General features: G+C 64.6%; 112 protein-coding genes, 1 tRNA gene, 1 pseudogene and 1 riboswitch (1 of these 115 cut by a window edge). Of the genes and pseudogenes, 54 read left to right on the top strand and 60 right to left on the bottom strand.

The features are described 5' to 3' along the window. Window positions 1–84 precede the first annotated feature (84 nt). The 5 genes from AKN83_RS08760 to AKN83_RS08740 all read right to left on the bottom strand — a co-directional run bounded on the left by AKN83_RS08760 (window position 85) and on the right by AKN83_RS08740 (window position 4,333). Window positions 85–1,725, bottom strand: coding sequence for a lysine--tRNA ligase (locus AKN83_RS08760; RefSeq protein WP_050406288.1), 1,641 nt, complete (start codon window positions 1,723–1,725; stop codon window positions 85–87). Window positions 1,726–1,831: 106 nt separating this feature from the next. Continuing rightward, entirely contained in the window at window positions 1,832–2,761 is a 930-nt protein-coding gene (locus AKN83_RS08755) for an ABC transporter substrate-binding protein (protein ID WP_430641536.1), read from the bottom strand. A gap of 157 nt (window positions 2,762–2,918) precedes the next feature. Further along, entirely contained in the window at window positions 2,919–3,509 is a 591-nt protein-coding gene (locus tag AKN83_RS08750; RefSeq protein ID WP_050406287.1) for an SCO family protein, read from the bottom strand. An 18-nt stretch (window positions 3,510–3,527) separates the two neighbouring features. Next, entirely contained in the window at window positions 3,528–3,758 is a 231-nt protein-coding gene (locus AKN83_RS08745; RefSeq protein WP_244521934.1) for a hypothetical protein, read from the bottom strand. A gap of 98 nt (window positions 3,759–3,856) precedes the next feature. Next, window positions 3,857–4,333 carry a hypothetical protein gene (locus AKN83_RS08740; protein WP_050406286.1) on the bottom strand — a complete coding sequence of 159 codons (477 nt, stop codon included), beginning with the start codon at window positions 4,331–4,333 and terminating at the stop codon, window positions 3,857–3,859. Between the two features lie 277 nt (window positions 4,334–4,610). Between AKN83_RS08740 and AKN83_RS08735 the strand changes: the two genes are divergently transcribed. After that, complete coding sequence (locus tag AKN83_RS08735; RefSeq protein WP_050406351.1) at window positions 4,611–6,269, top strand: FAD-binding dehydrogenase; 1,659 nt, start codon at window positions 4,611–4,613, stop codon at window positions 6,267–6,269. 402 nt (window positions 6,270–6,671) lie between these two features. Here AKN83_RS08735 and AKN83_RS08730 read toward each other — a convergent pair. Together AKN83_RS08730 and AKN83_RS08725 are read right to left on the bottom strand one after the other, a co-directional pair. Then, a pseudogene (locus AKN83_RS08730) lies at window positions 6,672–7,098 on the bottom strand (SRPBCC domain-containing protein). 59 nt (window positions 7,099–7,157) lie between these two features. Next, window positions 7,158–7,526: an ArsR/SmtB family transcription factor gene (locus tag AKN83_RS08725; RefSeq protein WP_050406350.1), complete on the bottom strand. Its 369-nt coding sequence runs from the start codon at window positions 7,524–7,526 to the stop codon at window positions 7,158–7,160. Between the two features lie 145 nt (window positions 7,527–7,671). On the opposite strand from AKN83_RS08725, the gene AKN83_RS08720 reads away from it, so the two are divergent. After that, a complete protein-coding gene (locus tag AKN83_RS08720; RefSeq protein WP_347336818.1) occupies window positions 7,672–8,838 on the top strand; it encodes a CE1 family esterase in 1,167 nt (388 codons plus the stop codon). 80 nt (window positions 8,839–8,918) lie between these two features. Continuing rightward, window positions 8,919–9,269 (top strand): RidA family protein, encoded by a 351-nt coding sequence (locus AKN83_RS08715; RefSeq protein ID WP_028334578.1) that lies wholly within the window; start codon window positions 8,919–8,921, stop codon window positions 9,267–9,269. A 75-nt stretch (window positions 9,270–9,344) separates the two neighbouring features. On the opposite strand, the gene AKN83_RS08710 is transcribed toward AKN83_RS08715, so the two are convergent. Then, complete coding sequence (locus AKN83_RS08710; RefSeq protein WP_050406349.1) at window positions 9,345–10,340, bottom strand: alpha/beta fold hydrolase; 996 nt, start codon at window positions 10,338–10,340, stop codon at window positions 9,345–9,347. A 351-nt stretch (window positions 10,341–10,691) separates the two neighbouring features. Then, window positions 10,692–11,768 (bottom strand): aromatic ring-hydroxylating dioxygenase subunit alpha, encoded by a 1,077-nt coding sequence (locus tag AKN83_RS08705; RefSeq protein WP_244521933.1) that lies wholly within the window; start codon window positions 11,766–11,768, stop codon window positions 10,692–10,694. A gap of 67 nt (window positions 11,769–11,835) precedes the next feature. Here AKN83_RS08705 and AKN83_RS08700 point away from each other — a divergent pair, with 67 nt between their 5' ends. The 9 genes from AKN83_RS08700 (at window position 11,836) to AKN83_RS08660 (ending at window position 21,116) form a co-directional block, all read left to right on the top strand. Continuing rightward, window positions 11,836–12,783: a LysR family transcriptional regulator gene (locus tag AKN83_RS08700; RefSeq protein ID WP_244521932.1), complete on the top strand. Its 948-nt coding sequence runs from the start codon at window positions 11,836–11,838 to the stop codon at window positions 12,781–12,783. A 109-nt stretch (window positions 12,784–12,892) separates the two neighbouring features. Then, on the top strand, window positions 12,893–13,255 hold the full coding sequence (locus tag AKN83_RS08695) for a nuclear transport factor 2 family protein (RefSeq protein ID WP_050406282.1): 363 nt from the start codon (window positions 12,893–12,895) through the stop codon (window positions 13,253–13,255). 217 nt (window positions 13,256–13,472) lie between these two features. Then, a complete protein-coding gene (locus tag AKN83_RS08690) occupies window positions 13,473–14,270 on the top strand; it encodes a helix-turn-helix transcriptional regulator (RefSeq protein WP_050406281.1) in 798 nt (265 codons plus the stop codon). Window positions 14,271–14,366: 96 nt separating this feature from the next. After that, window positions 14,367–15,536, top strand: a complete 1,170-nt coding sequence (locus AKN83_RS08685; protein ID WP_050406280.1) for a cytochrome P450 — start codon at window positions 14,367–14,369, stop codon at window positions 15,534–15,536. Window positions 15,537–15,787: 251 nt separating this feature from the next. Beyond that, window positions 15,788–16,186, top strand: coding sequence for a DUF5132 domain-containing protein (locus AKN83_RS08680; RefSeq protein WP_050406279.1), 399 nt, complete (start codon window positions 15,788–15,790; stop codon window positions 16,184–16,186). A gap of 138 nt (window positions 16,187–16,324) precedes the next feature. Further along, window positions 16,325–16,882 carry an HMA2 domain-containing protein gene (locus tag AKN83_RS08675; RefSeq protein WP_050406278.1) on the top strand — a complete coding sequence of 186 codons (558 nt, stop codon included), beginning with the start codon at window positions 16,325–16,327 and terminating at the stop codon, window positions 16,880–16,882. 26 nt (window positions 16,883–16,908) lie between these two features. After that, entirely contained in the window at window positions 16,909–19,026 is a 2,118-nt protein-coding gene (locus AKN83_RS08670; protein ID WP_063695267.1) for a heavy metal translocating P-type ATPase, read from the top strand. Beyond that, the gene (locus tag AKN83_RS08665) at window positions 19,023–19,862 is read left to right on the top strand and encodes an EcsC family protein (protein WP_050406277.1); all 840 of its coding nucleotides are present in this window, start codon (window positions 19,023–19,025) and stop codon (window positions 19,860–19,862) included. The genes AKN83_RS08670 and AKN83_RS08665 overlap by 4 nt, the downstream gene beginning before the upstream one ends. 45 nt (window positions 19,863–19,907) lie before the next feature. After that, window positions 19,908–21,116 carry a DUF445 domain-containing protein gene (locus AKN83_RS08660; RefSeq protein ID WP_157113278.1) on the top strand — a complete coding sequence of 403 codons (1,209 nt, stop codon included), beginning with the start codon at window positions 19,908–19,910 and terminating at the stop codon, window positions 21,114–21,116. Between the two features lie 15 nt (window positions 21,117–21,131). Here the strand turns inward: AKN83_RS08660 and AKN83_RS08655 are convergent, their stop codons facing one another. From AKN83_RS08655 to AKN83_RS08640, 4 genes are all read right to left on the bottom strand, one after another. After that, window positions 21,132–21,326, bottom strand: coding sequence for a hypothetical protein (locus AKN83_RS08655; RefSeq protein WP_157113277.1), 195 nt, complete (start codon window positions 21,324–21,326; stop codon window positions 21,132–21,134). A 5-nt stretch (window positions 21,327–21,331) separates the two neighbouring features. Then, on the bottom strand, window positions 21,332–22,435 hold the full coding sequence (locus tag AKN83_RS08650; protein WP_050406274.1) for a hypothetical protein: 1,104 nt from the start codon (window positions 22,433–22,435) through the stop codon (window positions 21,332–21,334). Between the two features lie 147 nt (window positions 22,436–22,582). Then, a complete protein-coding gene (locus AKN83_RS08645) occupies window positions 22,583–23,512 on the bottom strand; it encodes a dihydrodipicolinate synthase family protein (protein ID WP_050406273.1) in 930 nt (309 codons plus the stop codon). Between the two features lie 38 nt (window positions 23,513–23,550). Next, on the bottom strand, window positions 23,551–24,717 hold the full coding sequence (locus AKN83_RS08640) for an NADH:flavin oxidoreductase/NADH oxidase (RefSeq protein WP_050406272.1): 1,167 nt from the start codon (window positions 24,715–24,717) through the stop codon (window positions 23,551–23,553). A 242-nt stretch (window positions 24,718–24,959) separates the two neighbouring features. On the opposite strand from AKN83_RS08640, the gene AKN83_RS08635 reads away from it, so the two are divergent. Then, window positions 24,960–25,979 (top strand): LLM class flavin-dependent oxidoreductase, encoded by a 1,020-nt coding sequence (locus tag AKN83_RS08635; RefSeq protein WP_050406271.1) that lies wholly within the window; start codon window positions 24,960–24,962, stop codon window positions 25,977–25,979. 255 nt (window positions 25,980–26,234) lie between these two features. Here the strand turns inward: AKN83_RS08635 and AKN83_RS38180 are convergent, their stop codons facing one another. The 3 genes from AKN83_RS38180 to AKN83_RS08625 form a co-directional block, all read right to left on the bottom strand. Then, window positions 26,235–26,486, bottom strand: coding sequence for a DUF3551 domain-containing protein (locus AKN83_RS38180; protein WP_083991991.1), 252 nt, complete (start codon window positions 26,484–26,486; stop codon window positions 26,235–26,237). Between the two features lie 83 nt (window positions 26,487–26,569). After that, window positions 26,570–26,643 (bottom strand) — tRNA-Gly (locus tag AKN83_RS08630). A gap of 109 nt (window positions 26,644–26,752) precedes the next feature. Beyond that, window positions 26,753–28,303 (bottom strand): glycosyltransferase family protein, encoded by a 1,551-nt coding sequence (locus AKN83_RS08625; RefSeq protein ID WP_050406270.1) that lies wholly within the window; start codon window positions 28,301–28,303, stop codon window positions 26,753–26,755. 171 nt (window positions 28,304–28,474) lie between these two features. On the opposite strand from AKN83_RS08625, the gene AKN83_RS08620 reads away from it, so the two are divergent. From AKN83_RS08620 to AKN83_RS08605, 4 genes are all read left to right on the top strand, one after another. Beyond that, window positions 28,475–29,053, top strand: coding sequence for a methylated-DNA--[protein]-cysteine S-methyltransferase (locus tag AKN83_RS08620; RefSeq protein ID WP_050406269.1), 579 nt, complete (start codon window positions 28,475–28,477; stop codon window positions 29,051–29,053). A 10-nt stretch (window positions 29,054–29,063) separates the two neighbouring features. Further along, complete coding sequence (locus AKN83_RS08615) at window positions 29,064–29,903, top strand: helix-turn-helix transcriptional regulator (RefSeq protein WP_050406268.1); 840 nt, start codon at window positions 29,064–29,066, stop codon at window positions 29,901–29,903. A gap of 56 nt (window positions 29,904–29,959) precedes the next feature. After that, a complete protein-coding gene (locus AKN83_RS08610; protein ID WP_050406267.1) occupies window positions 29,960–30,319 on the top strand; it encodes a VOC family protein in 360 nt (119 codons plus the stop codon). Window positions 30,320–30,452: 133 nt separating this feature from the next. Continuing rightward, complete coding sequence (locus tag AKN83_RS08605) at window positions 30,453–30,869, top strand: SRPBCC family protein (protein WP_050406266.1); 417 nt, start codon at window positions 30,453–30,455, stop codon at window positions 30,867–30,869. Between the two features lie 18 nt (window positions 30,870–30,887). On the opposite strand, the gene AKN83_RS08600 is transcribed toward AKN83_RS08605, so the two are convergent. From AKN83_RS08600 to AKN83_RS08585, 4 genes are all read right to left on the bottom strand, one after another. Then, window positions 30,888–32,330: an MATE family efflux transporter gene (locus tag AKN83_RS08600; RefSeq protein ID WP_050406265.1), complete on the bottom strand. Its 1,443-nt coding sequence runs from the start codon at window positions 32,328–32,330 to the stop codon at window positions 30,888–30,890. Window positions 32,331–32,450: 120 nt separating this feature from the next. Continuing rightward, on the bottom strand, window positions 32,451–33,500 hold the full coding sequence (locus AKN83_RS08595; protein ID WP_050406264.1) for a hypothetical protein: 1,050 nt from the start codon (window positions 33,498–33,500) through the stop codon (window positions 32,451–32,453). A gap of 200 nt (window positions 33,501–33,700) precedes the next feature. Next, window positions 33,701–34,177 carry a hypothetical protein gene (locus tag AKN83_RS08590; RefSeq protein WP_050406263.1) on the bottom strand — a complete coding sequence of 159 codons (477 nt, stop codon included), beginning with the start codon at window positions 34,175–34,177 and terminating at the stop codon, window positions 33,701–33,703. Between the two features lie 50 nt (window positions 34,178–34,227). Further along, window positions 34,228–35,334, bottom strand: coding sequence for a 2'-deoxycytidine 5'-triphosphate deaminase (locus AKN83_RS08585; protein ID WP_050406262.1), 1,107 nt, complete (start codon window positions 35,332–35,334; stop codon window positions 34,228–34,230). A gap of 123 nt (window positions 35,335–35,457) precedes the next feature. Beyond that, window positions 35,458–35,537: riboswitch (SAM riboswitch) on the top strand. Between the two features lie 76 nt (window positions 35,538–35,613). Here AKN83_RS08585 and AKN83_RS08580 point away from each other — a divergent pair. Beyond that, window positions 35,614–36,807, top strand: a complete 1,194-nt coding sequence (locus AKN83_RS08580; RefSeq protein WP_050406261.1) for an O-succinylhomoserine sulfhydrylase — start codon at window positions 35,614–35,616, stop codon at window positions 36,805–36,807. Window positions 36,808–36,927: 120 nt separating this feature from the next. On the opposite strand, the gene AKN83_RS08575 is transcribed toward AKN83_RS08580, so the two are convergent. From AKN83_RS08575 to AKN83_RS08555, 5 genes are all read right to left on the bottom strand, one after another. Beyond that, window positions 36,928–37,701 (bottom strand): SDR family NAD(P)-dependent oxidoreductase, encoded by a 774-nt coding sequence (locus AKN83_RS08575; protein ID WP_050406260.1) that lies wholly within the window; start codon window positions 37,699–37,701, stop codon window positions 36,928–36,930. Between the two features lie 131 nt (window positions 37,702–37,832). Further along, complete coding sequence (pimD, locus tag AKN83_RS08570) at window positions 37,833–38,978, bottom strand: pimeloyl-CoA dehydrogenase small subunit (protein WP_050406259.1); 1,146 nt, start codon at window positions 38,976–38,978, stop codon at window positions 37,833–37,835. Window positions 38,979–39,163: 185 nt separating this feature from the next. Continuing rightward, window positions 39,164–40,354 carry a pimeloyl-CoA dehydrogenase large subunit gene (pimC, locus tag AKN83_RS08565; protein WP_050406258.1) on the bottom strand — a complete coding sequence of 397 codons (1,191 nt, stop codon included), beginning with the start codon at window positions 40,352–40,354 and terminating at the stop codon, window positions 39,164–39,166. Between the two features lie 9 nt (window positions 40,355–40,363). Beyond that, window positions 40,364–42,034, bottom strand: a complete 1,671-nt coding sequence (gene pimA / locus AKN83_RS08560; RefSeq protein WP_050406257.1) for a dicarboxylate--CoA ligase PimA — start codon at window positions 42,032–42,034, stop codon at window positions 40,364–40,366. A 175-nt stretch (window positions 42,035–42,209) separates the two neighbouring features. Beyond that, window positions 42,210–44,306, bottom strand: a complete 2,097-nt coding sequence (locus tag AKN83_RS08555) for a 3-hydroxyacyl-CoA dehydrogenase NAD-binding domain-containing protein (RefSeq protein ID WP_050406256.1) — start codon at window positions 44,304–44,306, stop codon at window positions 42,210–42,212. 179 nt (window positions 44,307–44,485) lie between these two features. Here AKN83_RS08555 and AKN83_RS08550 point away from each other — a divergent pair, with 179 nt between their 5' ends. The 11 genes from AKN83_RS08550 to AKN83_RS08500 all read left to right on the top strand — a co-directional run bounded on the left by AKN83_RS08550 (window position 44,486) and on the right by AKN83_RS08500 (window position 57,109). Then, window positions 44,486–45,352: an IclR family transcriptional regulator gene (locus tag AKN83_RS08550; protein WP_050406255.1), complete on the top strand. Its 867-nt coding sequence runs from the start codon at window positions 44,486–44,488 to the stop codon at window positions 45,350–45,352. A 69-nt stretch (window positions 45,353–45,421) separates the two neighbouring features. Next, window positions 45,422–46,219, top strand: a complete 798-nt coding sequence (locus AKN83_RS08545) for an ABC transporter ATP-binding protein (protein WP_050406254.1) — start codon at window positions 45,422–45,424, stop codon at window positions 46,217–46,219. Continuing rightward, window positions 46,216–46,929, top strand: coding sequence for an ABC transporter ATP-binding protein (locus tag AKN83_RS08540; RefSeq protein ID WP_050406253.1), 714 nt, complete (start codon window positions 46,216–46,218; stop codon window positions 46,927–46,929). The genes AKN83_RS08545 and AKN83_RS08540 overlap by 4 nt, the downstream gene beginning before the upstream one ends. A gap of 13 nt (window positions 46,930–46,942) precedes the next feature. Then, window positions 46,943–47,821 (top strand): branched-chain amino acid ABC transporter permease, encoded by an 879-nt coding sequence (locus AKN83_RS08535; protein ID WP_024581729.1) that lies wholly within the window; start codon window positions 46,943–46,945, stop codon window positions 47,819–47,821. Between the two features lie 2 nt (window positions 47,822–47,823). Continuing rightward, the gene (locus tag AKN83_RS08530; RefSeq protein ID WP_050406252.1) at window positions 47,824–48,840 is read left to right on the top strand and encodes a branched-chain amino acid ABC transporter permease; all 1,017 of its coding nucleotides are present in this window, start codon (window positions 47,824–47,826) and stop codon (window positions 48,838–48,840) included. A gap of 28 nt (window positions 48,841–48,868) precedes the next feature. Next, the gene (locus tag AKN83_RS08525) at window positions 48,869–50,098 is read left to right on the top strand and encodes an ABC transporter substrate-binding protein (protein ID WP_050406251.1); all 1,230 of its coding nucleotides are present in this window, start codon (window positions 48,869–48,871) and stop codon (window positions 50,096–50,098) included. A gap of 118 nt (window positions 50,099–50,216) precedes the next feature. Continuing rightward, entirely contained in the window at window positions 50,217–51,443 is a 1,227-nt protein-coding gene (locus AKN83_RS08520) for an ABC transporter substrate-binding protein (RefSeq protein ID WP_050406250.1), read from the top strand. A gap of 226 nt (window positions 51,444–51,669) precedes the next feature. Continuing rightward, a complete protein-coding gene (locus tag AKN83_RS08515) occupies window positions 51,670–52,899 on the top strand; it encodes an ABC transporter substrate-binding protein (RefSeq protein ID WP_063695265.1) in 1,230 nt (409 codons plus the stop codon). A gap of 159 nt (window positions 52,900–53,058) precedes the next feature. Further along, the gene (locus AKN83_RS08510) at window positions 53,059–54,285 is read left to right on the top strand and encodes an ABC transporter substrate-binding protein (protein WP_063695264.1); all 1,227 of its coding nucleotides are present in this window, start codon (window positions 53,059–53,061) and stop codon (window positions 54,283–54,285) included. A gap of 292 nt (window positions 54,286–54,577) precedes the next feature. Further along, window positions 54,578–55,804 (top strand): ABC transporter substrate-binding protein, encoded by a 1,227-nt coding sequence (locus AKN83_RS08505; RefSeq protein ID WP_430641534.1) that lies wholly within the window; start codon window positions 54,578–54,580, stop codon window positions 55,802–55,804. A 21-nt stretch (window positions 55,805–55,825) separates the two neighbouring features. Next, on the top strand, window positions 55,826–57,109 hold the full coding sequence (locus tag AKN83_RS08500) for a glycerate kinase type-2 family protein (RefSeq protein WP_050406247.1): 1,284 nt from the start codon (window positions 55,826–55,828) through the stop codon (window positions 57,107–57,109). Between the two features lie 123 nt (window positions 57,110–57,232). On the opposite strand, the gene AKN83_RS08495 is transcribed toward AKN83_RS08500, so the two are convergent. After that, entirely contained in the window at window positions 57,233–57,751 is a 519-nt protein-coding gene (locus AKN83_RS08495; protein WP_050406246.1) for a MarR family winged helix-turn-helix transcriptional regulator, read from the bottom strand. Between the two features lie 176 nt (window positions 57,752–57,927). Here AKN83_RS08495 and AKN83_RS08490 point away from each other — a divergent pair, with 176 nt between their 5' ends. Genes AKN83_RS08490 through AKN83_RS08480 form a run of 3 tightly spaced genes read left to right on the top strand, consistent with a single transcriptional unit; the run spans window position 57,928 to window position 61,471 of the window. Beyond that, window positions 57,928–58,968, top strand: coding sequence for a branched-chain amino acid ABC transporter permease (locus AKN83_RS08490; protein ID WP_050406245.1), 1,041 nt, complete (start codon window positions 57,928–57,930; stop codon window positions 58,966–58,968). Window positions 58,969–58,973: 5 nt separating this feature from the next. Beyond that, window positions 58,974–60,743 (top strand): branched-chain amino acid ABC transporter ATP-binding protein/permease, encoded by a 1,770-nt coding sequence (locus AKN83_RS08485; protein ID WP_050406244.1) that lies wholly within the window; start codon window positions 58,974–58,976, stop codon window positions 60,741–60,743. Next, a complete protein-coding gene (locus AKN83_RS08480; protein WP_050406243.1) occupies window positions 60,740–61,471 on the top strand; it encodes an ABC transporter ATP-binding protein in 732 nt (243 codons plus the stop codon). The genes AKN83_RS08485 and AKN83_RS08480 overlap by 4 nt, the downstream gene beginning before the upstream one ends. An 84-nt stretch (window positions 61,472–61,555) precedes the next feature. On the opposite strand, the gene AKN83_RS08475 is transcribed toward AKN83_RS08480, so the two are convergent. From AKN83_RS08475 to AKN83_RS08435, 9 genes are all read right to left on the bottom strand, one after another. Beyond that, entirely contained in the window at window positions 61,556–62,707 is a 1,152-nt protein-coding gene (locus AKN83_RS08475) for an ABC transporter substrate-binding protein (RefSeq protein ID WP_063695263.1), read from the bottom strand. Between the two features lie 188 nt (window positions 62,708–62,895). Then, a complete protein-coding gene (locus tag AKN83_RS08470) occupies window positions 62,896–63,315 on the bottom strand; it encodes an acyl-CoA thioesterase (protein ID WP_050406242.1) in 420 nt (139 codons plus the stop codon). Window positions 63,316–63,378: 63 nt separating this feature from the next. Further along, on the bottom strand, window positions 63,379–64,140 hold the full coding sequence (locus AKN83_RS08465; protein ID WP_050406241.1) for an SDR family NAD(P)-dependent oxidoreductase: 762 nt from the start codon (window positions 64,138–64,140) through the stop codon (window positions 63,379–63,381). Window positions 64,141–64,160: 20 nt separating this feature from the next. Continuing rightward, a complete protein-coding gene (locus tag AKN83_RS08460; protein WP_050406240.1) occupies window positions 64,161–66,044 on the bottom strand; it encodes a feruloyl-CoA synthase in 1,884 nt (627 codons plus the stop codon). Further along, complete coding sequence (locus AKN83_RS08455) at window positions 66,041–66,835, bottom strand: crotonase/enoyl-CoA hydratase family protein (RefSeq protein WP_063695262.1); 795 nt, start codon at window positions 66,833–66,835, stop codon at window positions 66,041–66,043. Before AKN83_RS08455 ends, AKN83_RS08460 begins: the two co-directional genes overlap by 4 nt. Before the next feature lie 255 nt (window positions 66,836–67,090). Next, window positions 67,091–67,552: a DUF3237 domain-containing protein gene (locus AKN83_RS08450; RefSeq protein WP_050403923.1), complete on the bottom strand. Its 462-nt coding sequence runs from the start codon at window positions 67,550–67,552 to the stop codon at window positions 67,091–67,093. Between the two features lie 3 nt (window positions 67,553–67,555). After that, entirely contained in the window at window positions 67,556–68,872 is a 1,317-nt protein-coding gene (locus tag AKN83_RS08445; RefSeq protein WP_050403922.1) for a TRAP transporter large permease, read from the bottom strand. Between the two features lie 6 nt (window positions 68,873–68,878). Further along, window positions 68,879–69,388: a TRAP transporter small permease gene (locus tag AKN83_RS08440; protein ID WP_050403946.1), complete on the bottom strand. Its 510-nt coding sequence runs from the start codon at window positions 69,386–69,388 to the stop codon at window positions 68,879–68,881. Between the two features lie 226 nt (window positions 69,389–69,614). Beyond that, window positions 69,615–70,640: a TRAP transporter substrate-binding protein gene (locus AKN83_RS08435; protein WP_050403921.1), complete on the bottom strand. Its 1,026-nt coding sequence runs from the start codon at window positions 70,638–70,640 to the stop codon at window positions 69,615–69,617. A gap of 271 nt (window positions 70,641–70,911) precedes the next feature. Between AKN83_RS08435 and pobA the strand changes: the two genes are divergently transcribed. Continuing rightward, window positions 70,912–72,081 carry a 4-hydroxybenzoate 3-monooxygenase gene (gene pobA / locus AKN83_RS08430; protein ID WP_050403920.1) on the top strand — a complete coding sequence of 390 codons (1,170 nt, stop codon included), beginning with the start codon at window positions 70,912–70,914 and terminating at the stop codon, window positions 72,079–72,081. A gap of 285 nt (window positions 72,082–72,366) precedes the next feature. Then, window positions 72,367–72,822, top strand: coding sequence for a PaaI family thioesterase (locus AKN83_RS08425; protein ID WP_050403919.1), 456 nt, complete (start codon window positions 72,367–72,369; stop codon window positions 72,820–72,822). 16 nt (window positions 72,823–72,838) lie between these two features. On the opposite strand, the gene AKN83_RS08420 is transcribed toward AKN83_RS08425, so the two are convergent. Then, entirely contained in the window at window positions 72,839–73,732 is an 894-nt protein-coding gene (locus AKN83_RS08420; protein WP_050403918.1) for a LysR family transcriptional regulator, read from the bottom strand. Between the two features lie 117 nt (window positions 73,733–73,849). Between AKN83_RS08420 and AKN83_RS08415 the strand changes: the two genes are divergently transcribed. Next, entirely contained in the window at window positions 73,850–74,485 is a 636-nt protein-coding gene (locus tag AKN83_RS08415; RefSeq protein ID WP_050403917.1) for a pyridoxamine 5'-phosphate oxidase family protein, read from the top strand. Here the strand turns inward: AKN83_RS08415 and AKN83_RS08410 are convergent. Continuing rightward, entirely contained in the window at window positions 74,482–75,210 is a 729-nt protein-coding gene (locus AKN83_RS08410; protein WP_050403916.1) for a glutathione S-transferase family protein, read from the bottom strand. The two genes, AKN83_RS08415 and AKN83_RS08410, sit on opposite strands and share 4 nt — an antisense overlap. 64 nt (window positions 75,211–75,274) lie before the next feature. After that, window positions 75,275–75,508 (bottom strand): hypothetical protein, encoded by a 234-nt coding sequence (locus tag AKN83_RS08405; protein WP_050403915.1) that lies wholly within the window; start codon window positions 75,506–75,508, stop codon window positions 75,275–75,277. Between the two features lie 195 nt (window positions 75,509–75,703). Between AKN83_RS08405 and AKN83_RS08400 the strand changes: the two genes are divergently transcribed. Beyond that, complete coding sequence (locus AKN83_RS08400) at window positions 75,704–76,402, top strand: helix-turn-helix transcriptional regulator (protein ID WP_028336549.1); 699 nt, start codon at window positions 75,704–75,706, stop codon at window positions 76,400–76,402. Further along, window positions 76,402–76,737, top strand: coding sequence for a YkgJ family cysteine cluster protein (locus AKN83_RS08395; protein WP_050403914.1), 336 nt, complete (start codon window positions 76,402–76,404; stop codon window positions 76,735–76,737). Before AKN83_RS08400 ends, AKN83_RS08395 begins: the two co-directional genes overlap by 1 nt. 7 nt (window positions 76,738–76,744) lie before the next feature. Here the strand turns inward: AKN83_RS08395 and AKN83_RS08390 are convergent, their stop codons facing one another. Together AKN83_RS08390 and AKN83_RS08385 are read right to left on the bottom strand one after the other, a co-directional pair. Continuing rightward, window positions 76,745–77,152: a hypothetical protein gene (locus AKN83_RS08390; protein ID WP_050403945.1), complete on the bottom strand. Its 408-nt coding sequence runs from the start codon at window positions 77,150–77,152 to the stop codon at window positions 76,745–76,747. A gap of 170 nt (window positions 77,153–77,322) precedes the next feature. Next, window positions 77,323–77,676, bottom strand: a complete 354-nt coding sequence (locus AKN83_RS08385; RefSeq protein ID WP_083991990.1) for a DUF3307 domain-containing protein — start codon at window positions 77,674–77,676, stop codon at window positions 77,323–77,325. Between the two features lie 408 nt (window positions 77,677–78,084). Between AKN83_RS08385 and AKN83_RS08380 the strand changes: the two genes are divergently transcribed. Next, window positions 78,085–79,497: a TAXI family TRAP transporter solute-binding subunit gene (locus tag AKN83_RS08380; protein WP_050403912.1), complete on the top strand. Its 1,413-nt coding sequence runs from the start codon at window positions 78,085–78,087 to the stop codon at window positions 79,495–79,497. Between the two features lie 151 nt (window positions 79,498–79,648). Here AKN83_RS08380 and AKN83_RS08375 read toward each other — a convergent pair whose 3' ends face one another. The 3 genes from AKN83_RS08375 to AKN83_RS08365 all read right to left on the bottom strand — a co-directional run bounded on the left by AKN83_RS08375 (window position 79,649) and on the right by AKN83_RS08365 (window position 81,261). Then, window positions 79,649–80,410 carry a Crp/Fnr family transcriptional regulator gene (locus AKN83_RS08375; protein ID WP_050403944.1) on the bottom strand — a complete coding sequence of 254 codons (762 nt, stop codon included), beginning with the start codon at window positions 80,408–80,410 and terminating at the stop codon, window positions 79,649–79,651. Window positions 80,411–80,600: 190 nt separating this feature from the next. Then, window positions 80,601–80,963, bottom strand: coding sequence for a PRC-barrel domain-containing protein (locus AKN83_RS08370; RefSeq protein ID WP_050403911.1), 363 nt, complete (start codon window positions 80,961–80,963; stop codon window positions 80,601–80,603). Between the two features lie 91 nt (window positions 80,964–81,054). Then, on the bottom strand, window positions 81,055–81,261 hold the full coding sequence (locus AKN83_RS08365) for a hypothetical protein (RefSeq protein ID WP_050403910.1): 207 nt from the start codon (window positions 81,259–81,261) through the stop codon (window positions 81,055–81,057). A 231-nt stretch (window positions 81,262–81,492) separates the two neighbouring features. On the opposite strand from AKN83_RS08365, the gene AKN83_RS08360 reads away from it, so the two are divergent. The 3 genes from AKN83_RS08360 to AKN83_RS08350 are packed head-to-tail and all read left to right on the top strand — an operon-like array spanning window position 81,493 to window position 82,213. Next, entirely contained in the window at window positions 81,493–81,684 is a 192-nt protein-coding gene (locus AKN83_RS08360; protein WP_050403909.1) for a hypothetical protein, read from the top strand. A gap of 44 nt (window positions 81,685–81,728) precedes the next feature. Next, complete coding sequence (locus AKN83_RS08355; protein ID WP_050403908.1) at window positions 81,729–81,944, top strand: hypothetical protein; 216 nt, start codon at window positions 81,729–81,731, stop codon at window positions 81,942–81,944. Between the two features lie 47 nt (window positions 81,945–81,991). Continuing rightward, on the top strand, window positions 81,992–82,213 hold the full coding sequence (locus AKN83_RS08350; protein ID WP_050403907.1) for a hypothetical protein: 222 nt from the start codon (window positions 81,992–81,994) through the stop codon (window positions 82,211–82,213). 125 nt (window positions 82,214–82,338) lie between these two features. Here AKN83_RS08350 and AKN83_RS08345 read toward each other — a convergent pair whose 3' ends face one another. Together AKN83_RS08345 and AKN83_RS08340 are read right to left on the bottom strand one after the other, a co-directional pair. After that, window positions 82,339–83,253, bottom strand: coding sequence for a DUF6537 domain-containing protein (locus AKN83_RS08345; protein WP_050403906.1), 915 nt, complete (start codon window positions 83,251–83,253; stop codon window positions 82,339–82,341). Further along, window positions 83,250–83,921 carry a Crp/Fnr family transcriptional regulator gene (locus AKN83_RS08340; protein ID WP_050403905.1) on the bottom strand — a complete coding sequence of 224 codons (672 nt, stop codon included), beginning with the start codon at window positions 83,919–83,921 and terminating at the stop codon, window positions 83,250–83,252. Before AKN83_RS08340 ends, AKN83_RS08345 begins: the two co-directional genes overlap by 4 nt. 316 nt (window positions 83,922–84,237) lie before the next feature. Here AKN83_RS08340 and AKN83_RS08335 point away from each other — a divergent pair, with 316 nt between their 5' ends. After that, a complete protein-coding gene (locus AKN83_RS08335) occupies window positions 84,238–85,350 on the top strand; it encodes a cyclic nucleotide-gated ion channel (RefSeq protein ID WP_050403904.1) in 1,113 nt (370 codons plus the stop codon). 11 nt (window positions 85,351–85,361) lie between these two features. Beyond that, the gene (locus tag AKN83_RS08330; protein WP_050403943.1) at window positions 85,362–86,147 is read left to right on the top strand and encodes an enoyl-CoA hydratase/isomerase family protein; all 786 of its coding nucleotides are present in this window, start codon (window positions 85,362–85,364) and stop codon (window positions 86,145–86,147) included. A gap of 214 nt (window positions 86,148–86,361) precedes the next feature. Here AKN83_RS08330 and AKN83_RS08325 read toward each other — a convergent pair whose 3' ends face one another. Next, the gene (locus tag AKN83_RS08325) at window positions 86,362–86,796 is read right to left on the bottom strand and encodes a DUF6157 family protein (protein WP_050403903.1); all 435 of its coding nucleotides are present in this window, start codon (window positions 86,794–86,796) and stop codon (window positions 86,362–86,364) included. Window positions 86,797–86,810: 14 nt separating this feature from the next. Continuing rightward, entirely contained in the window at window positions 86,811–87,464 is a 654-nt protein-coding gene (locus AKN83_RS08320; protein ID WP_050403902.1) for a glutathione S-transferase family protein, read from the bottom strand. A gap of 84 nt (window positions 87,465–87,548) precedes the next feature. Between AKN83_RS08320 and AKN83_RS08315 the strand changes: the two genes are divergently transcribed. Next, window positions 87,549–88,544, top strand: a complete 996-nt coding sequence (locus AKN83_RS08315) for a helix-turn-helix transcriptional regulator (protein ID WP_050403901.1) — start codon at window positions 87,549–87,551, stop codon at window positions 88,542–88,544. On the opposite strand, the gene AKN83_RS08310 is transcribed toward AKN83_RS08315, so the two are convergent. From AKN83_RS08310 to AKN83_RS08270, 9 genes are all read right to left on the bottom strand, one after another. Next, the gene (locus AKN83_RS08310; protein ID WP_050403900.1) at window positions 88,541–88,951 is read right to left on the bottom strand and encodes a hypothetical protein; all 411 of its coding nucleotides are present in this window, start codon (window positions 88,949–88,951) and stop codon (window positions 88,541–88,543) included. The genes AKN83_RS08315 and AKN83_RS08310 overlap by 4 nt on opposite strands. Before the next feature lie 70 nt (window positions 88,952–89,021). Beyond that, a complete protein-coding gene (locus AKN83_RS08305; RefSeq protein ID WP_050403899.1) occupies window positions 89,022–89,732 on the bottom strand; it encodes a nitroreductase in 711 nt (236 codons plus the stop codon). 2 nt (window positions 89,733–89,734) lie between these two features. Beyond that, on the bottom strand, window positions 89,735–90,979 hold the full coding sequence (locus AKN83_RS08300) for an acyl-CoA dehydrogenase (RefSeq protein WP_063695261.1): 1,245 nt from the start codon (window positions 90,977–90,979) through the stop codon (window positions 89,735–89,737). Between the two features lie 28 nt (window positions 90,980–91,007). Further along, on the bottom strand, window positions 91,008–92,255 hold the full coding sequence (locus AKN83_RS08295; RefSeq protein WP_063695260.1) for an acyl-CoA dehydrogenase: 1,248 nt from the start codon (window positions 92,253–92,255) through the stop codon (window positions 91,008–91,010). A gap of 12 nt (window positions 92,256–92,267) precedes the next feature. Further along, window positions 92,268–93,395, bottom strand: coding sequence for an acyl-CoA dehydrogenase family protein (locus AKN83_RS08290; RefSeq protein WP_050403898.1), 1,128 nt, complete (start codon window positions 93,393–93,395; stop codon window positions 92,268–92,270). A 97-nt stretch (window positions 93,396–93,492) separates the two neighbouring features. After that, on the bottom strand, window positions 93,493–95,358 hold the full coding sequence (locus AKN83_RS08285; RefSeq protein WP_050403897.1) for an AMP-binding protein: 1,866 nt from the start codon (window positions 95,356–95,358) through the stop codon (window positions 93,493–93,495). Between the two features lie 41 nt (window positions 95,359–95,399). Beyond that, the gene (locus AKN83_RS08280) at window positions 95,400–96,206 is read right to left on the bottom strand and encodes an enoyl-CoA hydratase/isomerase family protein (protein WP_050403896.1); all 807 of its coding nucleotides are present in this window, start codon (window positions 96,204–96,206) and stop codon (window positions 95,400–95,402) included. 173 nt (window positions 96,207–96,379) lie between these two features. After that, the gene (locus tag AKN83_RS08275; RefSeq protein WP_050403895.1) at window positions 96,380–97,138 is read right to left on the bottom strand and encodes an SDR family NAD(P)-dependent oxidoreductase; all 759 of its coding nucleotides are present in this window, start codon (window positions 97,136–97,138) and stop codon (window positions 96,380–96,382) included. 45 nt (window positions 97,139–97,183) lie between these two features. Beyond that, a complete protein-coding gene (locus AKN83_RS08270) occupies window positions 97,184–97,912 on the bottom strand; it encodes a TetR family transcriptional regulator (RefSeq protein ID WP_050403894.1) in 729 nt (242 codons plus the stop codon). A 111-nt stretch (window positions 97,913–98,023) separates the two neighbouring features. Here AKN83_RS08270 and AKN83_RS08265 point away from each other — a divergent pair, with 111 nt between their 5' ends. Together AKN83_RS08265 and AKN83_RS08260 are read left to right on the top strand one after the other, a co-directional pair. Then, window positions 98,024–99,196, top strand: a complete 1,173-nt coding sequence (locus AKN83_RS08265) for an acetyl-CoA C-acetyltransferase (protein WP_050403893.1) — start codon at window positions 98,024–98,026, stop codon at window positions 99,194–99,196. 196 nt (window positions 99,197–99,392) lie between these two features. Beyond that, window positions 99,393–100,937 carry an acyl-CoA synthetase gene (locus AKN83_RS08260; RefSeq protein WP_050403892.1) on the top strand — a complete coding sequence of 515 codons (1,545 nt, stop codon included), beginning with the start codon at window positions 99,393–99,395 and terminating at the stop codon, window positions 100,935–100,937. A 58-nt stretch (window positions 100,938–100,995) separates the two neighbouring features. On the opposite strand, the gene AKN83_RS08255 is transcribed toward AKN83_RS08260, so the two are convergent. Next, the gene (locus AKN83_RS08255; RefSeq protein WP_050403891.1) at window positions 100,996–101,502 is read right to left on the bottom strand and encodes a hypothetical protein; all 507 of its coding nucleotides are present in this window, start codon (window positions 101,500–101,502) and stop codon (window positions 100,996–100,998) included. Between the two features lie 102 nt (window positions 101,503–101,604). On the opposite strand from AKN83_RS08255, the gene AKN83_RS08250 reads away from it, so the two are divergent. Both AKN83_RS08250 and AKN83_RS08245 read left to right on the top strand, forming a co-directional pair. Further along, complete coding sequence (locus AKN83_RS08250; RefSeq protein ID WP_050403890.1) at window positions 101,605–102,750, top strand: alpha/beta fold hydrolase; 1,146 nt, start codon at window positions 101,605–101,607, stop codon at window positions 102,748–102,750. Window positions 102,751–102,964: 214 nt separating this feature from the next. Next, window positions 102,965–103,333, top strand: coding sequence for a hypothetical protein (locus tag AKN83_RS08245; protein WP_050403889.1), 369 nt, complete (start codon window positions 102,965–102,967; stop codon window positions 103,331–103,333). A 75-nt stretch (window positions 103,334–103,408) separates the two neighbouring features. Here the strand turns inward: AKN83_RS08245 and AKN83_RS08240 are convergent, their stop codons facing one another. Then, window positions 103,409–104,131 carry a hypothetical protein gene (locus AKN83_RS08240; RefSeq protein ID WP_050403888.1) on the bottom strand — a complete coding sequence of 241 codons (723 nt, stop codon included), beginning with the start codon at window positions 104,129–104,131 and terminating at the stop codon, window positions 103,409–103,411. A 166-nt stretch (window positions 104,132–104,297) separates the two neighbouring features. Here AKN83_RS08240 and mbfA point away from each other — a divergent pair, with 166 nt between their 5' ends. The 5 genes from mbfA to AKN83_RS08215 all read left to right on the top strand — a co-directional run bounded on the left by mbfA (window position 104,298) and on the right by AKN83_RS08215 (window position 108,751). Then, on the top strand, window positions 104,298–105,269 hold the full coding sequence (gene mbfA / locus AKN83_RS08235; RefSeq protein WP_050403887.1) for an iron exporter MbfA: 972 nt from the start codon (window positions 104,298–104,300) through the stop codon (window positions 105,267–105,269). 15 nt (window positions 105,270–105,284) lie between these two features. Next, window positions 105,285–106,148 (top strand): hypothetical protein, encoded by an 864-nt coding sequence (locus AKN83_RS08230; RefSeq protein WP_050403886.1) that lies wholly within the window; start codon window positions 105,285–105,287, stop codon window positions 106,146–106,148. A 35-nt stretch (window positions 106,149–106,183) separates the two neighbouring features. Next, window positions 106,184–106,714, top strand: coding sequence for a cytochrome b (locus AKN83_RS08225; protein ID WP_050403885.1), 531 nt, complete (start codon window positions 106,184–106,186; stop codon window positions 106,712–106,714). An 82-nt stretch (window positions 106,715–106,796) separates the two neighbouring features. Continuing rightward, a complete protein-coding gene (locus tag AKN83_RS08220; RefSeq protein WP_050403884.1) occupies window positions 106,797–108,269 on the top strand; it encodes an amidase in 1,473 nt (490 codons plus the stop codon). A 128-nt stretch (window positions 108,270–108,397) separates the two neighbouring features. After that, a complete protein-coding gene (locus AKN83_RS08215) occupies window positions 108,398–108,751 on the top strand; it encodes a nuclear transport factor 2 family protein (protein WP_050403883.1) in 354 nt (117 codons plus the stop codon). A 141-nt stretch (window positions 108,752–108,892) separates the two neighbouring features. Here the strand turns inward: AKN83_RS08215 and AKN83_RS08210 are convergent, their stop codons facing one another. Both AKN83_RS08210 and AKN83_RS08205 read right to left on the bottom strand, forming a co-directional pair. Beyond that, window positions 108,893–109,981, bottom strand: coding sequence for a Zn-dependent alcohol dehydrogenase (locus tag AKN83_RS08210; RefSeq protein WP_050403882.1), 1,089 nt, complete (start codon window positions 109,979–109,981; stop codon window positions 108,893–108,895). 53 nt (window positions 109,982–110,034) lie between these two features. Continuing rightward, window positions 110,035–111,816, bottom strand: coding sequence for an acyl-CoA dehydrogenase family protein (locus AKN83_RS08205; RefSeq protein ID WP_050403881.1), 1,782 nt, complete (start codon window positions 111,814–111,816; stop codon window positions 110,035–110,037). 71 nt (window positions 111,817–111,887) lie between these two features. On the opposite strand from AKN83_RS08205, the gene AKN83_RS08200 reads away from it, so the two are divergent. Then, window positions 111,888–111,895, top strand: partial view of an SDR family NAD(P)-dependent oxidoreductase gene (locus AKN83_RS08200; RefSeq protein WP_050403880.1) — the 5' portion only. Its footprint extends 694 nt past the window's final position; 8 of the gene's 702 nt are visible here — the first part of the coding sequence; its start codon is at window positions 111,888–111,890; its stop codon lies beyond the right edge, outside the window.

Genomic DNA, 111,895 nt, shown 5'->3' with positions numbered 1-111,895 from the left:
GCGCCTCCGCGTTCGGGTAGCTCGTGCATCGGATCAAGGCCAGGCGCGCCGATTGCCGGCCGAGCGCGGATCGGCCTGCAATCCCTACGACGACCGCGCCAGCGCGCCGTCGATCATGTTGACCGCGTTCTGCACGCCGTAGACCGCGACGAAGGAACCGAACCGCGGGCCCTTCTCCTGGCCGAGCAGCACCTGGTAGAGCATGTTGAACCAGTCGAGCGATACGCCGGGACGGCCGTCCTTGCCCTTCTTGACCATGTCGAGGAACGGTTCGCGGCGGCCGATCTCGTAGACCACGTTCTGGATGTCTTCCGCGCTTGCATCCACCGGCATGTTGGCGAGCGCATCGCGCAGGTCCTGCAGCGCGGCGCGCTCACCCTCGGTCGGCTCGCGGAACTGCTTGGTCGGCGCCACGAAGTCGCGATAGTAGTTGATGGCGTAGCCGACCATCGCGTCGAGTTTGGGATGGGTCTGCGGCGTCACGCCCGGCCGATAGCGGCCGATGAAGCCCCACAGCGTCTCGGCGTTCTCCGCATTCGACGACGACACCAGCGTCAGCAGGAGCTGGAAGGTGACGGGCATGTCGGCTTGCGGCGGCTTGCCGGAATGGATGTGCCAGACCGGATTCTGCAGCTGCTGCCGTGGCTCCTGCCGCGTGAAGCCGTCGAGGAACTGCTGGTAGTCGTCGACATTGCGCGGGATGACGTCGAAATACAGCCGCTTTGCCGCCTTGGGCTCGCGATACATGAACAGCGACAGCGATTCCGGCGAGGCGTAGCGCAGCCATTCGTCGATCGTCAGTCCATTGCCCTTCGACTTCGAGATCTTCTGGCCCTTCTCGTCGAGGAACAGCTCGTAGTTGAAGCCCTCGGGCGGCGTGCCGCCGAGCGCCGAACAGATCTTGGCAGACAGCTTCACCGAATCGATCAGATCCTTGCCGGCCATTTCATAGTCGACGCCGAGCGCATACCAGCGCATCGCCCAGTCCGGCTTCCATTGCAGCTTGCAGCGGCCGCCGGTGACGGGAACGGTGACGCTCTCCTTGGTCTCGGGATCTTCATAGGAGATGGTGCCAGCCTTGGCGTCGTGCGCGGTCACCGGGACGTAGAGCACGAGGCCGGTGCGCGGACAGATCGGCAGGAATGGCGAGTAGCTCGCCGCCCGCTCCTCGCGCAGCGACGGCAGCATGATCGCCATCACCTTCTCGATCCGCTCCAGCATGCGCAGCAGCGCCGCATCGAACCGGCCGGAGGTGTAGTACTCGGTCGAGCTCGCGAACTCGTAGTCGAAGCCGAACTGATCGAGGAAGGCGCGCAGCCGCGCATTGTTGTGCTGGCCGAAGCTCGGATGAGTGCCGAACGGATCGGGCACCTTGGTCAGCGGCTTGCCGAGATGCTGGGCCAGCAACTCCTTGTTCGGCACGTTGTCCGGCACCTTGCGCAAGCCATCCATGTCGTCGGAGAAGGCCAGCAGGCGGGTCTTGATCTTGTCCTCGGTGAGCACGCGGAAGGCATGGCGCACCATCGTGGTGCGTGCGACCTCGCCGAAAGTGCCGATATGCGGCAGGCCTGACGGGCCGTAGCCGGTCTCGAACAGCACCTCGTCCTTGGGATTTTTCTTCAGCCGCGCCACAATCGCTTTCGCCTGCTCGAACGGCCAGGCGTTGGATTGTTCGGCGAGCGCGCGCAGGTCGCTCGGGCTGGCAGCAAGATCAATCACGGACATTTCTTCAGGCTTTCTCCAAAACGGCCGCGAAAGCTAACGCTTTCGCGGCAAAATGCAAAACTGCGCTATCTCGCCCCGCAAGCGGGGCGAGGTGAAGACCACAGCGTCAGAACGGGCTGATCGAGAAATAGCGCAGCCACAGATCGGTGTAGCGGCCTTTTTCCCAGATCCGGAACAGCGCCCAGTTCAGCGACTGCCGGAGCAGATCGTTGCCCTTGCGCACGGCGATGCCGACGCCCTCGCCGAAATAGCGACTCTCGACGAACGGACCGCCGGAAAATGCGCAACATTCGGCGGAATCAGTGCCGTTGATCCAGAACGCGAGCGAGATCGCATCGCCAAAGATGAAATCGACCTCGCCGCGGCGCAGTGCCGCGCGCAGCGCGTCGTTATCCGGATAGGAATGGATCTCGGCGTCGGTGAACATCGCCTTGAGGTAGGCCTCGTGCGAGGTGCCGGCGATGACGCCGACCTTCTTGCCCTCGAGATACTCGGGACGGATTTCCGGCATCACGTTGTCGCGGCGCGACACGAAGCGCGCCGGCGCACGGTAATAGGGATCCGTGAAATCGACCTTGGCGCGCAGCTGCGGCGTCACCGCCATCGACGCGATGATGGCATCGCCGCGGTTGGTGGCGAGCGCATCGATCAGGGTCTCGAAGCGACGCATCTGGATGGTGCAGGTGACCTTGATCTCGTCGCACAGCGCACGCGCGAGGTCGACGTTGAAGCCGGCCGGATTGCCGTCAGGCCCGGTGAAGTTGAACGGCGGATAGTCGGTCTCGGTCAGGAAGCGGATCACGGTGAGGCGCGACAGGTCCGGCCGATCCGGCCGCCGCCGCGGGTCCCAGAAGCCCGGCACCGCCTGCGGCGCGGCCTCGGCCGCCTTCGGCGGCTGGTTCGGAGCCGACGGGGCGGCCGCGGCCGCCGGAGGCGGTGCGGGCACAGCCTGTGCGGGAGCGGCCTTGGGCGCTTGCGGTGCCTGAGGCGTCTGCGCAAGCGCCGGCCCCGCGATGGCCAGCACGACGGCCGCCATCAATCCCGCAGCCAGGCGACGCTGGCGCGAGCGGACGGCAAAGGGCTGGGCAGACAAATTGGGCATAACCGGCAATTTCAGGAAATTGAACGGCTTATAGACCATCCGGCGCCCGATGCGAGCGCCGATTGGGTTAATTCCAAGCCGGAATCGGCGATCAGAGATACCGTTTGAGATCGGTCGCCGCCTCTTCCGGCGTCCGTTTCAGGTTGAACGGCGCGACGAAATGGCCATCGCGGTCCATCAGATAGATCAGCGCGGTGTGATCCATCGTGTAGTCGCCATCCTTCAGCGGCACCTTCTTGGCGTAGACCCGGTAGCTCGACAGCACTTTGGCGATCGCGGCGGGATCGCCGGTCAGGCCCTTGAGGTGCGGATCGAAGCTCGAAAGGTAGTCTTTCATCGCAGTCGCGGTGTCGCGTTCCGGGTCGACCGAGACGAAATAGGCGTTCACGCGGTCGGCGTCCTTGCCCATCGCCTTCAGAACCTCCGAGATCTCGAACAGCGAGGTCGGGCAGATGTCCGGGCAGTGGGTGAAGCCGAAGAAGATCAGCGTCGGCTTGCCCTGCAGGTTCTTGTCGGTGACGGTCTGGCCGGCCTGGTCGGTGAGCTGGAACGGGCCGCCGATCGCGGCGGGCGCGGCGACGGTGCGCAAGCCGCCGACCGCCCACAACATGAGGAACAGGCCGACCGCCAGACTGCCCGCGAAGGCAGCGAAGATCACCAATGGGCGCGTGGTCCGGGGCATGATGTGAGGGCGTCCTTGTCAGAAGCAGGCGGCGATGCCGGCCGTGATCATTTCGAAAAACACCGCGATCCCGTAGTGGAACCAGAGCGCGGCAGCGGCGAGCAAGGCCAATCCGCCGATTGCGGCAGCGCCCCACAGGATTGCAGACGCCACCCGGCCCTGCGGAGCCGTCACGAGCTCGGATCGGGTGGAGATCGGCTGAACCATGCGGTTGAAATAAGCCGGGTTCCTCCAGGCAGCAAGCGCCATGGCCGTCGCACGCCGTCAAATGATAGCGAGGCGATGTCCGGCGCTCGACGTCGTCTTGCCCGGCTATGCCGAGAATGGCGTTCGCCGGGATCAGCTGCTCAGCGCGCGGGCTCAGCCGGTTTGGGCGCCGAGGCCTGGGCGTTGAGATAGCACGGCTTGTACAGCGCCTGCAGTTGCTTGCCTTGCAGGAAGATCATGCGCCGGGTCAGGCCACCGCGGCCCGTGATCCATTTGCGCACCGCCGGTGGGTACATCAGGTACAGCATATGGGTGGCTTCGGGATTGGGGACCGGGCGACCGTTGTCACCGTAGTCCCAGGCGGCATGGAAGCCGAGACTGGCGTGTGAGGTCACACAGATACGGTCATGCGGGACCTTGCCGAGCACGATGGTGCAGGCCGAGGCGCACAGCCCGTCGATGATCACCGTCTCACCGGATGTGCGCAGGTCCTGATATTTGTCGACGTAGACGCCGATCTTGCCGCCACGATCGTCGGCGATCCTGACCACTGCTTGAGACGCCCCCATTCCCGCCAGCAGAAGAACCGCAGCGAGCAACCCCGTCATCAACTTCATGTTGGCCAGCCCCAGTCGAAACCGAATCTGTTGGTCTGTGATGCAAGACAAGCGTGAGCGTGTTGCGAGAGTCGATTTTTGTCCAGACGAGCGAAGCCGGTCAAAACAAATTCAAATTGGGTGTTGCGCCCACGCTGCAGTGGCGCGTGGAAAAGGTCCCAAACTGGAACAGCTTGCCGCAACCATTTGGTGCCTCGCCGCCACAGGCAAGGTCCATTTGCCGTTGACCGCGCACAACGACGCGGTCTTCAATTCCGGCGGGACGGGGAACATCAAAATGGCTGACGATGCAGATGTGATCGTGATCGGCGCCGGCCTTGCCGGCCTGGTCGCCGCAACCGAGATCGCCGACGCGGGCAAGCGCGTCATCGTGCTCGACCAGGAAGCGGAACAGAGCATCGGCGGCCAGGCGTTCTGGTCGTTCGGCGGATTGTTCCTGGTCGATTCGCCGGAACAGCGCCGGCTCGGCATCAAGGATTCCGCCGAACTGGCGCTGCAGGACTGGATGGGCACCGCCGGTTTCGATCGGGAGGAGGATCACTGGCCGCGCAAATGGGCCGAAGCCTATGTCGCGTTCGCGGCGGGCGAGAAGCGCGACTGGCTGCGCGCGATGGGCCACCGCATTTTCCCGGTGGTCGGCTGGGCCGAGCGCGGCGGTTACGATGCGATGGGCCACGGCAATTCGGTGCCGCGCTTCCATGTCACCTGGGGCACCGGCCCTGGCATCGTCGAACCGTTCGAGCGCCGCGCGCGCGAGGCCGCCGGGAACGGACAACTGGTGTTCAAGTTCCGCCATCGCGTCGATGCACTCAACATCAGCAACGGCACGGTCGACGGCGTCAGCGGCGCGATCCTGGAACCGTCAAGCGTCGAACGCGGCAAGAGTTCCTCACGCAACGTCGTCGGCGATTTTTCGCTACGCGCGCAGGCGGTGATCGTCGCCTCCGGCGGCATCGGCGGCAATCATGATCTGGTGCGGCAGAACTGGCCGAAGCGACTTGGCGATCCCCCGAAGTTCATGATCTCCGGCGTGCCCGAGCATGTCGACGGCCGCATGATAGGGATCACCGAGCAGGCGGGCGGCCGGCTGATCAACCGCGACCGCATGTGGCATTACGTCGAGGGCATCCAGAACTGGAACCCGATCTGGCCGCGGCACGGCATCCGTATTCTGCCGGGGCCATCGTCAATGTGGTTCGACGCCACCGGCAAGCGGCTGCCGGCGCCGCTGTTCCCGGGCTCCGACACGCTCGGGCAGCTGCACTACATCATGGGCGCCGGCTACGATTATTCGTGGTTCATCCTGACCCAGAGCATCATCAAGAAGGAGTTCGCGCTGTCGGGCTCGGAGCAGAACCCCGACCTCACCGGCAAAAGCTGGCGCATGACGATCAAGCGCGCCACCAACAAGGGCGCGCCGGCGCCGGTCGAAGCCTTCAAGCAGCACGGCGCCGACTTCATCGTGCGCGACAATCTCACCGAGCTTGTCGATGCCATGAACAAGCTCGCCGGCAACGACCTCTTGAGTCTCGACGCCATCAAGACCCAGATCGAGGCGCGCGACCGCGAGATCGCCAACCCCTATGTCAAGGATGCGCAGGTGATGAACCTGCACAATGCGCGGCGCTATATCGGCGACCGGCTGATCCGCACCGCGAAGCCGCACCGCATCCTCGATCCCGAGCACGGCCCGCTGATCGCCGTGAAGCTCAACATCCTGACCCGCAAGACGCTCGGCGGCTTCGAGACCGACCTCGATTCGCGCGTGTTCGGCAATGATCACCAGATCATCCGCGGGCTCTATGCGGCCGGCGAAGCCGCCGGATTCGGCGGCGGCGGCATGCACGGCTATCGCTCGCTCGAGGGCACGTTCCTCGGCGGCTGCCTGTTCTCGGGCCGCAACGCCGGGCGCGCGGCGGCGAAGGCGGTGGGCTAGAACGTGTCGATGCGGCGCGCTGCCAAAATGTCGAAAACAACCCCATGCAAAGTAGCGGCGGCGGCCGGCACTTGATCGGGCAACTTGACACGTCGGGCAACTCAGGAGCATACTTCTAGTATTCCGAATAATATGAGTATCTGCCCCATGCCTGTCGCACAGGCCGCTGCGGAGTTCTGCAACCGCCGCAGCAAGAGGCCACAGAGCGACCGCGGCCATGTTGCGGACCTCAAACGTCGCTTCCGTCTGACTCAACAGCGGGCCATTGAAAATCCGCAATCACGTCTTCAGCGAGTTGGAAGCACTTCTTTGCAAAGGGACGCTCTCGCCAGACGGAACGCAACGCGCATGGCGGGCGGGGCTGAAGTCCCGCCTGCTGCGCATGAGCGTGGCCTGCGCGCGTTACTGCATGCGGCCCGCCTTGATGTACTCCACCATCTGCTTCACGACAGTTCCCCAGCCGGTTTCGAATCCCATTTGTTCATGGCTCTTGCGGGCCTCGTCGTTGCCGTGGATCGCAATTGCCTTGTAGTGCGCGGCGTTGGGTCCTCTCTTCGTGAGCTCCAAAACGGCCGTGAAGAAGGGACGTGGCGAAGGACGATAGCCCGGGAGAAGTGCATCGGTCATGATGAGCCGCTCGTAGGGCGTGACTTCAAGGTATGATTGCGTGTTGGGGAATTCCTGACCGTCCGGCCCGCGCATGGTGAAGTTGATCGCACCCGGGACGCACATCAAGATCGCAAGCCGTGATCGTCCAAGGTTTGGGCGCGAACCAATGACGCAGGTGCTCGGGCGAAGTCCATGCTTTCCAGATCAGTTCAACGGGCACATCGACCTCTCGTTCAAGCACTAAATCGAGCTTCGGATCGATCTTGATTACGGATTCGGTCACTTCGTCGTCTCCTGTTTCATCTTCATGAGGTAATCATCAAGTTGATCAAGGCGGCGCTCCCACAACGTGCGTTGCCGTGCAAGCCAGTTCTCAGCCACCTTCATGCGCTCAGGCACAATCTCGTAAGTTCTGACCCGCCCTTCCTTGTGAGAGCGAACCAGCCCGCACTGTTCCAACACTTTGAGGTGCGCAACGAAGGACGGCAGCGCCATGTCGTAGGATTCTGCGAGATCGCTAACCGACGACGCACGTGCGCTTAACCGTCCCAAAACGTCGCGCCGCGTAGGGTCGGCGAGCGCCCGGAAGACACCATCAATGATCGCCGGCGAAACCGGCTTAGCGCCGCCGCCTGCATGGGGAATCATCAATTGCCTTCTCTCCATCCGCCGCCAGAATTCGGGCGAGAACCCAACGGCGAACAATACTTAGGTCAATACCTAAGTATTGCGCAGACGCGCTCCGCTCAATCCTCCTCCTGTGTCGGTCGATGCCCAAATTGCATCGAAGAGAATGCCGGCGTCGCAAGCTCGCAAACGTCTTCGCGTGCTTCGTAGATGCCATACTCGCGCGCTGGCTGGAACGTCGCATTTGGCGATCCGGTCCCCGATCCCTTGCGCGAGCCGACGCTGTTCGCATGGGCCGGCGGCTATACTGCGCCACCGACTGGATCGTGAAGCCGCGCTCCCGACAGACCGGTTGAACCCGTCTCGCCGGCGTGCTGCAATCGCCGCAACAGAGCGGGTTTCTTCGGTGATGCGGCAATATCCAATCGGCTTGCTGGTACTGGCCGGCGCATTTGCGTTGGGCAGTGTACCGGCGGCTGCGGATTCGCTCGTCGTCAACGGCACGACGCGAACATTCACGCTGCAGGCTCCGGCCGCCAAGCCGGCGCCGCTCGTGATCGTGCTGCACGGCAAGACCCAAAGCAGTGCCGACATGATCACGCGGACGTCGTGGCCTTTGATCGCCAGGCGCGACGGCTTTGCAGCGGTCTATCCCGACGGGTTGAACCACGCGTGGGCCGACTCCCGGCCGGGCAAGCGGCGCGCCGGCAATCCGCCGCCGGAAGGCACCGACGACGTCGCCTTCATCACCCAGTTGATCGCAAAGCTCGTGACCGATGGCATCGCCGACCCGAAGCGCATCTATGTCACCGGCATCTCCAACGGCGGCGCGATGGCCATGACGCTGGCCTGCGAACGCGCCGACCTGTTCGCAGCAGTGGCCAGTGTCGTCATGAACCTGACCGATGAATCCGCGGGGACCTGCCGGCCCGCGCGTCCGGTGCCGATGCTGCTGATGAACGGCACCGTCGACCCGCTGATCCCCTATCAAGGCGGGCGCGGCAGCAGCTATTTTGCCGTCGACGGGTTCTGGTCGACCGAACGCACCCTGGAATTCTGGCGACGCATCGATGGCTGCGAGGCCAAAGATGACGCGACCACCGATCTGCCCGACCGCAACCCGTCCGATCAATCGACCGTCACGCGGATCGACTCGGTCTGCCCGCAGGGACGTGACGTCGTGCTGTACCGCGTCAATGGCGGCGGCCATCGCATGCCCGGCCACTTCCCGGATGCTCATTTTACGAAGTTGGCGGCGACGCTGCTCGGGCCGCAAAACGGCGACATCGACGGCGCCGACACGATCTGGGCGTTCTTTGCTCGCTTTCCGTGAGATGCGCGGTTGCAAAATGCGCAGTGGCGGCGACCGCCGTTGCAGTATAGACAGTGCCCGCCATTCAAGTGGAGACCCAAATGAGCATTCAGCGTTTCGAAACCGGCCCGCGCATGAGCCAGGCCGTCGTGCACGGCAACACCGTCTATCTCGCCGGCGTCGTTGCCGGCAAGGCCGCGGGCGGCAGCGTCACCGACCAGACCAAGGACATCCTGTCGATCATCGACGGCCACCTCGCCAAGGCCGGCACCGACAAGTCGAAGCTGCTCAGCGCGACCATCTACATCACCGACATGAAGACGTTCCCCGAGATGAACGCGGTGTGGGATGGCTGGGTCTCGCAAGGTAACACCCCGGCCCGCGCCACTGTCGAAGCCAAGCTTGCGGCGCCGCAGTACAATGTCGAGATCATGGTCGTCGCGGCGAAGTAACGCGACGCGGATCATCGCAATGGAGTCCGATGCCCCGGATTGCAAACTGCAGTCCGGGGTATTTCATTTGGCACCTCAGGCGCTGATCTGCAATCGCTCGCCCGCGGCCTCGCCGAGGTCGGACTGAAGCCAGCGGGCAATCCGGCGCCACGGACCGGCCAGAGCCCTGCAACCCATGAACAGCCCGAGGTGACTGCACGGCTCGGTGTCGCATTGCAGCCACGCGGGCGGCGTACCCAGGAGCCGCAATGTCGCAAATGCCTGATCGGCCGGAACAACGATGTCGTTCTCCGCAGCGAGCAGGAAGACGGGCAGCTTCACCGTGGCAAGGTCAACCTTGCTGCCAAGCGCGACAAAGTCTCCGGTCGCAATCCGGTTCTGGCGAAAGATCCAGTCGGTCACTTCGAGATAGTAGGAGCCCGGCAAATCAAGCGTCTCGCTGTTCCAGCGCATGAAGCGATCGAGCAGGTCCTGTCCATCCTCCGACTCGCCGTCGAGCCGCCGCTGCAGCGCCGCTTCCACGTCTGCCATGCTGAGTGGGGCGCTCCATACCTGCAGCATCTGCTTGCCACTGACGATTCCGTTCCCTTGACGGACCAGTGCCTCGAACCCTTGCTGCGGAAGCGATGCGACCATTCTGGACAGCTCCGACGGCACAGAGACGTCGACAGGGCTGCCCGCCAGCACCAGCCGCTGCACCTTGTCGGGAAAGCGCGCCGCATAGAGCAGTGACAGCCATCCACCCTGACAGAGACCGGCAAGGTCGACGGGCGGCCCGATCGTGTCGACGGCCACGTTGAGGTCGGACAGATAGGTGTCAATCGAGAAATATCGCATCTCCGGTGCCGCCGAGCGCCAATCCGTGAGATAGAGGCGCGCAATACCCGCCGCCCGCAACGCCTCCATCAGACTGTGGCCGGGTGCAAGGTCCGCTATCTTCGCGCGATGCAGCGCGTAGGGCGCGCAGACCAGCAGTGGCGGCCCTTCGACAGCTCTCGAGAAATCCAGCAGGCGCATCGATGGCAGTTGCAGCGCCACCGAATGGGGCGTCGTCCAAGGCAGTGTTGCCATTTCGCCCGGCGCATCCATGGGGTCGGACGCGCGAGCGGAATACATCCGCGAGTAGGTTTCGAGCGCCAATCGCGTGGCTTCAAACGGCCATAACCAAGGGTACTGCACCCAGCTAGGGGCTTCACTTCGTTCCGATGGATCCCTTTTTTCGTGCAAACTGGTTCACCGATCTGATCGCAACGAAGATAGTCCGGCTGGTGCAGGCAAAAACCTTGACCGGGATCAAGAACCGACGAATTCACGCTGATTACTTTACGCCAACCCCGCTTGGACGGCAGCCACGCCAGGACGTCACGATTTCGCGATCGCGGCGTGGCTTGCGCCCAGGCGGTGACACCGTCGCGCCACCGACTATGCGGCGCGCGCCGCGCCTTTCTCCGCATCGAGCCTGCGTGCGAACAGCCAGCGGAAATAGGTCAGCGGCGCATCGGCGCCGATCGCAAGCAGCTGATAGTTTGGATCGACGTCGAGCACCTTCTGCTGCGCTTCGATGAAATCCTTGTCCTCGTTGAAGGCCTCCTCGAGGGAATGCCGCAGCGACAGCGCGATGTTCGGATTGTCGATGTCGAAATCGTGCAGATAATTCCAGAAGAAGTGCGTCGACGAGCGCGTCTCCGGCGTCATGAACTGCGCATTGCGATATGACCGCGTCCCCGGAACCTGGACGCCCTTCTCCGCGCCCTGCCCCGCCGGCGCGAACGTGGTGTCGAGCGTGAAGATGCCCGGCACCATCATGCGGCCGACATTGCGACGATCGACCTTGTCGTCGCGGTTGGAGATCACCTTCTTGTGGTAGGGCGGCGCATCGGCGTCCATGTGCCAGCGCTCGACGCGGAAGCCGTCGTCCAGCTTCTCGATCGCGACCGGCTTGGTCTTGTAGGCGTACTCCTCGGAACCGCCGAGCGTGTTGGTGTGCACGAAGGCGAGATGCGCGAAGTCGCTGAGGTTGTCGACGATCAAAAGCCAATTGGCCTTGTAGTGCATGTAGCCGGGCAGGCCGCGCCATTTGGGATCCTCGAGCGGCGGATAGTCGAGGATCAGCTTCGGATCGGCCTTCTCGACGTCGCCGGTCCAGATGAAGATCATGTTGTAGCGCTCGACCACCGGATAGCTGCGCACGCCGAGCTTGGCGGGGATCGCGTCCTGGCCCGGGATCTGGATGCACTTGCCATCGGCCGCGAACTTCATGCCGTGATACATGCACCTGATGTCGTCACCCTCGACGCGCCCCATCGAGAGCGGCGCGGCGCGATGGCAGCAACGGTCGTCGAGCGCGACCACCTTTCCGCTGGCGCCGCGATAGATCACGATCGGCCGCTCCAGGATGGTGCGCGCCAGCTTCTTGCCGTCGATCAGCTCGTGATTCAGTGCCGCCACGTACCAGGCGTTGCGCAGGAAAATTCCGTCGTCGGTCAAGCCTACTGCCATGTCAGCCTCCCAATGCAATGTCGCTTGCAACCAGGTTAGGTGATCCCGGCCATCGGGATAATCCGATTTGGCTGGACACACTGTACCGGTGGATGGACAATCGGTCATGGAGTGGCGCGACTGGGAGCTGTTTTGCGAGGTTGTCGAGCATGGCGGCTTCACCGCGGCCGCGCGCGTGCTCGGGCATCCCAAATCGAGCCTCAGTGCTGCGGTGCAGCGTCTCGAGGCCAATCTCGGGCTGCGACTGATCGAGCGGACCACGCGGCACCTGCGGCTGACCGACTCCGGCGAAACCATCTATCGCAAGGTCCGCCCGCTGTTCGCCGCGCTGCACGACACCCACAGCGAAGCGCTGGCGATGAGCAGTGCCGTCGCGGGGACCTTGCGCATCAAGGCGCCGTACGAATTCGGCGCGCATCACGCCGGGCCGGTCGCCTGTGCCGTGATGGGCCGCTATCCGGAGCTCGCGATCCGGATCGATGTCGAGCACGACATCGTCAACCCGATCGCCGAGAATTACGACATCGTGTTCGCGATGCTGGAGGCGCCGCTGCCGGCGGCCGGCATTGTGATCCGCCGCGTCTTCACCCTCGAGCGCGGCCTATTCGCGGCACCGGCGTTGCTGGAGACGTTCGGCGAGCCGCGCACGCTGGATGAATTGAGAAAGCTGCCGCTGTTGACCGGCCCCAGCGATCCGCCTTGGGCGATCACAGCTCCCGGCGGCGCGGTCGAGCATCTCGCGGTTGATCGCGCGCGGCTCACCTCCTCGAATGCCCATGTCCGCCTGCAGGCGGCGCTTGCCGGCCATGGCGTGCTGCGGGTCACAGCGAGCTACACCCGTGCCGCGGTCGCGGCCGGCGAGTTGAAGCGGCTACTGCCGGACCATGGCTGCGAGCCGCTCAACGTGCATGCGCTGCTGCCGGCGCGGCAATTTGTCCCGGCAAAGGTTCGCTGCTTCCTCGATGCGATGGAAGCGCACGCGCGCGGTGATCCGGAGGCCTATATCAGGCCGTGACGAGCGTCGCCATTCCGTGCGCGATGACCTCAGAGGTAATCGATCGACGCCCGCAAACCTTCGATAGTCCGGACAGCCGCACAGTCCGGCCCATCAGAAGGAGAGCACCATGACCGACCATGCCACCATCGCCCGCAACTATATCGAGCTCTGGAACGAGCGGATGCCGAGCCGGCGGCGCGAGATGCTGAGCGAGAACTGGACCGCCGATGCGCGCTACATCGATCCGCTGATGAGCGGCGACGGCCATGACGGCGTCGACGCGCTGATCGCCGGCGTGCAGCAGAAGTTTCCGGATTTCACCTTCAAGCTGATCGGCGAGCCGAACGGCTTCGGCGACCACGTCCGCTTCTCCTGGGGCCTCGGGCCCGACGGGGTCGACAGCCCGATCAAGGGCACCGATTTCGCCACGCTGAAGGAGGGCCGGATCCGGAGCATCACCGGCTTCCTCGACCAGGTGCCCGGCGCCTGAGGCGATTTCCCCGATGGTCGTCATTCCGGGGCTCGCGAAGCGAGAGCCCGGAATCCATCAGGCCGCGGGTTTCGTGGTGAAATGGATTCCGGGCTGGACGCTGCGCGTCGCCCCGGAATGAGGAAGGGATAGGGACGCTCCGCTGGATACCCGAGCCGCCGCCGCTTCCACCCCCGCAATCCCGCTGCTAGTCTTCCCGAAACACAGGGAGGACGCCATGAAGGCAGATTTCGCCTTCAAGACTTCTGTCGTCAGCGACATCACGCCGGCGCTGCTGGCGATCGGCCGCGACAGCTTTCCGCAGGCCCTGATCGCCGCACTGCGCCGCGTCGCCGGTGTCGGTCACTGCATGGTGTTCTCGTTCACGGGCCCACGGTCCGCCGCGTGCCTGCTCGACGTCGGCAACATCCCGACCGGGCGCGAGCTCGGAATCGCCTATTCGGAACATTTCCATCAGGCCGACCCGAACCGCGATGCGGTGTTCGAGGGCAAGGCGCAGGCCGTGCCGATCATGCTACCGACCTTCGCCCGACGGATGTACAGCGACGGCTACCGCAAGATCTTCTTCGACGATTCCGGCATCGTCGACAAGTTCGCCTCGGCGATCTGGACCGGCGACACCTGCTTCTACATCAATTTCTATCAGATCACCGCGCAAGGCCGCTTCAGCCGCGCGCAGATCGCGCGCCTCGCCGCAGTCGCACCCGCGTTGACCGCAGCGGTGGCGCGGCACTTCCAGCGCGAGCCGGCGACGGATGCCGACCCGATCGCGCGGCTGAAGAGCCTGTTTGCGACCACTGAGCCGCTCGCCCGGCTGACCGGCCGTGAGAAGGAGGTCTGCCTCGGCATCCTTTCGGGCCTCAGCTCGGAAGCGATCGCCGCCGAGCTCGGCATCGGGCTGCACTCCGCCCTCACCTATCGCAAGCGCGCCTATGACAAGCTCGGCATCTCCTCGCAGAATGAGCTGTTCGCGATCGCACTGCGCCTGATGGCGTCGGCACGCCAGCTGAATTGAGCCGCGCTGAACGGGCGCTTGCGTCTGTCCCTAACGGTAGGGACAGACCGGCGGAGCCCCCCGACCTATGCTCGGTTGGAAACCTGAGGTTATGCCGTGAGCACCGCTCCCCATTTCGACATCGACGTCGCCGCTTTCTGGCAGGATCCCTATCCGACGCTGGCGCGCATGCGCAAGGAAGCGCCGATCGCCTTCGTTCCGCAGCTCGGCAGCACGCTGCTCTGCAACCGCGACGACATCTTCGTCTCCGAGAAGCAGATCGACGTGTTCTCGTCGCATCAGCCCGAGGGGCTGATGAACAAGCTCATGGGCCACAACATGATGCGCAAGGACGGCGATGCGCACATGAACGAGCGCAAGGCGATCTTCCCGGCGGTCTCGCCGAAGACCGTGCGCTCGCACTGGACCGCGCAATTCGCACGCCACGCAGAGCGCATCCTCGACGAGCTGAAGCCGGACGGCGTGGTCGATTTCGTGCAGGCCTTCGCGTTGCCGTTCTCGGCCGAATGCCTGAAATCGATCACCGGGCTCACCAACATGCGCTTCCAGGACATGAACGCGTGGTCGCAGGGCATGATCGACGGCATCGCCAACTACACCGGCGATCCCGCGATCGAGGCGCGCTGCCATGCCGCGACCTCGGGCATCGACGCCGCCATCGACGACATGGTGCCGGTGTTGCGCAAGACACCCGACCTCAGCCTGCTCGGCGTGCTGCTGCAGACCGACATGCCGATGGAGAGCGTGCGCGCCAACATCAAGCTCGCGATCTCGGGGGGCCAGAACGAGCCGCGCGATGCCATCGCCGGCACGGTGTGGGCGCTGCTGACCCACCCGGAGCAGCTGGCGCTGGCCGTGAGCGGAGCGGTCCCGTGGTTGCAGGTGTTCGAGGAATATGCGCGCTGGATCTCGCCGATCGGCATGTCGCCGCGGCGGATCGCAAAGCCCTGGACGATCAGGGACGTCGCATTCGAGACCAACGAGCGCGTGTTCCTGATGTTCGGCTCGGCGAACCGCGACGAGAAGCATTTCGACAGGCCTGACGCGTTCGATGTGCGCCGCGACGCCAGCAAGAGCATCGCCTTCGGCGCCGGCCCGCATTTCTGCGCCGGCGCCTGGGCCTCGCGCGCCATGGTCGCCGACGTCGCGCTTCCCGCGATCTTCAGTAGGCTGCCGAATCTGCGTCTGATCGCCGACAAGCCGCCGCGGATCGGCGGCTGGGCGTTCCGCGGCCTGCTGGATTTGCCGGTGACGTGGGACCGGTAGTCCACAACGCGCGTCCGCCCTTGCGACGGGTCCATGTAAGCACAGACACATCGAGACACGAAAAGATCGCCTGCCGAGGCTTGCCAGCCCCACGCGAACGCGGCCTTGACGGCCGAATACGCGTCCTGTTGCGTTGCGACACCATGCCGCCGCAACCAGTCGGACGACTGTAATCAAACTGTCACGAATCCATTTCAATCCGCCGTTATTGATGAAACTGCAGTCATTTGAGTGGTCACAAGGGATTTCAGATGAACCCGAATACCAACGGTAGCAGTCACGATACTGCCTTCCACCATGAAGCCTCCGAACAGGATTCCGAGGAAGGCGGCGGCATCAACAAGACGGTCGCGGTCGTCGCGGTGGTGGCTGTTGGTGCTGCCGTGTTCGAGGCTGCCCTGCTCCCGGGACTTGCGCTTGGCGTTGCCGCCGTCGCGGCGCCGAAATACCTGCCGAAGCTCGCCGGCGCCCTCAATCCGCTGTTCAAATCCACCGTTCGCGGCACCTACAAGTTCGCACAGAAGTCGCGCGAGATGTTTGCCGAGGCGCAAGAACAGGTGAACGATATCGTCGCGGAAGTGAAGGCCGAAAACCAGGCGCAGGACGCCAAGGCGACCGACAGCCACAGCCGGACTTCGTCTGCGGCCTGAACCGCGTCCGATGGGCAGATGCAGCGCGGCGAGGCCACGCCGACAAGCGACCTTGCGACACCAGCGCGGCGCGCAATCATGTGTCACGGCATCATTCGCGTCCCCGCGCCGGCGTCGGAACGCTGTTAGAGGAATGCGATGACCAAGATGAAGCTGCAGATTGCGCATCAGGTGCCCGGCCGGATACGCATGAAGGTTCCATCGGCGAAGGAAAACCCCGAGCTTCTCGAACAGATCAAGCAGACCTTCAGCGTCATCCCCGGCATCGAGGAAGTGACGATCAACCCGACGACGGGGAGCGTCGTGTTGCACTACGACACCGACCGGCATGATGAATTTCATGGTCGCCTGGAGCATCACACCGGCGGTCACTACAAGCCGCCGACCAACGAGATCGACGCGCTGGCAAACAAGATAGAACAGGAAGCCCAGTACCTCGCCGAGCACTCGCACACGGCGAAGGTGATCGTGGACTTCTTCCGGGACTTCGACCACGGCATCAAGGTTGCCAGCGGCAATGTGATCGATCTGAAGATCGTGCTGGCGGCTGGCATCGCCGGCTTCACCGTGTTCGAGGTTGGCGCCACTGCGGCGACGCCGGTTTGGGTCACGCTGGCCGTGTTTGCACTCAACCACATGATACAGGCCAACATGGCCTCCGCGGAGCAGGCGGAGCCGGCACGCGCGATGGCCTGACCCGCCAGGGGTGAGAGTGCAACGTCATGGATTTCAGTTTCTGCCATTCCATGCCAGGGCGCATTCGTCTGAGCATCCCCGCGCTCGGGCAGAACCGCAAGCTGGGCGAGCTCTGCCTTGGATGGCTGCGGGCGCAGGACGGCATCAGGACCGCACGGATCAACTACGAATGCGCCAGCCTCGTGCTGGAATACGATCCGGCCCACGAACAACGGCTGCTCGCGCTGCTGAACGGCTTCAAGGCCATGAGCCTCACCGACGTCAAGGCGCTCTGCGTCGGCGCCGCGCAGGACGCGGGCGCGCCGCGCGCCAGCGTGCCGGAAGTCTCCAAGCGCTCGCCGCTGACGTTGCCGACGCTGTCGCTGTTCATGGCCTTCAGCGCCAATCCGGTGATCACGGCGATCAACATGCCGCTGATGCTGTGGAACGCGATCCCGATCGCCAAGCGCGCCTGGAAGGTCTGGGCGAACGAGAGCCGGCTCAACATCGACGTGCTCGACACGCTCGCGATCAGCGCATCGGTGGTCCAGGGCAACCCGCTGGCCGGCTGCATCGTCACCTGGCTGATCAAGCTCGGCGACTGGATCCGCGACCTGACCGCGGCGGGCTCGCGGCGGGCGATCAACGAGCTGCTCGAATTCCAGTCGAAGACCGCCTGGCTGCTGCGCGACGGCGAGGTGGTGTCGATCCCCGCTGCCGAGCTCAAGAACGGCGACATCGTCGTGGTGTATCCCGGCGAGATGATTCCGGTCGACGGCGAGATCATCGACGGCTCCGCCACCATCGACCAGAAGACGATCACCGGCGAGGGCCTGCCGGTGCATCGCGGCAAGGGCGAAGCCGCCTTCGCCGCCACGGTGATCCGCGAGGGCCAGATCACGCTGCGTGCGCTGCGCGTCGGCACCGCGACCACCGCCGGGCAGATCGTGCGGCTGATCGAATCCGCACCGATCGGCGACACCCGGATGCAGAACCATGCCGAGCGCTTCGCCGACCGGCTCGTGACCCCGACCCTGGCGCTCGCCACCGGCACCGCCATGGTCTCGGGCGACTTCAACCGCTTCCTGTCGCTTGTGATCGTCGACTACGGCACCGGCATCCGCGTCGCCGCCCCGACCTCGGTGCTGTCCTCGATGACGCTGGCGGCCCGCACCGGCATGATCATCAAGAGCGGCGGCCACATGGAGAAGCTTGCCGGGATCGACACCATGGTGTTCGACAAGACCGGCACCCTCACCCACGGCACGCCTGCCGTCATCGACGTGATCTCCTACCAGAACTCGATCACGCCGAACCATTTGCTCGGGCTCGCCGCCGCCGCCGAGACCAAGCTGCAGCATCCGGTCGCCGAAGCGCTGCGCACCCGGGCCCGGCAGCTCGCGGTGAACATCCCGCCCTGCAACGAGACCACCTACCGCCTCGGCCTCGGCGTCGAGGGCCAGGTCAACGGCTACTATGTCCATGTCGGCAACCAGCGCTTCATGCGCCAGAGCGAGATCGCGGTCGACGCCTCGGCCTTCGATCGCGCTGCGCTCGACGAGCGCGGCTATTCGAGCCTCTATATCGCCGTGGACGGCAAGCTCGCGGGCCTCGTGCCGTATTCCGACGAGATCCGCGCGGAGAGCCGATCGGTGATCGAGCGGTTGCATGCGCTGGGCGTCAAGAACAGCATCATGCTGACCGGCGACAATGCGGTGGTGGCGCGCGCCGTCTGCAAGAATCTCGGGCTCACCGAGCACTTCGCGGACATGCTGCCGGCCGACAAGGCCGATGTCATCCAGCAGCTGCAACGCCAGGGACGCAGGGTCGCCATGGTCGGCGACGGCATCAACGATTCTCCCGCGCTCAGCTTCGCCGACGTCGGCATCGCGATGAAGCACGGTGCCGAGGTCACGCACGAATCCGCCGACGTCATCCTGATGGAAGATTCGCTCTGGAAGCTGGTCAAGGCGATCGAGATTTCGCAAGGCGCCGTCAGCCTGATCAAGCAGAACTACGCCATCGTCGCCGCGCTCAATACGCTGGCGCTCGGGCTTGCCCTGCCGGGCGGCCTGATCACGCCCGAGGTGACCGCGCTGATCAGCAACGGCTCGGCGATACTCGCGAGCTTCAACGGCATACGGCCAATCCTGCGCTATCAATGAGCCAGGATCTCACCCAGCTCCTTGTCCTTCCTCCCGGCGATCACGCCGCACTGCAAGCCGCCGTCAAGACGCTGGAGAGTTCCAATCTCGCGGCAAGGATCGCCGATTATGCCGGCGTTCCGGTCAACCGCGTCCTCAACCTGCTGCCGAAGGCCGCCAACCGCCAGCTCAGCGGGCTGGTGCGAACGGCTGTCATGAAGGGGCTGGAGGTTGCCGTCGACACGCTCGACGAGAAACCGCCGCCCGCACCGGCGGTGACCTTCTCGTCGTTCCTCGCCGGGGTGACCGGAGGCGTCAGCGGCCTGCTCGGCTTCGGCGCGCTCGCGGTCGAGCTTCCTCTGACCACGACCTTGATGCTGCGCGCGATTGCCGAGATCGCGCGGCACCAGGGTGAGGACCTCTCCAGCATCGAGGCGAGGCTCGCCTGTCTCGAAGTCTTCGCCTATGGCACCAAGCGAACCGACGGGAGTGTCGACGTCGGCTACTACGCCGCCCGCGCGCTGATCAGCAAATACACCAGCGACGCGGCCGCCTATATCCTGGAGCGCGGCGCGGTGGATGCCTCCGCCCCGGTGATCTCCAATCTGGTCAGCGAGATCGTCTCCCGCTTCGGGCTGGTGGTCTCGGACAAGGCCGCGGCCGGCGCGGTGCCGATCATCGGCGCGGCATTCGGCGCGACCGTCAACGTGATCTTCATGGACCATTTCCAGAAGATCGCGAAAGGGCACTTCACGGTGCGCCGGCTGGAACGCCTCCATGGCAGCGCCGGGGTTCGGCAACATTATGCGGCGATCGCAGCGCGGCTTGCACCGCGCCGCGGCGTTGCGACGGCATGAGGCGAATTGGACATCGGCGCCGTGCTTCCGCCTGAGGACACCAGATTGCGCGATCTCCGTCGCATGCGGGCCCTCGCCACGGCCCTGCTCGTGTTCATGCTGCTGGTTTTTGTGGCGACCTCGATGGCGCAACCGCACTGGCCGTGGCTGGCCTATCCGCGCGCATTCGCGGAAGCCGGCATGATCGGCGCCTGCGCCGATTGGTTCGCGGTCGTCGCGCTGTTTCGTCATCCGCTCGGCATCCCTATCCCGCACACCGCGATCGTGCCGCAGAGCAAGCAGCGCATTGCGGTCGCGCTCGGCCGCTTCATCGCCAACAACTTCCTGTCGCCCCGCGTGGTCGGCGATCGCATCCGCGACGTCGACATCGCCGGCTGGACGGCACACTGGATCGAGCGGCCGTCGCACGCCCGCAGCGCGGCACAGCGCACGGTCTCGGCGGTCCACCAGGCCCTGCAGGCGACGCCGAGCGCCGACCTCAACAGCTTTCTGACGCGCCGCACCCGGCAGGGCATCGCGGCGGTTCCGGTGGCGCCGCTCGCCTCGCGGGTGCTGGCGCTGTTGTGGGCGCATGGCGATGCGCAGGCCCTCGTCGAGCGCATGATCACATCGGCGAGCACGGCGCTCGCCAACAACAGGGAAACCATCCGCAGGAAGGTCTCGCAGCGCTCCTACCGGTTCGTGCCGAAATGGGTCGACGGCATAGTGGCCGACCGCGTCATCTCCGGCATCGGTCAGACGCTCGACGAGATGCGCGAGCCGAACCATCCCTGGCGGATCGAGCTCAAGGCCGAGATCGAACGCCTGATCGACCGGCTCGCCACCGATCCCGACTACCTCGCCAAAGGCGAGGAACTGAAGCAGCAGATGCTCGACAACCCGGCCGTGATCCGCCAGATCGACGCGATGTGGCAGGCGATCGAGGCGCGGCTGAGCTCTGCGGCGACCTCGGCCGCGATCGCGGACGCGATCGAAACCGCCCTGATCTCGATTGCCGCGCGGGTCCGCGACGATGCCGAGATGCGCGACCGCATCAACCGCTGGCTTCGCGTCGCAGCGCTGCGGGCCGTTGCATCGCGCCGCCAGGAGATCGCGACCTTCATCCGCAAGGTGGTCGAGAACTGGGACACCGAGACGCTGATCATGCGGATCGAATTGCAGGTCGGGCGCGACCTGCAATTCATCCGGATCAACGGAACCGTCGTCGGAGGGCTGGTCGGCCTGCTGATCTTCTCGGTCTCGCGCTGGCTGTAGCGCGTCCGTTCGCGCTCAGGGAAAACGAATGCGCAGCAGCGGCAATCGCTGGAGCTTGTCGAGCAGGCGCACCATCTGGCCGGCAACCAGGCTGAGGCAGCCGAGGATGAAGTGACGGCGGGTCAAGCCGCGCTCGCGATCCACGAATTCCAGGCGCTGGAGACGCGGTTCGGGAGCAGCGTGCGTACGCAGGGCCGGAAGCGTCGTCATGGGCATCAGCCGATCGGAAGCCGGATTTCCGGCGCGGTGGTCATCTGCTCGATTGTCTTGTCGAACGACAGGCAGTCCGGATTTTCGCCCGGCATCCGGCGCAGCGTCTCGACCAGCTGCTCCTGCTCCAACAGGAACGAGCGACCGTCGCGCAGGCGGGCATAGGCGGCCCAGGGAACGAATTTGGTGAACGGAAACGGAAAACCCTCGCGCGGCGACACATCGATGTTGAGGCCGGACACGAACAGCACGTTCTTGGTCTGAAACGCCGGCTCGCGCAAAATGCTCCGATAGGTGCGATCGAACTCGGCCTGGGTGACGAAGCGGGCGGCATCCAATGCGGGATGCGGCGAGGTCACCAGCGCCGGCATGACAGGCGCGAGCGCCGCCTCGAGCATGTCATGGCCCTCGGGACCTTCGACTTGTGCACGCCGGAAGTGAAACAGATCGGGCGACAGCGCCGTGCCGATCGGCGCAGGTGTCTCACCAAAGCAGGCCTCGCCGAGCCGTTCGCGGATCGCTGGACTGACGCCAAAGACCTTCGACGTGCTCAGCACGGTCAGCGGCTGGCGCGGCGTCTCGACCATGCGGTCGAGCCGCAGAAAGACGCCTTCGCTGCGGCTGTCGTCGAGATACTGATTGTCGATCCGGAACACCGGCTCGCCATCGAGCCGGCCGCATTGCACCTGCTTGCAGGCATGCGCGTATTCGTCCTCGTACCAGCGCAGCACGCCGCAGAGCTTGCCGCAGCAGTCGCCGAACCTGCAGCCGTCGGTGCGGTGGCGCTGATAGACCCCAAAGCGGCCATCATCGGGATCGTAACCGACATGACTGGCCTGAATCAGCAACAAATCCTCGCCGTGATGGGCAAAAGGTCCGTGGCGGTTGATCGCGACCTTGCCGCCGACCCGCCCGTGATCGAACGGAAAGGTTCCGAAATGCTGGGCCAGCAGCATGACCGGATAGCCTTGACTCTCGTCCGAGCAGAAGGCGCGTGACGGCAGCATGTGCTGCCGCTCAAAGCCGAGCGACCGGCAATAATTGTAAAGCCGCGGCACGAAATGGCCGTAGCGCATCGCAAAACCGCCGACCCGGAAGGTTTCAATCATGCTCTGCCTGAGCGGCCAGATCTATGCAGATTGCACATGCGGGGACAAATGCCCCACTTCCCGTACCGGAACGGTAGATACCGTTGTTGACGGTTATGTGAATGCAGACGGCAGCGATGATCCGGACGAGACAGCCGGGTGGCGCGCTCAGCGCCCCCAGCGCAGCACGACCGGGTCGAGCGTGCGCGCGATCTCGATCAGGCCGGCGCGCGTCGCCGGATGCAGCGGCTGCAGCGGATGCCGCACCGCGTCCGACTTGATGACGCCGCCCTCGCGCATCAGCACCTTGCAGGCCTGCAGCCCGCATTGCCGGTTCTCGTAGTTGATCAGCGGCAGCCAGCGCGCATAGGCCTGCACGGCCTCGTCGCGGCGGCCGGCGAAGAACGGATCCATGATCTGGCGGATGCCGTCGGGATAACCGCCGCCGGTCATCGCACCGGTGGCGCCGGCATCGAGATCGGTCATCAGCGTGATCGCCTCCTCGCCATCCCACGGTCCCTCGATCACGCTGCCGCCCTTCTCGATCAGGCCGCGCAGCTTGTTTGCGGCCATCGGCACCTCGATCTTGAAGTACCTGACATTGGCGAGCTCCTTTGCCATCCGCGCCAGGAAGTCCACCGAGAGCGGCGTGCCCGCGACCGGCGCGTCCTGGATCATGATCGGGATGTTGATGGCGTCAGACACCACCCGATAGAACTCGTAGATGGCCGGCTCGCCGACGCGGAAGGTCGCGCCGTGATAAGGCGGCATGATCATCACCATCGCGGCGCCCGCGGCCTCCGCGTCGCGGCTGCGCGCGGCGCACACCGCCGAGGAGAAATGCGTCGTGGTGACGATCACCGGAATGCGGCCCGCGACGTGCTCGAGCACCGCATGCATCACGGTCTCGCGCTCGGCATCGGCCAGCACGAACTGTTCCGAGAAATTGGCGAGGATGCAGATGCCGTGCGAGCCGGCATCGATCATGAAATCGATGCAGCGCCGCTGGCCGTCGAGGTCGAGGTTGCCGCCAGCGTCGAAGATGGTCGGCGCCACCGGGAACACGCCGCGATAGGGACGCTGTGCCGAAATCGTCATGTCAAATCCTCCCTGATGATCTGTCGCAGCTTGATCCGTCACACCTTGCGGAACGGCAGCGGCGGACCGTCGAGCCTGCGCAGGCCCGGCTCGCGCCGCTCCAGCCACCACCCATACTGCTTCGGCCAGGACGCGAACACCTCGCCGCCTCCGCCGCCAAGCGCAAGCTCGGCATGCAGCGGCCAGTTCGGATCGAACAGCGCTTCGCGGCCGATCGCAACCAGATCGGCCTGACCGTTGGCGAGCACGTCTTCCGCCTGCTGCGGATGCAGGATGAGGCCGACCGCGATAGTGGCGACCTCGGCGGCGCGGCGGATTTCGTCCGCATACGGCACCTGGAAGCCATAGCCGCGCGGAATCCGCGCCGCGGTCGCCGAGCCGAGCAGGCCGCCCGACGAGCAATCGATCAGATCGGCGCCGCGCGCCTTGGCTTCGCGCGCGAATGCGACCTGATCCTCGATGGTCAGGCCGCCATCGACACCGTCGACCGAGGAGATGCGCACCGCCAGCGGCCGCTCGGCGGGCCAGGCGGCGCGCACGGTCTCGATGATCTCGAGCGGATAGCGCATCCGCCCGGCGCGGTCGCCGCCATAGGCGTCGCTGCGGCTGTTCGACAAGGGCGAGAGGAATTCGTGCAGCAGATAGCCGTGCGCGCAATGTACTTCGACGAATTCGAAACCGGCCTCCACCGCGCGCAAGGTGGCGCGGCGCCATTGCTCGCGCAGCGCTGTGAGCTCGGCGACATCGAGCGCATGCGGCATCAGCCAGCCTTCCTCCATCGGGATCGCGCTCGGCGCCACGGGGCGCCACGGCAGATCGCCGCGGGCGCGGTCGGCCGCGTCGAGCGCGGCATTGCCGTACCAGGGACGCTGCATGCTGGCCTTGCGGCCGGCATGCGCGAGCTGGATCGATGGCACCGCGCCGTTGTCCTTCAGGAAGGCGGCGATGCGTTCGAGCGGCGCGATCTGCTCGTCGTTCCAGATTCCCACGTCGCCATGGGTGATGCGGCCCTCGGCGGTGACCGCCGCGGCCTCGACCATCACGAGCCCGGCGCCGCCTTGGGCGAATTTACCAAGATGAACAAGATGCCAGTCATTGGCGAGGCCGTCGGTTGCCGAATACTGGCACATCGGTGAAATCAGGATGCGGTTTCGAGAGGTCACGCCGCGAAGCGTGATCGGCTGAAACAGAAGCGGCTGCGACATCGGGTCCTGCGGGAAACTGGTGGCGGGAGAAATGGTGGCCGGAAGCTAGGCGGCGCGCGGGCTGATCGCAAGCCGCGCCGCAGCGCAGGCGGCAAGCCCAGCGCGCATGCAGCGCGTCCACAGCGGCGCGATCGGCAAAACCCGCAACATCTGCTGAATCAATTTTTCCCCGTTGGTAAACATTTTCCGTCGTCGCCATGCCACCGTTCGCAATTCGCGCCTGATATGCCTACATTGCCGACATGAAAAAAATCGGATTCCTCTCGTTCGGGCACTGGACGCCCTCCCCGCAATCCCAGGCCCGCTCGGCCGCGGATGTGCTGCTGCAATCCATCGACCTTGCGGTCGCCGCCGAAGAGCTCGGCGCTGACGGCGCGTATTTTCGCGTGCATCACTTCGCGCGCCAGCTGGCCTCGCCGTTCCCGCTGCTGGCGGCGGTCGGCGCCAAGACCAGCCGGATCGAAATCGGCACCGCCGTGATCGACATGCGCTACGAAAATCCGCTCTACATGATCGAGGACGCCGGCGCGGCCGACCTGATCGCGAGGGGACGCCTGCAACTCGGCATCAGCCGCGGCTCGCCCGAGCAGGTGATCGATGGCTGGCGCTATTTCGGCTATCAGCCTGGTGAAGGCGAGACCGACGCCGACATGGGCCGGCGTCATGCTGAGATCTTCCTCGATATGCTGCGCGGACAAGGTTTCGCGCAGCCGAATCCGCGGCCGATGTTTCCCAACCCGCCCGGCATGCTGCGGCTCGAGCCGCACTCGGAAGGCCTGCGCGAGCGGATCTGGTGGGGCGCCGGTTCGAACGCCACCGCGGTCTGGGCGGCGAAGCTCGGGATGAACCTGCAAAGTTCGACGCTGAAGAGCGACGAGACCGGAGAGGCCTTCCATATCCAGCAGGCCGCGCAGATCCGGGCCTACCGCGCCGCCTGGAAGGAGGCCGGCCACACCCGCGCGCCGCGGGTCTCGGTCAGCCGCAGCATCTTCGCACTGGTCGACGATCGCGACCGCGCCTATTTCGGCAACGCCCAGGAGGAAGACCAGATCGGCTTCATCGACGAGCGGACCCGCGCGATCTTCGGCCGCGGCTACGCGGCCGAGCCGGACAAGCTGATCGAGCAACTCAAGACGGACGAGGCGCTCGCGGAGGCCGACACCTTGCTGCTGACCGTCCCTAATCAACTCGGCGTCGCCTATAACGCGCATGTGATCGAAAGCATTTTGACTCACGTCGCGCCCGCCATGGGATGGCGCTGATCGCCACCGGAGGATGATGCAACCTCGGCCATTGCCGGTCGCTCGCGGGTTCCAGCGGAACTCCGTTCTCAAACGCGGAGAACTACGGAAACATAACTGCGTGTTGTGAGAAGAACAGGTCGAGTACAGTGCGTCCGGCGCGCACGTTGCGTGAACAGACCGCCGTAATAGCACGGGATCATCGCGCGAGACCCGTTTGTGGGTTGCCCAGGTTGATCTGGAATCAACGCGCTCGCGGATGCGAGCTGAAGAGGGTCATCGCGCGGGCTTGGAAGGACGCACAGGTCTCGGCGCATAAAAAGGGTTAACCAGGCAGGTTGCCGGATTCCCCACGGCGCTGGCCTGGCACTGCCTCATCGACGCGAAGATGCAATCCATTCGTTCGCCGATCAGTTCACCGTACACATGCATGCAGACGGGATAGCGAGGATCATACATTTGTGCCGATGCCGGCTTCGTCATGCAAAGCGCGCCCAGCGCGAACAGCAGCGCTCCAAGCAACCTCACGTCAAGTCTCCCGCTATGGCACCAAAATGTATTGTCTCGCCGACAGGACCGTCGCGCACAAGCCTTGGGACTGACCTTGGGGCTGGAGCGGGCGAAGGGAATCGAACCCTCGTATGCAGCTTGGGAAGCTGCCGTTCTACCATTGAACTACGCCCGCGATCTCAATTGCTTGAGGCCGCGCCTTAACGGTGCGACCGGCGGACCATAGCCCGGGCCGAGGCAGAGGATCAAGCGTGCATTGACACCGGTCGCGGCGCCGCCCCCCGCTACCAGCGCATCCTCACGAGCACGTCATTGATCACAAAGGGCACAGCGGCGGATGCGTCGCAGCTTCCGTCGCGCGCATAAATGCAGGCTTCGCTGAAGCCGACGCGGGCACAGCTTTGCCGCGAAAAATCCGGCGGCAGATCGCCGGCGGCCTCCGGCCGCGCAAGGATGCGATTGAAGGCCGGCCTGGTCGCCCGCAGCAGCAGTGGCGGCAGGATCATCTCGGCGAGCGGATCGGCGGGCTGCAGCGCGTAGAGCGGCGCCTCGCCGACCAGTCGTTCGCGCCCCGGCAACTGCTGGAAACGAACGTCGTAAAGCGCAAGGCCGCACATCTGCGGATCGCTGCGCAGTTCAGCCGCGAGCCGCGCCGCGCCGACGCCGCGCGTCCAGTACTCGCGCATCTCTTCGCTGGTGCCGGCCAGCGCCACGGACAGCAGCACCCAGCCGCCGAGAACGATCGGCAAGGCCCAGCGGCGCAACGTAACCTTCGTGCGCAGCCATCGGACCCAATCGGCCGAGCCCAGCGCCGCGACGATGGTGAACAGCGCCACCGAGAGGAAGATGAAGCGGTATTCCTTGTGCGCGATCAGGCTGTGGAAGACGAGGTTGACCAGCGCCGCGGCCAGCAGCAGCGGTGCGTGCCGCCAGCCGCGCCAGATCGCAGCGAGCGGCAGCAGGATCGCCACCGACCACACGGTCAGGAAATCGAAGAGATAGGCCGACGGCGGCGACACGCCGAATTCGATGGCGCGATCGTGGACGAGGTTTTCCCTGATATTGGCGACCAGCCAGGCGAACGGCAGGGTGCCATGGGCAAGGTCGATCGCGGCGGCGAGCAGCAGCGCAACCAGCCCGCCGGCGACCAGCGGAACCAAGTTTCGCCAGCGCGTCCAGCACGCCCCGACGGCCAGCACGGCGATCGCCGGCGCAAACTGGAAGCGGCAGACAAAGGCGAAGGCGAGCAAGGCGCCGCCGATCGCGAGACGCCGCGGCGACGGACCGTCGGTGATCAGCAGCGCCGCCGGAACGATCAGCGCTGTCGCCAGCGGCTCGCCCAACGTGTGTGGCGCGAGCATAATCAGTTCGAACCAGACCGCCGCGGCGAAGGCCGTGACGACGGCATGGGTCCGCGACACCCGGGCGCCAAACAACCACGCGCTGACCACGATCGACAGCGAGCCGCATGCGGCGATCAGACGCGGCACCAGGAACGCACCTGCGCCGGCAGGCGCAATCGCATCGCCGAGAGCAACCGGCCCCGCCATCAATGTCGGTAGGAACCAGCCGCGAATGCCCTCGCGCCATTCCCACGTCAAAATGCCGTCATGGCCGAGCATCCGCCACGCCGGCTCGAGATACTGATAGGTCTCGTCGGGATAAATCACGTTGGGCCAGACAGCGGCCGCAAGGCGCAGGACCGCCGCCAGCAGCAGCAACGCGAAGAGCGGGTGAACACGCCCGCGCGCAGCCCCGGCCACGCCTGCGCTGCCGGCCGCGGCTTTGGCGCTCGTGACCGTCATCGTTCCGCCGATCGTCTTCTGGAGCAGCATGCCGACGACCAGATAGCGGGCAAAGCCTTTAAGATGCGTGACTGGAGGATACGTGACTGAACGTTGACGGGGTCACACAGCGTCGGCCGCGACATGCTTAACTAAACGTGAAGATTCCGGATGCGGCGGACCGCGGCGATGTTATGATCGCATCTGGGGGTTGGTGGCGTCATGGCGGGGCGTGGGTACACCATTTTCGACACGGCAATCGGCCGATACGGCATCGCTTGGGGCGAAGCCGGCGTCGCCGGTGTCCAGCTTCCCGAGATCCGCGAAATCGAAACCCGCAAGCGGCTGTTCCAGCTCTATCCCGATGCACGCGAGATGCGGGCTCCCGAGGAGATCGAGATCGCGATCGAGGGCATCGCCGCGATCCTGCGCGGCGGCAATGCCGATCTCACCGGCGTTGCGCTCGACATCAGCGGCATCCCAGCCTTCAACCAGCGCGTCTACCAGGCAGTCCGCGGCATTCCCCGCGGCGAAACCCGGACCTATGACGAGGTCGCCCGCGGCTTGCGCGCGTCCGGCGCAGTCTATTCGGTGGCGCAGGCGCTCGGCCGCAATCCCTTCATGATCATCGTGCCCTGCCATCGCGTGCTCGAAGCCGGCCATTATGCCGACCGGATCTCGCCGAACGGCGGCAGCGTTTCCAAGCGGCGGCTGCTTTCGATCGAAGGCGCCCAGCCGACCGCCAGCACGACCCTCTTCGACGTGCTGCTGCCGGTTGCGCGACCACGACCGCAAGCCTAAATCTCGGGGTATGACCCGGACCACGCTGTTGCAGCGCGATCGCATCACGGTGAATGAGTTTCGCTGCACGGCGGAGCCCGGCGACAAGCCGTTCGTGGAGCAGTTCGACTGCCATTCGGTGTCCTATGTGCGCAGCGGCAGCTTCGGCTGCCATTGCCGCGGCCGCTTCCACGAGCTGGTGGCCGGCTCGATCCTGGTCGGCCATCCCGGCGACGAGTACACCTGCACGCACGACCATGTGGTCGGCGACGAGTGCCTGTCGTTCTTCCTCGACCCGGAGCTCGTCGAGACGATCGGCGACCGCACCTCGGTCTGGCAGGTCGGCGCGGTGCCGCCGCTGCCGGAATTGATGGTGATCGGCGAGCTCGCCCAGACGGCGGCAGCTGGCAACAGCGACGTCGGCCTCGACGAGATCGGCCACTTGCTCGCCAGCCGCCTTGTCGAGCTGGTGTCCGATCGCAAGGCAAAGCCGCTCACCGCCGGCTTGCGCGACCGCCGCCGCGCCGTCGAGGCCGCGCTGTGGATCGACGCCAATTCGCACCATCGGATCGATCTCGACGATGCCGCCGGGCAGGCCGGCTTGAGCACTTTCCATTTCCTGCGGCTGTTCTCCGCGGTGCTCGGCGTCACCCCGCATCAATATCTCGTGCGCTCGCGGCTGCGCCATGCGGCGCGGCGGCTGGTGGACGACGACAGCCCCGTCACCGCCATCGCCTATGACGTCGGCTTCGGTGATCTCTCGAATTTCGTACGCAGCTTCCACCGCGCCGCCGGTGTCTCGCCGCTCAAATTCCGCCAAACCTCCCGCGGCGACCGCAAGATTCTCCAAGAACGCCTTGCGCTGCAATAGCTAGGTTCTGCCGGTCCGCGCGTCGCTCGACGCGCTCAGTGACTGGAGACCCCATCATGTACGACCACATCGGATTGCGCGTCGCCGACCTCGACGCCAGCGTGCGCTTCTACACCGCAGTCCTCACGCCGCTCGGCTTCGTGCTGTGCTCGCGCGATGACAGCGGCGCGGGCTTCGGCCCGAAGGGCGAGCCCGCGCTCTGGCTGCATCTGCACAAGGGCCGTGCGCAAGGCGGCGCGCACATCGCGTTCCGCGCCCCGAGCCACGACGCGATCAAGACATTCCACAGCGAGGGCCTGAAGGCCGGCGGCAAGGACAACGGTGCGGCCGGCCATCGCAAGGACTACAGCCCGACCTACTACGCGGCATTCCTGCTCGACCCCGACGGCAACAATGTCGAGGCGGTGCGCACGTAAGCGAACGCAGTTATCTCCGCCGTCATTGCGAGCGGAGCGAAGCAATCCACCTTACCCCTTGCTGCGGCATGGATTGCTTCGTCGCTTCGCTCCTCGCAATGACGACACATCTGAAACTAACAAGGACTTAACGATGGCTTCCATTCACAAGGACATCCCGATCGACGCGCCGGCCGACCAGGTCTGGGACGCACTGCGCGATTTCGGCGCGCTGCATACGCGGCTGGTGCCGGGCTTCGTGACCGACACCAAGCTCGACGGCGACGTGCGCATCGTCAGCTTTGCCAACGGCACCATGGCGCGCGAGACACTGGTCGATTGCGACGACAAGCGTCGGCGGCTGGTCTATGCGATCACCAGCGAGCGGCTGAAGCAGCATTCCGCCTCAGTGCAGGTGCTCGCGGAAGGCGACGCGTGCTGCCGGGTGCTGTGGATCGCCGACGTGCTGCCGCACGAGATCGCGCCCTACATGGACGCGCAGATGGACCTCGGCGCGGCGGCGATGCAGGCGGCGCAGGCCAAATCGGCCAGGGAGAAGAACGCGGCGTGACCTTTCCGGTCGCGTGGCCTACGAAAGCGCCGGCTGCACGTCCGCAACCGGTGCGGACTTGCCCCAGCGCGTCAGGATCACGCTGAGGCACGAGAGCACGCCGAGCACACCCATCGACGCGGCGGCGAGTGCGAAGAAGTTCTGCGCGCTCGCCTCATGGGTCGACAGCCACCAGCCGCCGGCGCCGATGAAGATCAGCCGCGCGGTCTGCGCCAACACCGGACCCAGCACCTTCGCAGCCCCTTGCGAGGAGAAATACATCGACATCGCAAGGCCGATGAAGGCGTACATCGGCGCGGCGGTCGACAGATATTGATGGCTGGTCGCCCGCACATGCGGGTCATTGGTGAACAGATTGACCCAGAGATCCGGGAAGATGGCGATGAAGCTGCCGACCACGCCGACCGCAAGGAACGATACCGTGCCCGCAGTCCAGGCGATGCGCCGCGCCCGCGCGACGCGCTCGGCGCCGACGGCCATGCCGATCATCGGCACCGAGGCGATGCCGACCGCGAACGCGACCGAGGTCAGCATGAATTCGAGCCGCGCGCCGATGCCGTAGCCGGCAAGCACCGCGGTGCCGAACTGCGCCAGCATGTGGGTGAAGATCGAGATCGTCAGAACCGATTGCAGCGGCGAGAAGCAGGACACCGCGCCGACCCTGAGGATGTCGATGAACATCGCCCATTGCACGCGCAACCCCTTGAGCTTCGGTTTCACGCGGGCGCGGCCCGAGAACAGATACCAGCCCATCACGCTGATGCTGATCGAATAGGCGATCAGCGAGCCGGCTGCGACGCCGCGCATGCCGAATTGCGGCACCGGCCCGAGGCCGAGCCCGAGCGTGCCGCCGAGGATGATCTGGCACACCGCCGAGGACAGGATCATGGTCGACGGCAGCTTCATGTTGCCGGTGCCGCGCAGGATGCCGGCCATCGTGTTCATCAGCCAGGGCAGGATCGCGCCACCGAAGAACACTTGCGAATAGGCGATCGCATTCGCCAGCACATTGCCGCGGCCGCCGAGCAATTCAAGCAGGCGCGGACCGAAGATCAGCATGCCCAGCATGAAGGTGGCACCAAACGTCAATCCGATCAGCAGTGCATGCATGGCGAGCGTCGAGGCGCGCTCGATCTCGCCGGCGCCGAGCGCACGCGCGATCGCGGATGCGACGCCGCCGCCCATCGCGCCACCCGACATCGTCATGGTCAGGATCACGCAGGGAAACACCAGCGCCATCGCCGCGAGCGACTCGACGCCGAGCCGGCCGATATAGGAGGTCTCCGCGATGACGACGCAGGTGCCGGCGGACAGCGCGATCACGTTCGGCCAAGCCAGCCACAACAGCGTGCGCAAGATCGGCCCGTCGAGCAGCGCGTTGCGCGCCGGCCTCGTCACCGGCGGCGGCAGCGGCCGCTCGTGTTCGTCGACAGGCATTTCGGCGAGGCCGAGATCGGACATTTCTACTCCCACGCGCGATCTTCGGGAGCCGCGCCATGGTGTTTCCCTACCATGGCGAACGCGGATTCCACGTGCGCGGGACGCAAGGGGGGCCTGCGTGATTGCAGGTGAACCTCTGGCCTAGCCGATCGACCAGACGAACGGCGCGCCGGCGGCGCCATTCGGCTTCAGATGCACCGGAATATGCCGTCCGCAGCCGGCCGCCAGCCCTTCGAACAGGCCTGTCAGGACGCTGGCGCAGGCCGGATGATAATCAACCACGTCGGCCATCAGCTTCCAGCCCTGCTGGCGGATCTCGAACTGGCCCTCGGACTCGCTGGCCTCAGCGATGTCATCCTGCGACTCGAACAGAGTGCGCAGGAATGCGGCAAATTCCGTGGCACGGCCACGGCGGCCGCCGAGCGCCTGCGCGACCTCGTCGAAATACTGCATGCCAATCAGCTTGCCGGTGAGATGCAGCAGATAGCTCGCGTCCTCGGGGCCGAACACCTGCACGATGACGGGCGCGGCGGTCTTCACATATTCCATCGCGTAGTTGCGATAGGCCTTTTCCAGCCGCGGCTTCGGCCAGCTGCCGACCGGCAACGCCGGCGCGGTCTTCGGGTCGAACAGCGGCGCCTCGAGGTGGCGCGCGAACACCAGGCGCTGGTCGAGCTCGAGCGGATGATCGTACTCGCAGTAATAGCCCTCGAGCCCGTCCTGCCCATCGACGCTCTGCTTGGTGCAGACGAAGCCGAGCCTGAGATCACCGAGCGCGACGCCGTTGTTGGCGTGCCAGCCGCGCAGCATCGCGCGCGAGACCTCGCCGGGCACGCCGCAGATCGCGGTGCCCTTCCAGATCCAGCGCGGCGGCGGGTAGCGGATCCAGGCCTTGCGGTCGCTCTCGACCATGTATTCGACATGCACGCCGCCGATCCAGTTGGAGAGATAGTGATACTGCGCGGCCGCGACCGCGGGCGGCAGGCCGTCGAGGCCGAGCTTCTTCAAGCCGGGCAGGAAGCGCTCCTGCTGCTGGCGGCGAAACACGCGGAAGACGAATTCGGCAGCGTCGGCGGTGCCGCGCCGCGTCACCACGGTGAGGATCAGCCCGGTGAAGAAGGCGTGATAGAGGTCGGCGACGCTGCGCCAGTTCCGCCACTGGGTTTCTTGTGCGCTTTCGCCTGCAGTCATCTTGGCTCCCTGGCTCTTGTTGGCGAGGTCGAACTCGCATGCGCAATCGTAGCCCGGATGCAGCGAAGCGCAATCCGGGGCAACTCAATCTGCGTATGCCGTCCCGGATTTCGCGAGGGCTTCATCCGGGCTGCGGAATTACACACGCGAAGATGCTTGGAGAGCGTCAAGCCCAGCGCTCCGACGAACGACGATTACCGCTAGAGATATTCCCCTTGCTCGAAACGCGGTGGCCCGATTTCGTTCTCCGGCACCTCGTCCGACTGAAAGATGAGTTCAGCGCCTTGTTCGGTCTTCAACATGGTATCAAGATCAGGCGCGATGAACGGCGCATCCGCGTCGAGGAACAGCGATCCGCTCTCGACCAGATAGGTCGCGACGCCAGCAGCTCCCTTGCCATGCACCAGCAATTGGCCGCCGCCATTGTCGCCATAGGGCATTGCGCCCGGGATCACGGTCGACACGCCATAGGCTTGGTCCATTGCCATCACCTGTTCGGGGCCCCACAGGCGGAGCTCGCCCTTGCGGTGCCAAAGCAGCACGACGCCGGTCATCTGCCCGACCAGCTCGATGTAGCCTGCCGGAATGTCCGGATATATCTGCCGAAGGCGCGCGATATCAGCGGCCCGCGCGGGCGGGCCATAGGAATGGATCTGGAAGGCCGGACTCAATTCCATCAGCGTTTCCATCGGCGCCGGTGACCAACGACGGTGACGACGGACCTCCGCTACACGCGAAAATGCTTGGAGAGCTTGAGGCCCTGCGCCTGGTAGTTGGAGCCGATGCGCTGGCCGTAGAGCGCGTCGGGGCGCTCGAGCATGCGCTCATAGACGAGGCGGCCGACGATCTGGCCATGCTCGAGGATGAACGGCACCTCGCGCGAGCGCACTTCCAGCACGGCGCGCGCGCCCTTGCCGCCGGCGCCGGCATAGCCGAAGCCGGGATCGAAGAAGCCGGCATAGTGGACGCGGAATTCGCCGACCAAGGGATCGAACGGCACCATCTCCGCCGCGTAGTCCGGCGGCACCTGCACGGCCTCTTTCGACGCCAGGATGTAGAACTCGCCGGGATCGAGGATCAGGCTGCCATCGGGCCGCGCCTTGATCGGCTCCCAGAACTCGTCGACCGCATAGCCGCCGCGGCGATCGACATCGACGACGCCGGTGTGGCGCTTGGCGCGATAGCCGACGAAGCCGCCGGAGTTCTCGCCGGAGAGATCGACCGAGAGCGCGACGCCATGGGTGAGGTCGGCATCGTCGGCATCGACCAGCCGCTCGGCAGCATGCAGCGCGTCGAGCTCGTCGGCGGAAAGGGTCGCCTCGCCGATCCGGAAGCGGACCTGGCTGAGCCGCGAGCCCTCGCGCAGCAGCACCGGAAAGGTCTTCGGCGAGATCTCGGCATAGAGCGGGCCGTGATAGCCGGCGCCGATCATGTCGAAGCGACGGGTGCCGTCGGCGATTACGCGGGTGAAAACGTCGAGCCGTCCGGTCGAGCTCTTCGGGTTGGCCGCGGCCACGATCTCCGGCGGCAGCGCCAGGCTCTCCAGCAGCGGAACGATGTAGACGCAATTGGTCTCCAGCACCGCGCCGTCGGACAGATCGATCTCGTGCAGCTTGAGCTGATCGATCCGCTCCGCGACGGTGGCATCGGGCCCGGGCAGGAAGCTGGCGCGGACCCGGTAGGCGATGTCGCCGAGGCGCAGGTCGAGGCTCGCCGGCTGGATCTGGCTCTCGACGAAGTCGTAGGCGGGCAGGATGAGGCCGGCCTCCGCCATCTCCGCGATCATGCGGTCGGGCAGGATTCCGTTGGATTCATCTTCCAGCGTGAACGACACGATGCGGTCCCTCGAGATGGCCCGAAATCAATACTCTGAACGGCCACCAAGCCCCAATATATGGGCTTTTAGGGGTTATCCGATGACCGTCTTGACGGAAAGGGCGCGAGGGAATATCAGCTGCACTTATCCCGTGGTGATTTGAGCCGGCCGGCTTGCAGCCACGTTAAATAAGTCGCTAAACAGGCCGGGGACAGTGTGATCCCGGCTTGTGGAGGTTGCTCCAGGCCGGTTTTTTTGTGGCCAGTTTCCAAGGGAAATGGCCACTTCGGAGGTCACATGTCTGAATCTGAAGGTACCGCCCGCTTTCGTCCCGAAACCCGCCTGGTCCATGGCGGCACGCTGCGCTCGCAGTTCGGGGAGACGTCGGAAGGGCTGTTTCTCACCCAGGGCTACGTCTACGACAGCGCCGAGCAATGCGAGGCGCGTTTCAAGGGCCAGGACCCCGGCTTCATCTACTCGCGCTATTCCAATCCGACCATTGCGATGTTCGAGCGCCGCATGATCGAGCTCGAGGGCGCCGAAGCCGCCCGCTCGACCGCGACCGGCATGGCTGCGGTGACCACCGCGATCCTGGCGCCGCTGAAGGCCGGCGATCATGTGGTGGCCTCAAAAGCCCTGTTCGGCTCCTGTCTCTACGTGGTGCAGGACCTGTTGCCGCGCTACGGCATCGAGACGACGCTGGTCGACGGCCTCGATCTCGACCAGTGGCAGCGCGCGTTGCGGCCGAACACCAAGACCTTTTTCCTGGAGAGCCCGACCAACCCGACGCTCGACGTGCTCGACATCGGCGCGATCGCCAAGATCGCGCATAGCGGCGGCGCCCGGCTGATCGTCGACAACGTGTTCGCGACCCCGATCTGGCAGAGCCCGCTGTCGCTCGGCGCCGACGTCGTGGTCTATTCCGCGACCAAGCATATCGACGGCCAGGGCCGCTGCCTCGGCGGCATCATCCTGTCGTCGGAAGCCTTCATCGCCGAGCACATCCACAATTTCATGCGCCAGACCGGTCCGTCGCTGTCGCCGTTCAACGCCTGGGTGCTGCTGAAGGGACTGGAGACGCTCGGCGTCCGCGTCCGCGCCCAGACCGAGAACGCGGCCAAGATCGCCGAGGCACTGGCCAGGCATCCGAAGATCACGCGGCTGGTTTATCCCGGCCGCGCCGATCATCCGCAGGCCGCGACCGTGAAGAAGCAGATGGGCGCCGGCTCGACGCTGGTCGGCTTCGAGGTGAAGGACGGCAAGGCCGGCGCGTTCCGCTGTCTCAACGCGCTGAAGATCTCGCGCATCTCCAACAATCTCGGTGACGCCAAGAGCCTGGTCACGCATCCCGCGACCACGACGCATCAGCGCCTGGCGCCGGAGGCCCGCGCCGAACTCGGCATCAGCGAAGGTTTCATTCGCTTCTCGGCCGGGCTAGAGCATCCCGACGACCTGATCGAGGATTTCGAGCGGGCGCTGGAGCAGGTCTGAGGCTGGCGCTAAAGCATGATGAGGATAGGTTGAATTGGAGCGGCGTCGGAGATTCACCTCTCCCTTGGGAGAGGTAAACCGACCCGAGCGCAAGCCGATTCAAGCTAACTTCTTCCCGCTTTACGTCGCCGCTGTCGTCACGCCGCCGTCGACCACGATGGTCTGGCCGGTCATGAAGGTCGAGGCATCGGAAGCGAGATAGGCCACTGCGCCCGCGATCTCGTCGGGCTCGCCGATGCGGCGGAGCGGCGTCGAGGCGGTGCGGCGCTTCAGATTATCCGGATCCTCCCACAGCGCGCGGGCGAAGTCGGTCTTCACGAGGCCCGGCGCCACGCAATTGACGCGCACGCCCTTCGGCCCCCATTCGCCGGCGAGGCTGCGGCACAGCGCGAAGTCCGCCGCCTTGGAGATGCCGTAGGCGCCGATCACCGTCGAACCCCGAAGTCCGCCGATCGAGGAGATGATGACGACCGAGCCTTTGCCGCGCTCGGCCATCTGCGGGATCGCCAATGCTGACAGCCAGATGTTGCTCTTGACGTTCGAGCCCATGATCTTGTCGAAGGCTTCATCCGTGATGTCGAGCAGCGGACCGTAATAGGGATTCACCGCGGCGTTGCAGACCAGGATGTCGATCTTGCCGTAGTGCTTGATCGTGCCCGAGACCAGCCCTTCGACCTCGTTGCGGCGCGCGATGTTGCAGGGGATGACGAGCGCATCGCCGCCGGCCTTCTTGATGCCGTCGGCGACCTCCTGGCAGGCGTCCGCCTTGCGTGAGGAGATCACGACCTTGGCGCCGAGTTTTGCCAACAGCTCCGCCGAGGAGCGGCCGATGCCGCGGCTCGAGCCGGTGACGACCGCGACCTGGCCGGTGAGATCGAACGGGGTGTTTTTCATTGTTGTTTCCTCCCGGATGGGCCGTCATTCCGGGGCGCGACGCAGTCGCGAACCCGGAATCCATCAGGCCGCATCATTGGTGGTGAAATGGATTCCGGGCTCGCCGCTTCGCGGCGCCCCGGAATGACGAGTTACGCCAGCAGCCCGCCGCCCTCGCTGACGCGACGGAGGTGGTAGTCGGTGTCGCCGAGCGTGTTCTCGATCATGGTCAGCCGCTTGAAGTAGTGGCCGATCTTGGCTTCCATGGTCATGCCGATGCCGCCATGAAGCTGGATCGACTGCTGGCCGACGAACTTCAGGGATTTGCCGACCTGCACCTTGGCGGCCGCGACCGCGGACGAACGCTCCTTGGCATCGGTGAAGTCCGACGCCATGGTCGCGAACATCGACATGCTGCGGGCCTGCTCCAGCGCCACGAACATGTCGGCGGCACGGTGCTGCAGGCTCTGGAACGAGCCGATCGCAACGCCGAACTGCTTGCGGGTCTTGATGTACTCGACGGTCTCCTTCAGCGACTCGTCCATCGCGCCGACGGCTTCCGCGCACAGCGCAATGCGGGCTTCGTCCGCCACGCGCTCGATCAGCGGCAGGCCGTTGTCGGGATCGCCGATCGCAGCATCCGCGCCGACCTCGACATTGGTGAAGGTGATGTCGGCCGCGTGCAGGCCGTCCTGGGTCGGATAGCCCTTTTTGGTGACGCCCTTGGCATCAGCCGGAACCAGGAACACGCCGATGCCGGACTTGTCGCGCTGGCCACCCTTGGTACGCGCGGTCACGATCAAGGTGTCGGCGTTCTCGCCGTTCAGCACGACGAACTTCTCGCCGTCGATCACCCAACCGTCGCCCTTCTTCTTCGCCGTGGTCACGACGTCGAACAGGTCGTAGCGCGAGTTCTTCTCGAGCTGGGCGAAGCCGAAGGTCTTGCTGCCGTCGATGATGCCGGGAATGTACCTGGCCTTCTGCTCGGCCGAGCCGCCATGGCGCAGGAAGCCGCCGGCGACCACGACGGTGGCGAGATAGGGCTCGACCACCAGTGACCTGCCGAGCGCTTCCATGACGATCATGGTCTCGACCGCGCCAGCGCCGAAGCCGCCGTCGGTCTCCGCGAAGGGCAGACCAAGCAGGCCCTGCTCGGCGAGCTTGCCCCAGAGCGCTTTGCTCCAGCCGCCCTTCTCCTTCATGTACTTCTTGCGCGCATCGAAGTCGTAGGCATCCGCCAGCAACCCGTCGACGCTTTCCTTGAGAAGCCGCTGCTCCTCGGACAGATCAAAATCCATGTTCGTTTCCTTAAACTGAAAGTCGTTACCGAAACCGGGACCTCTTCACCTCGCCCCGCTTGCGGGGAGAGGTCGGATCGCGAAGCGATCCGGGTGAGGGGGTATAGGTCTCTCGGCAATCATTGCTCGGAGAGATGCCCCTCACCCCAACCCTCTCCCCGCGAAAAGCGGGGAGAGGGGGAGGATCAAAGCCCCAGCACCGCCTTGCTGATGATGTTGCGCTGGATCTCGTTGGAGCCGCCGTAGATCGAAACCTTGCGGTTGTTGAAGTAGCTCGGCGCGATCTGCGCGGTCCAATCCATGCTCTCGTTGGAGCCGGCGTCGCCGTGCTCGTCATAGGGCGCAGCGAACGGACCGATGATCTCCATCAGCAGCTCGGTGGTGGTCTGCTGGATTTCCGAGCCCTTGATCTTGAGCACCGAGGACGCCGGATTGGGCTTGCCCTTGCCGTGCTTGCCCTCGTCGGCGACGACGCGGAGCTGGGTCAGCTCGAGCGCCTTCAGCTCGATCTCGCAGGCCGTCAGCTTCTCGCGGAACGCCGGATCTTCGATGACAGGACGGCCGCCGGACTCGACCTTGGAGGCCAGCGCGCGGATGCGGCGCAGCCGCTCCTTCGACACGCCGACCCGGGCAATGCCGGTGCGCTCATTGCCGAGCAGGAATTTGGCGTAATCCCAGCCCTTGTTCTCCTCGCCGATCAGGTTCTCGTAGGGCACCTCGACGTCGTCGAAGAACACCTCGTTGACCTCATGGCCGCCGTCGATGGTCTGGATCGGACGCACGGTGACGCCCTTCGACTTCATGCTGAACACGATGAAGGAGATGCCCATCTGCTTCTTCGCCGCCGGATCGGTGCGGCAGAGGCAGAAGATCATGTCGGCGTGCTGGGCGAGCGTGGTCCAGGTCTTCTGGCCGTTGATGATCCACTTGTCGCCGCGGCGCTCGGCCTTGGTCTTCAGCGAGGCGAGGTCCGAACCCGAACCCGGCTCGGAGAAGCCCTGGCACCACCAGTCGTCGACATTGGCGATGCGCGGCAGATACTTCTTCTTCTGTTCCTCATTGCCGAACGTGTAGATCACAGGGCCGACCATGCTGACGCCGAAGGCGAGCGGCTGCGGCGCCGGATAGGACTGCAGCTCCTCGTTGAAGATGTAATGCTGCACGGTGCTCCAGCCGGTGCCGCCATATTCCTTCGGCCAATGCGTGACGCCCCAGCCCTTCTTGTTGAGGATGCGCCACCAGGTGACCATCTCGTCCTTCGACAGATGGCGGCCTTCCTGCAGCTTGCGCCTTGTCTCCGGCGGCACGTTGTTCTTGAAGAACTCCCGTACCTCCTCGCGAAAGGCTATCTCTTCCTTGGTGAAAGCGAGATCCATCGGATCCTCCTATTGAGCGACTGATTTGGCTTGAGATGTCTTCGGCTGCTGCTGGCGCAATTCGTGGCGCGACAGCTTGCCGACGGGGGTGCGCGGCAATTCGGCGACGAACTCGACCGCCGCCGGCAGCTCGTGCTTGCCGACCTTGCCGGTGAGGAACGCCCGCAGCTCGTCGATCGAGAACTCTTTCTCGCCGTCACGCAGCTTGATGAAGGCCTTCGCGGCCTCGCCGCGGTAATCGTCGGGGATGCCGATCACGATCACCTCGTGCACGGCGGGATGGGTGTAGATCGCCTGCTCGATCATCTGCGGATAGACGTTGAAGCCGCCGGAGATGATCATGTCCTTCTTGCGGTCCACCAGATAGAAATAACCGTCCGCGTCCATGTAGCCGATATCGCCGGTGAGGAAGCGGTCGCCGACGAAGGCCTCGGCGGTTTCCGCGGGCCTGTTCCAGTAACCCTTGGTGACGTTCGGGCCGCGGATGCGGATTTCACCGACCTCGCCGACCGGCATCACCCTGGTGGAGTCCTCCAGCGACACCACGTCCATCTCGATGCCGGGCAGCATCAGCCCGATCGAGCCCGGCTTCTCCGGGCCTTCCTTCGGGTGGCCGGTGCCGGGCGAACAGGTCTCGGTCATGCCCCAGCCGCTCTTCAGCTTCATGCCGACGCGGCGCTCGAAGATCTTGGCGACCTCGACCGGCAGCGGCGCCCCGCCGGAGCCGGCGACCACCAGCGAGGACAGATCGCGCTTGTCGAGATCGGGCAGCGAGGCGATCGCAATCCACATCGTCGGCACGCCGGGAAACACCGTCGCGCGCTTGACCTCGATGTCGCGCATCACGGCCTCGACGTCGAAGCGCTGATGCAGCGAGATCAGATGGCCGCGCCGGATCGCCGACAGCAGCACCACGGTCAACGCGTAGATGTGAAACAGCGGCAGCACGCAGATCACGCGCTCGACCGCGTTGCGTTCGAGCCGCGCCGGCTTGCCCCAGACGTCGTAGATCGAGACCGCCGCGGTGAGATTGCCGTGGCTGAGCATGGCGCCCTTCGGCAGGCCGGTGGTGCCGCCGGTATATTGCAGCAGCGCGACGTCCTCGACGTCGACCGCGGGCCATTGTGGCGGCTTGACTGCGCCGTCGATGAACTGCCGGTGGGTGATAACAGCGGGATTGTCGGGCAGCGCGGCTTGCTGTGTGCCGACCTTGCCCCAATGGTCATCCTCGCAAACGATCAGGCGGTCGAGCAGCCCCTTGGCGAGGAATTTCAGTGCGGTGGGCAACAGCGCCGACAGGTTGCTGGTGACCAGCACGCGCGCGCCAGAGTCCGAGAGCTTGTGCGACAACGCGATCTCGCCGTCGAGCGGTGACAGATGCACGACGCGGGCGCCGGCCTTCAGCGCGCCGAAGAAGTTGATCGGGTGATCGGGCGAGTTGCCGAGAAACAGCGCGACCGAGGCGCCTTTGCCGCAACCGGCCCGCATGAACGCGGCGGCCGCGGTCTCGACCAGGGCTTCGAGCTCGCTGTAGCTGATCTGCCGGTCGCGAAATTCGAGCACCGGACGCGCGCCGAACTCGGCGGCGGCCGTCGAGAGCAGATCCGGCAGCGTGCCGCGCGTGATCTCGTCGCTCCACCGCACGCCCTTGGGATAATATCGTTCGCCGGGATAGGTCATGGATGCATCAACTGATGTGAGGTGAGCACCGGCTTGTGGGCTCCCCCTCCCCCTTGTGGGGAGGGGTTGGGGAAGAGGGTCACACGGGCAGTCCCGATGCGATCACCCCTCTCCCTAACCCTCTCCCACAAGGGGAGAGGGAACCCAGTCACTGCCGTTGTATCGCCGAACGTGATCACGCCGCCTTCGACGCTGCGGCGAGCGAGGCGAAGGTCTTGCCTTCGTCGGCGAGCTTCTTCAGCAGCGGCGCCGGCTCGAGCGAGGGATCGTTGGTCTCCTTGGCGTAGAAGGCCAGGCGGTCGGCGATGTGCTTGAGGCCGACGGTGTCGGCCCAGAACATCGGGCCGCCGCGATAGATCGGCCAGCCATAGCCATAGAGCCAGACCACGTCGATGTCAGACGGACGCGCCGCGATGCCTTCGGCGAGGATCTTCGCGCCCTCGTTGATCATCGGGTACATCATCCGCTCGAGGATCTCGTCGTCGCTGACGACGCGCTTCTTGCGGCCGAGACGGGCCAGCGTCTCGTCGATCAGCTTCTCGACCTCCGGATCGGGCAGCGCCGCGCGCGAGCCCTGCTCATACTTGTAGTAGCCCTTGCCGGTCTTCTGGCCGAAGCGGCCGGCTTCGCACAGCGCATCCGCGATCTCCGACTTGATGCCGCGGTCCTTGCGCGAGCGCCAGCCGATATCGAGACCGGCGAGATCGCCCATCGCGAACGGGCCCATCGGCATGCCGAACTTGGTGACGACAGCGTCCACCTGCTGCGGCAACGCGCCTTCGAACAGCAGCTTCTCGGCCTGCTTGCCGCGCTGCGCCAGCATGCGGTTGCCGACGAAACCGTCGCAGACGCCGACCACGGCCGGCACCTTTGCGATCTTGCGCGCGATCGAGACGGCGGTGACCAGCGCATCCGGCGCGGTCTTGTCGGCGCGCACGATCTCGCACAGCTTCATGACGTTGGCCGGCGAGAAGAAGTGCATGCCGAGCACGTCCTGCGGACGCTTGGTCGCTTTCGCGATCTCGTCGATGTTGAGGTAGGAGGTGTTGGACGCCAGCACCGCGCCCGGCTTGGCGTACTGATCGAGCTTGCCGAACACTTCCTTCTTGACCGCCATGGTCTCGAACACCGCCTCGATGACGAGATCGGCGTCGCCGACGTTCTCGATCCCGACGACGCCGTTGATCAGCGCCATGCGCTTGGCGGGCGCGTCCGCCGGGATGCCACCGCGCGCGGCGGTCGCCTCGTAGTTCTTCTGCATGATGCCCATGCCGCGCTTGAGCTGCTCCTCGCCGGTCTCGATCAGGGTGACCGGGATGCCGGCATTGGCGAACGACATCGCGATGCCGCCGCCCATGGTGCCGGCGCCGAGGATGGCGACGCGCGCGACGTTGCGGCCCTTGGTGCCTTCGGGGATACCGGAGATCTTGGCGGCTTCACGCTCGGCGAAGAACGCATAACGCTGCGCCTTGGACTGTTCGCCGTTCATCAGCTTGAGGAAGCCCTCGCGCTCCTTCTTCAGGCCTTCGTCGAACGGCAGGTCGATCGCGGCGCCGACGGCATCGGCGGCAGCGAACGGCGCCTCGAGGCCGCGCGACTTCTTGGTCAGCGCAGCGACCGCATTGGTGAAGATCGAACGGTCGGCCTTGGCCGCGGCAAGCTTGCTGTCGTCATCGCGCAGCTTGCGCAGCGGTCGCTTTTCGGCGACCACCTTGCGCGCAAATGCCTCACCGCCCGACGCCGGCCCCTCGACGATCTCGTCGATCAGGCCGGCCTTCAGCGCGGCATCCGCGCTGATCGGATCGCCGCCGACGATCATCTTGACCGCGAGTTCGGGGCCGACCGCACGCGGCAGGCGCTGGGTGCCTCCGGCGCCCGGCAGCAGGCCGAGCTTCACCTCGGGCAGGCCGAGCTTGGCGTCCTTGGTGGCGACGCGATAGTGGCAAGCCAGCGCGACCTCGAGACCGCCACCGAGCGCCGTGCCGTGGATCGCGGCAACGATCGGCTTCGGCGAACTCTCCATCAGGCTCAGTACCTCGGCGAGGCCGGGCGGCTTCGGCGGCTTGCCGAATTCGGTGATATCGGCGCCGGCGATGAAGGTGCGGCCGGCGCAGGTCAGCACGATGCCCTGGACCTGCGCATCGTCGATCGCGCTCTTGATGCATTCGAATATCCCGCCGCGCACCGCCGCGCTCAGCGCATTCACCGGCGGACTATTAACCGTGACGACGGCAATGTTGTCATGACGTTCGAGCTTGACGACTTCACTCACCGGGACTCTCCCTGGATGCTTGTTCTTGAACTTGTGTTGAGTAGCTGCACGACTTGCGTCGAGCCGCTGCGATCAGACCAATTTCGCACTGCGAAATTTAATTCCACATCTTGACACGGAGGGTTATTTTGAAGCACGAGCCTTGTCAACGAGCATGACAGGGGCAGGCAAGGATAGGGATGAAGCGCGCCAGCAAGAAAGCAGCGACCGATCGCAATTTCGTCGTCGCGCTTTCCCGCGGACTGGATGTCCTGCGCGCATTTCAACCCAATGACGGGCTGCTCGGCAATCAGGAGATTGCCGCCCGCACCAAGTTACCGAAGCCAACCATTTCCCGGCTGACCTACACCCTGACCAAGCTGGGATACCTTACGCCGGTACCGAAATTCGAGAAGTATCAGCTCGCGCCGTCGGCAATGGCGCTCGGCTATGCCGCGCTCGCCAATCTCGGCGTTCGGCATTTGTCCGAGCCCTATCGAGAAGAAGTGATGCGCGCGACCGGCGGCGCGGTCGCTGTCGGCGGCCGCGACCGCCACAGCATGATCTATTTCGGGCAGAGCAGGAACGGCCTGGCGCTCGGCGTGCAACTCGACGTCGGCTCGCGGGTGCCGATCGCAACCACCGCGATGGGACGTGCCTATATTTGGGCATTGCCACCTGACGAGCGTGCGGCATTATTGCGCGAGCTGCGGGATCACTATGGCAGTCGCTGGGCCAAGATGCGTGACGGCATCGAGCGCTCGGGTGAGACAGTCGCAAAACACGGCTTCACACTGTCCACCGGCGACTGGCAGAACGACGTCGCCGCAGCCGGCGTTGCGTTGAAATTGAACGACGGAACCGGTCCTTACGCGTTCAATTGCGGCGCGCCGGCATTCCGCTTCACGGAAGACAGATTGCTCAACGACATTGGACCTCGTCTTGTCGCGATGGTAAGGAACATCGAGCAGGCGCTCGGTGGAATGGCGCCGCAATCCAAAAAAGAAGAACGCAAAAAGACCAGAGTAGGAGGGAAAGTTGCACGTTTGGCCGAGGGGATCAGATAGCCTCCATCGCGTCCGGCGAAATCCATCGCAGGGCCGCTCGCACCGCGCAGAGATGGCGGGCGAGACGAGATGACGCAGGCACAGCTCGCGCAGGGGAATGATCCTCTGCTTGCGGTTCGCGACGTCAGCGTCGTGTTCGGCGGCATCATCGCATTGAATGGCGTGTCGTTCGACATGCGCCATGGGCAGATCCTCGGCCTGATCGGACCGAACGGCGCCGGCAAGACGACGCTGTTCAACTGCCTGTCGCGGCTCTATCAGCCGTCATCCGGCGACATCCTGATGGAAGGCAAAAGCATTCTGTCGCGGCCGCCGCACCGGATCGCGGAGATCGGCATCGGCCGCACCTTCCAGAACGTCGCATTGTTTCCCAATCTGTCCGTGATCGACAACGTGCGCGTCGGCGCCCATGCCCGCACCTCGAGCGACATCGTCAGCGACTCGCTGCGTCTCGCCTGGGTTCGCCGCGGCGAGAGCGACATGAACAAGAAGGTGCACGACATCCTCGGCTATCTCGATCTCGAGGACGTCGCCCACACCGTGGTCTCGGGACTTCCCTTCGGCACCCAGAAGCGCGTCGAACTGGCGCGCGCTTTGGCCGCAGATCCGAAGATCCTGCTGCTCGACGAGCCGGCCGGCGGCCTCAATCACGAGGAAGTCTACGTGCTCGGCGATTTGATCCGCAAAATCCGCGATGACCGTAAAATTACGGTGTTGCTGGTCGAACATCACATGGGTCTCGTGATGTCGATCGCCGACCACGTCGTCGCGCTCAATTTCGGCCGCAAGCTGGCCGAAGGCACGCCGGCCCAGGTCCAGGCCGACCCCGACGTCATCAAGGCCTATCTGGGGAGCAAGGACCAATGACAGCGATGCTCAACGTCAAGGACCTGCGCGCCTATTACGGCCAGGTCCAGGCCCTGCACGGCCTCTCCTTCTCGCTCAACGAGGGTTCACTGACCACCCTGCTCGGCGCCAACGGCGCCGGCAAGACCACCACGCTGCGGGCGATCTGCAACATGGTGCGATCGACCGGCGCGATCGAGTTCGAGGGCAAGCCGATCGGCACCCGTTCCACCGAGAACGTGGTCCGCCTCGGCATCGCCCATGTGCCGCAGGGCCGCGGCACCTTCACCAACATGACGGTGGAGGAAAACCTGCAGCTCGGGGCCATCAGCCGTTCCGACACCAAGGCGATCGGCTCCGACATCGAGCGGATGTACGAACATTTCCCGGTGCTGAAGCAGCGCTACACCCAGCAGGCCGGCACGCTGTCGGGCGGCGAGCAGCAGATGCTTGCGGTGGCGCGCGCGCTGATGCTGCGGCCGCGCCTGATGCTGCTCGACGAGCCGTCGTTCGGCCTCGCGCCGCTGATCGTGCGCGACCTGTTCCGCATCCTCGGCAAGATCAATCGCGAGGAAAAGGTGACCATCCTGGTGGTCGAGCAGAACGCGCAACTGGCGCTCGAGCTCGCCGACCAGGCCTATGTGATCGAAACCGGACGGATCGTGATGTCGGGCAATGCCAAGGACATCGCGAACAACGAAGACGTCCGCAAATCCTATCTCGGCTACTGAGGGAGCTGGCACAATGGAGCTTTTTGCCAACCAGGTCCTGGCCGGCATCGCCACGGGCGCGATCTATGCCTGCATGGCGCTCGCGGTCGTGATGATCTACCAGGCCATCGACCATCTGAATTTCGCCCAGGGCGAAATGGCGATGTTCTCGACCTTCGTGTCCTGGCAGCTGATGCAGTGGGGCGTCCCATATTGGGGCGCCTTCGTGCTCACCGTCGCCTTTTCGTTCGCCGCCGGCATCGTCATCGAGCGGCTGCTGTTCAAGCCGCTGGCGAAGGCCCCGATCCTGACCAACGTCGCCGGCTTCATCGCGCTGTATGCGATCATCAACTCGGTCGCCGGCCTGATCTGGGACTTCACCATCAAGCAGTATCCGACGCCGTTCGGCTCCTCGCCGTTCCTCGGCAGCCAGCTGATCTCGACCCACCAGGCCGGCATGATCGGCATCACCCTCTTGATGCTGCTCCTGCTGTTCTTCTTCTTCCGCTTCACCCGGGTCGGCCTTGCGATGCGGGCGGCCGCCTCGCTGCCTGAATCGGCCCGGCTGGTCGGCATCAACACCTCCTGGATGATCGCGCTGGGCTGGGGCATGGCGTCCGCGATCGGCTCGATCGCCGGCATGATGATCGCCCCCGTGGTGTTCCTCGAGCCGAACATGATGCTCGGCGTGCTGATCTACGGGTTTGCCGCAGCCGTGCTCGGCGGTCTGAGCTCGCCGTTCGGCGCTGTCATGGGCGGCTTCCTGGTCGGCATCTTCGAGAACCTGGTCGGCACCTACATCCCCGGTGTCGGCAATGAACTGAAACTTCCGATCGCGCTTGCGCTGATCATCGTCGTCCTGGTCGTTAAACCGGCAGGCCTGTTCGGTCGCGCCATCGTCAAGCGAGTTTGATCATGAGCGCCGCTGAAGAAATCGTCACAGAAGCCGCCGCCGTCGAGGCCGTGCCGAAGCGTGCCATGACGCTGGGCTACGGCACCTCGCTCGTCGTGCTTGCCGCGCTGATCCTGATCCCGCTGTTCGTGAAGAACTTCATCATCTTCCAGATGACGATGCTTCTGATCTACGCGCTTGCGGTGATGGCGCTCAACATCCTGACCGGCGGAAGCGGCCAGTTCTCGCTCGGCCAGAGCGCGTTCTACGCCGTCGGCGCCTATACGTCGGCGATCCTGATGGAGCATGCGGGCATGAACTATGCCCTGACACTGCCGATCGCCGGCATCGTCTGCTTCGGCTTCGGCTTCCTGTTCGGCCAGCCGGCGCTGCGGCTATCGGGCGTTTACCTGGCGCTCGCGACCTTCGCGCTCGCCACCGCAATGCCGCAGCTGCTCAAGCTCGGCTATTTCGAGCACTGGACCGGCGGCGTGCAGGGCCTCGTCGTCACCAAGCCGGATGCGCCGTTCGGGCTGCCGCTGTCGCAGGACATGTGGCTCTACTACTTCACCCTGGCGGTCTCGATCGCGATCTACGTCGCCTCGGTGAACCTGCTGCGCTCGCGCTCCGGCCGAGCCTTCATGGCGATCCGCGACAACGAGATCGCGGCTTCGGCGATGGGCGTCGACGTCGCGCTGTACAAGACCCTGGCGTTCGGCGTCTCGGCCGGCATCACTGGCGTTGCCGGCGGTCTCGGCGCCATCGCGGTGCAGTTCGTAGCGCCCGACGGCTACACCATCCAGCTCGCGATCTCGCTGTTCCTCGGCATGGTGGTCGGCGGCGTCGGCTGGCTGCCCGGCTCGATCGTCGGCTCGGCCTTCATCATCTTCGTGCCGAACATCGCCGAAGGCATCTCGAAGGGCCTGTCCGGCGCGGTGTTCGGCGTGTTGCTGTTCCTCGTCATCTTCCTCGTGCCGCACGGCGCCAGGCAGGTTGCGATCGTTGCCCAGCAACTGGCCGCAAAGCTCAAGAAGAACTAAGAATCTTTAGACCAGACCAGGAGACATTATGCTTTCTACCGTTCGGATCGCCGCGATTTCCGCGGCGATCACAGCCGTTGCTGCGACGTCCACTGCCGCATTCGCCCAAAAGAAATACGACACCGGCGCAAGCGATACCGAGATCAAGATCGGCAACATCATCCCCTATTCGGGACCAGCCTCCGCCTACGGCGTGATTGGCAAGACCGAAGAAGCCTATTTCAAGATGATCAACGACCAGGGCGGCATCAACGGCCGCAAGGTCAACTTCGTCACCTATGACGACGCCTACTCGCCGCCGAAAGCGGTCGAGCAGGTGCGCAAGCTGGTCGAGAGCGACGAAGTGCTGCTGGTCTTCAACCCGCTCGGCACGCCGTCCAACACGGCGATCCAGAAATACCTGAATTCCAAGAAGATCCCGCAGCTGTTCGTCGCCACCGGCGCAACCAAGTGGAACGACCCGAAGAACTTCCCGTGGACCATGGGCTGGCAGCCGAGCTACCAGAGCGAAGCGCAGATCTATGCCAAATGGCTGATGAAGGAGAAGCCCGACGCCAAGGTCGCGATCCTCTATCAGAACGACGATTTCGGCAAAGACTACCTCAAGGGCACCAAGGACGGCTTCGGCGCCAAGGCGGCCTCCAGCATCATCATGGAGGAGAGCTACGAGATTTCCGAGCCGTCGATCGACAGCCATATCGTCAAGATCAAGGCCGCTAATCCGGACGTGCTGCTGATCTACACCACGCCGAAATTCGGCGCCCAGACTATCAAGAAGACCGCCGAGCTCGGCTGGAAGCCGCTGCAGATCATCACCAACGTGTCGGCCTCGGTCGGCAGCGTGATGCAGCCGGCCGGCTTCGACAACGCCCAGGGCGTGCTGTCGGCAGCCTACGCCAAGGACGGCGCCGATCCGCAATGGGCCAGCGATCCCGGCATGAAGAAATGGTCAGCCTTCCTCGACAAGTACATGCCGGGTGCCGATCGGACCGATGGCGGTTACGTCTACGGCTATGGCGCCGCGCAGACGCTTGCCAAGGTGCTGGAAATGTGCGGCGACGACCTCACCCGCGCCAACGTCATGAAGCAGGCGGCAAGCCTGAAGGACTTTACGCCGGACACCTTGCTGCCCGGCGTCAAGATCAACACCTCGGCTACCGACTTCGCCCCGATCGCCCAGTTGCAGATGCAGCGCTTCAAGGGTCAGAAGTGGGAACTGTTCGGTGACATCATTTCCGGCGACGTCCCCTCCGAGTGAGGTTGCACTGCGGGAATAAAACAACGGCCTCCGCGATCGCCGTCGCGGGGGCTTTTTGTTGACGCCCCGCGCCGATGGTATTGAATACTGCAAACCAAGAACTCGAGGTGGGGAAACCATGACTGCCGCACGTCCGTCCCTGACGGCGCTGTTGTCCGCATTCGCTCTGATCCTGACGAGCTGCAATGTCGCGCTGGCGCAGAAGCGCTACGACACCGGGGCCAGCGACACCGAGATCAAGATCGGCAACGTCGTGCCCTACAGCGGCCCCGCATCCGCCTACGGCACGATCGCCAAGACCGAGGCGGCCTACTTCAAGATGATCAACGCGGCCGGCGGCATCCACGGCCGCAAGATCACGTTCATCTCCTATGACGACGGCTACTCACCGGCAAAGACGGTCGAACAGACGCGCAAGCTGGTCGAGGACGACGGGGTGCTGCTGGTGTTCGGCTCGGTCGGCACCGGCAGCAACGCGGCGATCCGGAAATACATGAACGAGAAACAGGTGCCGCAGCTGTTCATCGCCTCCGGCGCCTCCAAGTTCAACGACCCCAGGAACTATCCGTGGACCATGGGCTGGCAGCCGTCCTACCAGGACGAGGCGCGGGTCTACGCAAAATACATCATGAAGCACAAGCCCGACGCCAAGGTCGCGGTGCTCTACCAGAATGACGATTTCGGCAAGGACTACCTCAAGGGCCTGAAGGACGCGTTCGGCGACAAGACCTCGATGATCGTCGCCGAAGAAGCTTACGAGACGTCGGAGCCCACGATCGACAGCCATATCGTCAAGCTGAAGGCGGCCGGCGCCGACACATTCGTCAGCATCACGTCACCGAAATTCGCGGCGCAGGCCATCAAGAAGGCCGCCGAAATCGCCTGGACACCGTTGCAGATCGTCGCCAACGTCTCCGCCTCGGTCGGCGGCGTGATGCAGCCGGCCGGCTTCGAGAATTCGCAGGGCATCCTGTCGGCGTCCTATCTCAAGGACGGCGCCGATCCGCAATGGGACAAGGACCCCGGCATGGAGACATTCCTTGCCTTCCTCAAGAAGGATTACCCCGAGGCCAACAAGCTCGACGGCGCCACCTCGTTCGGCTACGCAGCCGCACAGACCATGGCGCAGGTGCTGGAGATGTGCGGCGACGACCTTACCCGCGCCAACATCATGAAGCAGGCCGCGAGCCTGAAGGATTATGTCCCGGGCACGCTGCTGCCGGGCATCAGCATCAACACCTCGGCCACCGACTTCGCGCCGATCAAGCAGTTGCAGCTGATGCGCTTCAAGGGCGAGAAGTGGGAGCTGTTCGGCGACATCATCTCGAGCGGGCTCAGCAACTAGGGCGACCCACGAACTCCACGCAAACGCTTCGCGTGTGTTGCGAGGCGATTCCGCGGCGCTGATTTTCCTCGCAACGCTTTCGACTAAATGACGCCCTCCGCGGCAGCGCCGCGGGAGGCTTCCTGTTGCTGCCACCAGACGAAAGGTATTCAATGCCGGAAGGAGCCGCAAAGTGCTCCCACTCCAAAAATCGTGACACATTCACCGTGATCCAAGGGAGATCAAAATGCCTGCTATCCATTTGCGGTTGGGGGCCTTTTCGGCTGCCCTCGCATTGCTCGCGGCGGCCACGACCCCCTCCGTCGCGCAGAAGAAATACGACATCGGTGCCTCCGACAGCGAAATCAAGATCGGCAACATCATGCCCTACAGCGGGGCGGCTTCGGCCTATGGCGTGATCGGCAAGACCGAGGCGGCCTATTTCCGCAAGATCAACGCCGAGGGCGGCATCAACGGCCGCAAGATCACCTTCATCAGCTACGACGACGCCTATACGCCGCCGAAGACCGTCGAGCAGGCGCGCAAGCTCGTCGAGAGCGACGAGGTGCTGCTGATCTTCAATTCGCTCGGCACGCCGCCGAACTCGGCGATCCAGAAATACATGAACCAGAAGAAGGTGCCGCAACTGTTCGTCGCCACCGGCGCCACCAAGTGGAACGACCCGCGCGAATTCCCCTGGACGATGGGCTGGCAGCCCAACTACCAGAGCGAGTCGGTCATCTATGCGAAGTACATCCTGAAGAACAAGCCCGACGCCAAGATCGCGGTGCTCTACCAGAACGACGATTACGGCAAGGATTATCTGAAAGGATTCAAGGACGGGCTCGGCAGCAAGGCTGCGTCCATGATCGTCGCCGAAGACAGCTACGAGGTGACGGAGCCGACCATCGACTCTCACATCGTCAGGCTCAAGGCTTCCGGCGCCGACGTGTTCTTCAACATCACGACGCCGAAGTTCGCGGCGCAGGCGATCAAGAAGAACGCCGAGCTCAACTGGCATCCGCTGCATTTCCTCAACAACGTCTCCGGATCGATCGGCAGTGTGATCAAGCCCGCGGGCTTCGAGAACGCCCAGGACATTATCTCGTCGCAGTATTTCAAGGACCCGACCGACCCGCAGTGGAAGACCGACAAGGCAATGATCGCCTGGAACGAGTTCCTCGATAAATACTATCCGGAAGCGAACCGCGCCGATGCCTCCGTGATGTACGCCTACATCGTCTCGCAGGGCCTGGTGCATGTGCTCAAGGCGTGCGGCGACGACCTGACCCGCGAGAACGTCATGAAGCAGGCGGCCAGCATCCGCGATTACGAACCCGGCGGCCTGTTGCCGGGTGTCAAGGTCAATACCTCCGCTACCGATTTCGCGCCGCTCTCGCAACTGCAACTGATCCGCTTCAAGGGCCAGACCTGGGAGCGCTTTGGCGAGATTTTGAGCGGCGACGTCGGCGGCTGACCCGGAATTGTCGACTAAAGACCAGAGCCCCTGCGGCGTTGTCGCAGGGGCTTTTCATTGAGACGACCCGGCCAAGATGGTAATTTCACCTGATAACAACAGAGCCCTCGAAACAGGGGGCCGCGACACATTCGTCTGACAACAGGGAGAGAGACATAGATGTCCGCTACCACAAGACTTGCGGTCCTCGGGGCCGCGCTCGCGCTCGTCGCGACATCCAGCAGCGCTGCGCTTGCCCAGAAGAAATACGACACCGGCGCCAGCGACACCGAGATCAAGATCGGCAACATCATGCCCTACAGCGGCCCCGCCTCCGCCTACGGCATCATCGGCCGCACCGAGGCTGCCTATTTCAAGAAGATCAACGACGCCGGCGGCATCAACGGCCGCAAGATCAATTTCATCTCCTACGATGACGCCTACTCGCCGCCGAAGGCCGTCGAGCAGGCCCGCAAGCTGGTCGAAAGCGACGAGGTGCTGCTGATCTTCAATTCGCTCGGCACGCCATCGAACTCGGCGATCCAGAAATACATGAACTCCAAGAAGGTGCCGCAGCTGTTCGTCGCCACCGGCGCCACCAAGTGGAACGATCCGAAGGACTTTCCCTGGACCATGGGCTGGCAGCCCAACTACCAGAGCGAGACCCAGATCTACGCCAAGTACATCCTGAAGAACATGCCGAACGCCAAGATTGCCGTGCTCTACCAGAACGACGATTACGGCAAGGACTACCTGAAGGGTCTGAAGGACGGCCTCGGCCAGAAGGCCGCCAGCATGATCGTCGCCGAGGAGAGCTTCGAGACCTCTGAGCCGACCATCGACAGCCACATCGTCAAGCTGAAGGCCAGCAACGCCGACGTCTTCGTCGATATCGCGACGCCAAAATTCGCGGCGCAGGCGATCAAGAAGGTTTCTGAGGTCGGCTGGAAGCCCACGCACTTCCTCAACAACGTGTCGGCCTCGGTCGGCAGCGTGATCAGGCCGGCCGGCTACGACAACGCGCAGGGCATCATCTCGGCCGCCTATCTGAAGGACGCCTCCGACAAGCAGTGGGACAATGATCCCGGCATGAAGGAATTCTACGCCTTCATGGCCAAGGACTTCCCCGAAGGCGACAAGCTCGACGGCGGCACGGTGACCGGCTACGGCGTGGCGCAGACCCTGGTTCAGGTGCTCAAGCAGTGCGGCGACAACCTCACCCGCGAGAACATCATGAAGCAGGCCGCGAGCTTGCAGGACTTCCGCACCGAAGTGCTGCTGCCCGGTATCAAGATCAACACCGCCGCGAACGATTTCGCCCCGATCAGCCAGTTGCAGCTGATGAAGTTCAAGGGCGAGAAATGGGAACTGTTCGGCGACGTGATCAGCGCCGACGTCGGCGGCTGATCTCCCGCCAATATCCGACTGGCATTGCCCCTGCGATACCGTCGCAGGGGCTTTCACTCGCCATGGGCCGGCTAGAGCATTTCGGTTCTGATTGAGTCAGAACCGAAGCTCCAGATTCGAGTCTTGACGCGTTTTCTTCGCGCGAACCGGTGTCCACTTCGCTCGAAAACGCTCTGGCCCCGGCGATGCCTGCTTACACTTTGCCCGGCAATGCGCTAGGAGAACCGGCAAGAACCGAAGAGAACCCGGCCCTTCCGCGCCGGCAACAACAAGGAGATTTCGGGAAATGCCGATGCCGATCCGCCACCGTGTCGCAACCGCCCTGCTCGGCTTCGCCGTCGCCGCCATGACCGGCCATGCCGCATGGGCGCAGAAGAAATACGACACCGGTGCGACCGATACCGAGATCAAGATCGGCAACATCGTGCCCTATAGCGGCCCGGCGTCGGCCTATGGCGTGGTCGGCAAGGCGATGGCTGCGGTGTTCAAGAAGGTCAACGACGACGGCGGCATTAACGGCCGCAAGATCAATTTCATCTCCTATGACGATGCTTATTCCCCGCCGAAGGCGGTCGAGCAGGCACGCAAGCTGGTCGAGAGCGACGAGGTGCTGTTCCTGTTCGGCACGCTCGGCACCGCCTCCAACACCGCGATCCAGAAATATCTCAACGCCAAGAAGGTGCCGCAGCTGTTCGTTGCCACCGGCGCGACCAAGTGGAACGATCCGAAGGCGTTCCCATGGACCATGGGCTGGCTGCCGAGCTACCAGAGCGAGTCGCGAATCTACGCGAAATATCTGCTCAAGGAGAAGCCTGCCGCAAAGGTCGCGGTGCTCTATCAGAACGACGACATGGGCAAGGACTATCTGAAGGGCCTGGAAGACGGCTTCGCCAGCGATCCCGCACGGGTCGTCGCCAAGGAGAGCTACGAGGTTGCCGAGCCTACCATCGATTCCCATGTGGTGCGGCTGAAATCATCGAACCCCGACGTCATCATCTTCTTCACCACGCCGAAATTCGGCGCCCAGGCGATCAAGAAGCTCGGCGAGATGAACTGGAAGCCGGTGACCATCGTCTCCAACGTCTCGGCCTCCACCGCGACGGTGATGCGCCCCGCGGGCCTCGACAACGCCCAGGGCGTGATCTCGGCGGCCTACGCCAAGGACGCCAGCGATCCGCAGTGGAAGGACGACGCCGGCATGAAGGCGTTCGACGAACTGCTGGCCAAATACATGCCCGACACCAACCGCGTCGATGCCTCGGCGATGACTGGCTACAACATGGCGACCACCATGGTCGAGGTGCTGCGCCGCTGCGGCGACGACCTCACCCGCGCCAATGTGATGAAGCAGGCGGCGAGCCTGAAGCAGTTTGCGCAGGGCGGCCTGCTGCCCGGCGTAACGCTGACCACGGGGCCGACCGACTTCCAGCCGATCGAGCAATTGCAGCTGATGCAGTTCAAGGGCGAGCGCTGGCAATTGTTCGGCGACGTCATCAGCGGCGAAATCGGCGGAAACTGACCGCGTAACGAAAGCACAGCCATGACCGACCGTCGTCCTCTCCTGCGTTCGATCTTCGATGCCGCGGTGGCGGCTGCGCATCCCGATGTCGTGCTGGCATCGCGGCTGCGGCCGGCGCTGAAGGGACGCGTGATCTGCCTCGCCGCCGGCAAGGGCGCCGGCGCCATGGCCGCGGCGGCGGAACGGCACTATCTCGACACGCTCGGGCTCGAACCGTCGCGGCTGGTCGGCATCGCCACCACCCGCCACGGCCATGGCGTGCCGACCCGCCGCATCAGGGTGGTCGAGGCCGGCCATCCGGTGCCCGATGAAGCCGGCCTGCGCGCGGCCGACGATACGCTGCGGCTCGCGGCAGAAGCCACGCCCGACGATCTCCTGCTGGTGCTGTTGACCGGCGGCGGCTCGGCGAACTGGATCGCGCCCGTCGAGGGCGTCAGCTTTGCCCAGAAGCAGCAGGTCAACCGCGCGCTGCTGCGCTCCGGCGCGCCGATCGGCGAAATGAACATCGTCCGCAAGCATCTGTCGCGCATCAAGGGAGGACGGCTGGCACGCGCCGGCCAGCACGCCGCCGAGGTCGTCACGCTGGCGATATCAGACGTGCCGCATGACGACCCCTCCGCGATCGCATCGGGGCCGACCGTGCCGGATCCGACCACCCTGGCAGATGCCCGTGCGCTGGTCGCCAAATACAATCTCTCCGTCGACGACGCAGTCCGCCGCGCGCTCGACGATCCCAGGAACGAGAGCTGCAAGCCGGGCGATCCCGCCTTTGCGCGCGCGACGTTCGAGCTGCTGGCCAAGCCGAAAGCCTCGATCGACGCTGCGGTGAAGGTCGCGCAGGACGCCGGCTACGAGACCATCGCGCTCGGCGCCGATCTCGAGGGCGAGGCGCGCGACGTCGCAGCCGGGCACGCGCGGCTCGCATTGAAGGCACGCAGCGAGGGCAAGCGCGTCGCGATCATCTCCGGCGGCGAGCTCACGGTGACGGTGCGCGGCAACGGCCGTGGCGGCCCCAACCAGGAATACGCGCTGGCGCTGGCCGACCTGCTCAAGGACACGCCAAATGTCGCAGCGCTGGCCGCCGACACCGATGGCGCCGATGGCGGCGCCGGCAGCGCCACCGACCCCGCCGGGGCCGCGATCGATCATGCGACCTTCGCGAAGATGAAGTCGCTCGGCCTCGACCCCAAGGCCTATCTCGAGAACAACGATGCCACCGGGTTCTTCGCGCAGACCGGGGACTTGCTGCTGACCGGGCCGACGCTGACCAACGTCAACGATGTCAGGGTGATTTTGGTGGATTGAGACTCACCGCTCTCTCCCCGTCATTGCGAGGAGCGATAGCGACGAAGCAATCCATCGTTCCGTGCATGCTGCACGATAGATTGCTTCGCTACGCTCGCAATGACGGCAGAGGCGCCGCCGGCCTCAAAACTCCTGCGCGAGCTTCGCCAGCATCTCAAGCAGCGCGGCGTGGTTGGCCGGGCCGAGCACCTCGATCAACCGCGCCTCGTGCTTGTTGGCGACCAGCTTCTTGGCGCGCGCCAGCACGGCGCGGCCCCTGTCGGTCAGGACCAGGATGTGGGAGCGGCGGTCGTTGGTGGAGCGCATCCGCGCGCAAAGGTCGCGGCTCTCCAGCGCGTCGAGCATGGCGACGAAATTCGGCCTGAGGATGCCGAGCGTGTTGGCGATCTCGGTCTGGTTGCGGCCCGGATTCTTGTCGAGCAGCAGCAGCACCGAGAACTGCGCCGGCGTCAGCTGCAGCGGCGCGACGCAGCGCAGGAAGTCCTCAAACACCTTGAGCTGCGCGCGCTTCAGCGAATAGCCGAGCAGTCCGGACAGTTCGCCCAGTTGCAGCATGCTGTCGTCCCCGGCAGGATCGACCGGTTCCCGGCGCTGGGCACGCGGCGAACGAACGGCATCGGCGGCGGTCTTGGAAACAGTCATCGCTCCAGGCTCGCAATCCCGGTAAAACCCCGCGGGACGCTCGGGGACCTTGAGATTATATCCAATAATCGTTATGAACTATATCAAATACCGGCGGCTATCAACAGCCGATATCGGCCGACCCGACCGGCACAACCGGCCGCGGCGGTCCGACGCTTGAGGGGGAGCGCTCGGCCTTGAACACAACGATCATGCTGTTCCTGCTGCAGGACGGCATCACCAATGGCGCGATCTACGCACTGCTCGGGCTGGCCCTCGTGCTGGTGTTCGCGGTGACGCGGGTGATCCTGATCCCGCAGGGCGAATTCGTCACCTACGGCGCGCTGAGCTACGCCATGCTGGCGACCGGGCAGGTGCCCGGTACGGTGCGCCTTGCGGTCGCGATGGGCATCGTCGCTTTCGCGCTCGACCTGTTCTTCGCGCGCAAGGCGTTGCATGCCCGACTGGTGATGCGCTCGGTCGGGCTCAACATCGTGTTTCCCTTCGCGCTGCTCGGCCTCGTCTATGCACTGGTCGGTCCCCATACGCCGATCGCCGTCAACATCGCGCTGGCACTCTTGATCGTGGCGGCGATCGGGCTGTTCCTCTACCGCATCGCCTTCCAGCCGATCGCGCACACCTCCGTGCTGGTGCTGCTGATCGCCTCGGTCGGCTGCCATCTGGCGCTGCAGGGCCTGGGCCTGGTGTTCTTCGGCGCCGAAGGCCTGCGCGGCCCGGCGCTGTCGAGCGCCGCGGTGACCGCAGGTCCGCTGCGCTTCACCGGCCAGAGCCTTGCCGTGTACGCCCTGACGATCGGCTTCATCGTGGGGCTGTGGCTGTTCTTCGGCTACACCAAGACCGGCAAGGCGCTGCGCGCCACCGCGGTCAATCGCCTCGGCGCCCGCCTGGTCGGCATCCGCACCACGCTGTCGGGCCAGATCGCATTCCTGCTCGCCTCAGTGATCGGCGCGATTTCCGGCATCCTGATCGTGCCGATCACGACGCTCTATTACGACACCGGCTTCCTGATCGGCCTCAAGGGTTTCATCGCCGCCATCATCGGCGGCCTCGTCAGCTATCCCCTGACCGCGGTCGCCGCCATCCTGGTCGGCATCGTCGAGGCCTTCTCCTCGTTCTACGCGAGCAACTTCAAGGAAGTCATCGTGTTCACGCTGATCCTTCCCGTCCTGGTGCTGCGCTCGCTTGCAGCGCCCCAGGTCGAAGAAGAGAAGGATTGAGCGCGATGACGCAGCGACTTCCTCTCGTCATCTTCGCGCTCGTGTTGGCGGTGATCCCGCTTGTCCCGGGCATCCCGCCGTTCTGGATCGTGCTGCTCGACAATATCGGCCTCGCCGCGCTGGTCGCGATGGGGCTGGTGCTGCTCACCGGCGTCGGCGGCCTCACCTCGTTCGGACAGGCCGCGTTCTGCGGCTTCGGCGCCTACACCACCGCGGTGCTGACCACCGCCTATGGCGTCTCGCCGTGGCTGACGCTGCCGGCGTCGTTATTGGTCAGCGGAATCGCGGCCGTGCTGCTCGGCCTCGTCACGGTGCGGTTGTCCGGCCACTACCTGCCGCTCGGCACCATCGCCTGGGGCATCGGGCTGTTCTATCTGTTCAGCAAGCTGGAATTCCTCGGCCGCAACGACGGCATTTCGGGCATCCCGCCGCTCTCGATCGGCTCGTTCAAGATGCTGAACCCGGATACGATCTATTACGCGATCTGGGTCGCGGTGCTGGTCGCCGCGCTCTTGACCATGAACTTGCTGGATTCCCGCACCGGACGCGCGATCCGCGCGTTGCGGCGCGGCCATGTCGCGGCCGAAGCGTTCGGCGTGCAGACGCCGCGCGCCAAGCTGCTGGTGTTCATCTATGCCGCTGTTCTGGCCGGCCTCTCCGGCTGGCTCTATGCGCATTTCCAGCGCGCCGCCAACCCGACACCGTTCGGCGCACAGGCCGGCATCGAGTATCTGTTCATCGCCGTGGTCGGCGGCGCCGGTTACGTCTGGGGCGGCGTGCTCGGCGCCGCGATCGTCGTGATCCTGAAGGAAGTGCTGCAGAGCTACCTGCCCTACATCTTCGGTGGCCAGAGCCAGCTCGAGACCATCGTGTTCGGCATCATGCTGGTGATGCTGTTGCAACTCGCGCCGCAGGGCGTCTGGCCCTGGCTGATGTCGAAGCTGCCGTTCAAGCCCACCCGCAAGACACCGGACACGTCGGTGAAGCTGGAGCACCGCGAGCGGGCACCGGGAACGTCCCCGGTGCTGCTGCATATCGAGAAAGCACGAAAACAGTTCGGCGGCGTGCTCGCCGTGAACGATGTCTCGTTCGACGTCAACGCCCGCGAGATCGTCGCGCTGATCGGACCCAACGGCGCCGGCAAGAGCACGACCTTCAACCTGATCACCGGCGTGCTGTCGGCAACCGGCGGCAAGATCTTCGTGCAAGGCAAGGAGGTCGAGAACGCACCGCCGCAAGAGGTGGTCAAGCTCGGGGTCGCACGCACATTCCAGCACGTCAAGCTGGTGCCCGACATGACCGTGCTCGAGAACGTCGCGATCGGCGCGCATCTGCGCGGCAATTCCGGGGCGATCTCCAGCATGCTGCGGCTCGACCGCACCGACGAGGCGAAGCTGCTGGCGGAAGCCGCGCGGCAGATCGAACGCGTCGGCCTGTCCGACCAGATCGACCAGCTCGCGGGTTCTCTCTCACTCGGCCAGCAGCGCATTGTCGAGATCGCGCGCGCCCTGTGCGTCGACCCGATGCTGCTGTTGCTGGACGAACCGGCCGCCGGCCTGCGCCACATGGAGAAGCAACGGCTCGCCACGCTACTGCGGCAATTGCGCGACGGCGGCATGTCGGTGCTGCTGGTCGAGCACGACATGGGGTTCGTGATGGATCTCGCCGACCGCATCGTGGTGCTGGATTTCGGCACCAAGATCGCCGAAGGCACGCCGGCCGCGATCAAGCGCAACCCTGATGTCATCAAGGCCTATCTCGGAGCCGCCGCATGAGCGCACTGCTGACGGTGACCGACGTCCACATTGCCTACGGCAAGGTCGAGGCCGTGCGCGGCGTCTCGCTCGACGTTGGAGAGAACGAGATCGTCACCATCATCGGCGCCAACGGCGCCGGCAAGACCACGCTGCTCAACGCCATCATGGGCGTGCTGCCGCTGCGCGGCCGCACCACCTTCGCCGGTATCGACATGGCGCCGCTCGACATCGAGGACCGCGTCGCGACCGGCCTCAGCCTGGTGCCCGAACATCGCGAATTGTTCGGCACCATGAATGTCGAGGACAATCTCGAGCTCGGCGCCTTCCGGATCGCAAAGGCGGTCGCGGCGACCTCGCTGGAGCGGGTCTACACGCTGTTTCCGCGGCTCAAGGAGCGCCGCAAGCAGCTCGCCGGCACGCTGTCCGGCGGCGAGCAGCAGATGCTGGCGATGGGCCGCGCGCTGATGGGCGCTCCGAAGCTGCTGATGCTGGACGAGCCGAGCCTCGGCCTCGCCCCGATCATCGTCGCCGACATCTTCCGCATCGTCGGCGAGCTCCGCGCAGCCGGCGTCTCGGTGCTGCTGGTCGAGCAGAACGCCCAGGCGGCGCTGCAGATCGCCGACCGCGCCTATGTGATGGAGCTCGGCGAGTTCGTGCTGTCTGGCCCGGCCCATGAGATAGCCGCCAACAAGGGCGTCGCCGCGAGCTATCTCGGCTTCCAGCACGAGGGCGAAAGCGCGATTTAGTCTAATATCGCTGACGCGTGTGGCTAGCGAAAAAGCCGGCCCCTCAGCGGGACCGGCTTCCTCGTTTTGCGGATCGCGGCCGGCTTACATCGCCGGGACGTACTTCCCGTCCTTGACCGTCAGCAGGATGCGCGAGCGGTCGTCGAGGCCGTAGCGGTCCTTTTCGGTCCAGTTGTAGACGCCCTGGCTCGCCACGATCTCCTTCTCGGAGATCAACGCCTGGCGGATCGCTTCGCGGAATTCCACGGTGCCGGGCTTGGCAGTCTTCAGCGCCGTTGGGATGATACGCTTCAGCACCTCGAAGGCATCGTAGGAGTGGCCGGCGAACTGGCTGCGGCTGTTGGCGCCGTACTTGGCTTCATAGGCGGCGTTCAGCGTCAGGCCCGGCTTCTTGGTCAGCGCGCTGTCGGGCTGGGTCTCCGGCGACATGATCGGGCCGGCCGACATGATAACGCCTTCCGCCGACGCGCCCGCGATGCGGATGAAGTCCATCGTGGCGGCACCGTGGGTCTGGTAGATCAGGCCCTTGTAGCCGCGCTCGCGCAGCGCGGTCTGCGGCAGCGCCGCCGCAGTACCGGAAGCGCCGATCAGGATGGCGTCGGGATTGGCGGCGACGAGCTTCAGCACCTGGCCCGCGACCGATGTATCCGGACGCGCGAAGCGCTCCTCGTCGGTCATGGTCAGGCCCATCGGCACCGCCTGCGCCTTGAAGTCGTTGACCCAGAGATCGCCGTAGGAATCCGAATAGCCGATATAGCCGACGGTCTTGATGTTGTGCGCCTTCATGTGCTCGTAGAGCACCTTGCCCATGATCGGAATCGACTGCGGCAGGTCGACCGACCATTTCGCGCGGGCGTCGTTGATCGGGAACGGCGCGAGGCCGAAATGCGGGATGCCGGCCTCGTTGGCGACCGTCGACACCGCGATCGTGGTCGGCGTGATGCAGGAGCCCATGATGATGTCGGCCTTGGACTCGGTGACGAAGCGCCGCGTGTTGGTGGTCGCAGCCGTCGGATCGCCGGCGTCGTCGAGCACGATCAACTTCAGCGGCACGCCGCCGATCTCCTTCGGCACGAAATCGAGCGCGTTGCGCTCGGGAATGCCGAGCGCCGCCGCGGGGCCGGTGGTCGAGATCGAGATGCCGATGGTGATTTCATTGGTCTGCGCCAGAGCGGGTGCGCCCGGCAGCGCGATAGCAGCTGCGAGCAACGCTGCGGCGAGAGTGGCCTTCCTCATTCATTCCTCCCTGCGGATATGTTCTTTGGGTTTAAACCAGTTTTGCGGGCCAATTCAGCCCCTTCTTTAGAGCATGATCCGGAAAAGTGGAAACCGGTTTTCCCTCGCGACAAACGCGAGACGCGTTTGCGCCGGGATCATGCTCCGGAAGCCGGGTCATGAGGAGGTCCAAGTCAGCCCTGAATCAGTCAGCCCTTCATCAAGCAGTCGATGACCTCCTGCGGAAATGGCGCCGATTTCAGCCTGGCGGGATCGTCCGGGTGCCGGCCGACCAGCACCCTGGTCTCGAATGCCTCGATCGCCAGCGCCTCGCCCTTGAACACGCGGTGCACCACCTCGAAGCTCGAGCGCTTGATGCTATCGATCCGGCTCTCGATGGTAATCCAGTCGCCATGGGTCGACGGAATGTGGAATTTCGCCCTTGTGTCGACCATGGGAATGCCGACCAGGCCGTATTTGTGGACGAGGTCCTGTTTCGAGCAACCGGCAGCTTCGAACATGATCGAGGTCGAGTCGTCGAACATCGCGAAGTAGCGCGGGTAGTAGACGATGTTGGCGGGGTCGCAATCGCCCCACTGGATCTGCACGTCGCGCCGGTTGACGAACATGGTCTGTCCTCGATTGAACGTGATCGATCCGGAAGAGCTTTTTGCGCTCTTCCGGATCATGCTTCAGCGCGGCGCCATCCGGAGCGCGGCATCGAGCCGCACCACTTCGCCGTTCAGATAGGGATTGTCGATCATGTGCAGCGCCAGCGAGGCGAATTCGTCGGCCTGGCCCAGCCGGCGCGGGAACGGGATCGCGGCCGCGAGCGAATCCTGCGCCTCCTGCGGCAGGCCGGCCAGCAGAGGCGTCATGAACAGGCCGGGCGCGATGGTCAGCACGCGGATGCCGAATTGCGCGAGCTCGCGCGCGATCGGCAGTGTCATCGCGACGATACCGCCCTTGGAGGCCGAATAGGCCGCCTGCCCGATCTGACCGTCATAGGCCGCGACCGAGGCCGTCGAGATCACGACGCCGCGCTCGCCGGTCGCGAGCGGCTCGAGCTTCGCCATGTCGGATGTTGCCAGCCGCAGCATGTTGAAGGAGCCGATCAGATTGACCTTGATCACCTTGTCGAAGTCGGCGAGCGCCATCGGCCCCTCGCGGCCGATCACGCGTTTTGCGACACCGATGCCGGCGCAATTGACCAGCACCCGCGCCGGGCCGTGCGCCTTGGCGGCCGTTGCCACCGCGGCCTCCGCCGCCGCTGCGTCGGCGACGTCGCAGACGAGCGGAATGCCGCCGATCTCGGCGGCGACACTCTCGGCGAGCTTGGCGTTGAGGTCGCAGACCGCGACCTTGGCGCCCTGTGCGGCCAGCCGGCGCGCGGTCGCCGCGCCCAATCCCGATGCGCCGCCGGTGACGATGGCGGCCTGGTCCTTCAACTGCATGGCGTTCTCTCCTTGAATGGTCAGACGAGTTTGATCACCGATGCCGGCGGCACCGGCGCATAGAGTGCTTCGATAATCTCGTTGCGATGCTCCAGCACCGCGCGCTGGTTGATCGAGCCTTTGTCGGTGACCTCGCCGCGATCGATCGACAGCGGTGTGTCGAGCAGGATCGCTCGCGCGATCCGGTTCGACGAACCGGTGGCACTCGCAAACACACGCGCGAAACGTTCGCCGAAGGCGGCACGCACCAATGGATCGTTGGCCGCGGCCGCGATGTCGCCAGCGGCAAGCTGCGGATTGATCAGCCGGCAGCCATCGAGATCGAGGACCACGATCGCCGCGAGCTCGTCGCGGTTCAGCCCCGCGATCACGACGTCGCGCACCAGCGGCGCGCAGGTGCCGACGAAGCGCGCCCGCAACGGCCCGACGCTGACCCAGGTGCCGCTGGCCAGCTTGAAATCTTCGGCGATGCGGCCGTCGAAATCGAACCCGGCCTCGAGATCGCCGGCGTTGGCGGGCTTCAGCGCGTCGCCGAACTTGTAAAAACCTTCCTCGTCGAACGCCTTGGCGGTCAGCTCGGGCTGCCGCCAGTAGCCCGGCGTCACGTTCGGCCCCTTGGCGCGCACCTCGAGCTTGCCGTTGTTGGGCACCAGCTTCGCATCATTGCCCGAGACCGGAAGCCCGACATGGCCGGAGCGGCTGGTATCGGGCCGCACCGACATGAAGAACGGTGAGGTCTCGGTAGCTCCGAGCCCGGTCAGCATGGGCACGCGATAGCCCTTCTCCTGCACCGCGAGCGCATCGAGGCTGTTCCAGATGAACGGCGACAGCGCGGCACCCGAGAAGAACATCGCGTGCAGCCGGTGGAAGAATTTCGCCCGCAAGTCTCCATCGTCGCGCAGGTAAGGCAGCAGCGATTCATATCCTTTGGGCACATTGAAATAGACTGTCGGCGAGATCTCGCGCAGGTTTCGCACGGTCTCCTCGATGCCGCCGGGCATCGGCTTGCCCTCGTCGAGATACATCGAGCCGCCGTTATAGAGCGTCAGCCCGACATTGTGATTGCCGCCAAAAGTGTGGTTCCACGGCAGCCAGTCGACGATGACAGGCGGCTCGTCCTTCAGGAACGCCAGCGTTTCGCGCAGCATCACCTGGTTGGCGCAGATCATGCGCTGGGTGTTGATGACGGCCTTGGGATTGCCGGTCGAACCCGACGTCAGCAGGAATTTTGCGATGGTATCTGGACCGATCGCGGCGTGGGCCGCGTCGAGGCGCGGATCCTCCGGCGTCGCCATCAGATCGGCGAGCCGCGTCACGTCGCGGCCGGGCACGGCGCCGCGGCTCGCCGCGATCTCGACATCGGAGCCGACATTGGCGCGCAGCGCGTCGGCGAACTTGTCGGCGTCGTCGACGAAGACGAGGCCCGGCGTCAACAGCTTGATGACGAAGCCGAGCTTGCCGTAGTCGCGCGACACCAGCGAATAGGCCGGCGAGACCGGACAGAACGGAATTCCGGCATAGAGCGCGCCGAGCGCGACCAGCGCGTGATCGATCGAGTTGCCGGACAGGATCACGATCGGCCGCTCAGCCGACAACCCGCGCGCGATCAGCGCGGAGGCGATGCGCCGGGTCGTTTCCAGCAATTGCGCATAGGTGATCCGGCGCCAGCCGCCGCCGGCTGCACGTTCGGCCATGAACACGCGGTTCGGCTCGGCGTTCGCCCAGTGATGCAGGCGATCGGTCAGGCGAACGGGATAATCGGCGAGATTGAGCTTGGGGCGAAGATAGATCGTGCCGTCGTGACGGCGCTCGACGGTGACGTCGGGATTGCCGAACGAGATCGGGCGCAGCGGATACGCATTCGCAGCGGACGCAGACGCAGATATGTCAGCCTTGGCGCTCATGTCGGCTTCACCTTGGCGGTCTTGCGATCCAGAAAGGCGCGGATCCGCTTCTTGGCTTCCTTGTCGCTCTGCGCGACCGTCGCCATCAGCGATTCCATCAAGAGGCCGGTCTGCGGATTGGCCTCGGCGATCATCGGCCGCGCTTGCAGCACCGCGAAATTGGTCAGCGGCGCGTTGGCGGCGACGCGCTCGGCAAGCTCCAGCGCTTTCGGCAGCGCGCCGTCGGTCTCGGTGAGATATTGCGAGAAGCCGTAGGCTGCGCCTTCGGTTGCCGAATAGACCCGGCCGGTCAGCATCATGTCCGCCATCCTGGGCACGCCGATCAGGCGCGGCAGCCGCACCGATCCGCCGCCGCCGACGAAGATGCCGCGCTGGCCCTCGGGTAGCGCGAAATAGGCCGACGGCTCGGCAACCCGGATATGTGCGGCGCAGGCCAGCTCCAGCCCGCCGCCGATCACCGCGCCCTTCAGCGCGGCGATCACGGGCACACGGCAATACTGGATACGGTCGAACACGCGGTGCCACATCTGGGAATGCACCAGCCCCTCGGTGGCGTCGCGCTCGGTCAGCTCGGAGAGATCGAGGCCGGACGAGAAATGATCGCCGACGCCATGGATGACGACGGCGCCGACCGCGTCGGGAATCGCGGAGAAGCAATCCCGCAGCGCCAGGATGATGCCGTCGTTCAGCGCGTTGCGCTTGGCGGGCCGGTTGAGCCCAACCGTCAGCACGGCCCCTCGCGTCTCGACCCTGAGCAGCGAGGCGTCACCCGCGTCGGCAGCGTTTCCCATGGCGTTATTGTTTCCTGGTTAGAATAGTTATGTTCTATAACGATTAGCGCCGGAGTCAATACTGGGCACGTCGTGCGACGCAGCCTGCCACCCTACCTTGGGGGGTCGGCTCACATGAAGCGAAGCGGAACGGGAGCCGGGGGTGGGGTGACGATCTCTCCACCCCGACAGTGCCCGTGTGGAGAGATCACCCCACCTCGCCGCGTATTACATGCGCGTCAGTCCTCTCCTCCAGGGGAGGATGAAGGCGGAGCCTCACAGCACCTGATGCACGTCGATCACGACGCGGTCGGCGTGGCGGGCGGCGGAGGCGATGAAGATGTGCTGCATCAGCCAGCGATATTTTTCGGCGCCGGTTTCGAATCTCGGCACGGTGCGGAAATAGATCAACTTCGGATCGACCGGCTCGCCGCGCTTGAGCTTCTCGAGCAATTCGACCGGCCCGAAGCGGATGCCCTTGTTCTCGACATAGACGACGGCGCCGTCGTCGGTCTCGAAGGCGTATTTTGCCTCCAGCTCGATCAGCTCGCTCGGCCGGATGATCTGGAAGTCGGCGCCGAAGGGAAGCACCTTGCCGTTGACCGTCTCGCCCCTCACCTCGCCGCCGACGATCGGAACGATACGGCGGACGCCCGCGCCGATGTCGCCAGCGGACGTCACCTCCGCGATCCGGGCGGTGATGGTGAAGACGTATCGGGTCTGAAGTTCCGTTGCCATGGGTTAGCCTATCATGCGCTGCGGCAGCCAGGTCGCGAGCAGCGGGAACAGGATCAGGATCACCAGCCGGATCAGATCGGTGATCACGAACGGCAGCACACCGACGAAGATCGTCGACATGTTGACGTCCTTGATCACGCTCTTGATCACGAACACGTTCATGCCGACCGGCGGATGGATCAGGCCGAGCTCCACCGTCATGACGATGATGATACCGAACCAGATCGGGTCGAAGCCGAGCGCGGTCACCACCGGAAACACGATCGGCACGGTGAGGATCACCATCGCCATCGCGTCCATCAGGCAGCCGAGCACAAGATACATCATCAGGATCAGCGCCAGCACGCCATAGGGACCGATGCCGAGGCCGGTGAGAAATTCAGTGACGTGCTGCGGCGTCTGGGTGATGGTGAGGAAATAGCCGAAACAGAGCGCGCCGATCAGCACGGTGAACACGGCCGCCGCGGTGCGCGTCGCCTGCAGCAGCGATTGCAGGATGCCGTCTTTGGTCAGCTTGCCGCGCAGAAGTCCGATGATGAAGGCGCCGACCGCACCGACCGCACCTGCCTCGGTCGGGACGAAGAAACCGCCATAGAGGCCGCCGATCACGAACAGGAACAGCAGCAGCGGCGACCAGACGTCGCGCAGCGCCATGAAGCGCTCATGCCACGACGCCTTCTTGCCCGCCGGCAGGAAGCCCGGCCGGGTCACGCCGATGATGCCGATCGTGATCATGTGCATCAGGATCGCGAGCAGGCCCGGCACCACGCCGGCGATGAACAGCTTGCCGATGTCCTGCTGGGTGATGATGCCGTAGACCGCGAGCACGGTGGACGGCGGCAGCATCGCCCCGAGCGTGCCGCCGACCGCGATCACACCGGTCGCGAACGATTGCGGATAGCCGAAGCGGCGCATCTCGGGATAGGCCACCGCGGAGAAGGTCGCGGCGGTCGCCACCGAGGAGCCCGAGATCGCGGCGAAGCCGCCGCAAGCCGCGATCGTCGCAATGCCGAGCCCGCCCTTCCAGTGGCCGACGAAGGTGTTGGCGGCGCGGAACAGCTCGCGGCTGATGCCCGAGACGGACACGAAGGCGCCCATCAACAAGAACATCGGGATCACGCCGAAGGAATAATCCGTCACCGTGCGCATCGTGGTCTGGCCGACCAGCTTCAGCGCCGGGGCAAAGCCGGTGAGATAGCCAAAGCCAGTAATGCCGACGAGGCCCATCGCCATGCCGACGGGAACACGCAACAGCATCAGCACGAACAGGCTGACGAAGCCGATGACGGCGACGGCCTCGGGACTGAGGTCGAGACTCATGGCCGTCTACTCCGCGGTCTTGATCTTGGCATCGTGGATATCTTCCGGATGGAAGATCAGGCGCCAGGTGCGGATCGCGATCAGCAGCACGGCGGAGACGTCGCCAAGCCACGACACCAGGAAGAACGGCCAGACCGGAACGCCGAGATCCATGGTGACGATGTGGCTGTTTTTGGTGTCGATCACCTTGTCGACCAGCGTGTAGGTCTGCACGCTCACCACGAACAGCAGCACCAGCGTCGCGAAAATATCGATCCAGCGCTGATGGCGCGGCGAGGCATTGGCCCAGACCAGATCGACCGTGATGTGCGTGCCACGATAGCTCGTCGCCGCGATGCCCCAGAAGATCAGGATGCCGAGCAGGAACTGACCGAAATTGTAGTAGTCGGGGATCGTCACCGAAAAGAACTTGCGCATGAACACCGCGGTGAAGGTGTTGAGCGCGACGACGCCGACGAAGAAGGCCGCCACCCATTCGATCGAATCGATGAAGCGGTCCATGAAGTTCTTGCGCACCGGCTCGGGTGGACCGGTGATCGCGCCGTCCTGGGTGACTTCGGCAGATTGCGTCATGCGCTGCTTCGATCGGCTCCCTCGCCGCGCTCTTGCGGGGAGAGGGTTGGGGTGAAGGGCTGCTTCCACGAGTCGTGAACGCGGCGAGACCTGTACCCCCTCACCCGGATCGCATCTGACGATGCGATCCGACCTCTCCCCGCAAGCGGAGAGGTGAAGGGGAGCGAAATCAGATCCCCGCCTCGTACTTCTTCAGCGTGGCCTGCAGGTCGGCCTCGATCTTCTCCGCATCGCCGCCGGCTTTCTTCACGGCCTCGGCCCAGCTGTCACGCAGCGGCTTAGCCGCCTTCTTCCATTCGGCTAGCTGCTCAGCGGTCAGCGGATAGACCTCGTGGCCTTGCAGCGCCTTCATCTTGGTGCGGCCATTGGCTTCGAACTCGGTCCAGGGGTCCGTGACCTTGGAGGCCCATTCCGGCGTGCAGTGATCGTCGATCACCTTCTTCTGGGCATCCGACATCGCGTTATATTTGGCGACGTTCATGTTGTAGGTGAACACCGTCGTGTAGAGCGGCACGTCCATGTGGTACTTCACCACCTTGTCGATGCCGAACAGGAAGATCGAGCCCCAAGGGAAGGTGATCTCGTCGGCGACGCCGCGCTCGATCGCGTCGCGCGATTCCGGCGCGGAGGCCTGCACATTGGTGCCGCCGAACATCTTCACCATCTCGCCGATGGTGCTCTGGGCGGGGCGCACCTTGACGCCGGAGAGGTCGCTCGGCAGCAGGATCTTCTTCTTGCCGTGCAGCGCACCCGGATCGTGGATGAAGGCGAAGCAGAGCTTGGTGTCCTTCATCTCGGTCGGCGCGTATTTGTGGTACCACTCGTTCAGCGCCAGCGTGCCCTTTTTGCCGTCCGAGAACACGAACGGGAGCTGACCGGCGGCCGCGATCGGGAAACGGCCGGGCTGATAACCGGGATTGACATAAGTGACGTCGGCGATGCCGTCGCGCGCCATGTCGTAATGGTCGAACGCCTTGCCGAGTTGCTCGGACGGAAACACGGTGACCTTGATGGAGCCGCCCGAGGCCTTCTCGATGTCGGCAGCCCAGGCCTGCGTCGCCGGCACCAGCGGATGCGCCGGCGGCACCCAGAGCGACACTTTGAGATTGACCGTCTTGTCCTGCGCCTGCGAAGGACCTGCGGCCGGCACGACGGCTGCGACTGCCATCAGCAGCGCCAGCAAACTCTTCCTCATCACGTCTCCTCCTCTCCAGGACGGGCTTCCTGCCCGGTCTCATTACTTAACATGTTATCTAGTTCGCGCGCATATTCAAGACGAAATCCACGAGCCGGGACGCCTCGTCGCACCCGGTCCCTCGCCCATCTTGCGCTGCGGCGAACGCGGGCCCCTGCGCAAATCCGCCTTGCCAAAACTGTTATATGATATAGTTGCCTTGGCAAATTGACGGCGACCGCCCCGGCGCGAGCGCCCGGCTGAAAGCCTATCCGATCGGGAGGAGCACGTATTGCGGACAAAAGTAGCAATCATAGGCGCAGGCCCGGCCGGACTGTTGCTTGGGCAACTACTTCATACTTTCGGTGTAGACAACGTCATTCTCGAGCGGCAGACGCCGGATTACGTGCTGGGGCGGATCCGCGCCGGCCTGCTCGAGGAAGGCACGGTGTCGCTGCTCGACAGCGTCGGCGCGGGCGCCCGGCTGCACCAGGAGGGCCTGGTCCATCACGGCGTCGAGCTGGCGTTCGGCGGTGCGCGGCACCGTATCGACATGCATGCGGCGACCGGCAAGACCGTGACCATCTACGGCCAGACCGAGGTCACGCTTGATCTGATGAACGCGCGCAAGGCGGCCGGCCTCACCTCGGTCTACTCCGCGGCCGACGTCACGCCGCACGATTTCGATACCGACCATCCGCGCGTCGCTTACGTCAAGGACGGCGTCACCCACGAAATCGCCTGCGATTTCATCGCCGGCTGCGACGGCTTTCACGGCGTCAGCCGCGCCAGCGTGCCGGCATCGGCGATCACCAGCTATGAGCGGGTGTATCCGTTCGGCTGGCTCGGCATCCTCTCGGAGACGCCGCCGGTCTCGCCGGAGCTGATCTACAACAATCACGAGCGCGGCTTTGCGCTTTGCACGATGCGCTCGACCCATCGCAGCCGCTATTACGTGCAGTGCCCGCTCGATGATCATGTCGATCAATGGTCGGACGCGCGGTTCTGGGACGAGTTGAAGCGACGGCTCGACCAGAAGGCCGCCGACGAGATCATCACCGGCCCGTCGATAGAAAAGAGCATCGCGCCGCTGCGCAGCTTCGTTGCCGAACCGATGCGGTTCGGCCGGATGTTCCTGGCCGGCGACGCCTCGCACATCGTGCCGCCGACCGGCGCCAAGGGGCTGAACCTTGCCGCCAGCGACGTGCATTATCTGTCGCAGGCGTTGCGCGAATATTACGACGAGAAATCCGCTGCCGGCCTCGACGGCTATTCGGCCAGGGCGCTGGCGCGGGTCTGGAAGGCGGTGCGCTTCTCCTGGTGGATGACCTCGATGCTGCACAAATTCCCCGACGAAGGCGAATTCGCCGCACGCATCCAGATCGCCGAGCTCGACTATCTCGTCAGCTCGAAGGCGGCATCGACCTCGCTGTCGGAGAACTATGTGGGGCTGCCGTTATAGATAGGTCGCGGCTTCTTTCGTCGGGCAACCTCGCCGTTACGCCCTCGGCCGTCATACCCCGCGCATGCGGGGTATCCAGTACGCCGCGGCGTCTCGATTCATGCCGTGCGGTCTCTGGAATACTGGATCGCCCGCTTTCGCGGGCGATGACAGCTGAAGACGTGGCGACAGGCCAGGGCCGCATTCAAACACCCGCGCAAATCCCGTTTAAAACTTTGTAGGCGGTGAAACCGTCATCGACATCGCGTTCAATGGCGTCAACCCGACGACATATGCGAGCTTCAGATGAGCACCGATGCACAAGCCGCCCCCGATATTCCTTTCCACCTCCCCGAGGGCTTCGAGCCGCTGTTCCGCAAGAGCCCGCTCACCGAGCCGTGGGAGCCGCTCTACCAGAAGAAGACCGAGCGGGCCGTCATCATCGGCCTGCGGCTGGCGAGGCCGCATACCAACGGCCGCGGCCTGATCCATGGCGGGCTGATTGCAGCGCTCGCCGACAATGCGATGGGCTATAGCTGCGGCCAGGCGACCGGCTGGACCACCTCGTATGTGACGATCTCGCTCACGGTCGATTTCGTCGGCTCCGCCAATGTCGGGCAGTGGCTCGCGATCGAGAGCGACGTGATCAAAACCGGCAGCACGATCTGCTTTGCGCAGAGCCTGATCAAGGCCGACGGCGTGACGATCGCGCGCGCCAGCGGCACGTTCCGCGTGGTGCCGAAGAAGCCGCCGGTGAGCTGAGCGCTTTCGCGAGAAGCTAACTGAAGTGCCAGTCGGTGATCTCGGTGACGAGATCGATGAAGGTCCGCACCTTGGCCGACAACAGCCGGGATGTCGGGTAGACGACGTGGATCGGCACCGGCGGCTGCTCGAATGCGGCGAGCACGATGCGGACCCGCTTGGCTTTCAGCGATTCGGCGGCCTGGTAGGCCATCACCCGGGTCAATCCGCCGTCCTGCTCGGCGAACTGGATGGCGGCATCCGAGCTGTTGCTGGTGAAGCGCGGGGTAGGCGTAATGCGGATCTCCTGGCCGTCCTCCATGAAGCGCCAATCCGGTGCCGCGGTGATGGCGCCGAACTGGATGGTGTCGTGAGCGGCGAGGTCGGCCGGCCGCTTCGGCTCGCCGCGAAGCTTGAGATAGCCGGCGGAAGCCACCACGATGCGGCGCATCTGGCCGACATGCCGCGCCACCAGGGTCGAATCCGGCAGGTGCCCGAGCCTGACCGCAAGGTCGACGCCGTCCTCGACGAGGTTGATGCGGCGGTCCGACAGTCGCAGGTCGACGCCGACGTCGGGATAGCGCTTCAAATAGGCTGATACGACCGGGCTGACATGCAGCCGCCCGAAGCCGAACGGCGCCGAGATCACGAGGCGGCCTTCGGGGCGGGTGCGCTCGCTCTCGACCGCATCCTCGGCCTCCTCCACGTCGGCGAGGATCCGCCGCGCCCGCTCCAAATAGCGCGAGCCGGCGTCGGTCAGCGTCACCTGCCGCGTGGTCCGCTGCAAGAGCCGCGCGCCGAGCCGCTCCTCCAGCGCCGCGATCAGCCGCGTGATGGCGGATGGCGACAGGCCGAGCTTGCGGGCGGCGGGGGCAAACCCTTCGAGGTCCGCCACCGCGACAAAAGCCTGCATGGCGTCGATTCGGTCCATGAACTATTGCATAATCGGCAACAGTGAAGTGTCAATTCACAAGATTGCTTACGATCCGGAAATACCCATCTTGCGACTCGAGGACGACCGCTTTGTCGCCCATGGCGGGAGACTGAGATGTCAGACGCTGGCAGCTATTCGAGCGATGTCGGGTTCACCCCGGCGGTGAAGCAAATCCAGGCCCGCAAGGGGTCGCGCGCAACCTATGCCGAGGTCGAGGCCCATGGCGGCTGGCAGACCGAGGTCGACGAGAACCTGGCCGCGTTCCTCGCCAACACCAACAGCTGCTATCTCGCCACCGCCTCGGCTGCCGGCCAGCCCTACATCCAGCATCGCGGCGGGCCGAAGGGCTTCATCAAGGTGCTCGACAAGCACACCATCGCGTTCGCCGACTACAGCGGCAACCGGCAGTTCATCACCCAGGGCAATCTCTCGGAGAACCCGAAGGCCTATATCTTCGTGATGAATTATGCGTACCGGCAGCGGGTGAAGATCTGGGGCGAGGCGCGCGTCGTGGAAGACGATCCGGCGCTGACGCGCTCGCTGATGCCGCAGGGCTATCGCGCGCGCCCCGAGCAGGTGATCCTGTTCAAGGTCACGGCGTGGGACACCAATTGCCCGCAGCACATCCCGCAGAAATTCGACGCGGCCGACGTCGCCACAGCGCTCGCCTCACGCGATCAGCGCATCGCCGAGCTCGAGGCGGAGCTCGCCGCGCTGAGGGGCGAGCCCGCTCCTGCCCCTGCCGGTTAGGCCGCCTGCTGCAGCGGCGCCCAGGCGAACTCCGGATAGTACTGCTGCATCATCCGGCCGACATAGGCGGTGAGATTGTCGAACTTTTCAGTGCGCTCGCGCAGCGGCGAATCGAAGAACGGCGTCAGGATCCCCGCCAGTGCTCCGAACGCGATGGCGTCGGTACCGCAAGGCGCGTTGCCCATCAGATAGGGCTTGTCGCCGAGTTGCACCGACAGCGCGAACAGCGAGCGGATCGCGAGATCGACGTCCTCATCGGGTCCGTGACGGCCGAGCCCGCTCAGCAGATAATTCTCGGCGACGCGAAACTGGGCGTCCTCGCGCATCTTGTCGCGCAGATGATCGGGCGCGCCGTCGAAGAAATGCGCAGGCCCCTTGGCGAAATTGGTGTCATCGACCCAGCGCGCGCCGACCAGCGCCCAGTAGACGTGATGCTCGATCATGCGCTCGAAGGCCCAGGCCTGCGCACGCGCCTGCAGGCTCAGCGGCGCATCGAAATCGAAGCCGTATTTGCCCTCGATATGGGCGCGAATGAAGGTCGAATCGGCGATCGTCTCGCCGTCATCGGAAATGAACGGCAGCTGGCCCTTGGGAGATGCCGGCGGCATCGCCTTTTCCTTAACGTAGGCGAGCCCGGCCATCTTGAGCTGGACCTCGGTCTTGGTCACGAAGGGGCTGATTTCAGGCAAGCCGAAGCCCGTGCCAAAGCCAAAAAGCGTAATCATATGAAGCTCCCGATCGCCAATGGTCGTGAAGTGAAGCTAGCCGGCCCCTGCTGCCAGCATGGTGTCAGCAGTAGTGGCATTCACTGCCGTACGGGCCGACCGGCGCGAGGCGGCGAACCGCCTCGCGAACGCGCTTGACCAGCCGTGCCCGCCCGTAGGACCAGGCTGCGCTGATGGATTGAGCGACCAGCGCGACCAGGGCCCAGCGCAGGTCGCCGGAGGTGGAGTAGACCGTGACCAGTTGTTCCAGCGCAAAGCTCTGCGCTTGCCGGAAATCGAGTTCGTCAAGATTCGTCATGGACAAATTCCCTTCACTTGAGGTGTTGTCCTGATATAGCCCCCACCTGCTGCCAACATGCTGTCAGCAGCAGTGACAGGGGGCGCGAAAAGGCGACGCGTCGAGACACCGCAAGATCCGTCAAGACACTCGTCAAGACAGCTGCCAAAACGACGACAACAGACGCCTGCCAAGAGAGCGATCAAGAGAATTGCCATGAGACGCGCCGACCGGCTGTTTCAGATCATCCAGGTGCTCCGCCGCACCCGTAAGCCTTTGACCGCGGATGCGATCGCAGCCGAACTCGAGACATCGAAGCGGACCATCTATCGCGACATCGCCAGCCTGATCGAGCAGCGGGTGCCGATCCGCGGCGAGGCCGGCATGGGCTACATCCTGGAGAAGGGTTTTGACCTGCCGCCCCTGATGCTGACACCCGACGAGATCGAGGCCTGCGTGCTCGGCGCGCAATGGGTGGTCGGTCACGCCGATCCGGCGCTGGCGCGCGCGGCCGAGGACCTGATGGCCAAGATCGCCGAGACCGTGCCCGACCGCCTGCGGCCGTTCGTGCTGGAGCCGGCGAGCCGCGCCCGCTCCGCCTGGAACAGGGAGCCCGACCGCATCGACATGGTGAGGACCCGCAGCCAGATCCACGAGGGCAAGAAAATCACGCTCAACTATCGCGACGAGCACGGCCGCGACTCTGAGCGCACGATCTGGCCGATCGCGGTCGGCTATCACGAGGCGGTGCGGCTGCTCGCCGCCTGGTGCGAGCTGCGCAAGGATTTCCGCAGCTTCCGCACCGACCGCGTGGTCACGGCTGTTTATCACGACGAGAAGTATCCGGAACGGCGCGACCTGCTCAGGGCGCGCTGGCGGCGCAGCCTGGTGTGGGAAGCACCAAGGGACACGTGATGGCTGGCAACGCGATCGAGACAGAGGACGCGAGCCCCTGCCAGTCCTGCGGCGCCTGCTGCAGCTATTCGGAGAATTGGCCGCGCTTCACTATCGAGGACGACGCCGAGCTCGACCTGATCCCGGCGCAATTCGTCAATGCGCGACAATCGGGCATGCGCTGCGAGGGCGACCGCTGCTCGGCGCTGTCAGGCAAGATCGGAGAAGCGACCCGCTGCGAGGTCTATGCGGTGAGGCCGGAGGTGTGCCGAACCTGCTTGCCGGGCGACGCGGAATGCGCCATGGCGCGGCGCCGGCATGGGCTGCCGCTCATCCCGAGCGCGCAGCCGGGTTGAGCACGGCTTAGGCCGTCACGGTCGCCGTCTCGCTGACGTCCTCTTCGTCGAGTTCGTCGTCGACAACGGGCGCGAAGCTCGACAGCGGCTTGGTCGACAGCGTGATCGGCTTGCGGCCGCCGTGCGACACGGTCGCGGCACGGGCCGGCTCACGCGACAGCGCATAGAGCGTCGACCCGACACGGCCGCCGCAATTGGCCAGCTCCCACTCGCTGCAGCTCGACGCAATCGCGAGTGCGAGTGCATGCAGATGGCTGCGCCGATAGCAGAACAGCGCGAGCATCGCCCTGACGTCGGGCGCGACATTGGCGACCAGCAGCGAAAGCCCGTTCGGATTGGCGCGGTACATCTGGCCGAGCAGGTCGTCCGCAACTGGGCAGGCATCGTTCTCGAACGCGTCGCGGCTTGAAAACATTTGCAAATCCCCCTCGATCGAGAAGATGCCGCGCAATCCTCTAACGAAAGGTTAACCACGGCCGCCGGTCGCCTCCGGCGGCCCTTGCTCGTTGCACGCGAATCACATCCGCCCGCCGCTGGCGGGAGGGATCGTGGTCCGGGATTTGGGAAGAGGCGTCCGCCGCCTGCTCAGTTGGCGGCCATGTAGATCGACAGCGCGAATCCGGTGAGATGGTGCAGTGCCTGATCGACCCCGATCAGGGTCCAGAACCAGGGATGGCCGGACTCCAGCGTCACGCCGAAATGCGAGGCGCAGATGCCCTTGCAGCGATCGACGATGATGTGGATCACGAAATCGACGAAGGCGACGTACCAGAAGCGCGGCGCCACCACCAGGATCAGCGCCAGCGCGACCGCAAGGTGGACCAGGCAATGCGCGAGCAGCGGCATGGCCCAGCCGGTCTTCTGATCCTTGCCGATCGCCATCCAGGCGTTCTGCAGCATGAAGTCGGCGATGATGTGCTTTGCGGTGAGAAGCAACATCCATCCCACCAGGGCACCAACCGACACCGACGATGACATGGAAGGAAACAACAAGCTGACGCCCTTCTACTTCGATGAATATGATTGCAAGAAAATCCGGGTCAGGCCGTCAGCACAATTCCGCAAGGCGAAGCTTGTCTCATTTATGACATCTCCGGCGATGGAATGCACCTGCGGCCCCCCGAAAATCACATCTGGGTTCGGACGTCGATAGTGGCGATGGTCATGTGGCATCGCGGCGCAGGCCAGTCGGGATAAAGGTGACGGCGGGCGGCCGGTTTGCATTCCAGCCGGGGAGGTATATCGTCGGCAGCGCAGGAAATTTTCTTTCTTTTGGAGCCATTTACAGATTCACCGGGCAGTGCCGCGCTGTTGCGGCAGCGGGTCGTCCCGGACGGGTGATCAGCCATGAGTGCCGAAGCCCCCGCGCCTTCGCCAACGCCGCCGCGACCACACCCTCCGGTCGCCAAACCGGTCGTCAAGAGCAATCGCGCGCAGATCGTCATCTTCACCCTGCTGACGCTGTTCTTGAGCGCGATCACCGTGATCGGCGGCCGGGTCTGGCTGCACAATTCGGAGACGCTGGTGTTTGCGGTCGGCGATGCCAACGGAGCGGAGGCCAAGTTCGCCGCCCGCCTCGCCACCGTGCTGAAGAACAATTCGTCGCGGGTGCGGCTGAAGATCGCGCCGAACCCCGACAACGCCAAGGCGCTGGCGCAGTTCGATCGCCGCGCCGCCACGCTTGCGATCCTCCGCACCGATGCGAGGGTGCCGCCGCGCGCCCGCGCCATCGCGATCCTCGAGCATGACGTGGTGCTGGTGCTGAGCCCCGGTGGCAAGAAGATCAAGTCGCGGACCGAACTGAAGAGGAAGAAGATCGCGGTCGTCGGCGACGGCGAGAACAGCGTCAATTTCGTCCGCAGCGCGCTGGAGATTTCCGACAGCCCGGATGCGGCGCAGCGGGTACAGCAGGCGTCGCCCAACACACCGCTCGACAGGCTGTTCGCCTCAGGCTTCGGCGCCGTGGTCGCGATCGAGCATGCCTCGAAGATCATCAAGGACCAGACCTACGAGGAATATGCCAAGCGCTCCGGCGGCTTCACCTTGAACGCGATCGACGAGGCCAAGGCGCTGGCGCGCAAATATCCGGCGATCTCGGTGGAGACGGTCTCGACCGGCATGCTGTCGTCCTCGCCGGCGATCCCCGACGACGACGTCGACACCATCGGGCTGGAATGGCTGCTGGTCGCGCAATCCTCGATGTCGACGACGACGGCGGCCGAGCTCGCGCGCCTCGTCTACGAGAACAAGTCCGAGCTCGCACTCGACGATGGATTCGCCTCCAGGATCGAGCCGGCGGCGACCGACAAGGACGCCTTCATCGTCGCCCATCAGGGCGCGGCCGAATACATCAATGACGACACCAAGTCGTTCATGGATCGCTACAGCGACGTGATGTATCTCGGCGCCGCCGCGCTCAGCATCATCGGCTCGATCTTCGCTGCGATTTACACCAAGATCAGCCGCGTCGCGCCGGAGAAGGCCAGCGAACTGGCGAGCCGGATCCTCGACATCGGCGAGCGTGTCGAGCACACCACCTGCGCCGAACATCTCGACGAATTGCAGGACGAGCTCGAGGCGATCCTGCGCGGCGCGGTAATCGGTCTGCGCGACGGCACCGTTTCCAGCGACGGCCTCGACACCTTCAAGCTCGGCTACGAACTAGTCCGCGACGAGATCGCCCTGCGCCGCGACCATCTCAAGCGCCACCCGCCGGCAGTCGATGACAACCTTGTGGTAGTGAAGACCGCGAACGGGTAGAGGCGGTTGCTTCGCATCCACGACTGTCGTCCTGGCGAAAGCGTCACCTACACCACTGTCGTCCTGGCTTTCCGCCAGGACGACATCGTGTTTTTGAACGACCGGTCAGACATCGAGCCGCATTCCCGCGACATGCCACGCGTGCGTCCCGTCAACCCGCCGCAGCGTCCGGTGGCGTCGTAACGGCATCCAGCTGCCGTCCCTCGTGATCCATATGCAAATAGTTCGGATTGAACAGCCCTGCCCGCTTCAGGCGGTCGAGATTGGGGACCGCCAGGGTCTTGCCCTTGAGCACGATCAGGCCGTCGGCGCGCAGCTCCTGCAGGGTCCGGTTGACGTGGACCTTGGAAAGCCCGGTGGCGTCGGCGAGATCGCCCTGGGTCAGCGGGAAATCGCAGCTGTCGCCCTGGATCAGGCCGGCGAGACGCAGCCGGAGCCAGATCTCGCAGAGCAGATGGGCCATCCGCTCCAGCGCCGTGCGCTGGCCGAGGCTCATGGTCCATTCGCGCTGGATCGCCGCATTGACCAGGGTTTCCCACCAGAACGCGGTGACGATGCGCGGATGTTCGGCTGCGACCCTGTCGAAGAATTCGCGCGAGAGGTCGGCGACCGACACCGCGGTGATGGTGCCGATGGAGTGATCCATCTCGCGCAGGATGAAGACGTTCACGTCGCAGATATCGCCGGGCAGAAAGAACGACACCACTTGGCGCCGGCCGTCCTCGAGCTGCTTGTAGCGGTAGGCCCAGCCAGACAGGATCAGGTGGACGTCCCTCGGCTTCTCGCCTTCCCGGACGATGTCGACGCGCGGACCAAAATGCCGGATGCGCTCGGTCGACGCGCGATTGAGAATGGCGTGATCAACCGGCGAAAGCCGTACGAACTGCTCCAATTTCCGGACTAGCGACGCCAACGACATAGGTCTCCCCGCATACTTAATCGGGTCCCCGCCGGGCTGATTTCAATAACGTATGTTACATTGCACAGCTATTGCCATATGTTCACTAGTGTACAGACGCCAGAAGACGTAACGGCTACGACCTCAGGCGCCATGCAACTCAGCTACGAAGACAACCGCGATACCCTCCGGGATTCACCGCCGCTCAGACGAACGGCACCCCGTAGTAATCATTCACGGCGCGGGTGGTGCCGATATCGGCCCAATCCCAGTCACGCTCGCTGCCGTATTTCGGTGCGCTGCGCAGTTGGCTCTCGGTCACGCCCGTGACGTAACCGCCGAGCCTCGTGTCATATTTGAGCGATTCCCAGGGCAGCGGATAATGGTCATTGCCAAGACCGAGGATGCCGCCGAATCCGAGCACGGCATAGGATACCCGTCCGCTCTTCTTGTCGATCATCACGCGCTCGATCGAGCCGATCTTGCGCTCGTCCGATCCATAAACCGCGGTGCCCTCGACCTTGTCACTGCCGATCAGGTTTCCGAGTTCATTTTCGTCCGTCGCCATGTCAATTCTCCATTGATCTCCCAGGGCCAACGAAGGAGCGGGATCGTCGTTCCTGCCGCATTGCGCGCGGTGGTGCACAGCGAAACGTTGGTCAACCTGTCGGGGGATCGCCGCGATCGCCCGATGTCATGCCTGAGCCTGGCGTCCTGTCGGGGTCGGTCAGCTTCGGATCACGCGTCGCTTCGCGCGCCGGTGGCTTTCGGGTGTCCGTCTTGTGGGCGGTCCGCGCGCGCTCCTTGTCGGCCGGCTGTTCCTGACCCTTGTCGTCCTTCACGATGCCTTGGTTGGAATGTGCCATTGTCCATCTCCTCAAAAGACATGCGGGCCCCGGCGATGAAATTCACCGAGGCCCGTCACCGTGGTGGTCCACCGCCTTTCGGGGAGCAAGGCAGCAAACACGTGAGTGTTACGCATGACGCCGACGATCGTTCCTGCGCTACTGACGACGATTTCGTTCGACTGATGTCATGGGTTAACGACGGCATTCGGGGAACATGCCTAGAATTGCCGGTTCCAGCGCGGAGGCGGCATGATCAAGAAGAAACGTAACAGGTCGCGGCCTTCCGGATCGTTCGAGGACCGCCTGCAAAAATTCGCCGAGGATTCGCGCATTGCAGCACGCAAGCTGCCGCCGGGACGGGAACGCGAAACGCTGATGAAGAAAGCCAGACAGACCGAGACCGTGATGGAAGTCAGCGAGTGGCTGATGTCCAACAAATAGCCGAGAGCCCCCAAAAAGGTGGGCCGCGACGGGAGAGAGCTGCGATGATCGCGGAACGCTTTGATTCACATACGCTCGCGGCCATGAACTTTGCGCTCGACCATGTCTGTGCCGGCGCCCTTCATGGCGAGGAACATGACACCCGCAGGCGAGTTGCCCGATACATCATCAAATGCGCCAAGAGCGGCAGGACGACGCTCGCCGAGCTCACCGAAGCCGGACAGCAAGCGTTGGCCAAGGTCAGCGCCGCGGCGGGATAATCCGCGCAACCTGCCTTGCTCTCGGCCTTCAGCAAAGGCAGATACCTATGCGCATTGCAATCAGCATCGGCCTGCTCGCACTTCTGGTCGCCGTCGGCGCCTACGCCTATGAGGGCTTGGTCATGCCGGACGCCCCGGTCCCGGCCTACGGCATTGTCACGTTCACGATCGGAATTGTGCTCTTGGCTACGGTCTGCGCCGGCCTGATGGGCCTGCTGTTCTATTCCAGCCGCCGCGGCTACGACGAGCCGCCGCACATCAAACGGTAGGCTTCGCGGAAAGCCACCGTCGCAGGCGTGCCCCGTCACCCTGAGGAGCGCGTCTCCGCGCGTCTCGAAGGGTCGACGGCCACCAATCGGCCGCGCATCTTTCGAGGCTCGCAAGTGCTCGCAGCTCAGGATGACGGTGACGGATTTGCCGGCACGCGCGCGCGGATTTCTGCGATCTTGCGTTTCAGCGATGCCTGGCGCGGATCAGGCATGATGGCGGCGCGGGCCTCGGTGATGGCGGCGGCAAGATCGGGAAGCGCGAGCATGCCGTCGAAGGTCGGCTTGACCAGTCCATCGATGATCACGTGCCAGTCCGCGATGCCCTGGCGATAGGGATCGCCGTAGCCCTGGATCATGGTCGCGGTCTGCACCACCGCCGGGGCCGCGCTCGGCTGCTTGGTCAGGCTGCGGTCGATCATGTGCAGCCAACGCTCGACCCAGACACGCTCCTTGGCGTAACGCCCCGAAAACAGCCGCCAGCGCTTCAGGCCGGCCTCGATCCTGAGCCGACGAACGCTGAAGCGGGTGTTGGCGCTGAAGCGGATCGACACCCGGCGGCGGCGCCAGCCGAACTGGTCGAGCACGGCAAGCACCGGATCGGCGACCATCTCCGGCAGGGCGTCGATCAACTCGTCGAGGCGGAGCTTCTTGACTTCGTCGGCCGAGCGCGCCGCAAGGCCGCCCGCCGCATCGACTTCGCCGAGCCTGAGCTGGGCGATGCGGATCGCGTCCTCATAGGCCATGCGCTGCGCCATCAGCCGCGCGATCTCGGCAAGCAGGGCGTCGTCGACGCCGCGGCGGCCGACGAAGCGCTTGAGCCGGTCGATATAGAGCTGCGCGTAGCTCGTGCTCTGATAGGCGATCAAGAGATGGATGGCGTCGGTGACCGCCGGCCTGAGATGGTCCGGGCAAGCTTCCGGCAGCACCGGCGGGCCCTCGTCCTCGTCGCCGATGATATCGGCAAACAGGTAACGAAGCGAAGCCAGCAGACTGTCGTCATCCGGCACTGCGGCGCCTCCAGAACTCGTCGCGGGGCTCATGCAGGTTTGGGCTCCGCGACCTGTGGTGGGGTGGCGTGCTGCGCGAGCCGCTGCTCGAGCGTCGCGATATTCTCGAACAGGCGGGCGCTGAACAGACGCAGGAGGTAGAAGCCGAACGCCGGGTTCTGAACGTAGAGCTGCTCGACCTTGTCATAGGTCACCGACAGCACCATGCCGGTTTCGACGCACTCCAGCGTCTGGGTGCGCGTGTTCGACGGCGACAGCATGCCGAACTCGCCGACCAGGGCGCCGACCGGCAGCTCGATGCCGGATTCGACCAGGCGGAAGCGGCCGCTGACGATGTAGAACATGCTGTCGGCCTTCTCGTCCTTGTAGAACAGGACTTCGCCCGCGGCGCATTTGCGCTCGGTCGTGAACGGCCTCAGCCAATCCATCGACAGATCGCTGTTCACCGATTTCTTCACGCTGCGGACCAGTTGCAGCATCTGGTGCAGCCGATAGGTGTTCACCGGCAGCAGCACAGCATGCAGGATCAGCGTCGCGTAATTATGGGTCGGGACGGCGGTCGCGATCAGGATGATGTTGGTCAGGATGGCGAAGACGCGCAACGGGATCATGGTCCGCATCGACAGCGTGGCGACCACGAAGATCGATGCGAAGAAACTGCCGGCGGCGCCGGCGTGCTCCGCGAGATGTGAGGTATCCATCGGAAACCAACCAATTTCTCAAGAAGTGAACAAGATCGCCTTATTAGTCGCTTCATTCCGGCCGAGGTCGCATCGGTGACCAGCATCCCTGATATACGGTGAAAAAGCGACGATTTGTCTGATTTCTCACATTCGCGGACGCAAAAACGGGCCAACATGGTTAGGCCATTCGTCCAGCATGTCGGACTTCCGAGCGACCATCCCGCCGCAGCCCGCGCGTTGACGGCCTCAACCGGGGAAGGCACGTTGTGGCACAGGCTCTGCCGTTCGCAGGGCCTCGATTCCAGCAGTTCAGCGACAGGCAAGCACCGTTCCGATGTCCAAGCCGCTCGTCCTTCCGGCCTTGACGCGCTTCGTTTCCGCCACCGCTGGCCGCAACATGACCACGGCGGCCTATGTCGCGGTCACGGTCGGTGTCGCCATGATGACGCTGCTGACGGTCGCGCCGGCCTATGACGCGGTCCCGCACTGGGTCGATGCGCTGCTATGGGCCTGCCTTGGCTATTTCGTGTTCGAATGGCTGGTGCGGCTGCGCCACATGCGGCGGCAGGGCAAGTTCTGGTTCTACGCGCTGTCCAGCGCCGGCATCGTCGATGCGATCGGCGCGCTGGCGGTGCCGCTGGCGCTGCTCGCCGGCATCGAGCCGAAGACCGCATGGCTGCTCGGCGTGCTCTGGGTGCTCAAGGTGGTGCCGGGCATTCCCGGCCTGCGCCAGCTCCGGCGCGTGCTCGTCGTCGAATCCGGCCCGCTGCTCAGCGTGCTGGTGATCTTCCTGATGGTGGTGTTCCTGGCCTCGGTCGCCGAATACTTCCTGGAGCGGGACGTCCAGCCGCAGACCTTCGGCAGCGTGCCGGCGGCGCTGTGGTGGGCGGTCGTGACGCTGACCACGACAGGCTATGGCGACGTGGTGCCGATCACCCCGCTCGGCCGCATCGTCGCCGCCATGGTGATGATCTCGGGCCTTGGCGTGTTCGGGCTGTGGACCGGTATTCTGGCGACCGGCTTTGCCGCGGAAACCCGCCGCGACAATTTCCTGAGAACCTGGGAGACCGTCAGCAAGGTGCCGTTCTTCGCGCATCTCGGCCCGGCCGCGATCGCCGACGTCACCCAGGTGCTGCGGACCATGGACCTGCCGCCGCGCACCACGATCATCCGCAAGGACACCAATGGCGACTGCATGTATTTCGTCGCCGCCGGCGAGGTCGAGGTCGAGCTGCCCGGACGCAAGGTAAAGCTCGGCGAAGGCGCGTTCTTCGGCGAGATGGCGCTGCTCGGCAACGCCAAGCGGGGCGCCAGCGTCTCGACCAGCAAGGTGACCCGGCTGTTGGTGCTTGACCTCGTCGATTTCCGCCTGTTGATGGCAAGGCATCCCGACCTCGCCGAGACCATCGACGCCGAGGCGAAGCGGCGCGAACGTGAGAACCAATGATGGAGACCAAGATGGCTGACGCGGCCGACACCGCCAGCGGACCCGTGCTCGAAATCGCCGGCGCCCGCGCAACGATCCGCCTCAACCGGCCGAAGCATCTCAACCGCCTGCAGGCCGAGGATCTCGGCGAGCTCGTCAGGCTGTTCGACCGGATCGAGGCCGATCCTGCGATCCGCGTGCTGGTGCTGACCGGAACCGGACGCGCGTTCTCCGCCGGCTACGACCTCAACTCGGTGGCCGAGCGCGCGGTGAGTGCCGATGAACAGCAGAGCGCGGGCTCGGCATTCGAGGTCGTGGTCAACCGGCTCGAGGATCTCTGCGTGCCGACGATCTGCCGGCTCAATGGTGGCGTCTATGGCGGCTCGACCGACCTGGCGCTCGCTTGCGACTTCCGCATCGGCGTCGATACCGCGGAGATGTTCATGCCGGCGGCGCGGCTCGGGCTGCATTATTACAGAAGCGGCATCCAGCGCTACGTCACGCGGCTCGGCGTCGACAACGCCAAGATGCTGTTCCTGACCGCGCAGAAGATCACGGCGCCGGAGATGCTGCGGATCGGTTACCTCACCGCGATGGTGTCGCTCGACCTGCTCGACGAGGAGGTCGACAAGCTTGCCTCGATCCTGGCCGGCAACGCGCCGAAGGCGATGGCCGGCATGAAGCGCGCCATCAACGAATTCGCCCGCGGCGCGCTCGATGAGGCCGCCGCCGACCAGCGCCACCGCGACAGCATGCGCGGCGACGAGATCAGGGAAGGCATCAAGGCCTTCGCCGAGAAGCGCGCGCCGCGGTTTTAACGATCACGGCATGCGCCTTCACCCTCCCTGGAGGAGCACCCCCGGGGAGGCGCGTTGCCAAAATATCGAAAACAACCCCATGCAAAGTAGCCGGCGGCGGCCAGCGTTCGACCAGGCCACTTGACACGTCGGGCAACTCACGGATATTTTCCAATATTCCGAAATCTTGCCGCCGCACGCTCGCCCCCGGGGCATAAGCGACGTTTCCACGCCGTCACGCCCGCTTGCTCCGCATCGCGCGCGTCTGCGCGATCTCCGGGTCGCGGGCGAGCGCCTGGTAGCGCTTGCTGTCGACGGCGTAGAGCGCGATGCGGCCTTCGGCGTCGGCGTGGACGCCCCAGCCAAAGCGTTTTCCGAGCGGCGAGGCGCGCATGCAGGCCTGTCCGCGCGAGAAGAACGTCTCGCGGGCAAGGCTGCGTTCCTTCTTCCCGGCCTTGGCATCGAGCGCGCGGCCGGCCGACGACGTCGCAAACACCACGTCGTCGGAGGTGTATTTGTAGGGCGCGCCCGCAAGCATCCGGAATTGCAGCACGGCGACCGTCGGCCGGCCGCCGCGCGGCTGCGGCTCCTCGCCGCTCCGCGCAGGGCAGTCCTCCGCGACGCGGATCAGGGTGTTGAAGCAGTTGGTGCTGTGCAGCGCTTTCGCCATCGGCACGATCCCTATCACACTCCGGCGGCTGCCGCATGCTGCGCCGCCATCTCGTCGTCGGCCTTCGAGATCCGGACGAAAGCCGGGCGTGCGGCGATGCGCTCGGCATAGCGGACGAACACGTCCCTCTTGGGCACGATGCCGAACATCATGGTCCAGGAGAGCGCGATGCCCCAGAGGATGTCCGCCGCCGTGATCTGTTCACCGAAGAGATAGGGCCCCGTCGCGAGCTGCGCCTCGAGCGCACCCAGCATGGTGTCGTAATCGGCATAGGGCGACTGAGTGACCGGCGCCGGTTCGCGCTTCATGAAATGGTCGATCACGGCCGGCTCGAACGAGGAGCCGTAATAGGCGATCCAGCGCAGATACGGGCCGCGGCGCGGGTCGTCCAGCGCGGGGGTGAGGCCGGCCTGCGGGAACAGATCGGCGAGATAGATGAAGATCGCGACCTGTTCGGTCACCAGCCCGCCGCGATGGCGGATCGCCGGCACCTTGCCGAGCGGATTGATGGCGAGATAGGCGTCCTTGCGCTGCTCGGCCGCCTTCAAATTGAGGACGTGCAGATCGTAGGGTGCGCCGAGTTCCTCCAGCAGCACGCGGGTGCCGGTGGCGCGGCTCTGCGGCGAGTAATACAGCGTGAGGCGGTCGGTGGTGGCAGCGGTGGTCATGAGCAGGTCTCCTTGCGCCGTCAGGGCGCATGGCCTTCTTATGTTCGCCTATACCTGACATCCTGTGTCAGGTATGATTACGCGATGCGCGCGAGCCGGCTGTTTTCCATCCTCACCACCCTGCAGGCGCGAGGGCAAGTCACCGCGCCCGAGCTGGCCAAGGCCTGCGAGGTCTCGGTGCGTACGATCTATCGCGACATCGATACGCTGGCTGCTGCCGGCGTTCCCGTCTACGCCGACCGCGGCGCCGAGGGCGGCTACCGCCTGCTCGACGGCTACCGGGTGCGGCTGAACGGGCTGTCGCAGGGCGAGGCCGAGGCGCTGTTCATGGCCGGCCTGCCCGGCCCTGCCGCCGCGCTCGGCCTCGATGCCGCGATGGCGGCGGCGCAGACCAAGCTGATGGCGGCGCTGCCGGAGAATCTGCGCCCCAACGCGCGGGGCATGCAGCAGCGCTTCCATCTCGACGCGCCGGGTTGGTTCGGCGAGACCGAGGAGCCGAAGCACCTGCGCGCGATTGCAGCCTCGGTGCTGCGCGAGACCCTGATCGATATCCGCTACCAGAGCTGGAAGGCCGAGAAGCGGCGGCGCGTGGCGCCGCTCGGCCTCGTGCTGAAGGGCGGCAGCTGGTATCTCGCCGGCCTCGTCGACGGCAATGTGCGCACCTACCGCGTCGCGCGGGTGCTGGATTGCACCGCGCTGGAGACGCCGTTCACGCGGCCGGCGGAGTTCGAGCTCGCCACTTATTGGCGCGCCTCGATCGAGCGGCTCGAGGCCGAGCTGCATCCGAACGAGGCCACGGTGCGGCTGTCGCCGCTCGGGCTGCAGCTGTTCGATGCGCTGGCGCATCCTTACGTGAAGGCGCGGATGCGGCTTGCTGACAGCGTCGAGCCCGATGGCTGGCGCGTCGCCACCATGCCGGTCGGCAAAACAGTGTGGCATGCGGCGAGCGAGCTATTGCGGCTCGGCGCCGAGGCCGAAGTGATCGCGCCGCAAGAGCTGCGCGCGAAGATGGCCGAGCTGGCGGGCGCGATGGCCGCGCGCTATGCGGACACCGCGGCGCGCCGCGCGGCCCGCCGCTAATAGCGGCTGTCGGAGCTGATCACGAAGCGGTCGAGGAAATTGATCGGCAGGATTTCGAACTTGTTCAGCGTCAGGGTAATCCCGGTCACGAAGTCGATGCCCTTGATCGTGCCTTCGAGATCGATCCGCCGGCCGCGGCGCAGGCCGCGTGTTTCCGGATGTTGCTCGATGTCGATATAGGCATAGATCGGGTTGTCGAGCCGCGAATGGCGGTGCCAACCGCGTTGCAGAAAGCTGAATTGCAGCACGGAGCCCGCGCCCCAGTCGATCGCGTCGAAGAATCGGGTCTTCCAGGCAACAGGCTGTCCGAGGTAATGCGCAGCGATGAACGCGTCGCGCTCAAGCGCAGGCAGACGGTGCAGTTGCCAGCTGATCTCCGCCGGCGTCAGGGAGGCGTTATTCGCCATTGTTGTTCTTGTGGTTCTTTATCGCGTCTTCTTGTCCTCGGCGAGAACGTGACGTCCCGCCTTGAGGAAACTATACATCTACAAATGTGACAGTATCCGCCACAGTTGCGCGCGACGTGCGGTAGCTGTTCACCTTGTGCGCATGATCCGCGTAGCCGAACGAGATACCGCAGACAACCCGGCGATCGTCGGCCAGGTTGAAATGACGGCGGATCAGGCCGGAATGGCGGGCGATCGCCGCCTGCGGAATGGTGCCGAGCCCGAGCGCCTGCGCGGCCAGCATGAAGTTCGAGACATAGCCGCCGCAATCGATCGCGCCATAGATGCCGAGCGGCTCGTTGGTGTGGATCACGGCAATGTGCGGCGCGCCGAAGAAATTGTAATTCTCCAGCGCCTGTTTTGCGTAGGCCGCCCTGTCGCCGCGCGCGATGCCGAGCGTGTTGTAGAGCTGGAAGCCGCTTTCGCGACGGCGCTCCAGATAGACCCCGACATATTCGCGCGGCGGCGTGAAGTCGTAGTCCTCGCCGAGGCCGCGCGACGCCTCGGCATAGATCGCCTTGCGAAACCGCTCCTTGGCCTCACCGGACACGATCAGGACCTGCCAGGGCTGACTGTTGCACCAGGACGCGGTGCGCTGCGCGGTGGTGAGAATGTGCTCGATGACGTCGCGCGGCACCTCGCGCGGCTGGAACGCGCGTACCGAGTAGCGCTCGTTGAGCAGCTCCTCGAGCGCGCCGATGCGATCTTCGGACGCATAGCGCGGCTTGGTGGTGGCATCCATGCTCAGCGGCCCTTGGTCGGGATCTTGTTGTAGGGCACGTCCTTGTCGACGCGGATATCGCCCGGCAGGCCAAGCACGCGCTCGGCAATGATGTTGCGCAGGATCTCGTCGGTGCCGCCGGCGATGCGCATCGAGGGTGACGACAGGAGCATCTGCTGGAACTGGCCGTTGGCCTGCGCCTCGTCGGTGCCGGTGAGGCTGCCGGCTGCGCCTTCGAGATCCATCGCATAGGTCGCGATGTCCTGCAGCATCAGGCCGGAGACGAGCTTGCCGATGGAATTTTCCGGACCGGGCCGCTCGCCCTTCGACAGCGCCGAGATGGCGCGGTAGCTGGTGTATTTCAGCCCGCTCGCCTTCACCGCCCAGCTCGCAAGCTTCGAGCGCACCGCCGGATCGTCGATCGCAAGACCATCTTCCAGCATCAGGTTGGAGCAGAACTCGAACATCTCGGGCACGCCGGTGGCAAGCCGCGCGCCGATCGACATGCGCTCGTTCATCAGCGTGGTCAGCGACACGCTCCAGCCCTCGCCGACCGCACCCAGCCGCTGGCTGTCCGGAATCACGACGTCGGTGAAATAGACCTCGTTGAACTCCTGCATGCCGTTGGCCTGCTTGATCGGCCTGACCTCGACGCCGGGGCTCTTCATGTCGAGGAAGAACATCGTGAGGCCCTTATGCTTGGGCACATTCGGATCGGTGCGCGCGATCAACAGGCCGTAGTCGGAATAATGCGCGCCTGAGGTCCAGATCTTCTGGCCGTTGATGACCCAGTTGTCGCCCTTCTTCTCGGCGCGGGTGCGAAGCCCTGCGACGTCCGAGCCTGCCGACGGCTCGGAGAACAGCTGGCACCAGATCTCCTCGCCGGAGGCGAGCTTCGGCAGATAGCGGCGCTTGGCCTCCTCAGAGCCCCAGGCCATCACGGTCGGTCCGCACATGCCCTCGCCGATCTGGAACGGCTGGGTCAGCTTGCCGTAGACGCCCTCCTCCTGCTGCCAGATCACGCGCTCGATCGGGGTGGCGCCGCGGCCGCCATATTCCTTCGGCCAGTGCAGGCAGGCCCAGCCGCCCTCCGCCTTCTTCTTCTGCCACGCCTTGCCGACCTCGACCATGTCGTGCTTGGCAAGCCGGATGCGGCCGAGCGAGGATTTTGACAACTCCTCCTCGAATTCCTTCGGCGCGTTGGCGGCAATCCAGTCGCGCGCGATCTTGCGGAATTCGGCTTCCTGCGGCGTGTCATCGAAATTCATGGCGAACCTCTTTTGATTTTTCGCGCACTCAGGCGCGGCCCTTGGTCGGGATCTTGTTGAAGGGAACGTCCTTGTCGACCCGGATGTCGCCGGGCAGGCCCAGCACGCGCTCGGCGATGATGTTGCGCATGATCTCGTCGGTGCCGCCTTCGACGCGGGTGCCCGGCGCGCGCAGCAGCATCGCCTGGAATTTGCCGGCGGCTTCGGCATCCTCGGGTCCGCTCAAGGTGCCCGCGGCGCCCTGCAGATCGAGCGCGTAGGTCGCGACGTCCTGGATCATCGAACCGGCGACCAGCTTGCCGATCGAGTTCTCCGGACCCGGGCGTTCGCCCTTCGACAGCGCGGAGATCGCGCGCATGCTGGTGTATTTCAGCCCGCTCGCCTTCACCGCCCAGCTCGCGAGCTTCGAGCGCACCGCGCGGTTCTCGATCGCGGGGCCATCCTCCAGCATCAGGCTGTTGCAGAAATCGAACAGTTCGGGGAAACCGGTTGCGACGCCGGCGCCGATCGACATCCGCTCGTTCATCAGCGTGGTGAGCGACACGTTCCAGCCGTCATTGACGTTGCCGAGCCGCTGCGCGTCCGGGATGCGCACGTCGGTGAAATAGACCTCGTTGAAGTCGGAGGCCCCGCTGGCCTGCTTGATCGGCCTGACCTCGACGCCCGGGCTCTTCATGTCCAGGAAGAACATGGTGAGGCCCTTGTGCTTGGCGACCGTCGGATCCGTGCGGGTGAGCAGAATGCCGTAATCGGAATAATGCGCACCCGAGGTCCAGATCTTCTGGCCGTTGATCACCCATTCGTCGCCTTGCTTCTCGGCGCGGGTGCGCAGGCCGGCAACGTCGGAGCCGCCGGCCGGCTCGGAGAACAGCTGGCACCAGATCTTCTCGCCGGAGGCGAGCGGCGGCAGGTATTTGCGCTTCTGCTCCTCGCCGGCGAACGCCATCATGGTCGGGCCGCACATGCCGTGGCCGATGATGAACATCGAGCTGAGGCGGCCGAACGGGCCCTCCTCCTGCTGCCAGATCACGCGCTCGATCGGCGAGGCGCCGCGGCCGCCATACTCCTTCGGCCAGTGCAGGCAGGCCCAGCCGGCATCGGCCTTCTTCTTCTGCCAGGCTTTTGCCACTTCGAGGATATTGGCGCCCTTGAGCGCAACACGGCCGAGCGAAGCCTTGCGCAGCTCGTCTTCATATTGCTTCGGCGCATTGGCCGCGATCCAGGCTTTCGCCTCGGCGCGGAATGCGGCCTCCTGCGGGGTGTCGTCGAAATTCATGACGGTCCCCGCTTACGCCGCGTTCTTCTTGCGCATGCGATCGATCAGGGCATCTTCCCAATAGGACAGGCTGCCGAGGCCGAGCGCGACCGCATTGGCGCGGCGGTAGTACATGTGGCAGTCGAACTCCCAGGTGAAGCCCATGCCGCCATGGACCTGGATGTTGTTCTTGGCGCAGTGCTGGAACGCCTGCGTCGCGCTGATGCGCGCGGCAGCTGCCGCTTCCGGCAACTCGCCGGCATTGGTCGAGAGCGCCCAGGCGCCATAGTAGCAATTCGAGCGAGCCAGCGTCGCCGAGACATACATGTCGGCCAGCATGTGCTTGACCGCCTGGAACGAGCCGATCGGACGGCCAAAGGCAATACGATCAAGCGCATAGTCGCGGCCCATCTCCAGCGCGCGGTCGGCGCCGCCGACCTGCTCGAATGCCATCAGCACGGCGGCGCGATCCAGCACCTGGGTGATCACGCTCCAGCCCTCGCCGGCGGCGCCGAGCGGCTCGGCCTTCGTATCCTTGAAGGTGATCTCGGCCTGGCCGCGCGTGAGGTCGATATTGGTCAGCGACTTGACCTCGACGCCCGAGGCCTTGAGATCGACGATGAACAGGGAGATATCGGACTCGCGTCCGCTCGAGCCGGTGCGCGCCACGACCACGGCGAAGTCAGCGATCGCGCCATCCGCGACCGGCTTCTTGACGCCGTTGAGCACGCCGCCATTGGCGGTGAGCTTGACCGCTTTCGGCGACGGATTGCCCTTCCCCTCGAACAGCGCCAGCGTGCCGATGGCATCGCCGGAGGCGATCTTCGGCAGCCACTTCTGCTTCTGCGCATCGCTGCCCGCGATCAGCAGCGCTTCGGCGGCGAGATAAACGGTCGAGGAGAACGGCACCGGCGCCAGCGCGCGGCCCATTTCCTCGGCGATCACGCAGAGCTCGAGATGGCCGGCACCGGCGCCGCCGAACTGTTCCGGGATCGCGATGCCGAGGAAGCCCATCTCGGCAAGGCCCTTCCACAGCGCCTTGTCGTAGGGCGCCTTGCCGTCGAGCACCTCGCGCACGGCCTTCGGCGGGCACTGTTCGCTGAGGAATTTCCGCGCCTCGTCGCGCATCTGCTTCTGTTCGTCCGAGAAATCGAAATTCATGGCGCTTACCTTCTGGGTTCTTGTCGTTTCAATTGGCCGTCATTTCCGGGGCGCGCGAAGCGCGAGCCCGGAATGACGAGTGGAAACAGTCCGGCCATCACAGCACGATCACCTCGTCGCAGGGCTTGTCGGCGTACAATTTCTCGACCAGGGCGGCGCGGCGTTCGAGGCCGGCGCGCTGGTTGATGTAGCCCTTGTCGGTGAGCTCGTTGCCGTCGATCGATGGCGGCTCGACCATCAGCATCGCGCGTGCGATCCGCATGCTGCTGCCGGTGGTGGACGCGTTGTGGGCCTGCAAGCCTTTTTCGACGCAGGCGATCACGGCCGGGTGCCGGATCACCTCCTCGTAGCTCGCATCGGCATTGCCGACGAGCTGGCGGCAGGCATGCAGGTTCGGCCAGCACAACAGGCCGATGAACTCGCGATCCTGCCCCGCAACCAGCGCGTCATGCACGACCGGCGTCGCGGCTGATATCGCATCGGTGCGCAGCGAGCCGACGTGAACGAACGTGCCCGTGGTCAACTTGAAGTCCTCGACCACGCGGCCGGCGAAGATGATGCCCTGCAGCGGATCTTCGGGATCGACGAATACACCGGCATCGCCGATGCAGTAGAAGCCTTCCTCGTCGAACATCTTGGCCGTGAGGTCCGGCTGGCCGAAATAGCCCGGCGTGACGTTGACGCCGCGCAGCCGCAATTCGTATTTCGAACCGCACGGCACCATCTTCAGCTCGACACCGGGGAACGGCAGGCCGATCAGGCCGACGCGCTCGGTGTCCCAATAGGTTCCGGTTGAGGTCGGTGCGGTCTCGGTCGAGCCCCAGCCGGTGTAGAACACGATGCGCTCGCCCGTGGTCTTCACCGCCAGCGCCTGCATTCGGTCATAGAGATCGTCGGGCAGCCGGGCGCCGCCATAGGCCATGATCGAGAGGTTCTTGAAGAAGCTCGCGCACAGCGCCTCGTCCTTCTCCATCGCGGATGCGAGCGCCGCATAGCCGGCCGGCACGTTGGCGTAATAGGTCGGCGACACCTCGCGCAGGTTCCTGATGGTCTCCTCGAACTGGCCTGGCATCGGCCGGCCGTCGTCGATATAGAGCGTGCCGCCATCGACCAGCACCGGGTTGAACGCGGCGTTGCCACCCATGGTGTGATTCCAGGGCATCCAGTCGAGCACGGTCGGGATCGGGCCGGAGGTTTCGCGCGGCCGCACCTGCATCATCATCGCCGCATTGGCGCACATCATCTTCTGGGTGTTGATGACCGCCTTGGGCATGCCGGTCGAGCCCGAGGTAAACAGCAGCTTTCCGACAGTGTCGGGCGCAATCTTCGCGATCGACGCGTCGACATCGGCCGTCACCTTCGTTGCCGCGAGCTCGGCAAAGGCCGTGCTCTTAATACCCTCGCACGGACGCAGCACGTGCACGACTGTCATTCCGGTGAGATCGATCGCCTTCAGCGCCTTCTCGAAGGTCGGACCGTCCTGCACCATCACGACGGCCGGCTTGATCAGGTTGAAGAGGTATTTGAGCTTGAGGTGATCCTGGCTCATCAGCGAATAGGCCGGCGATACCGGCGCCGCCGGCAGCCGCGCCTGCATCGCAGCCTGCGTCATCAGCGCATGCTCGATCGAATTGCCCGACAGGATCGCGACGGGACGGGCATCGGAAATACCGAGATCGAGCAAGCCTTGCGTCAGCGCATCGACGGTGCGCTTGGCTTCACCATAGGAGACCTTGCGCCACTGCCGGTCGGGGCCGCCACGCTGCGCCAACCAGATCCGCTCCGGCGCCTGCGCCGCCCATTTGGCGAGATAGGCCGGGATATGGGTCTCGTAGGCCTGCAGCGGAATCCGCGACTTCAGGACGACGGTGCCGTCGGCGCGCCGCTCGACCGCGATGTCACGCGCGAGCCAATCGACCTTGCGAAAGGCAGGCTTCGTCAGCATCGCCGCGTCTCCATCCATTTTGCGTCTCCCGGAATTCTTGTCCTTTTGAGGATCTGTTCTCAGCGCCTGATATAGACAGGCTTTCGTTTCTCGAGGAAGGCCCTGATGCCTTCCTGAAAATCTTCCGAGCGGCTGCACAGCACCTGATTGCGATCCTCCATCGCGATCACGGCCTCGATCGAGCCGGCGTCGACGCTCATGTTGATGCATTCCTTCGAGAGGCGGAGGCCGACCGGCGAGGCCGTCATCATCGCGTCGACGTAGGGATTGGCAGCGGTATCGAGATCGGCGGCCTCGACCACTTCGGACACAAGGCCGACGGCAAGCGCGCGATCGGCGTTGATGAAGCGCCCGGTGAGGATCAATTCTGAGGCGACCGACACGCCGACGAGGCGCGGCAGGAAGTAACTGGTGCCGATGTCGCAGCCGCCGAGACCGAGCTTGATGAAGGCGCAGTTCATCCGCGCGTTTGTCGCCGCGATGCGGATGTCGGCCGCGAGCGCCAGCGCGAAGCCGCCGCCGGCGGCCGCACCCTGCACCAGCGCGATGATCGGCTGCGGAGCGCGCCGCATCAGCATCACGATGTCGGCAATGCGGCGCTGCGAGTCCAGCGACTCGGTGACGCCGGGCGGTTCAGCCTGGCCGCCGCGGCGCGCCATCGCATGCTTGAGGTCGAGCCCGGCGCAGAAATTAGCGCCGGCGCCCTTCAGCACCACGACGCGGGTATCGCGATTGCGCTGCAGGCCCTGAAAATAGACATTGAGCGCATCGATCAGCGAGGGATCGAGCGCGTTGAGGCTTTCGGGACGATTGAGCGTGATCCAATCGACCCCGTCATGATGTTCGATCAGCAGCGGTTGAGACACGCGTTACACTCCTGCATCTGCAAATGCGGCGGCAATTGATGCGCCCTCTCCCCTTGTGGGAGAGGGCATGCGCGTGGGTGCCGCGTGTTCGCGTGGGTGAGGGGTCTGTCTCCGCGGAGAGAAACCCCTCATCCGGCGCTGCGCGCCACCTTCTCCCACAAGGGGAGAAGGTACTAGCGCGGGGCCATGCGGATGGCGCCGTCGAGGCGGATGGTTTCGCCGTTGAGCATCGGATTCTCGACGATATGGACCGCGAGGTTGCCGTATTCCGAAGCGTCGCCGAGGCGGGCCGGATGCGGGACCTGAGCGCCGAGGCTCTTGCGGGCTTCCTCGCTGAGACCCATCAGCAGCGGCGTCAGGAACAGGCCGGGGGCGATGGTGTTGACACGGATCTTCAGGCTGGCGAGATCGCGCGCGGCCGGCAGCGTGAGGCCGACGACGCCGCCCTTCGAAGCCGAGTAGGCGATCTGGCCAATCTGGCCTTCATAGGCCGCGACAGACGCGGTGTTGATCACGACGCCGCGCTCCTCGCCGATCGTCTCGGCGGTGGCGAGGCGCTCGGCGAACAGGCGCAGCACGTTGAAGGTGCCGATCAGATTGACGTTGATGATGCGGGCGAACTTCGCCAGCGGATAGACGCCGTCCTTGCCGACGATGCGCTGCGAACCGCCGATGCCGGCGCAGTTCATCAGCACGCGCGCGATGCCGTGCGCGGCCTCGGCCTTGGCGATCGCGGCCTTGATCGCTTCCTCGTCGGTGACGTCGGCATGCAGGGCAACGCCCTTCACTTCGGCGGCGACCTTCTCGGCGTTTTCCTTGTTCTGGTCGATCACGCCGATCTTGGCGCCCTTGGCGGCCATGGCGCGCGCGGTTGCGGCACCGAGGCCGGAGCCACCGCCGGTGATGAGAACGGCAACGTCTTTCAACTGCATGGGAACAACCTTTCCTTGGGCGTTTCTTCTCTAGACTTGAACTTGTTATCCGGCAGCGGCCGCTGCCGTTTCCTTATCGGGATTGAGCACGCCGCCGAAGATCAAGGCTTCCATGTGCTTGATGTATTCGCGGCAGACCTCGTCGGTGACCGGACCGACACCGACCGCGCGCGACATCGCGTGGCGGCCGAAGAACAGGTGATCGCAGGCGCCGATCAGGCTGGTGTAGAACAGCACCGGATCGATCTTGCGGAATTCCCCGGCCTTGATGCCCTCGGCCAGCAGGCGGCGGTGGAAATCCAGCAGCGGCGCGACGAAGAATTTCGACACCTCGTTCGCGGCGGCAGTCGAGCTCTCGTGCAGGAGATAATGAATCAGCCGGTTCATGTAGGGGAATTGGTGATAGGCGCGAATGATGCCGCCGATATGCAGGCGCAGTTTCGCCGACGGCGTGATCGGCTGGCTGATGAGATATTCGAGCTGCGAGATCTCGGTGGCGGCGTCGCGCGCGAGCAGCGCCAGCAACAGCCCGTCCTTGTTGCCGAAATGATATTTCACCAGCGCGGCGTTGACGCCCGACTTCTGCGCGATGTCGGACAGCGAGACCTCGATCGAGGCGCGCTCGATCATCAGCTCGCTGGCTGCGACCAATAGCTTGTCGGCGGTGGCATTTTTGCCGGCCGGAAGTTTCGTCGGTACGCTGGTATTCAACTGCGCTCTGGTCCCGCTTGGGTTCTGGGCTCGACGGTAAATCGAGGCCGCACATAAGCCCATGGCGGGGCTGCACTCAAGAGTTAATTGATTGATTGACTAAATGCTGAGCCGCCCCTTAAATCCGGCCCAACTTTCAAGCCGCCCAATCCAGAAACATCAGGGAGATCAGAGATGGCCGAGGCCTATATCGTCGCCGCCGCCCGCACCGCCGGCGGCCGCAAGGGAGGGCGTCTTGCCGGCTGGCATCCGGCCGATCTGGCCGCCACCGTGCTCGATGCGCTGGTCGAACGATCGGGCGCCGACCCCGCACAGGTCGAGGACGTCATCATGGGCTGCGTGATGCAGACCGGCGAGCAATCCACCAACATCGCGCGCAATGCGGTGATGGCCTCAAAGCTGCCGGAGAGCGTGCCCGCGACCTCGATCGACCGCCAGTGCGGCTCCTCGCAGCAGGCGCTGCATTTCGCGGCGCAGGCCGTGATGAGCGGCACCATGGACTGCGTGATCGCCGCCGGCGTGGAATCGATGACCCGCGTGCCGATGGGCCTCGCCTCCTCGCTGCCGGCCAAGAACGGCTTCGGCCACTACAAGAGCCCGGGCATCGAGGCGAAATATCCCAACATCGTGTTCAGCCAGTTCACCGGCGCGGAAATGATGGCCGAGAAGTACGGCCTGTCGAAGGATGAACTCGACGAATACTCCTACAACAGCCATCAGCGCGCGATCGCGGCGACGCAAGCCGGCCACTTCAAGGACGAGATCGTGCCGGTGACGATCACCCGTGCCGACGGCTCGACCGACACCCACCACATCGACGAAGGCATCCGCTTCGACGTCAGCCTCGACGGCATCAAGGGCGTCAAGCTGATCGCCGAGAACGGCAAGCTGACCGCGGCCAGCGCCAGCCAGATCTGCGACGGCGCCTCCGGCGTGATGGTCGTCAACGAGAAGGGCCTGAAGGCGCTCGGCGCGAAGCCGATGGCGCGCATCCATCACCTCACCATGATGGGCGGCGATCCCGTGATCATGCTGGAAGCGCCGCTGCCGGCAACCCAGCGTGCGCTGCAGAAGGCCGGCATGACAATCGACGACATCGACCTGTTCGAGGTCAACGAGGCCTTCGCCTCGGTGCCGACCGCGTGGCTGAAGACCACCGGTGCCGATCCGGCCCGGCTCAACGTCAATGGCGGCGCGATCGCGCTCGGCCATCCGCTCGGCGGCAGCGGCACCAAGCTGATGACGACGCTGCTGCATGCGCTGAAGCAGCGCAACAAGCGCTACGGCCTGCAGACCATGTGCGAAGGCGGCGGCATGGCCAACGTGACGATCGTCGAACGGCTGTAAGAGCGCCGACCTCTAGAAGCGTTGAGAGGCCGCAAGAGTCTCCATACAAAAGGTGTCGTCCCGGCCTTGAGCCGGGACCCATAACCACAGGTCGATGTGGTTATGGCGAGCCGAAGCACAGCTCATTTCAACAAAAAAGATCGGTGGTTGGGTCCGGGCTTTCGCCGGGACCACCACCTTGTTTGAGGAAACGTCTTTGACCCATCCGTCGATCCACGCACGCAATACGCCCGACAAGATCGCCTACCAGATGGCGGGGTCCGGCAAGGCGATCACCTATCGCGAGCTCGACGAGCTCTCGAACCAGGGCGCGCATCTGTTCCGCTCGCTCGGGCTGAAGCCCGGCGACCACATCGCGCTGCTGATGGAAAACCGGCTCGCCTTCATGGAGATCTGTTGGGCCGCGCAGCGCTCGGGGCTGTATTACACGGCGATCAGCCGCTACCTGACCGAGGAGGAGATCGCCTACATCATCAGGGATTGCGGCGCGAAGGTGTTCATCACCACGCCGCAGTGCGCCGACAAGGTGAAGGGCCTGATCAAGGGCGAACCCGGCGAACCGCTGTTCTACATGATGGACGAGCCGGCCCCGGGCTTCCGCTCCTACGACAAGGAGGCCGGCGCGCAGCCGACCACGCCGATCGCCGACGAGGTCGCCGGCTACGACATGCTGTATTCCTCCGGCACCACCGGCCGACCAAAGGGCATCAAGAAGGAGTTCGAGGGCAACCGGATCGACGTGCCGAACCCGTTCCTGCGGATTCTCACCGCAGACATGTGCGGCATGAATGCCGACTCGATCTATCTGTCGCCGGCGCCGCTCTACCACGCGGCTCCCTTGCGCTTCAACATGATGGCGACCGTGCTGGGGGGCACCTCCGTCATCATGGAGCATTTCGACGCCGAGGAATTCCTGAAGCAAGTCGAGAAGCACAAGGTGACGCAGTCGCAGCTGGTGCCGACGATGTTCGTGCGCATGCTGAAGCTGCCCGACGAGGTCCGCGCCCGCTACAAGGTGTCATCGCTGAAAGGTGCGATCCACGCCGCGGCACCCTGCCCGGTCGACGTCAAGGCGAAGATGATCGAATGGTGGGGGCCGATCCTGATCGAGTATTACGCCGGCTCGGAAGGCAACGGCGTCACGGTCTCGACCTCGCAGCAATGGCTGACCCATCGCGGCACGGTCGGGCGCGCCGTGGTCGGCAAGGTCAAGATCCTCGACGAGAACGACGAGGAGGCGCCGACGGGGCAAATCGGCCAGGTCTATTTCGCCGACGCGCCCGTTTTCTCCTATCACAACGATCCCGAGAAGACGAAGAAGGCCTACAACGCCAAGGGCTGGTCGACGCTCGGCGACGTCGGCTACCTCGACGAGGAGGGCTTCCTGTATCTCACCGACCGCAAGAGCTACATGATCATCTCGGGCGGCGTAAACATCTATCCGCAGGAGACCGAGGACGTGCTGATCACGCATCCCGCGGTCTCCGACGTCGCGGTGTTCGGCGTACCCAACGAGGAGATGGGCGAAGAGGTCAAGGCCGTGGTGCAGCCGCACGACATCGCCAAGGCCGGCAAGGAGCTCGAGGCCGAGCTGATCGCCTTCTGCCGCCAGCATCTGTCGCCGATCAAATGCCCGAAGAGCATCGACTTCGAGACGGAGCTGCCGCGCACGCCGACCGGCAAACTGGTGAAGCGCCATCTGCGCGACCGGTATTGGCCGAAGGCAACCGGGAAAGTGTGATTCGTCCTGTCTTCCACTGGAGGGGGAGGATGGACAACGCTTGCGGCGTTATGCAGCGCTACAAATCCTGCGCCGGTTCGCACGCCACCTTTGCCGAGGCACGCAGATGCAGTTGGCCATGCTTGCCTGATGCGGTGGAGGTCCACTGCGCGTCGATCTGCTGAAAATCCTCCGACAGCTTGCCGCGATGGCTGCCGTCGGTTTCGAACGCTGCGTCGCCGTCGGGCGAGCGTTCGAAGATCTCGACTTCGAGATCGGACAGCCGGATGAACATCTGCACGTCGATCTTGGTCATGTGGCGGCCGGCCTCGTACGAACCGCAGCCGCGGGCTTCCGCGTTCTGCTCGTTCAGCGCCTTGACCTTGTCGAAGGTGATGACGACGTTCTGCACCGTGCTGTCGCCATCCCACAGGAATTCACCGATATAGGCGCGCGGCAATTTCTCGGTGAGCTGCTTGATGTCGGCCGCACGGGCCGCGCACGTCAGCACCAGGCCAGCGGCCACGATCATCACGCCGAAACGCGACTTCCAGCCGGGCAGCCCTGCAATCCTCGTGTGGCGCATGCGGTATGCATCCCGTCGGCAAAGTTGCTATCGTGAATCAATGGCCGCCAGCATACAGCAAAATGCGCTGCTTCTGCGGCGATGCCCAACAGGTGATCCCAGATGGAAACGCTCCCCGACGTCCCGCTCCCCTCCACCATCCGCTCGCGTTATGTCGACGGGATCAACGGCCTCACCATGCATGTGCTCGAGGCGGGCTTCGAAACGTCAGGCCGCCCCTGCCTGTTGCTACTGCACGGCTTTCCGGAGCTGGCGTTTTCCTGGCGCAAGGTGATGCCGAAGCTCGCCGCGGCCGGCTATCACGTGATCGCGCCGGACCAGCGCGGCTACGGCCGCACGTCAGGCTGGAGCGCGGAATATGACGGCGAGCTCGCGTCGTTCCGCCTGCCCAATCTGGTGCGCGATGCGCTCGGGCTGGTCGCGGCGTTCGGCTACCGGCATGTCGATGCCGTGATCGGGCACGATTTCGGCTCGTCGGTCGCGGCGTGGTGCGCGCTGATCCGCCCCGATGTGTTCCGCGCGGTCGTGATGATGAGCGCACCATTCGCCGGACCGCCGTCGCTGCCGTTCAACACCGCCAATGAACCGGGCAAGCCCGCGGGCGAAGACCCGGTGCATCGCGAGCTGGCGGCACTGCCGCGCCCGCGCAAGCATTATCAATGGTACTATTCGACGTATCAGGCCAACGACGACATGCATCGCGCACCGCAAGGCGTGCACGATTTCCTGCGCGCCTACTACCATCACAAGAGCGCCGACTGGAAGGACAACAAGCCGTATCAGCTGCAATCCTGGTCGGCGGGCGAACTCGCAAAGCTGCCGACCTATTATGTGATGGATCTCGCCAAGGATATGGCCGCGACGGTCGCCGAGGAGATGCCGTCGCGCGAAGTGATCGCCGCCAACAGCTGGCTGCCGGACCGCGACCTCGCCTATTACAGCGCCGAGTATCAACGCACGGGATTCCAGGGCGGGCTGCAATGGTACCGCTGCGGCACATCGGGCGCGTTCACCGCGGAACTGCAGACCTGGAGCGGCCGCACGATCGACCAGCCGTCCGCGTTCATCTCGGGCAAGCAGGATTGGGGCACCTATCAGCGGCCCGGCGTGTTCGAGACGATGCAGACCAAGGCCTGTACCAAAATGATCGGCTGCCATCTGGTCGACGGCGCCGGTCACTGGGTGCAGCAGGAGCAGCCGGACGAAGTGAGCCGGCTGCTGCTTCAGTTCCTCGCGCGTGCAAGGTAGAGCCGCTTCGGTTCTGATCGAATCAGTCGCTCCAGATCCTTGTTTCGGCAGGCTTTCCTCGCGCGAACCGGCATCCGTCCCACGTCAGATGCGGATGTCTGCCGCCGCGATCCCCTCACAGGGCGTTAATGCGCGGTTCACGAAACATTAGGCAATGATTGGCGTTGCTAGAAACCGGCGGTCGGTCCGGCGACTTTTTGAGGAGAGAGCAAAGATGGATAGGAAAATCGCTGGACTTCTGGGAGCGGTGGCCGCGTTCGGCGCGGTTGGTGCCGCCGAAGCTGCGCCTGGGCCTAACCCGGCCGACGTCCTGCAGGCGAACTCATATGCGGACCTGCTGGAGCCGATCTCGGACGCCTCCGCAAAGCTGCAGGCGCTCGACGAGGCTGCGCCCGCCCCGGTCCGGGAGAACGTGCAGCTCGCACAGTACTACTACCATCATCACCACCACCACCACCATCATCACGGCTACTATCGCCGCGGCTACTACGATCGCCCGGTCATCGTGGTGCCGCGCTATCGGCGCTACCATCATCATCATCACCACCATCATCATCACAGCTTCTACCGTCGCGATTACTGAGCGATGGCACTTTGGTGATGCGACAACGGGGCCCACGGGCCCCGTTGTATTTTTCGACCATGATGCGGCGCCGTTTTAGTCCTGACGCGCCTTCTCCTTCGCGGCGCGGTGCAGATGGCGATACGTGCCGTCGAACACCGTGTCCGATGACGACGTCCATTCCGTTCCGGCGGCCAGTTTGGGTCGATTGTTGTAGATGCGGCGCGCCTGCAATTCGCGTTCGGCGGCCTCCTCCTCGCCCATCTGCTCGAGCTGAAAGTTCGCTTCCTCGGGAATCACGATGATCTGGGCGAATGGTTCGTTCGGCCGGAAAATGTGGGTCCGCCCTTCCGCCGGCGCCTTGAACACTGTGAAGAACATCATCGGCCACCAATTGCGCACGAGCGCCGGAACGGCGATCGGAACGGTGTCGGTGCGATCGGTGTAGAAGCGCGGATGCGGTTCGGTACGGATCGCCATGCCCTTCTCGACCTTGAGATCGAGCAATATCTGGTAGGTGTAGAACACGTCGCCGAAATTCCGGAACGGCGGCCACTGCACGCCGCTGTCCGGCGGCTCACCCCAATTGGCGTCGAGTTGTAACCTTCCGTCCTTCGTGGTGACGTGCAGCTCGAAATCATAGGGATAGAACAGCTCGATCCCATATTGCGCGCCTTCCGAGAACGGCACGCAATGCCAGACCTGCTCGCGCGAGCCGTCGGTGCGCGGCTCACGGTTGCCGGCCCAGCCCGGAATCTCGAGTTTCGTCCGCCGCGGCGCCAGTCGCGCGTCGTTCAGGCGGTATTTGACGGTGTCCATGGCATCCTCTCGTGAACAGCAGGAACTCGAACGGACGTAGCACAGCCTGGTTCCGCTGATCGTGATCACGAACTGGCAGAGGAGCTGCCGGCCAGGATTGACCTCGGGCTGACGGAATAATATTAGAATTATTCTAATTCTAAATTCGGGTGAAGAAAGCGTCGCCGTGAAGAATTTCGCCGATTTGACCGAGCGCGAGGTGCTGGCAGTCGCGATTGCCTCCGAGGAGGAGGACAGCCGCATTTACATGTCCTTCGCGGAGGATCTCGCCGGCCGCTATCCCGATACCGCAAAGATCTTCGAGGAGATGGCGGAGGAAGAGCGCGGCCATCGCCACCGGCTGCTCGAAATCTATGAGCAGCGCTTCGGCCCGCATCTGCCGCCGATCCGGCGCGAGGACGTCAAAGGCTTTCTGCGCCGCCGCCCGATCTGGCTGACCAAGAACCTGCCGCTCGACACCATTCGCAAGGAAGTCGAGACCATGGAGCTGGAGGCTGAGCGCTTCTATGCCAAGGCCGCCGAGAAGGCCGAGGATACCGGCGTGCGCCGGCTGCTCGGCGATCTCGCCGAGGAGGAGAAGGGCCACGAAAAACTCGCGGTCAAGCTCACCGGTGATATCCTCAAGCCCGATGTGCGCGCGGAGGAAGACCGCACGCGGCGGCGGATGTTCGTGCTGCAATATGTGCAGCCGGGCCTCGCCGGACTGATGGACGGCTCGGTCTCGACCCTGGCGCCGCTGTTCGCCGCCGCCTTCGCCACCCATCACAACTGGCAGACGTTTCTGGTCGGCCTCGCCGCCTCGATCGGCGCCGGCATCAGCATGGGCTTTGCGGAAGCGCTGTCCGACGACGGCTCGCTGACCGGCCGCGGCTCGCCCTGGCTGCGCGGCACGACCTGCGGACTGATGACGACGCTCGGCGGCCTCGGCCATACCATTCCCTATCTGGTGCCCGACGCCTGGCCGAACGCATTCTGGATCGCGACGGGGATCGCCGGAATCGTGGTGTTCTTCGAGTTGTGGGCGATCGCCTTCATCCGCGCGCGCTACATGGACACGCCGTTCCTGCAGGCCGTGTTCCAGATCGTGCTCGGCGGCGCGATCGTGCTCGCGGTCGGCATATTGATCGGCGCGGCTTAACGGATCGAGGCAAAGATGCGACAGCCGCGCCAGCTTGCCAACATAGCACTTCTTGCAGCGCTGCCGGTGCTCGGGTGGGCCGGACGTGCGCAGGCGACCGACGAGATCCAGGTCTACAATGCCGGCATCGCGGAGGTGGGTCAGCTCACCATCCAGCAACACCTCAACTACGTCGGCATCGGTCAGAAGGAGCCGCCCTTCCCCGGTGGCTTCCCTTCCAATCACAGCCTCAACGGCACGCCGGAATTCGCTTATGGCATGACGGACTGGTGGGAACTCGGGCTGTATCTGCCGTTTGCAGTGCAGGACCGGCAATTTCTGTCCGACGGCTTCAAGCTGCGCACGCTGTTCGTGTCGCCGAACGCCGACAAACGCAATCTGTTCTATGGCATCAATTTCGAGTTCAGTTACGAAACGCCGAAATTCGCGCAGACCCGATTCGGCATGGAGATCCGCCCGATCATCGGCGTGCGTAACGCGGACTATGAGTTCATCGTCAATCCGATCGTCGATATAGGCTTCGGCAGATATGGCGAAGCGGATTTCGCGCCCGCGGCGCGCGTGGCGCGCAGACTGAAGGACGATCTGTATGTCGGCCTGGAATACTACGCCGATTTCGGCAAGATCGGCGCCTTCAGCCCGCTCGCCGAGCAGCAGCATACGCTGTTCGCGGTGACCGACTTCAAGCTCGGCGAGTTCGATGTCAATTTCGGTGTCGGCTATGGCCTCACGCCGGGGTCCGACCGGCTGGTCGTCAAGACCATCATCGGATATGCCTTCCCGGTATCGGGCGCCAAGGGAACCGCATCGGAGCGGGCAAGCGCGAACGGCGGTATCAATCCGTTGGCGCATTTGTCCGCGCGTGGCACACCCTTCTAGCTAGAACCGATGGCCTCAATCCGGGTTGAAAGTCCATGACCGACCGTCTGCGCTATGGCAGCACCGCCAAGGGGCTGCATTGGGCAATCGTCGCCCTGCTGGCCGTGCAATACCCGGTCGGGTGGCTGATGCCGGACATTCACCGCGGCCAGGCGCCGGGTGCCGCCATGACGTTTCACATTTCGTTCGGCATCGTCATCCTAGCTTTGATTGTGGTGAGATTCGTCTGGCGATTGACGCACCCGGTTGCGCCGGAGAGCTCGCTCCCGGCGTGGCAACGGCTGAGTTCGGAAGCCGTGCACTGGATGCTCTATGTGCTCGTGCTGGCGACGACGGTCAGCGGCTGGCTGTTTGCATCGTTTCGCGGCTGGGCCGTGTCCTTCTTCTACATGGTGCCGCTGCCCATGCTGGCTTCCGACAATGCCGCGGCAGGCAAGGCGATCGATGGCCTGCATCAGGCCGCGGAATGGTCGTTGCTGGTGCTGATCGGAATCCATGTGGCGACCGCGCTGGTGCACCTGCTGATCTACCGCGACCGTATCATGCAGCGCATGCTTCCGAGCTGATCCTCAGCGCAATTGCGATCAAGCCACTCTTGCCCGCCCGCTCCATTCTGCGCATGATCGCCGCCAAAACAAGGAGCACGCCGTGGCCAAATCGCAATACAGTTTCAAGACCGCCGTCGAACTGTCGGATGCGCTACGCAAGAAGCAGGTCTCCGCCGTCGAACTTGCGGAAGACGCGATCGGCCGCATCGAGCGTCACGACGGCAAGATCAACGCGGTCTGCGTGCGCGACTTCGAGCGCGGCCTCGCTGCGGCCCGTGCTGCAGATGCCGCGATCGCACGCGGCGAGCACAAGCCGTTGCTCGGCATTCCCATGACGGTGAAGGAATCCTTCAACGTCGCGGGATTGCCGACCACCTGGGGCTTCCCGCCGCACAAGGATTTTGTGCCGACTGAGGACGCGCTCTCGATCCAACGGGTGAAGGACGCCGGCGGCGTCATCCTCGGCAAGACCAACGTGCCGGTCGGTCTCGCCGACTGGCAGAGCTATAACGAGATCTACGGCACCACCAACAACCCCTACGACCTCGGCCGCACGCCGGGCGGCTCGTCCGGCGGATCGTCGGCGGCGCTCGCCGCGGGCTACGGCGCATTGTCGCTCGGCTCCGACATCGGCGGCTCGCTGCGCGTGCCGGGATTCCACTGCGGCATCTATGCGCACAAGCCGACCTTCGCGCTGCTGCCGTCGCGCGGCCACACCCCGCCGCCGCTGCCGCCGCTGCCGTTCGATCGCGATCTGTCTGTGATCGGTCCGATGGCGCGCGGTGCCTCCGACCTGTCGCTGCTGCTCGACGTGATGGCCGGCCCCGATCCGCTCGAAGCCGGCAAGGCCTACCGGCTGGACCTGCCGGCGGCGCGCCACACCGCCTTGAAGGATTTCCGCATCCTCGTGATCGACAGTGATCCGGTGATGCCGACCGACAAGGTGATCCGCGGAAGCATCGACAAGCTCGCCAGCAATCTCGACAAATCAGGCGCGAAGGTGTCGCGCTCGAGCCCGTTGTTGCCGGACTTCGCCGCGTCCTCGCGGCTTTACATGCGGATCCTGCTGTCGTTCCTCGCGGCGACCTTCCCGCCGGAGGTCTATGCCGGCGCCTGCGCGGCAGCCGCCGCGCTGCCGGCCGGCGACACCAGCCTGCAAGCCGAACGGCTCCGCGGGATCGCGCTCAGCCATCGCGACTGGGTGATCGCCGATGGCGGCCGCGCACGGCTGCGCGCGCAATGGCGCGAGCTGTTCAAATCGTTCGACGCGGTGATCTGCCCGATCATGCCGACGCCGGCCTATCCGCACGATCATTCGCCGGACCAGGAGCAGCGCAAAATCCTGATCGACGGTGAGCCGCACGTCTACACCGACCAGCTCGCCTGGCCCGGCATCGCAACGCTGCCCGGCCTGCCCTCGACCGCGATCCCGACCGGCTTTGCGCCCGACGGATTGCCGATCGGCGTGCAGATCGTCGGTCCCATGCTGGAAGACCGCACGCCGCTGAAACTCGCCGAGTTGATCGAGCACGAATTCGGCGGCTTCGTGCCGCCGAAGATGTTCGACGATTGAGTGCGACAACTGTAGAAGCCGTCATTGCGAGCGAAGCGAAGCAATCCATATGGCAACGTGCGCGGAACGATGGATTGCTTCGTCGCTTCGCTCCTCGCAATGACGGGGTGAGAGAGCGGAGGAAACCAATGAGCAACGACCTCGACGAGCTGACAAAGCTCAACAAGGACTACGTCGACTCGGTCCAGAACTGCGACGTCAAGCGCTTCGACGAAATCCTGGCTGAGGATTTCTACTGCACCAATCCCGACAAGAGCCTGGTCGACCGCGCCGCCTTCCTGAAGCAGACGGCAATTCCCGTGAAGATCAAGGGATTGAAGGCCGAGGACGTCAAGATCCGCATCCTCGGCGACTTCGCCATCATCCATGCGAAGACCAGCTACACCAACGCCGACGGCCAGCCCGCGCACGGCCGCTACACCGATTGCTGGGCAAGGCAGAACGGAACATGGCTCGCAGTGTCGGCGCACGTCGCGCGGTAAGGGCAACGTTCGCAGCGTCACGCTCCGCTGTCATGCCCCGCTTCAAGCGGGGTATCCAGGACGCCGCGGTTGCTCGGCTCAAGCCCAACCGCCTCTGCAATACTTGGGTCGCCCGGTCAAGCCGGGCGACGACCACCAGGGTTAGCTGTCGAACATGATCACGCTGCGCAGGGTCTTGCCGGCCTTCATGTTGGCAAAACCCTCGTTGATCTCGGAGAGCTTCAGCTTGGCCGAGATCCAGTCCTCGAGATGCAGCTTGCCGCGCATGTAGAAATCGACGAGGCGCGGCATGTCGACACGGAAATGGTTCGACCCCATCGACGAACCCTGAATGCGGCGCTCGCGCAGGAAGTCGAAGCCGTGCAGCTCGATCTTCTGGCCGAACGGAATCATCCCGACGATGGTCGCGGTGCCGCCCGCCGCCAGCATGGCGAAGGCCTGCTCGGCGGTCTCCTTGCGGCCGAGCACCTCGAAAGAGTGCTGCACACCGCCGCCGGTGAGCTCGCGCACCTGCTGCACGACGTCGCCGCGCGCGGGATCGACGATGTCGGTGGCCCCGAGCTTGGTCGCAAGCTGCAGCTTCGCCGGATTGATGTCGATCGCGATGATGCGGCCGGCTCCGGCGATCTGCGCGCCGTTAATCGCGGCCATGCCGACGCCACCGCAGCCGATCACGGCCACGGTCTCGCCGGCGGTCACCTTCGCGGTGTTCACCACGGCGCCGTAGCCGGTGATGACGCCGCAGCCGATCAGCGCGGCGAGATCGAGCGGCATTTCCTTCTTGATCTTCACGATCGCGTTCTCGTGCACCAGCATCTGCTCGGCAAAGGAAGACAGATTGAGGAACTGGTTGAGCTTCTCCTTCCGACCCCAGGACAGGCGGTTGGACGCGCCGGGCAGCATCTTCACCGTGGTGTCGGTGCACAGCACGGTGCGGCCGGTGGTGCAATTGTCGCAGGTGCCGCAGAACACCGACAGGCAGGTGACGACGTGATCGCCCGGCTTCACGTAGTTGACGTCGGAGCCAACCTTCTCGACCACGCCGGCCGATTCATGGCCGAGCACCGCCGGCAGCGGATGCGGATAGAGGCCTTCCATGAAATGCAGGTCGGAGTGACAGAGCCCCGCGACCGCGGTGCGGATCAGGACCTCGCGCGGCCCCGGATTGGGCACGCTGACGTCTTCGATCACCAGCGGCTGATTGACTTCGTGCAGGACGGCGGCCTTCATCGGGATCTCCCTCTGTGTTCTTGTTTGTTTGAAAAGTGCGCTCGCGCGGCAGACTACGCTGCGACGAGCAGTTCGCCAACCTCGGCCATGCCGACCGCGCGATCGCCGAGCAGGTGCTCGGTCATCCTGCGCTGAACGGTATTTTCCGCAAGCCGGAACGGATCGCCGGGCGTCACGCGATGATCGATCACCATCCGCGACAGCAGCAGCCGGCGCGCATCGCCGCGCATATCGTGGATGCGTCCGCCCTCCCACGCCAGCGCCACCGCGCTTGCGACATGATAGAGCAGGCTGGTGGCACGCCGCGCATCGCCCTCGTTGTCGATGCGGCCGGCGACTTCGCGCGCAAACGCGATCGCGCGGTCACTGAGGTCGCGAAGCCGGTTGCGCCAGGCCTCGGGCACGTTCGGGCTGTCATCGAGCCGCGCATGCAGATCGGCGGCGAGCGCATTGTCGGCGCCATGGCGCCCGACCGCACGCTTCAGCGCATCGATTGCGACGATATTGCCGGTGCCTTCCCAGATCGAGCCGAGATGCGCATCGCGCAGCAGCCGCGGCGTGACGAATTCCTCGATGTAGCCGATGCCGCCGCGCATCTCCATCGCGTCGCCGCAAACCTTGCGGGCGTCGCGGGTGGCGCGGAATTTCAGGGTCGGCGTCAGGATGCGCAGCAGCGCCGCGGCATCCTGGCTGCCGGCCTCGGCCCGATCGAGCGCGTCGGCAGTCAAAAAACTCATCGACAGCGCCTGCTCGGTCGGCAGCATGATCTTCATCAGCTGACGCCGCGCCAGCGGCAGGTCGATGATCCGCTGGCCGAACACCACGCGGCCCCGCGCCACGGTAATGGCATCGTGCCAGGCGCGGCGCATCAGCGCGGTCGACTTCACGCCGTTGGACAGACGCGACGAGTTCACCATCTCGGCCATCTGCACGAAGCCGCGGTCGAGCTTGCCGACGGCATAGGCGATCGCACCGTCGAACTTGATCTCGCCCGAGGCCATCGAGCGGGTGCCGAGCTTGTCCTTCAGACGCACGATCCGGTAGTGGTTCTGCGAGCCGTCGTCGAGGAAGCGCGGCATCAGGAACAGGCCGACGCCTTTGGTGCCGGGCCCCGCGCCTTCAGGCCGCGCCAACAGCATCACCACCTTGGCATCGGCGTTGGAGCAGAACCATTTCTCGCCGTAGAGCCGCCAGTGGTCGCCTTCCTGCACCGCGCGCGTGGTCAGCGTGCCGACGTCGGAGCCGCCCTCCTTCTCGGTCATGAACTGGCCGCCCTGGGTCAGCTTGCTCATGTCGGTCTGAGTCAGGCCGTCGAGATATTTCGCCTTCAGAGTCTCACTGCCGAAATTCGCCAGCAGCTTTGCGCAGCCGTCGGTGACGTTGATCGGGCAGCCCATGCCGAATTCGGTCTGGTTGAACAGGAAGGTGAAGGCGTGCTTGGCCACCACAGGATATTTGTCTGGCCAGCCCATGATGCCCTTGCGAAGCGAGAGCGCATGGATGCCGAACTCGCCGAACGCGGCCTTCTCGATCTCGCGATAGGCCGGATGATATTCGATTGTCTGCACGTCGCGGCCGAACTTGTCGCGCTGGTGCAGCACCGGCGTATGCCGGTCGGCGAGCCGCGCGCATTCGTCGAGATAGCCGCCGGCCAGGCCGCCGAGCCGGTCGAGATGCGGCTCGATGTGGCGGAACAACGCCTCGGGCAGATGCAGTTTGAGAAGATCGGTCAGCGCCGGATCGGCCCGGTAGAAATTCATTCCCGTCGTATCGGGCGCCAACAGGCCCGGCTGGCTGGCGGACGACGTTTTCGGATCCTGCTTTTGCGGCTGCATTGAATTCTCGGCTACGGTGCTCATTTGTTTGGGCACGACTATCCTCCTCCGGCCGAGCAAAGGAAAGCCCAATGGATAT

The organism is Bradyrhizobium embrapense (assembly GCF_001189235.2).
Taxonomy (GTDB): domain Bacteria; phylum Pseudomonadota; class Alphaproteobacteria; order Rhizobiales; family Xanthobacteraceae; genus Bradyrhizobium; species Bradyrhizobium embrapense.
The sequence above is the reverse complement of the archived record's forward strand: the minus strand, read 5'-3'. Positions and strand labels throughout refer to the sequence as shown.

Bases quoted from the DNA above. Each gene is read 5' to 3' on its own strand.
- AKN83_RS08635 (WP_050406271.1), top strand. From the start codon at position 24,960: ATGAAAAAAATCGGATTCCTCTCGTTCGGGCACTGGACGCCCTCCCCG.
- AKN83_RS08680 (WP_050406279.1), top strand. From the start codon at position 15,788: ATGAACCCGAATACCAACGGTAGCAGTCACGATACTGCCTTCCACCAT.
- AKN83_RS08650 (WP_050406274.1), bottom strand. From the start codon at position 22,435: ATGATTGAAACCTTCCGGGTCGGCGGTTTTGCGATGCGCTACGGCCAT.
- AKN83_RS08455 (WP_063695262.1), bottom strand. From the start codon at position 66,835: ATGGGAAACGCTGCCGACGCGGGTGACGCCTCGCTGCTCAGGGTCGAG.
- AKN83_RS08640 (WP_050406272.1), bottom strand. From the start codon at position 24,717: ATGTCGCAGCCGCTTCTGTTTCAGCCGATCACGCTTCGCGGCGTGACC.
- AKN83_RS08230 (WP_050403886.1), top strand. From the start codon at position 105,285: ATGCGACAGCCGCGCCAGCTTGCCAACATAGCACTTCTTGCAGCGCTG.
- AKN83_RS08270 (WP_050403894.1), bottom strand. From the start codon at position 97,912: ATGGGCTTATGTGCGGCCTCGATTTACCGTCGAGCCCAGAACCCAAGC.
- AKN83_RS08540 (WP_050406253.1), top strand. From the start codon at position 46,216: ATGACAGCGATGCTCAACGTCAAGGACCTGCGCGCCTATTACGGCCAG.
- AKN83_RS08240 (WP_050403888.1), bottom strand. From the start codon at position 104,131: ATGGACACCGTCAAATACCGCCTGAACGACGCGCGACTGGCGCCGCGG.
- AKN83_RS08345 (WP_050403906.1), bottom strand. From the start codon at position 83,253: ATGAGCCCCGCGACGAGTTCTGGAGGCGCCGCAGTGCCGGATGACGAC.
- AKN83_RS08580 (WP_050406261.1), top strand. From the start codon at position 35,614: ATGTCTGAATCTGAAGGTACCGCCCGCTTTCGTCCCGAAACCCGCCTG.
- AKN83_RS08385 (WP_083991990.1), bottom strand. From the start codon at position 77,676: ATGTTGCTTCTCACCGCAAAGCACATCATCGCCGACTTCATGCTGCAG.
- pimC (WP_050406258.1), bottom strand. From the start codon at position 40,354: ATGGATCTCGCTTTCACCAAGGAAGAGATAGCCTTTCGCGAGGAGGTA.
- AKN83_RS08620 (WP_050406269.1), top strand. From the start codon at position 28,475: ATGGCGGGGCGTGGGTACACCATTTTCGACACGGCAATCGGCCGATAC.
- AKN83_RS08210 (WP_050403882.1), bottom strand. From the start codon at position 109,981: ATGAAGGCCGCCGTCCTGCACGAAGTCAATCAGCCGCTGGTGATCGAA.
- AKN83_RS08705 (WP_244521933.1), bottom strand. From the start codon at position 11,768: ATGGCAGTAGGCTTGACCGACGACGGAATTTTCCTGCGCAACGCCTGG.
- AKN83_RS08470 (WP_050406242.1), bottom strand. From the start codon at position 63,315: ATGTTCGTCAACCGGCGCGACGTGCAGATCCAGTGGGGCGATTGCGAC.
- AKN83_RS08295 (WP_063695260.1), bottom strand. From the start codon at position 92,255: ATGAATTTCGACGACACCCCGCAGGAGGCCGCATTCCGCGCCGAGGCG.
- AKN83_RS08600 (WP_050406265.1), bottom strand. From the start codon at position 32,330: ATGTCCGATCTCGGCCTCGCCGAAATGCCTGTCGACGAACACGAGCGG.
- AKN83_RS08575 (WP_050406260.1), bottom strand. From the start codon at position 37,701: ATGAAAAACACCCCGTTCGATCTCACCGGCCAGGTCGCGGTCGTCACC.
- AKN83_RS08275 (WP_050403895.1), bottom strand. From the start codon at position 97,138: ATGCAGTTGAAAGACGTTGCCGTTCTCATCACCGGCGGTGGCTCCGGC.
- AKN83_RS08205 (WP_050403881.1), bottom strand. From the start codon at position 111,816: ATGCAGCCGCAAAAGCAGGATCCGAAAACGTCGTCCGCCAGCCAGCCG.
- AKN83_RS08325 (WP_050403903.1), bottom strand. From the start codon at position 86,796: ATGGCGAAAGCGCTGCACAGCACCAACTGCTTCAACACCCTGATCCGC.
- AKN83_RS08755 (WP_430641536.1), bottom strand. From the start codon at position 2,761: ATGGCGGCCGTCGTGCTGGCCATCGCGGGGCCGGCGCTTGCGCAGACG.
- AKN83_RS08330 (WP_050403943.1), top strand. From the start codon at position 85,362: ATGGCTGACGCGGCCGACACCGCCAGCGGACCCGTGCTCGAAATCGCC.
- AKN83_RS08520 (WP_050406250.1), top strand. From the start codon at position 50,217: ATGACTGCCGCACGTCCGTCCCTGACGGCGCTGTTGTCCGCATTCGCT.
- AKN83_RS08525 (WP_050406251.1), top strand. From the start codon at position 48,869: ATGCTTTCTACCGTTCGGATCGCCGCGATTTCCGCGGCGATCACAGCC.
- AKN83_RS08500 (WP_050406247.1), top strand. From the start codon at position 55,826: ATGACCGACCGTCGTCCTCTCCTGCGTTCGATCTTCGATGCCGCGGTG.
- AKN83_RS08335 (WP_050403904.1), top strand. From the start codon at position 84,238: ATGTCCAAGCCGCTCGTCCTTCCGGCCTTGACGCGCTTCGTTTCCGCC.
- AKN83_RS08515 (WP_063695265.1), top strand. From the start codon at position 51,670: ATGCCTGCTATCCATTTGCGGTTGGGGGCCTTTTCGGCTGCCCTCGCA.
- AKN83_RS08255 (WP_050403891.1), bottom strand. From the start codon at position 101,502: ATGCGCCACACGAGGATTGCAGGGCTGCCCGGCTGGAAGTCGCGTTTC.
- AKN83_RS08715 (WP_028334578.1), top strand. From the start codon at position 8,919: ATGAGCATTCAGCGTTTCGAAACCGGCCCGCGCATGAGCCAGGCCGTC.
- AKN83_RS08465 (WP_050406241.1), bottom strand. From the start codon at position 64,140: ATGCAGTTGAAGGACCAGGCCGCCATCGTCACCGGCGGCGCATCGGGA.
- AKN83_RS08510 (WP_063695264.1), top strand. From the start codon at position 53,059: ATGTCCGCTACCACAAGACTTGCGGTCCTCGGGGCCGCGCTCGCGCTC.
- AKN83_RS08550 (WP_050406255.1), top strand. From the start codon at position 44,486: ATGAAGCGCGCCAGCAAGAAAGCAGCGACCGATCGCAATTTCGTCGTC.
- AKN83_RS08365 (WP_050403910.1), bottom strand. From the start codon at position 81,261: ATGGCACATTCCAACCAAGGCATCGTGAAGGACGACAAGGGTCAGGAA.
- AKN83_RS08300 (WP_063695261.1), bottom strand. From the start codon at position 90,979: ATGAATTTCGATGACACGCCGCAGGAAGCCGAATTCCGCAAGATCGCG.
- AKN83_RS08400 (WP_028336549.1), top strand. From the start codon at position 75,704: ATGAGACGCGCCGACCGGCTGTTTCAGATCATCCAGGTGCTCCGCCGC.
- AKN83_RS08625 (WP_050406270.1), bottom strand. From the start codon at position 28,303: ATGCTGCTCCAGAAGACGATCGGCGGAACGATGACGGTCACGAGCGCC.
- AKN83_RS08415 (WP_050403917.1), top strand. From the start codon at position 73,850: ATGTCAGACGCTGGCAGCTATTCGAGCGATGTCGGGTTCACCCCGGCG.
- AKN83_RS08370 (WP_050403911.1), bottom strand. From the start codon at position 80,963: ATGGCGACGGACGAAAATGAACTCGGAAACCTGATCGGCAGTGACAAG.
- AKN83_RS08480 (WP_050406243.1), top strand. From the start codon at position 60,740: ATGAGCGCACTGCTGACGGTGACCGACGTCCACATTGCCTACGGCAAG.
- AKN83_RS08760 (WP_050406288.1), bottom strand. From the start codon at position 1,725: ATGTCCGTGATTGATCTTGCTGCCAGCCCGAGCGACCTGCGCGCGCTC.
- AKN83_RS08495 (WP_050406246.1), bottom strand. From the start codon at position 57,751: ATGACTGTTTCCAAGACCGCCGCCGATGCCGTTCGTTCGCCGCGTGCC.
- AKN83_RS08315 (WP_050403901.1), top strand. From the start codon at position 87,549: ATGCGCGCGAGCCGGCTGTTTTCCATCCTCACCACCCTGCAGGCGCGA.
- AKN83_RS08310 (WP_050403900.1), bottom strand. From the start codon at position 88,951: ATGGCGAATAACGCCTCCCTGACGCCGGCGGAGATCAGCTGGCAACTG.
- AKN83_RS08340 (WP_050403905.1), bottom strand. From the start codon at position 83,921: ATGGATACCTCACATCTCGCGGAGCACGCCGGCGCCGCCGGCAGTTTC.
- AKN83_RS08285 (WP_050403897.1), bottom strand. From the start codon at position 95,358: ATGGATGGAGACGCGGCGATGCTGACGAAGCCTGCCTTTCGCAAGGTC.
- AKN83_RS08535 (WP_024581729.1), top strand. From the start codon at position 46,943: ATGGAGCTTTTTGCCAACCAGGTCCTGGCCGGCATCGCCACGGGCGCG.
- AKN83_RS08290 (WP_050403898.1), bottom strand. From the start codon at position 93,395: ATGAATTTCGATTTCTCGGACGAACAGAAGCAGATGCGCGACGAGGCG.
- AKN83_RS08675 (WP_050406278.1), top strand. From the start codon at position 16,325: ATGACCAAGATGAAGCTGCAGATTGCGCATCAGGTGCCCGGCCGGATA.
- AKN83_RS08355 (WP_050403908.1), top strand. From the start codon at position 81,729: ATGATCGCGGAACGCTTTGATTCACATACGCTCGCGGCCATGAACTTT.
- AKN83_RS08615 (WP_050406268.1), top strand. From the start codon at position 29,064: ATGACCCGGACCACGCTGTTGCAGCGCGATCGCATCACGGTGAATGAG.
- AKN83_RS08320 (WP_050403902.1), bottom strand. From the start codon at position 87,464: ATGACCACCGCTGCCACCACCGACCGCCTCACGCTGTATTACTCGCCG.
- AKN83_RS08390 (WP_050403945.1), bottom strand. From the start codon at position 77,152: ATGTTTTCAAGCCGCGACGCGTTCGAGAACGATGCCTGCCCAGTTGCG.
- AKN83_RS08690 (WP_050406281.1), top strand. From the start codon at position 13,473: ATGAAGGCAGATTTCGCCTTCAAGACTTCTGTCGTCAGCGACATCACG.
- AKN83_RS08740 (WP_050406286.1), bottom strand. From the start codon at position 4,333: ATGAAGTTGATGACGGGGTTGCTCGCTGCGGTTCTTCTGCTGGCGGGA.
- AKN83_RS08610 (WP_050406267.1), top strand. From the start codon at position 29,960: ATGTACGACCACATCGGATTGCGCGTCGCCGACCTCGACGCCAGCGTG.
- AKN83_RS08245 (WP_050403889.1), top strand. From the start codon at position 102,965: ATGGATAGGAAAATCGCTGGACTTCTGGGAGCGGTGGCCGCGTTCGGC.
- AKN83_RS08410 (WP_050403916.1), bottom strand. From the start codon at position 75,210: ATGATTACGCTTTTTGGCTTTGGCACGGGCTTCGGCTTGCCTGAAATC.
- AKN83_RS08350 (WP_050403907.1), top strand. From the start codon at position 81,992: ATGCGCATTGCAATCAGCATCGGCCTGCTCGCACTTCTGGTCGCCGTC.
- AKN83_RS08725 (WP_050406350.1), bottom strand. From the start codon at position 7,526: ATGATTCCCCATGCAGGCGGCGGCGCTAAGCCGGTTTCGCCGGCGATC.
- AKN83_RS08720 (WP_347336818.1), top strand. From the start codon at position 7,672: ATGCCGGCGTCGCAAGCTCGCAAACGTCTTCGCGTGCTTCGTAGATGC.
- AKN83_RS08745 (WP_244521934.1), bottom strand. From the start codon at position 3,758: ATGGCGCTTGCTGCCTGGAGGAACCCGGCTTATTTCAACCGCATGGTT.
- AKN83_RS08250 (WP_050403890.1), top strand. From the start codon at position 101,605: ATGGAAACGCTCCCCGACGTCCCGCTCCCCTCCACCATCCGCTCGCGT.
- AKN83_RS08460 (WP_050406240.1), bottom strand. From the start codon at position 66,044: ATGAGCGCCAAGGCTGACATATCTGCGTCTGCGTCCGCTGCGAATGCG.
- AKN83_RS08590 (WP_050406263.1), bottom strand. From the start codon at position 34,177: ATGGAATTGAGTCCGGCCTTCCAGATCCATTCCTATGGCCCGCCCGCG.
- AKN83_RS08710 (WP_050406349.1), bottom strand. From the start codon at position 10,340: ATGGCAACACTGCCTTGGACGACGCCCCATTCGGTGGCGCTGCAACTG.
- AKN83_RS08695 (WP_050406282.1), top strand. From the start codon at position 12,893: ATGACCGACCATGCCACCATCGCCCGCAACTATATCGAGCTCTGGAAC.
- AKN83_RS08405 (WP_050403915.1), bottom strand. From the start codon at position 75,508: ATGACGAATCTTGACGAACTCGATTTCCGGCAAGCGCAGAGCTTTGCG.
- AKN83_RS08380 (WP_050403912.1), top strand. From the start codon at position 78,085: ATGAGTGCCGAAGCCCCCGCGCCTTCGCCAACGCCGCCGCGACCACAC.
- AKN83_RS08735 (WP_050406351.1), top strand. From the start codon at position 4,611: ATGGCTGACGATGCAGATGTGATCGTGATCGGCGCCGGCCTTGCCGGC.
- AKN83_RS08435 (WP_050403921.1), bottom strand. From the start codon at position 70,640: ATGAGGAAGAGTTTGCTGGCGCTGCTGATGGCAGTCGCAGCCGTCGTG.
- AKN83_RS08545 (WP_050406254.1), top strand. From the start codon at position 45,422: ATGACGCAGGCACAGCTCGCGCAGGGGAATGATCCTCTGCTTGCGGTT.
- AKN83_RS08655 (WP_157113277.1), bottom strand. From the start codon at position 21,326: ATGACGACGCTTCCGGCCCTGCGTACGCACGCTGCTCCCGAACCGCGT.
- AKN83_RS08595 (WP_050406264.1), bottom strand. From the start codon at position 33,500: ATGACTGCAGGCGAAAGCGCACAAGAAACCCAGTGGCGGAACTGGCGC.
- AKN83_RS08670 (WP_063695267.1), top strand. From the start codon at position 16,909: ATGGATTTCAGTTTCTGCCATTCCATGCCAGGGCGCATTCGTCTGAGC.
- AKN83_RS08605 (WP_050406266.1), top strand. From the start codon at position 30,453: ATGGCTTCCATTCACAAGGACATCCCGATCGACGCGCCGGCCGACCAG.
- pimA (WP_050406257.1), bottom strand. From the start codon at position 42,034: ATGACCTATCCCGGCGAACGATATTATCCCAAGGGCGTGCGGTGGAGC.
- AKN83_RS08645 (WP_050406273.1), bottom strand. From the start codon at position 23,512: ATGACGATTTCGGCACAGCGTCCCTATCGCGGCGTGTTCCCGGTGGCG.
- AKN83_RS08450 (WP_050403923.1), bottom strand. From the start codon at position 67,552: ATGGCAACGGAACTTCAGACCCGATACGTCTTCACCATCACCGCCCGG.
- AKN83_RS08665 (WP_050406277.1), top strand. From the start codon at position 19,023: ATGAGCCAGGATCTCACCCAGCTCCTTGTCCTTCCTCCCGGCGATCAC.
- AKN83_RS08265 (WP_050403893.1), top strand. From the start codon at position 98,024: ATGGCCGAGGCCTATATCGTCGCCGCCGCCCGCACCGCCGGCGGCCGC.
- AKN83_RS08485 (WP_050406244.1), top strand. From the start codon at position 58,974: ATGACGCAGCGACTTCCTCTCGTCATCTTCGCGCTCGTGTTGGCGGTG.
- AKN83_RS08425 (WP_050403919.1), top strand. From the start codon at position 72,367: ATGAGCACCGATGCACAAGCCGCCCCCGATATTCCTTTCCACCTCCCC.
- AKN83_RS08445 (WP_050403922.1), bottom strand. From the start codon at position 68,872: ATGAGTCTCGACCTCAGTCCCGAGGCCGTCGCCGTCATCGGCTTCGTC.
- AKN83_RS08475 (WP_063695263.1), bottom strand. From the start codon at position 62,707: ATGAGGAAGGCCACTCTCGCCGCAGCGTTGCTCGCAGCTGCTATCGCG.
- pimD (WP_050406259.1), bottom strand. From the start codon at position 38,978: ATGGATTTTGATCTGTCCGAGGAGCAGCGGCTTCTCAAGGAAAGCGTC.
- AKN83_RS08305 (WP_050403899.1), bottom strand. From the start codon at position 89,732: ATGGATGCCACCACCAAGCCGCGCTATGCGTCCGAAGATCGCATCGGC.
- AKN83_RS08530 (WP_050406252.1), top strand. From the start codon at position 47,824: ATGAGCGCCGCTGAAGAAATCGTCACAGAAGCCGCCGCCGTCGAGGCC.
- AKN83_RS08420 (WP_050403918.1), bottom strand. From the start codon at position 73,732: ATGGACCGAATCGACGCCATGCAGGCTTTTGTCGCGGTGGCGGACCTC.
- AKN83_RS08215 (WP_050403883.1), top strand. From the start codon at position 108,398: ATGAGCAACGACCTCGACGAGCTGACAAAGCTCAACAAGGACTACGTC.
- AKN83_RS08360 (WP_050403909.1), top strand. From the start codon at position 81,493: ATGATCAAGAAGAAACGTAACAGGTCGCGGCCTTCCGGATCGTTCGAG.
- AKN83_RS08505 (WP_430641534.1), top strand. From the start codon at position 54,578: ATGCCGATCCGCCACCGTGTCGCAACCGCCCTGCTCGGCTTCGCCGTC.
- AKN83_RS08225 (WP_050403885.1), top strand. From the start codon at position 106,184: ATGACCGACCGTCTGCGCTATGGCAGCACCGCCAAGGGGCTGCATTGG.
- AKN83_RS08395 (WP_050403914.1), top strand. From the start codon at position 76,402: ATGGCTGGCAACGCGATCGAGACAGAGGACGCGAGCCCCTGCCAGTCC.
- AKN83_RS08750 (WP_050406287.1), bottom strand. From the start codon at position 3,509: ATGCCCCGGACCACGCGCCCATTGGTGATCTTCGCTGCCTTCGCGGGC.